The sequence below is a fragment of the Bacteroides sp. BFG-606 genome (genome assembly GCF_024788145.1).
Taxonomy (GTDB): Bacteria; Bacteroidota; Bacteroidia; order Bacteroidales; family Bacteroidaceae; genus Bacteroides; species Bacteroides vicugnae.
The window spans coordinates 981,372-1,096,714 of the sequence record NZ_JANUIL010000001.1 but is presented as its reverse complement, the minus strand read 5'-3'; the positions used below and the strand labels follow the sequence as shown (position 1 = coordinate 1,096,714).

Here is a 115,343-nt window from a genome sequence, read left to right as displayed (position 1 = left end):
ACGTGCCGTCCCGGATTGATTCCGATGATCTATGAGAATGGTAAATTCAAACCCAACTTTAATTATAAAACCAAATGAAAACTTCTTTATTGATAGCAGGCAGTCTGGCTCTGGTTCCGATGGCTTATGCGCAGGACAAGCCGAATATTATAATTATACTGGCTGATGACTTGGGATTTTCAGATCTCGGTTGCTTCGGTGGTGAGATTCATACACCGGTATTGGATAAACTGGCGGAGAATGGCGTCCGTATGACGCAAATGTACAACAGTGCACGCAGTTGCCCGTCCCGTGCCAACCTGTTGACGGGACTTTATCCCCATCAAACAGGACTGGGACACATGGACGGCAGTCACCCTGCATGGCCGAAGGGATATTCGGGATTCCGTTCCAATTCGGATAATGTCACGATTGCGGAAGTCTTGAAAGATGCCGGATATTTTACGGCTATGTCGGGAAAGTGGCATTTGGGGAACAAGTCGAATCCTGTTCTTCGTGGTTTTCAAGAGTATTACGGGTTGCTGGGCGGATTCAATTCTTTCTGGAATCCGGCGGTATATACCCGTTTGCCGAAAGACCGTACCCCCAGACACTATGAAGAAGGGGCTTTCTATGCAACGAATGTGGTAACGGATTATGCGATTGACTTCATCGACCAGGCACATCAGGAAAAGAAACCGCTGTTCCTGTATCTGGCTTATAATGCTCCCCATTTTCCTTTGCACGCACCGAAAGAAGTGACTGATAAATATATGTCTCTCTATATGCAGGGATGGGACAAGATTCGTGACGCACGTTGGAAACGGATTGTTGACCTGAAACTGATGCAAGGCAAACCGGAACTTAGTCCGCGCGGCGTGGTTCCCGAAAGTCTGTTTGAAGATGAAACGCATCCGTTGCCGGCATGGGACTCATTGACGAAAGATCAGCAGACCGACTTGGCACGCCGTATGTCTATTTTTGCAGCGATGGTGGATGTGATGGACGCGAATATCGGACGGGTAGTGGATGAGTTGAAAAAGAACGGTGAGCTGGACAATACATTTATCATGTTTATGTCTGATAACGGAGCTTGTGCCGAATGGCATGAATTTGGTTTCGACAAACAGACCGGAGTCGAATATCATACGCATACGGGAGCCGAACTCGACCAGATGGGCTTGCCCGGAACTTATCATCATTACGGCACAGGCTGGGCGAATGTTTGTTGCACGCCGTTCACGCTGTATAAACATTATGCTCACGAAGGAGGTATCTCAACCCCATGCATCATTTCCTGGGGCAATCATGTGAAGAATAAAGGCGGACTGGATCATCAGCCTGCACAATTCTCCGATATCATGTCTACTTGTGTGGAACTGGCAGGAGCCACTTATCCGAAAGAATATCAGGGAAGAGCGATTCTGCCCACGGCAGGTAAATCCATCCTCCCGATTGTGAAAGGAAAGAAGATGCCCGAAAGGTATATCTATGCGGAACATGAAGGCAACCGCATGGTGCGTAAAGGTGACTGGAAGCTGGTTTCGGCCAATTTTAAGGGAGATGAATGGGAATTGTACAATATCAAGGAAGACCGTACCGAGCAGCACAACCTGATCGGCAAATATCCTGAAATGGCAAAAGAACTGGAAACGGCCTATTTCGAATGGGCAGACAAGAGCGATGTCCTGTATTTCCAGAAAATGTGGAATACCTACAATAAGAATCGACGGAAAGATTTTAAAGAATATAAAACCCGCTAACGCTTATGGATAAGAGAATCTTGTTTACTCTGGCTTTAGGAGCCATGTCGCAGGTGTTTGCCCATGCATGGGAGCCTAAAGGAGACAAAATCAAAACAGTATGGGCTGAACAGGTGACGCCGGAAAATGTGTGGCAAAGTTATCCCAGACCGCAATTGCAACGGGCAGAATGGATCAATCTGAACGGATTGTGGAAATATGCCGTAACGGATCAGAACACGCCCCGGAAGGATGTTTCCTTTGAGGGGGAAATCCTTGTTCCGTTTGCGATTGAATCGTCACTGTCCGGAGTGCAGAAAACATTTCTTCCTACGGATAAACTATGGTATCAACGTGAGTTCACACTAAATCCTTCCTGGAAGAATAAATCTACTATCCTGCATTTCGGAGCAGTGGATTATGAATGTCAGGTGTGGGTGAATAACCGGTTGGCCGGCACGCATAAAGGAGGGAATAATCCGTTCTCGTTTGATATTACTAGGTTTTTGAAGAAAAGCGGGCCTCAAAGCATTGAGGTAGCTGTAACCGATCCGACAGATACGGAATCTATTTCCCGTGGCAAACAGCAACTCAATCAGGAAGGGATTTGGTATACTCCCGTATCGGGTATTTGGCAGACAGTCTGGCTGGAAGCGGTAGATAAAACTTATATCCGTCAGGTGCTTCCTTCCACTGATATTGAGAAGAAGTCTGTAAAACTGAATTTCGACATAGCCGGAGCTAAAGGCAATGAAGAGGTAAAAATAGAAGTATTGGATGATGGTAAAGTAATCAGGACGGTGGAACAGAAGTTGCGTGATGCGATTGAGATAGATGTTCCGGATGCTGCTTTATGGTCTCCCGAATCTCCGAAACTGTATCATCTGAATATTTCCTTATCCAATGGAGGGCGTGTTTTAGATCAGGTAAAGAGTTACTTTGCTTTGAGAAAGGTAGATGTACGGAAAGATGAGTGCGGATATAACCGCATTTGCCTGAATAATCAACCCATCTTCCAATACGGTCCGCTCGATCAAGGCTGGTGGCCCGACGGATTGCTGACTCCTCCTTCCGAGGAAGCGATGCTGTGGGACATGGTGCAGTTGAAGAAGATGGGATTTAATATGATCCGTAAACACATCAAGGTAGAACCGGAACAATATTATTATTACGCCGATTCTCTCGGTCTGATGATGTGGCAGGATATGGTATCCGGTTTTGCTACATCAAGGAAGAAAGAGGAACACGTTAATCCGTCGGCTACTGCCGATTGGAATGCTCCCGAAGAACATACCCGCCAATGGCAAAAAGAAATGTTCGAGATGATTGACCGTCTCCGTTTTTATCCTTGTATCACTACCTGGGTTGTATTCAATGAAGGATGGGGACAGCACAATACGGTGGAAATCGTGAATAAAGTGATTAAGTACGACGATACACGTCTGATAAACGGGGTGACCGGGTGGACGGATAGAGGCGTAGGTGATATGTACGACGTACATAATTATCCTGTCACTTCCATGATTCTGCCGGAGAATAACGGTAACCGTATTTCCGTATTGGGAGAGTTCGGCGGTTATGGCTGGGCGATCAAGGAGCATATCTGGAATCCGAATATGAGAAACTGGGGGTATAAGAATATCGACGGGGCAATGGCATTGATTGATAGCTACGGTCGCCTGTTATATGATTTGGAAACGCTGATTGCCCAGGGATTGAGTGCGGCAGTCTATACACAAACCACCGATGTGGAAGGGGAAGTGAACGGCTTGATTACTTATGACCGGAAAGTGACTAAAATACCGGAAGGCTTATTGCACCTGATGCACAACCGTTTGTATGAAATCACCCCCGTGAATGCGGTTACTTTGATTGCGGACAGTCAGAATGGAAGCAAGAATACCCGCCTTGTCGGTGTGAACGGTCAGGAACTGAAAATGATTTCTTTGCCTTTCGAATGTTCCCCTCGTTCCACAATAGTATCTGAAGCAACTTTTAATGTAGATAAGGGCTTCAATCACCTGTCTTTGTGGCTCAATGTTGCCGGAGAAGCAAAAGTGTGGTTGAATGGAGTGGAAGTCTTTGCGCAGGAAGCAAAGCAGACCAGGCAATATAATCAATACAATATCAGTGACTACAGCCGTTACTTGCGGAAAGGGAGCAATCTGTTGAAAATCGAAGTGAAAGATAGCAAGAAGATGAGATTCGATTATGGGTTGAGAGCTTATTAACGGAATTGTTTTTCTTTTGTCTGTTTCTATTATAAGGTACTTACCTTTGTATTCTTCTTCCCGAATTGGCTTAGGAATCGAAACACTGTAGAATTTCTTGGTATCTGGGAGAAGCTGAACAATCCCACTTTTAATTGTGTAGAATCCGACATAATTAAAAGTGGGATTGAACAGTTATTGCCTTAGCGCAAAAGAATGGATACAAAATACAAATGCCATTGGTATTATATCAAAACTGCTAGATATGGTGGAACATGCCCACAAAGGCATTGATTTTATAAACATTCAGTGCAAAACTTCTTGTATTTATTGCCTTATTTCCAATATATTCCAAATAAATCATTTATCTTTGTCACACGCTTTCCGCCCATCAGCGTGATGGAACTGGTGGAAAGTGGTTTTATTTCTTATTGGAGTAAAAGCGTATTATCTCTCGTCTATGAAAATTAGCAGTTTTAAAGGAGAGAGGTGATTCAGCAGATACTCCACGCGAACGGTGTATATCAACATATCCGTCAGAGATGTGTTATATATAAACGATTGGCGTGGGTGTCTGTTGTTATCATTATCTTCCGAAGGGTATTGCTAAGCCTCATAGACGGATAATGGTGCAACAGCATCTACGCCTTTCTTGTATCCGGTCGGTTTATTCATAATACCCCAATATAATCTGACCAATCCCCGCCACCGGACTGCAGGAAGCGTAGATGCCCGTTGTGCTAATATAATAAAAAGAGTATCCCTCTTTCATTGTATCACACATAAAAAAACGAACACTATGTCAGAATGGATTAGCATAGAAGAAGCGGCCAAGAAATACGGTATCGAAAAAGAGTATATCCAACTTTGGGTGGATATGCAGGTAATCATGTCATATTTCAAGGATTACAGAACCGTCGTAAACGATCAGAGTCTCCGTGGATTCCTGAAGATTAGGGAGAAAGGAATTAGCCCGGAATACGTGAAAGTCTTGGAGCAGCTTTGCATCAGTAAATCTGAAGTGTGTTCGGCATATGCTTTTCTCTTAGGGGCACGCGACAAGGAACTCGAAATGTACAGGGAAGCCAAATCACAGCGGGATGCATTACGGGGCATGTGGATAGAGCTAAACGAACGGACACGGGATTTAGAAATAGAACTTGAATTAGGACGGGGTAGTTGTTATAAATGCCCGTTAAAAAAGCTGTGTATAAGAATCAAAAGAATAAAACAGAATTGGTCCACAAAGATGCAGAAATGAGCAATCATCTTATTTTGTTTAGGCTAATACTTAGCGATTTGTACTCTTTTTATTGTCAATCTGTCAGGATGACATTCAAGTGCTTGAATATCAATTTTATACTGCCTGACAATAGGTGCTGATAATAGGCTGACAGTAAAACATCTGCACTTTTATTGTCAGCCTTGATTTCTTGTCAAGTGCCTTGTTTTAAGATTAATCAAGTGGGACTTTATAGGAAGAGTAGCCGGTATAGTTATGTTGGGATACCGGTATAGTTACATTAAAGTATCGGTATCTTTAATTCGTCACGGTCGTGACGAGATCTTCCCACGGCTGTGGTAGGATCTCGTCATGGCTGTGGGAAGAAGCTACCACGGCCGTGGGAAGTTAGTGATATCGGCACGTTAATGGACAAATGGTTATGGGATAATGGAAGTATAACAGCTGTATAACGTTTGTTTAATGGGGACTTGTCACAAAAGGTAAGTAGGTTGGATGGATTGAGGATAATACGGGAGGACAAATCATTAAATAATAGACTGGCAATAGGAACTGCTAAATTTATATATGTGAATACAATCGGAAATACTGCTTATCTTCAACCAAGAAAAGGGAAGAGAGGGTAAGCTGACTATGAGAAATACCCTGAAATGTTATGAGAATAAGCTGAAATTTAAGCTAAAATAGAGAATATCTTATGAGAAATACCGTATTGAAAAGTATTTCTCATAAGATATTTGTTTGATTATCTGATGTTTATGTGAATTAATGAGAATATGAGAAATGCTTTCTATATCTCTAAATCCGGTAAGGTATCAACTAGTTTCTTTTCCACACGCTTACCACCGACTTGATCTACAATAGTCGTAGCACCATTATTCAAATCATAATCAAAGTTCAGCGAAACACCTTTCTTTTTATTTTCTATACGGAGAAATGCTTTCTCTCCACCATCTAAATTACATTCAATAACCCATTCTTTTACAGTTATGCGATTTCCTTCACGATCCACCACAGCATCAGCACGGTTATTCCCATGTACATCAATCACATTCAAAAAACAGACCTGATTGCTGGGAGACGTGGTTGCTGTGAAATGGTAATGATTAGGGAGTGTCTTGCCAAGTCGTTTTTTCCAATCAACAGCAGCCACAAAGAAGGTATCTGTCTGTGCGTAAGTCATCTTTTGTGAAGAAAACAAATGGGCTACAGATACTCCGTCTACCTTATTCTTTCCCAAAATACGCAGTCCACCCCCTTCTTCAACCACTTCCATCGGAAGTTCTACCGTATGCAGTAAATAATTCCACTTTACAGGTTCCTTACCTGTCAGTTCATCATAAATGACAAATAGTCCCGAACGTCCTAATTGGACAATGTGCCTGCGGAAGAAATCCAGTTTATTCTCATCCCAACCCATTTCTGGAGTAAAACGAGTGCCGGACAAACGTCCGCGTTCCAGCCATAACGGAGAAATGACTTTGCCATAGGCATTGGAAGCATCACCTACAACGTAAGAGATTTCTTCACCTTCGTAATAGCGGGGAATCCAACCATAACCTTCTGTTCCTATCTTTTGTCCCATACCGTTTACCAATATGGAATTATGGGCACGAGTGTTCCGATAGGCATACATGCAGTGGTCATCTGTAAACCCGGTACGATGTCCGCTGCTATAGAAGATGGCTTTACCGCCAAAGAAGGTGTTGAAAGCATTCTGATTCGCTAAGGCATGAGAAGTAGAACCGTAAGGACTGCTTCGGAAAGAAAGCATCGCATTGTTAGTATGGTGTCCGATGTCGGTATGCATCAAAGCAGTACCCGTTTGACTGAAGATTTTGCATGCCGGTAAATCCGACAAGCGCATGCTATAAGCAGGTCTTTCCTTTTTAGTAATACAACGATACCACGTCAGGTCTGCCGGTTTGGTTTCGAAAGCTTTCGAGAAGATATCGGGGTCTTCTTGCATGATTTCGTGTACATAGGCTGCCGCCCACGGGTTGTTACATTCACGCGCTATGGCATCAGCATATCCTACGCGGCCTCCGTTCGGAGTATGCTGTCCCTCATGCGAATTGCCATGACCTCCGGATTTGGAGAAAGGAGGTTGCTGGTAGATGACATATAATGCATTATTGTTATACCACGGATCAGCAAAGAAATTGAAGCCTGAAATACGTGAGAAGAAGGCCGGAATTTCTATTAAGGTGCGTATATTTACATGGAAATAAGCGTCTCCGTTATGCCAGGCACCATCTTTGTTCAGACCGGGAAGGCGGGAAATCCATTCATTATAGCAATAATCTGTCCACACTGATGCTTCCGGTATCTCACCAACCGTAGCGAATGCCGCCATCGTCAGAATACGGAAAGTCATCTGCCATACATGGTTGTCGGCGATACGGTTCTCCAGATGATTGACATATTCATTATAGAACTTATCGCCAATATTGCGAATGTTGTCCAATAGCAGTTGTTTCTCTTCAGGAGACAGCAAGCCATAGAATCCATCATATGTAGATGTACTCATAGATAATAAAGTGGATAGATTAAAGTCGCCTGCAAAGTATTTGCTTTCTTGCCAGGAAAGAATTTCGCTCAATCGGTCGATACCTTCCCGATAATATTTTTTATCTTTCGTCAATAGGTAGGCACGTACCAATGCTTCTACGTTAGCTTCTTCCCTATCCACAATCTTACGGCTTTCCCGTATAAGGGCAGACTTACGCTGTACAAGGTTGGTCAATGTAACTACATTCGTTGTATCTATCTCCTCCCAAAGATGTTTCAACGGATGCGAGATGCATCGGACAGCCTTGTCTATATATGCCCGAGCTTCCGGATTATTTTTATTTTTTGCTATGATCTCCTCCCAATCATCGGCATCTAACAATACACGGGGATGATGGGAAGGGTAACCCGCCAATACTTTCTCTAAAGCAGGTGGATTAAACTCCGGTGTATCTTTATTTATATAGAACTGATAAACCGGCGACCACTCTTCATTACCTTCGGGAGTAACATAAGCATGTTGCCAATACCATTTTCCCGGAGCCAGACACTGGAAAGGATTGAAGAAAGCCCAGGCACGTTCTCCCGTCAGAACATCCTTTTGGAAATTTTTGTCTTGGGAAATACGAATCCGGTAAAGTACTTTCGGCTTTTCGTCCACTTGCCCCGGTACACCATCTAAAACGGAACCTAAATGCGGAAATTTGTCCGGCCACATAAAACGCGGCGGATTCACCGCAACATGTGCGTCATTCAACGGTGAAGGAGTTGCACGGACTTCGTGCATCATCGTTTTTTCAGCGACTTTTATAACGGCTGTTTGTCCGGAACTGTTACATGACATCAACAGACAAAAGGCAGGTAAACCTAATAATATCTTTTTCATTTTTGAATCTTATTTTTATTTATTGAAAGTAACCAACTCTTTCAAACTGACTGTCTTATTATTGATTAAAAGGGGCTCAAAACCCTATAAATGTACTATATTTCATGCTTGCAAGGCATCAGTTCTTTATGAACCGTCTGTCACCTTTGAACAGTTCATTCTCTTTTTCGTCAGGATCTTCATCCTTATATTGTTTTTGAACCTCTTTCAGTAACGACATTAGTTCTGTTTGCTTATCAGCATACTCTAATTTGCCGAATATATTATTTAATTCATTCGGGTCGTTCTTCAAATCATACATTTCCCACTCATCCACATCATTGTAGAAGTGAATCAGCTTAAAATCAGCCGTGCGAATACCGTAATGCCGCTTTACCGAGTGTTCTGCCGGATATTCGTAATAATGGTAATAAGCCGCCTTTCTCCAATCGGCAGGAGTCTTGCTTCCATTGGTCAGAATAGGTTTCAATGATTTACCTTGAATATCATCTGGTATATCCACTCCCGCAAAGTCCAGCAAGGTAGGAGCAAAATCCACATTCATTGCAATTGCATCCGAAATACTACCCGCTTTTATTGCTTTCGGATATCGGATTATCAACGGCATGCGTTGACATTCTTCATACATAAAGCGTTTATCAAACCATCCATGCTCACCCAGGAAAAAACCTTGGTCTGAAGTGTAGATAATGATTGTATTATCCAATTCGCCCTTTTTTTCCAGATAGCTGAGTATGCGTCCGATGTTTTCATCCACAGCCACTACCGTTGCTAGATAATCGCGCATATATTGTTGGTATTTCCAACTTATAAGTTCCTTGCCTTGCAGTTTGCCGCTGCGATATTCGGAAATGCGTTGTGCATAGACGGAATCCCACTTGTCTTGTACATCGGCAGGCATACGTTTATAAACCTGATACAAACGGTTGGTCGTATCTCTCAGCATTTCTTCGCGAGTCAGCAATTTCAAGTCCCAATCGTTCGTAAGTGTATGCTCAATCGACATATCCTGTTCTTTGGCTGCAGAACCTCTGCCTTCATAGGTATCAAAGAATGTGGCCGGTTGGGGAAAAGTCGTATTGTTGAACATACCCAAATGACGGGGAGCAGGCATCCAGTTGCGGTGTGGCGCTTTCTGATGATACATCATACAAAAAGGCTTGCTCTTATCTCTATTCTCCAGATACTCGATAGCTTTGTCTGTTATAATATCAGTAGTGTATCCTTGTTCTACAATTTGCTTTCCATTCTCGTTGAAAGCAGGATTATAATAATCCCCTTGTTCATGCTGTCCTGTCAGGATACACCAATAATCAAATCCCTGAGGCTCTGTAATCAAATGCCACTTACCAACGATTGAAGTCTGATAGCCTGCTGACTGCAATAATTTAGGGAAAGTCTGCTGACTGCCGTCAAAAGTGCTGGCATTGTCCGTGAATCCGTTGACATGACTGAATTTGCCCGTTAAGATACAAGCCCTTGACGGACCGGACAGGGCATTGACCGCATAACAATTGTCCATGCGGATACCTTCGTTGGCAATTCTATCCATGTTGGGAGTCTGGAGAAGACGACCTCCGTAGCACGACATAGCTTGTGTAGTATGGTCGTCCGTCATCATAAAAATGATATTGGGCCGTTTCACCTCTTCCTTGAGTTTACCTGAACTACAAGCAGATACTCCAATAGCTGTGAGGGGCAAAAATAAAAATGATAGTCGATTCATAACCACTGCCGCTTATAAATGATACTCTAATTGGCGTTTCTTACCATTGACAGATACTTCTATCTTCACACCGTTTTCATCGAATTCTTTATTCAGGTATTTCGCCTTGATATAGGGGAAAGAAGCTGTATCCTTCACCGGATAAATAACTGTGATGTAACGTACCGGGGCCGGACTTTCCTTGACTATATCGAATGATACGGAAGTGCGGGCTACGCGTTGACGATAAGCAATCGAACTCCAGCCTTCCTTTTCTCTGGTAGAGATTTTTTTTCTCGGCAAAGCATTGCAGCTTCACATTGTTCGGTCCGTCAAAAGCGGTGGTCAGTATATTATTCTTTTCATCCACATTGACATTTCCTTCGCAGAAATGATAGTTCAGGTTCACTGTTCCTTTGGCATCTCCAACTGCCTCATCAACAATGACAAAATACGTCTGGTCAACAAAAAATACGGAACGCCTGTGTTTCAGCCCGTCATAATGCGGATTTTCCGTTACCAGGATCTGTTCATTACCTTCTGGTTTCCAAAGTTTAGTGACAGACTGCGTGGTTTGTAGATTCTTTTCATCCAATGTCAGTGTATTATGAACGCAAGTCTGGCGGAACCAGTTGCGAAGCTTCATCACTTCATCATCTCCGGCATACACATACGAGCCGCTGTCGGGAAACAGATTCTTGCCATTAAACCAAAGTTCAAAAGTTCCGTTATCGGGCTGACAGTGCCATTCGCCCTTCGGACCTGCTTTCACCACCATTACTGTAGCATCTTGTTTCCACCCGTTTCTGAAAGTGAAAAAGCCAGAAGTCAAAGCGCCATGAGACAGATTAGGCAACGGAGTGCCTTCACGTCCTTCGGTTGCATAATAGCGTATCCATTCACAATCCGGGAAAATATTGAGCCACTCCTTATAATTTTTAATTTCTGCCGGACGATTACCCAGTTTGGCATCGCTGAAACAAGGATTGCTATAATCAGGGAAGCAAATATTTGAGTAGAATTCGATCATGCTCTTTACCGTATTCACATATTCAGCAGGAAATTCCTGACGGAAACCGTTAACATCCGCCATGCGCAAAGCTTTACAAAAGATATTGATTGCTGCCAAATGATAATGAGGGTCCAACTCGTACTGACCTCCATCCGGATAAACTTGCTTTTTGATTTCACGGTTCAGAATGCTGATGCCACTTTCCCTCCAAGAGGCAGCCTCTTTAAACTCTGGAAAGAAGGCTCCTGCATACACCATGCGCTGAGCTTCAAAAAGCAAGTGATTACCCTGAGCGGAATAATTATTCAGAATGTGCAGTGCATGGCGATGATAATTCACTAGAAATTCAGTCAAAAATTCTGGAGTGAACGACGGTGAATCGACAAACAACAAGAACTGCAAGGTCTGGTCTTGCAAACGGTTGCTGACTTCCAATGGACGCCAGGCAAAACGTACATTCTCCGCATTGTCTTTTACTTCACCGGCACTGACCAGTTCATATTCTTCCGGTTCCACCTGTGTCAAAGGATTCTTCTTAATCCAATCCATATACTGGTATGCCCATTCTTTGGCATATTTCTCATCACCTGAAAGGCGATAGGCTTTTCCCATAGGAGTAAACCATTTATGGCGATGCAGTTGCCAACGTAGTTCATTGTCTTGCACCGGCCAATATTGCCAGTTGATGTCTTTGCCATAATTATAAGAAGGTTGATATCCTTTATGTACAAAGAATGTATGTTCCAAAGCGTCATCCGCCCACTTTTGCTCTTCTTTTGAAATTTGAATGTTCTTCAAATCAATATCAGGATGGAAGATTCCCGTGCGATGCCGGTAATAATTCAACAGTGCTTTGGCAGCTTCGTCATAATTTTGTGCAGCATAGGCGGCTTTAACCTCCTGCATACCCTGATAGTCCAGATTTAAGAGGCTGAAAGCTTCTTCTTTGAGTTGCTGCGCTTGAATGTAAAAGGACACTGTTAATAAAACAATGCTCAAAATGTATTTCAAATTTTTCATAAAAGTAATATTCTATTCAATTAAAGCGATTCGTAGTCTAATCTTTTTACCTGCATGTATCGCAGCAATGCTTCCAGATAGTAGTAGTCGGCATAATTCAGTGGGGTGTCGATCTCCGAACCATTAGGTAGTGAGCCTACTGAATGCATCAGAAGGAATCCTTGGTTGGTACCGGCTTTTGCCAAATACGCATCTGAAGAAAGTGAATGAAGTAATTTTTCAGCATAATTCAGATATATTTGTCCATTTTCCGTCAAGGTACTAAGTTCTATTAGTGCCGAGGCTGTAATAGAAGCTGCTGATACATCACGGGGTGTTTCAGGAGTATCGGGGGCATCGTAATCCCATAAAGGAATGAGGTCTTCAGTCTTCACACGGTCCATTATCATTGCTGCAATGTTTTTAGCTTGTTGCAGGAAGAGCGTATTTTTCGATTCGCGATAGCAGGATGTGTATCCATATACACCCCAAGCTTGTCCGCGTGCCCAAGCTGAATCGTCATTCTTTCCTTGGTGAGTACATTTCTCTTCTACACTCCGATCGTCATTATAGCTCACCACATGATAAGAGGAATAGTCTTCCCGAAACTGATGTTGTTGTGTTACGCGAGCATGTTGTAGAGCAATCTCTTTGTATTGCGGATTACCAGTAAGTCGATATACATAAAACAAAAGGTCCAAATTCATCATGTTGTCTATGATAACGGGGAAATTCCACCGTCCGAAGTCCCACGAACGAATACATCCTATCTTGGAATCAAAACGTCCGCACAGATTATCAGCGGTTTGTATCAATGCCTGACGTACACTGTCTGCAGGAGCCAAACGATAGGCATTGCCGTAGCTGCAATTCATCATGAATCCGATATCATGCGTACCTTTATATTTCCTTACTGGATAGAGAAAATTTGTAAAATGTATGGCAGCGTCCTTCAGATTTTCTTTGCCTGTTATTTGGTAGATTAGCCACAGGTTGCCGGGAAAGAATCCGCTTGTCCAGTCATAGATAGAAGTGCAATAACGACGAGTACCCAATACTTCTGTCACGGGTTTTACCCGTAAGGAGTCCTTAAAGGTCATAGGATTCTGTTGCAGTTGACTGCATAGGAAATCTATATCATAACCAGTCCAGATGGAACGAGGCAATAAAACAGAATCACCTATATCAGCTACAGTTTCTTCCAATTGCCTGACAGATGTATCTATTGCACTCTTTAGCCAACCATAGTCTTCTTCGGGCTGAGGAGACGCACAACTAGAACATTCCAATAACGTAACAACTACATATCCCAACAATAAAATATTCTTCATAAAAATATGTCTTATAAATAACTGTTTCTATATGCAAAATTGCCTACAAATCAAAAACTCATTACACGATTCTATGGAAAGAAGTTTCACAGGTAATAAAAAGATTATTACGTCTGTTTTATGACAGAATAATATTCTTTTTATTACCTGTGAAATACTCTACGGAGGGTTTTTATTCAAATCCCGGATTGTTCTGTCCATTCAAAGCTGCATTCGACTGTATCTCAGCTAACGGAATGGGATACAATTCATGTTTGCCATCCACAAAGTTATGTCCAGCCACATAATTGCTTGATGCCCATGAAACAGGATCCCAACTTTGTAGTGTACTTGCATTAATGTATTCATTAGCATCTGGATACCAGGATTCTATGTAAGCTTGTGCAGCTCTCAAAGCATCACCCAGACATCCCCACCGAAGAAAGTCATACTTGCGTTGTCCCTCGTAACAAAGTTCAAAACCACGTTCCCAATACAAAGCTGTACGAAATTTCCCAGCATCGTCACTATCATCAATAAAATCCAAATTATACACCTTAGGAGCTTTCATCAGACTTGCATAGTTGGCACTCGTAATAGGAGTAGCCTCTGCACGCTGGCGTACATCGTTCAGTAGCTTCCAGGCTTCTGTTGTATTGTTAGTCTCATTATAAGCCTCTGCAGCCATTAATACAACATCTGCATAACGCAAAGGACAATAGTTCACACCAGTATGGTTGGGATCCACAAAACCCAAAGCCATCCATTCTCTGCGCCATTTACCCGGATAACGATATAAACTCTTGGCTATAGAACTGGCCGTATATGACTTATCCTGAGTTTCGGTAGTAGCATTCCATACATACGCATAATCCACGAAATTTACATCCCGACGTACATCCTTTTGACTACCATCCGCATTCGATTCATAGAATGATTTCCAGTAGGGTAATACCGTAAAGAAAGCATTGGCGCGTCCCATGTATGAACTCGTGCCAGAATAACTACCCGGAGCATCTACTATCGGGCCATTGTAAGTAGCCCACATTCCAGAATTGTCTGTTTGTCCTTGATTGGGTTCAAAAGCAATCTCCCACAAACTTTCCTGATTATTCAGAATCAATTGAGAATAGTTTTTGAAGAGTTGCTCGTAACCGCCACCATAGAAATTATGATAACCTTCTGCCTTGAATGTCTCCCATTCCCTAATCACAGCTTCAAAATAGCTCTTGCGGGTAGTATCATCCGGACGGGTCAACTTTCCGGTAGTGCTGCTTAGGCTATAGCCGGCCCGTTGCAAATACACCCTCATCAATAATGCACGAGCCGCCCCCTTACATGGAATTTCAGAAGAAGCAACTGCACTTCCTACATACAAATGTTCCTTTGCAAAGTTTAAATCGTCAATTATCTGATCGTATATCAATTCACGATCCATGCGAGGTTTGGAAGTCTGTTCATAGCCGCTTGTATAATCTACGCTAAATGGCACATCCCCAAAGAATCTTACCAAATCGAAGGCCAAGAATGCCCGAAGAAATTTGGCCTGTCCAACTAATTCCTGTAAAGCTGTATTCCCTTCATATCCTTCCATCTGCTCAATACTAGCAATTGCTAGATTGGCACGGTCAAGACCTTGATAGGCAAACTCCCAAACGGAAGCAATCCATGTATTCGAAGAAGTATACATATAGTGAGACAAATCACGGCGAGTTCCATCTCCACCAACCCCTCTTACCATAAACATATCATCCGAACCGAAGAAAGGCATAATGTATTGGCCGTAATATTCACCGGTCTCCAAACAGTCATAGATTCCTACAACTGCCATTCGGGCCTTGTCTTCTGTCACGAAATAAGTATCTTTCTCATAATATGAAGTAGGCTTTTCCGTTAAATCACAGGAACCAAATCCTATCACCATCAGTGCGCCAAGCGCATATATCATTTTATTTTTCATTGTATTCCCTTTTTTTATCCTAATTAAAATGCTACATTAACACCAAATACGAAAGACCGACTTCTGGGATAAGCACCGAAATCAACGCCCGGAGTCAGAGCATCGCTCATTGTAGAAACCTCTGGATCAAAACCTGTATAAGGTGTCCATGTCAGCAAGTTGTTTCCAGTGGCGTATATACGTAATTTGCTTAAACCAAGCTTATTAATCATTCTTTTAGGGAATGAATATCCGATGGTTATATTACTAAGTTTCAGATAGGAAGCATCTTCCACAGCCCACGAATGAATGTATGTATTGTTCGAACCGTTGTCACCAAATACAGCAACGCTTTTTCCCCTATTTACAGCCGCCAGTTCTTCCGGATTCTTAATCAATTCTCCATTGCTGTTTACGGTTACCCAACGGTTAGCTTCATTGGCTATTGCCAACACGTTCTTATTGGTCAAAGCTGTTTTTGTATTAGTCAGTTTCGTGGCATTAAGTACTTCTGCTCCGTAGCTATAGGTCAAAAAAATGCTCAAATCAAAATCTTTCCAAGTAAAGGTATTGTTAATACCACCATAGAAATCAGGGAATGCATTACCGATAACAGTCTTGTCATTTTCCGTAATCAAATTATCCTCACTACCATCCACATTCTTAAATTTCCAATAACCCGGTTGAATTTGTTTTTTGTCTCCATGATAAGGAACCCCATCCTTCAAGGTATAAGTATTAGTCGTTGCATCATAATCGAAATCGCTTACCTGATACAGACCATCTGTAACATAGCCATAGAACTGTCCTAAGGGTTGTCCAACTGCAATTTGATGGGACGCACCGGCACCAGAATAACCAAAGCTTGCCAAATACAACTGTACGTCTTCACCTGTCAGCTTGTTGACTTTGTTCTTATTATGAGATAATGTAACAGTCGTATTCCATGAGAAATTCTTGTTGGTGAAGTTCACTGTATTAATAGTCAAGTCGATACCGATATTTTGAGTTTCGCCTGCATTAATAATCATATTCTGATAACCAGATGAGTAAGGCAATTTGGCCGCCAACAACAAATTACTACTTCGGTTGATGTAGAATTCCGGAGAGAAAGTGACACGTTGATTCAAGAAACCAAAATCCATACCTAAATTGAACGTCTTGTTAGCCTCCCATTTCAAATCGGGGTTAGGAACTTGATTGGAAGCATAACCAGCCTGTGCGCCGTTGCCATTAGCAGCTGTAACAGAACTCATGATTGCCAGACTCTGATAACTGTCGATTCGGTTATTACCTGCCAAGCCATAACCGACACGGAGTTTCAAATCAGAGAAGACATTCAAATTCTTGATGAATTTTTCTTCACTCAAACGCCATGCAGCAGAAAATGCCGGGAAATATCCCCATTTATTGTTCTTTCCGAATTTTGAAGAACCATCGGCACGTACTGAAGCTGTAAACAGGTACTTGTCCAACAAGCTGTAGTTTACGCGAGCAAAGAAAGAAAGCAGCTTATCATCATAATTCTCAGAAGAAGTAGGAGTACTTGGTGTTCCTAATGAAAGGTCGCCCAGTCCGATTTCGTCATTCGGAAATTGAGTAGCACCTGCTGAGAACGAACGTGCCCATTTGCTTATAAACTCGTGGCCAACCATTGCAGTGATATCATGTATCTTGTTATTCCAAGCATAAGTCAAAACATTGGAAGTCTGAAAACTATTATTTTCGAGATTCGTAATAGTACCTTTGATACTGGAACGCTTAGCTGTTTGCGATTCTGCACCATAGAACACATCATTACGACGAGTTTGATAGAGCATACCTACTGTACTGCGAAACGACAATCCTTTTAGCAATTTAATCGTAGCACCTCCATTGGCTTGGAAAGTACGCCACTCTCTATCATTAATTTCTTCGGCAGCAGAAATTAGAGGATTCTGCATTACATTACCACTGTCATCAGCTAAAATGGGGTCTTCACCTGCCAGAAGTTCTGCATCAGTTCCTTGAATACCGATTGTGGGGCGGTATTGTAGGATATGTTGCATCTTATTGAAACGGTCGCTATCTCCTGAAGTTCCCATGCCTTCTACACGTCTCTGGTCATAACTGATGCGAGAATTTACCGTGAGCCATTTGTTAACTTCATGATTCATGTTAAAAGAGATATTGTGTTTCTTAGTACCACTATACACCATAGCTCCTTCTTCATTATAGAACGAATAAGCCAAACTATAATTCATCTTTTCAGTCTTTCCGGAGACTGCAACACGATAGTTCTGTGTTAAAGCTGTACGTCCCAGTGCTTCATCTTGCCAGTTAATTCCGGGACGATTGGCATAGTTGGCTTCGATATCACTATATTTACCATATCTTTTCTCCCATGATGTCATACCGTCAGCACCAGCATCACCTGTACTCATTCTCCACAAGGTGCGTTCGTAATCCAGTCGTACAAACTCGTAAGGAGAAAGTACATCGAGCTTTTTGGCCAAAGTCTTGAAGCCTACATAACTATCAAAAGTGACTGTTGCTTTGCCGTGGGATTTACTACCATTCTTGGTGGAAATCACTACAACACCATTGGCACCACGTGCACCGTAAATAGCTGTGGCGGAAGCATCCTTCAGTACGTCAATCGTTTCTATTTCAGCAGGATCTAGGCTAGCCATACCATCTTCGCTGGGAAATCCATCGATAACATAAAGTGGTTCATTACTCTGGGTAATTGAAATTCCTCCACGTACGCGTATGGAAACAGTAGAACCTGGAGCCCCCTCACTTTGTTGTACCATCACACCAGCCATACGTCCGCTCAAAGCTTGTGTTACATCACTAACTGGAATTTTAGAAAGTTCTTGTCCGCCTACTGAAGCTACCGAACCGGTTAAATCCTTACGTTTTACAGTAGCATAACCAATAGCAACAACTTCGTCCAGCATCACAGCATCAGCCTTTAAAGTTACGTTAATTACACTTTGATTATTGACCTTCACTTCCTGTGAAGTCATCCCCACATAAGAAAAAATCAGCACATCTTTAGATGCATCTTTTACTTTTAAAGTATAGTTACCATTTATATCGGTAACTGTTCCAACCCCGACAGCACCTTTAATAGTAACACTACTTCCAATCAGTTCATATCCTTCGCTATCAACCACCTTACCGGTTATTGTCAGACTTTGTGCGTATGCAGCCATACTAACAAAAGCGAGGACAAACATTAAAAATAATTCTTTTAATTTGTACATACATAAATAAATCTAAGGTTTAACTTTAGAATTTTTCGATAACAAACATACGACAAGTGCTAAAAAAAGGGTAAAAGTATTGTTTTTAATCTCCCCATTTTTCCACTTTTTTCATATCAATATTGTTCACCATGTAATAGTTTTGTGCAAAAACAGCCTTATAGATACCTAAAACACAGGGTGTTGTTTTAATCAAATAGTAAATTTATGTATCTGATTACACGCCCTTTAGGTTGTTTTTCAGTACTTATTTCAGAAAATCCGCCCGCATCGGAGCAAAACAATCAATCAAAACTCCAGGTTCCAGACAAATGCAGCCATGTAAGATGTCTGGTTCAATATAAATACCGTCTCCTGCTTCCACAATTTTCTTTTCATCACCTACCGTAAATTCGAATTTACCAGTTGCTACATAAGTCGTTTGCGTATGATAGTGGGTATGGGGAGTTCCTATGGCCCCTTTCTCAAACTTAACTTTAACCAGCATCAGTTGCCCGTCGTAACCCATGATTTGCCTGGTCACGCCTTCACCAGCGGGTTCCCATGCTTTGTCCTTTTCATAAATAAAAGTGCCACTTCTTGTTTTCTTTACAGAATTGTCGGGAATTTTGTTATTGGCACATAAACTCGTTATCACCAAAAGAGGCACTCCAATTATAAACATGCATTTCTTCCATACTTTCATTTTCATAATTAATAAGTTTTAGTTGATTAAATATATTATTCTGATATAGTTTCAAATTTATAAATAGTCATTTGGCGGTATATTTCTCCCGGAAACAAGCTTGTAGTTGGAAATTGAGGATTGTTAGGAGCATCTGGAAAATGCTGCATCTCAAGGCAAAAGCCATAATACCGGCCATACTTCTTGTCGTCATGTCCGGCAAGATAATCCATGTTCGAATTCGGAATATAAAACTGCATACCTGGTTCAGTGGTGTATGCTTTCAGAACTCTGCCGGATATGGGTTCTACCACAATAGCCGCCAATTCCAAAGAATCTGAATACCTATTCAGTTTATAGTTGACATCATATCCTTTCCCCATTTTCCGTATTCGTTTTTCTGCCCGTTGTGGAGTAGTGTAATCATATACAGTTCCTGCTACGGCCAGTATCTCTCCGGTAGGAATGCCTGTAGAATCGACCGGAGTTATGGAATCTGCATTAATCCTATAAATATGGTCCAACACCGGTTCTTTACAGCCTGTCAGGTTGAAATAGCTATGGTTCGTAAGATTGATTACCGTAGGCTGATCTGTAGTAGCTGTATATTCCAAGATAATCTCATTCTGATTAGTAAGTTTATAAGCTACTGAAAGATTCAGATTTCCGGGAAATCCCCCTTCCAGGTGCGCACTTCTATATTTAAAAATTACGATGGCCGTATCTTTTACTGTATAGAATGTGTCCGTTTCAAAAATCCGGTTATTGAATCCTTTTGCCCCTCCATGGATGGAATGGCCTTTATTGTTTTTTTCCAGATGATATGTCTGCCCGTTCAATTTGAATTCGGCATTTTTGATTCTGTTGGCAAACCTTCCCACCGTAGCACCTAATTTAGGATGTTTTCCTAAATAATATTTCAAACTATCAAACCCCAGAACTACATGTTCAAAGTTTCCTTGCCTGTCGGGAACGGAAATATCAGTCAGAGAAGCGGCGTAATTCGTCACCTTAACAGACATTCCGTTTCCATTTACCAAGGTGAAAAGCTCTATAAGTTTGTCTCCACTCCGAATACTATCACTCTTAGATACTGACAACTGATATGAAGCCGATTGACTGCACGAAACCGATAGAACTAAAACTGCTGTCAAAACTAAAATAAGGTGTACTTTCATAAGTAATAAATATCATTTCTTTACATACTCTGTCGGCAAGCATCCGATATATTTTTTGAAGCGTGCTGCAAAATAAGAAGGTGTATTATACCCTACCATAAAGCTGATTTCGGAAACAGTATATTTTCCTTCTTTCAATAATTGGCATGCATGGTTGAACCGTATCTTGTGAATAAAATCAATGGCAGATTTTCCTGTTATCGCTTTTAATTTGAGATGAAGATTTGAACGGCTCATATTCATTTCACGTGCAAACTGTTCCGTAGAGAATTCTACATTATCCATGTTCTTCTCAATGACAGCAATGGCCTTTCGCAACAGTTCCTCGTCCATTGTATTATTCGCAAGTTTTTCCGGTTCAATTTCCATCATCTTGGAATACCGCTCGAAAATGCGGTAACGTGTGCGTAGCATATTCAGTATCTTAACCTTCAACACTTCCATAGAGAATGGTTTGGCGATATAATCGTCAGCTCCTACCTGCAAGCCTTCCAACTGGTACTTGACATCCACTTTGGCTGATAACATATAAACCGGAATATGGCAGGTACGTAAATTCTGTTTCACTAACTTGCATAATTTCACACCGTCCATTACAGGCATCATGACATCTGTAATAATCAAATCGACTTCCTGGTCTTTCAATATATACAATGCCTTTTGCCCGTTCTCCGCTTCCAAGAGATTGAAGAAAGCAGACAGACTGTTTACTATGTATTGTCTCAGCTCCCTATTATCTTCTACCACTAGGATGGTGCCGCGTTTACCGCCTTCATCATCTGTATTTTCTTCCTTTTCCAACTTCTCATCATCACTAATATAGATGTCATTTGCATTGGTGGAATATACACGTTGATCTCCTGCGTCCCCACTTCTGCCAGACAGTTCCTCCCGGGTATATACAGATTTATCCTGCGGCAGATAAATTGTAAAAATGGACCCTTTGCCTACTTCACTCTGAAGAACAATCCGCCCATGATGCAGTTCAACTAAGCGCTGAATTAAAGAAAGTCCGATACCGCTTCCTTCACAACCATTCTCCACCTGATAGAAACGTTCAAAAATCTTCTCCTGTTTCTCGAGCGGAATGCCAATACCAGTATCGGCTACTTGTAATACAAGGTTGTTATCTTCCTTATAGAGTTTCACGGTTATGCTTCCGCCGACTTTGGTGTATTTAAAGGCATTCGAAAGCAAGTTATTTGCAATCAGATCCAAATAGTTTTCGTCGAAAAGCACATTTTCAACTTGTAGTTCTGTATAGAAATTATAGTCTATATCTTTTCTTTTAGACAGACTTTCATAATTCATAAAGCAGTTTAGTACCCGTTTAGAAGCATTGGAATACACAGCTCTGAGTTCAAAGATTCCTAATTCTGCACGTCTGAAATCCATCAATTGATTAACCAAGTGCAGTAGACGGTTGGCGTTCCGCTGGACATAGGACAATAGCTCATGTTCCCAATGCCCGTTGATATGGTTGAGTAATTCCTGTAATGGCGCAACAATCAAGGTCAACGGGGTTCGTAATTCATGTGAGATATTTACATAAAAACGGATTTTCATTTGGTTGATTTCTTCCCGTTTTTCCTTATCGAGTCTTTCCATGCGTATTTCAGCTTGCATATTTTTGCGCAGCCAAAAGAACCGTACACTACCGAATACCAGCAAGGCAAACGACAGAATAAATAAAGTAAGTGCCCACCAAGTACAATACCAAACCGGCAGTATGCGGATGTGAAGCATAGTGGGATCCTCATTCCATTTTCCATCATTGTTCGCCGCTTTTATGCAGAAAGTATAGTCTCCTGCCGGTAAATTGGAGTAAGAAACGAGACTGATATCATTTTGCTTATACCATACATCATTATACCCTTCTAATTTATAAGCAAAAGTATTATGCTTACCTGCTATATAATTGGAGACGACAAACGAAATGGAAAATGAATTCTGGGATGACGACAAAGTTATATGGTCAACGTACGCAATGTTCTTTTTCAAAATACCGGTTTCATCATCCGGCAGTACCTCCTTATTATAGACAAATAATTTATTGATTACGGGTTTAGGGGTATAAGGATTATCGATCAATGTTTCAGGACGGAATAAAGTAATGCCGTTGACTCCTCCAAACAGCATATAACCATCGTCTTTTCTGCAGTAAGCTCCTGCATTAAACTGATTACCTTGTAATCCGTCCATAATCGTAAAATTACGGAATTTTCCACTTTCCAGATTCAAGCAACTCAATCCCTGATTCGTACTTATCCATAAACGACCGTAGGCATCTTCCAGGATACCGTAAATAACATTGCTCGGCAAACCGTTTGCTGTTGTATATTGCAAAAATTGCTTGTCACCCTCTTTCAAAGCAAATAAACCGTTGCGAGTTCCAATCCATATATATTGGGAAGAAGATTCGTAGAAACAATTCACAAATGCCTGCTTCAGTATAGAAACTATTTGAAAATCTGTATTAATGAGTAAGGAGGTACCTATCTGATTAAAAACCGAGACTCCCATTTTTCCTCCGGCCCATATACGTTTCTTGGAATCCCGAAACAACAAACGGTTATCTTGCTGCAATTTATGCCCGTTCCTATCTTTATCAACAATCGTGAAGCTGTGTTTAACCATATCAAAGTGGAATAAACACTCCAATGATGCCACCCAAAGTCCCTCGTGCCCATCAGAGATTATAGAATAAATATTATTACTCGGCAAATTGCTGTTCTGGCTATTATAATATTCCACATGACCGGATTTCCGGTGCAAGGCCATCATTCCTCCGGCATGTGCTCCTACATAGACCTTATCTTGCGCCTCATCCACATATACTGTTTTAATATCTTTAAAAGGTGCACTCACATTACCCAAATTAAATAAATAATTCTTATATTGTTGCGAAATATTATCATAGAAATTCAACCCGCCATTACTCGTACCGATCCACAAGTTATGCATATTATCCTCAACAATACAACTGACTACATTATCACTAAGTGAATTTAAGAACGGAACATGCTTGATACGCTGAAAGCGGTTACACAAAGGATGATAGTAATTCAATCCTCCCCAGTATGTACCCAACCACATACCGCCTTGCGAATCTCTGAAAATGCTTCGGACTGAATTCTGTGACAAACTTCCTTCCTGAATCTCCGAACTTTTTATAGACGAAAAGTTATCTGTACCTTCCTTGTAGATATTCAATCCTCCATAAGTTCCCACCCATAAACGATTCTCCGTGTCCAATGCCAAAGAACGCACATAGTTTGAGTTTAATCCGGATTTACCATCTGCATGACGGTAATTTTTCCATTCTTTTGATTTCACGTCATATAAATAAAGCCCATCTCCCTCTGTTGCCAACCATATTTTATTAAACATCTGGCACAATATAGCATGTATTTTCACACCGGCAGGTATATTCACCAGCTTCTCCAGAACACCGCTTGATAGAGTATAAATATACGCGCCATCTTCGGCACCTATATAAATGCAATCGTCCTGGCGTACCAAGGCAGTAGGTTGCAATCTATGCAAGGAAGAAGACAATGTATCATTCAGGAAACATTCCTTCTTTACATCAAAAAGCAAGATACCTTCGGCAGTTCCCAATATCAACCAGTCTTTTTTAATTGATACAATATTGGTTACAGCTACATTCAAGCCATTCTTTTTATAATAATAATTGGAGAAAGCATTCTTTTGATGGTTGTAGAGAGATAATCCCTCACGAGTACCAACCCATATCCGGTCTGAATCATCTACTGCAATGCAGTGGGAGATGTCACTGGCAATGCTACTGGAATTTGTATATTGATGACGATATACAGTAAAATTATAACCATCATATTTATTTACACCATCATACGTAGCAAACCATAAATTTCCTTCTTTATCCTGATTAATAGCAAAAACTGTACTGTGTGACAAGCCCTCTTTCAGACCAATATGGGAGAAATAAATATCTTCGGTTACACCGGCATTCAGCACACAGGGAAACAATCCTCCTAAAAGTACTAACAAAAATTGCAGTGTTTTCATAGTTCTAATCCATTATGAAGCAAATAGATGAAATATATTAGCAAAAATAGATATTTATCTGTATTTTCTTATCAGTGCCTTTCGGTATTATTTGCAAAGGTATAAAAGAAAATCCGGGAACCGGATTGAAGATTCGTCCATCTCCATCGGTCGGTGCCACTTGTATATTTCCAGATTCGCAGGTGATATGCAATACACCTTTGTTCTTCTTTATACAAACTTCACGGGCAGTTATTTCCACCTTTTCTTCAGGCGATGCGATAACCGGCAGCATAAGATAAGCCGATTCATTGCAATGCTCCACACTTATGCTGACTCCTTGTTCCGAGAACGCATAACCCATCACTACAGATACTGCTCCTTGTTTCGGAGACTGTTGATTAATATCAACCAAATGAGTCTGTACATCAAACCGGCAGATTTTGTTTCCGGTAAAACAAGTGATGTCCGTGGCCAAATCATCCAGATTACTATATGCAACCCCATCTTGAATTAATTCAACTCGGGGAGTACCTCCCATCAGATATTTACGGGTATTGCTCTGCATATTAGGAGCTTCAATCAGTTTATATTGATTCATAGTTGCAGCAAAAACAGGCCCTGCTTGCGCATGCCACAGCAAAGAGAGGGCACCTCCCATAGGATGAGTCCCTTTTACCTTATATTCAGCATCATATCCGGTAAATGTGGCACGCCAAGCTCCTTGGGACAGAAGCCAAGTACGAATATCTTTAAAATACTTCATGCCATAAACAGCATCCCGGGGAAGGCTACCCGAGGAATTTATCTTCACAGGAGGCAGTTCCAAGAAAGATGCTAATGCTTTGGCGTGTCCAAATGTATGATGAATACAGGGAGGAATACCGGATGCGAGATAATGCATTCCTCCATAAAGAAGACCGCCATGAGTCGCCTCATCCAGCAAACGGATATTGCGGTGAATGGCCTCCAAATATTCCGGATGACGGGCAGCCATCAGATAATAGCCTCCCATAAATCCGTCACTGGTACGTCCACCCCAGTATGTCCACTTAAAACTGCGTGTGCCCCAACTGTTATCCCAAGCACCGTCGGGCAACATAAATTCCAGATGGGTATTCATGGAACGTTCTACGAGTGACAATAATTCCGTATCATTCGCCATCACTGCATAATATGCCATATTGGGCAGGGATTCTTCTATATTATAAAGTAAATCGACCGGACGACAGCCGTTGCTAGTTTCAGAACTGATATTCGGTCCTTCACCATATAGGAAGCAATTATTCCCCGTGAAATAGCTTTTCAGTCCGGCAGCTATCTCTCGGGCTTCCATCTTGAAATCAGGGCGGTTACACAGTTCACCGATAGCGTACAAGGCATAGGTTGCAGAAGCTGAATAATTGACGTTCATATTCCGCATACCTTTCCGCTTGCGGCTATAAATAAAAGGATTGTCCATTATAAACTCACCGGCATTCAATAATTGTTGCTTCCAATGGTTACGGGTCGAGTCATCCAGTAAGTGCCCATGATAATGTAAGGCCTCGTAGAGGGCAATAGACGCAAATACCGTAGTACCGTTCCAGTCCGAAATATGTACATCATTCATCCATGAACCATCTGGACGGTGCACATTCTCCATCCACGCCATTAGGCGCTTGGCTCCGAGCAGATATTTGTGGTTGCCAGTCTTTTCCGCCAGATACATTAAAGGAAGTACGGCATCTCCTATTCGCCCGTGCATGCGGGCACATGCAGGGCACAAGACGCCTCCGTCAAGTGCGGAATCAGGATGGATGCACTGATAGGTCAAAAAGGTGTCCATCCATTTCGTCAACAGCTTATCTGCTTCACAGCGTAGTGAATTATCAAAAGAATTTCCATTCACATTTCGTGCTTGTCCTGACAAAAATGATACATAAAATAGTATCATTATAAAAAACATGTTTCTCATATCTTTTGCGTTAGATTTCAATATTTAAAATTAAAATTTTATCCTCGGTCTCTTATCTTTTTTTATCCAATATCATATGAATAGATGTTTAAGCGTCTTGCAATATTGTTGAATCGATATTAATTTTGTTGAAAAATTATTTGCCGAGACAATATTAACACACTTTTGAACATAAGAAAATCTCCGTTAGACACAAACGGGCTATTTTAGCAGAAAGAAACAAATATACTTAACATTTTATGAGACACTTACCTTTATTAATGTGTACCGCCTTCTACGGATTGTATTCCGCACCTACAGAGGCAGCAGACAAAAAAACGAGAGGCCAAATATTCTTTGGCTCACCTTTGAAGATACCAGTGCATACGAATTCGGTTGCTATGGCAACAAAGGGGTACATACCCCCAATGCGGATAGTCTTGCTTCCCGCGGCATACAGTTCATGAACGCATGGTCTGTAGCTCCCCAAAGTTCGGCGGCCCGTTCTTCACTTATCACCGGATGCTACTCGAGTACCTACGGAATGGATATCCATCCCGTACCCTATGATACACCCGCCGACATCTTCTTTCCCCAGAAATTGCGTGAAGCCGGATATTATTGTACGAACAACAGCAAGACACATTATAATTCCACCACCGACAATAAAATATGTTGGGACGAGTGCAACAACAAGGCTTCCTACAACAGTTCAAAACGGGGAAAAGATCAACCTTTCTTCGCCGTGTTCAATACGGTAACTTCACATATGGGACGCATTCGTACTTTCCACACCGACGGACGAAGAGACTACACGCAGGAAGGTATCTACCCGACATTACTTTCATTGCCCTCCTATGTTCCCGATTTGCCGGAAGTACGTTCCGATTATGCCGGTCATCTGGAAGCAGTACAAGACGTAGATATTTGGCTGGGCCTCTTCCTGAAAGATTTGCAAGAAAGAGGATTGGATGAAAATACGATTATCTTCTTCTTCAGTGATCATGGCGGTTGCGTACCCCGTGGTAAAGGATATTTGTACGAAAGCGGTCTAAGAGTACCTTTGATAGCCTACTTTCCACCCAAATGGCAACATCTGGCGAATCAGGCTCCAGGCAAAGAGTACAGTTTGGTCAACTTCACGGATTTGGGACCTACTGTACTTAGTCTTGCAGGGATAAAACCACCCAAACAGATGCAGGGCAAAGCACTTTACGGCAAGTTTGCAAATAAAGAAAAACGTGAAATGCAATTTGCGTTGGCAGCCAACCAGCTACATCATTTCATGCCGGTACGTGCCGTTACTGACGGACGATTCAAGTACATCCGCAGCTATATCCCCTACCGCCAGTTTGCCTTACGCAATTATTACCAATGGGGGATGCCATCCAATAAAGCCTGGGACAAGCTGGTGTTGGGAGGACACAATACCAACCCCGATTGGGGGCAGGCTTTTGAAGCCCATCCGGCAGAAATGTTGTTTGATCTTGAAAAAGACGCGGGTGAATTACATGATTTGTCCGATGTGCCCGAATATGCAGCAATTCTCACTAAAATGCGCCAAGCACTGTCTGACCATATCCGCACTACCTGTGACTTGGGATTTTTCCTTCCTACCTCACGTATCGGACATATACTTTATGATAAAGTACGGAAAGAGAAATATCCGTTGGATGACTTGTATGTCCTTGTCGAGACAGCTGGAACGGCAACTGCCGCTTCCCTTCCTTTATTGGAGAAAGCAATAGCAAGCTCTCTGCCGGAAATGCGGTTCTGGGGAGTAGTGGGATATGCCAAACTTGCTAGAGAAAAACAAATTGGGACTTGTCCGGAAACCTTATTGGCGCTCCTCCAAGATGACAATCCTTACATCGCTTCTGAGGCTGCCTATGCCGTTGCCTATCTGGGCAAAGCCGAAGAAGGTGTTTCACGCCTGATTACTCCCGTTTTGGAAAAAGACAGAAAAATAGCTTATTCATCACTGGAATGCCTGTCATTAGATCCTAACATGCGCGATTGTATCCGTCCTTTCCTGCCGGATCTAAAAGAAGCTGCGGAAACCTTGCCACGCCTTGAAAACGAAGATGCCGGTCTCATGGCACGGGGGATCCTCGTAAACTTGGGTGAAATGGATATCAACAACCTTCATGGTCCCGAAGCTTATCAAAGAGGTCTGAAGTTAAATTACGGTCGCAGACCAATAGTGCCGCTACCTAACTAAAAGAATAAATTTATATGTAATGTAATCGAGATAGTAATTTTATTGATTTTCGTATGTACTTTGCCATGTCTGAAGTTACATCTTCGGACATGGCAAAGTACATATGCCACACGCATTGATATGGGAATGGCTACCCTTACAATGGAATGCAGGTATTTTTTTAGGCAATGAATAGAGGATAAGACTGCCTATATGCCTAAGATAATTGCGAAGCACTCCAGGATATAATAGAGTTTAATCTTAGTGAGGATACGAGATGCTATTTATATCACACAAAAAGATACTTTGGGGAAAACAAGGGCATGGAAGAAGTGAATAATAGAGAATAAAAATTTTCAATACTTTCTCTAGTAAGGAGTGACCGGAATAAAAGAATTAACAATGACTGCATATTGATTATTATAAATACAATTATTGTGTTTATAATAAATCTGTTTTGCCCTCTCTTTAAAAAAGATTGTTTTTTCTACCTGCAATAATCTTCTCCTGAAAGCCGGAAGTTTCTGAAAGACTTTTATCTTTGCAGATATAATACATACGGCACTATGAAAAAAGTTATTCTGATTTTTGTGACAATCGTCCTTTCTGGTCTGCTTTATGCAAAAGATAATAAGAGTACCGATGCGTTGCTTCGTGAGATTGATGGTATCATTAAAAACCGCCAGACTTATGGAGCGGAAAAGGAGGCACGAATTGCTGACTTGAAGAAATTGTTGGTTGAGGCTGCTTCCGATGAGCAGCGATATGGTTTTTGCGGACGTCTTTTCGATGAATACCGGGCTTATAATCTGGATTCGTCTTTTGTCTATGCCCAACGGAAAGAGGAACTGGCACATCGTTTAAATAAACTGGACTACTTGGATGATTCTGCCATGAATATGGCGGAAGTGATGGGAACTACCGGAATGTATAAAGAAGCCCTTGAGTTATTGGGGAAAATTGATAAGAAAACACTGCCCGACTATCTATATGGCTATTATTATCATCTGTACCGCACTATTTATGGATTGATGGGTGATTATGCCGTTACGGAGAAAGCCAAGAAAGAATATTACCGGATGACGGATTTATACCGGGATTCTCTGTTACAGATCAATGCTTCCGACTCTCTGGGGCACGCATTGGTGATGGCAGATAAGTGCATCGTTCATGCCCGATACGATGAAGCGATTGATATGCTGATGGAATATTACAGTAAACCGTCTTTAGATGATCATGCACAGGCAATGATTACTTATACCATTTCCGAAGGCTATCGGTTGAAAGGAGATAAGCAGGGGCAAAAACATTACCTGGCTCTTTCGGCCATTGCCGATTTGAAATCAGCGGTAAAAGAATATGTGTCTTTGCGCAAACTCGCTTCTCTTGTTTATGAAGAAGGAGACATCGACCGTGCCTACAACTATCTGAAATGTTCCCTGGAGGATGCCACCCTTTGCAATGCCCGTCTTCGTACCCTGGAAATCTCACAGGTCTTTCCTATCATCGACCAGGCCTATCAATTAAAAACCAAACGTCAGCAGCAGGAGATGAAAGTCTCATTGATTTGTATCAGTTTGCTTTCCGTATTTTTGTTAGTCGCCATTTTCTTCGTTTACAAGCAGATGAAAAAGGTTGCTGCCGCACGTCGCGAAGTGATCGACACTAATACGCTCCTGCAAGAACTGAACGAAGAACTTCACGATTCCAATTCGCAACTGAAAGAAATGAATCATACGCTTTCGGAAGCCAACTATATCAAGGAGGAATATATCGGGAGATATATGGACCAATGCTCCACTTATCTCGACAAGATGGATTTATACCGCCGTTCCCTGAATAAGATTGCTGCTGCCGGAAGGGTGGAAGAACTATATAAGGCTATTAAATCTTCGCAATTTCTTGATGAAGAACTGAAAGAGTTTTATGCGAACTTCGATGTGACTTTCCTGCAACTCTTCCCCAGTTTTGTGGAAGATTTTAATGCCCTGCTTACCGAACCGATGCAACCCAAACCGGGAGAACTGCTGAATACCGAACTTCGTATCTTCGCTCTCATCCGCCTTGGAATTACGGACAGTACTAAGATAGCGCAATTCCTTCGTTACTCCGTCACTACCATTTATAATTACCGGACTCGTGTCCGTAACAAGGCTGTGGGAGAAAGAGATGAATTTGAGGCTAAAGTAATGCAAATAGGGAAGGTGGAAGAATAAGAAAACCACTACTTTTTTAGTCCGACTTATATTTTGTAACGTTCTTATATTTAGTGGTTTATACTGTGGGATACTGTATAAATCACTATATTTTTGCTATCTGCTTTAAGAAGCAGTATGAAATGTGGATACTTTTGTTTCACGGTCATTTCAGCAATGACACAGAAAGTAAAACAAAAGTAACCCTAATATTAACTTTAAATTAATGTACATGAAACAGAGTATGAAGTCGAAAGGCTTTGAACGCCGCCTCTTACTAATAATGTGGGGCTTGTTCCTATCTCTTAGTGCATTCGCACAACAGATTTCAATAAAAGGACATGTCGTAGATGCCACGGGTGAACCGGTGATCGGTGCCAGTGTGGTAGAAAAAGGTACAACGAACGGTACAATTACCGATGTAGACGGTAATTTCTCATTAAGCGTTCCGACTAACAGCACGCTGACTATCTCTTTTGTCGGCTATAAAATGCAGACAGTCCCGGTGAACGGGAAAAACGCTTTGAAAGTAACCTTGCAGGAAGATACGGAAGTATTGGACGAAGTTGTAGTAGTGGGTTACGGAACGATGAAAAAGAGCGATCTGACCGGAGCGGTATCTTCTGTCGGAGTGAAGGACATTAAAGACTCTCCGGTGGCCAATATCGGTCAGGCAATGCAAGGAAAGGTGTCCGGCGTGCAGATTATCGATGCCGGTAAGCCGGGTGATAATGTCACCATTAAAATCCGTGGCTTGGGAACAATCAACAATAGTAACCCGCTGATTGTCATTGACGGAATACCTACCGACTTGGGATTGTCTTCCTTGAATATGGCCGATGTAGAGCGGGTGGACGTATTGAAAGATGCTTCGGCAACAGCTATTTATGGTTCGCGTGGTGCGAACGGTGTGGTGATGATTACCAGCAAACGGGGTGCCGAGGGTGCCGGAAAGGTGACGGTAAACGCTAATTGGGCGATTCAGAATGCCACTAAAGTGCCCGATATGCTGAATGCTGCGCAATATGCCGCTTTGAGCAATGATATGCTGTCTAATAATGATGATAATACAAACCCTTATTGGGCAGACCCTTCTTTATTGGGAACAGGAACGAACTGGCTGGATGAAATGCTGCGCACGGGAGTGAAGCAAAGCTATTCGGTTAGCTATTCCGGTGGTACGGAAAAAGCACATTACTATGTGTCCGGTGGTTTCCTTGACCAGTCCGGTATTGTGGAAAGCGTTAATTACCGTCGTTTCAACTTTCAGGCAAATAGCGATGCCCAAGTTAATAAATGGCTGAAATTCACTACCAACCTGACATTCAGTACGGACGTGAAAGAAGGAGGAACTTATAGCATCGGTGATGCAATGAAAGCACTCCCCACCCAACCGGTGAAGAATGAGGACGGCAGTTGGAGCGGTCCCGGACAGGAGGCGCAATGGTACGGAAGCATCCGTAACCCGATCGGTACACTGCACATGATGACCAATGAAACAAAAGGATATAACTTCCTGGCAAATATCACCGGAGAGATCACCTTTACCAAATGGCTGAAGTTGAAAAGTACATTCGGTTATGACGCCAAATTCTGGTTTGTCGACAACTTTACTCCGGCTTACAACTGGAAACCGAATCCGGTAGAAGAATCTTCCCGCTATAAGAGCGATAACAAAGCATTTACCTATTTGTGGGATAATTATTTTGTATTCGACCACACTTTTGCGCAGAAACATCGGGTAGGGGTGATGGCAGGTTCTTCCGCCCAGTGGAATAACTACGATTACCTGAATGCTCAAAAGAATATCTTCATGTTTGATAATATCCACGAAATGGACAACGGCGAGAAGATGTACAGTCTTGGCGGTAGCCAGAGTGACTGGGCACTGCTCTCTCTGATGGCACGTCTCAACTATTCTTACGAAGATAAATACCTGCTTACAGCTACTGTGCGTCGTGACGGCTCTTCCCGTTTTGGTAAAAACAACCGTTGGGGAACATTCCCTTCCGTTTCGCTGGCATGGCGTATCTCCCAGGAGAACTGGTTTCCGAAAGACAACTTCCCGGTGAATGACCTCAAACTGCGTATCGGATACGGTGTGACCGGTAATCAGGAAATCGGTAACTATGGTTTTGTTGCTTCCTATAACACAGGAGTCTATCCTTTCGGCAACAACAACTCCACCGCTCTGGTATCTACTACTCTCTCCAATCCGAATATTCATTGGGAAGAAGTGCGCCAGACCAACTTTGGTGTAGACATGAGCCTGTTCAATTCACGCGTCAACCTTTCGCTGGACGCTTATATCAAGAAGACAGCAGATATGTTGGTGAAGGCTTCCATTCCTATCACTTCCGGTTTTGAAGATACTACCGAAACTTTCACCAATGCCGGCAAGATGCGCAACAAAGGGGTGGAAATGACCTTGCGTACTATTAATTTGAAAGGGCTTTTCTCTTGGGAGTCTGCCTTAACAGCCACTTATAACAAGAACGAAATTCAGGACTTGAACAGCGAAACTCCGATGTTTATCAACCAGATGGGGAACTCATACGTGACTATGCTTAGAGCCGGTTATCCGATTAACGTATTCTACGGATACGTAACCGACGGACTTTTCCAGAACTGGGATGAAGTGAACCGCCATGCTACCCAACCGGGCGCTGCTCCGGGTGATATCCGTTTCCGGGACTTGAATAACGATGGAGTTATCAACGATGAAGACCGTACCGTTATCGGCAACCCGAACCCGAACTGGTTCTTCTCTCTAAGCAATAATTTCTCTTATAAGGGATGGGAACTTTCCGTGTTCCTGCAAGGCGTATCGGGAAACAAGATTTATAATGCCAACAATGTAGACAACGAAGGAATGGCAGCCGCTTACAACCAGACCACAGCCGTACTGAACCGCTGGACGGGAGAAGGAACAAGCAACTCCATGCCGCGTGCTATCTGGGGAGACCCGAATCAGAACTGCCGTGTATCCGACCGATTTGTGGAAAACGGTTCCTACCTCCGTCTGAAAAACATTACGCTTTCGTATACACTGCCTAAAAAGTGGATGCAAAAGATTCAACTGGAAAATGCCCGCATCTCTTTCTCTTGCGAGAATGTGGCGACTATCACCGGATATTCCGGCTTCGACCCGGAAGTTGACGTCAATGGTATCGACAGCAGCCGTTACCCTATCTCACGTACGTTCAGCATGGGTTTGAACTTTAACTTTTAAATCAGGAGGAAAAATATGAAAAAGATAACAACTTTGGTGATGATGTTTGCCATGCTGGCATTGACCTCATGCAACGATTTCTTAGATAAATATCCTAAATATGGCGTCGATCCCGAATCGGAAGTAACGAACGAGATTGCCGTGGCACTGACTACTGCCTGCTACAAGACTCTTCAGTCATCCAATATGTATAATCAGCGTATCTGGAGCCTCGATATTATCGCAGGTAACAGTGAAGTAGGCGCCGGAGGGGGAACCGACGGACTGGAAACTGTGCAGGCTTCCAATTTCATAGCCCAGAGTGATAATGGCTTTGCTTTGTACGTATGGCGTTCTCCGTGGGTAGGTATCGGACGTTGTAACATTGTGCTTTCCAATCTGCCTTCGGCAGCTATCTCCGATGAGGTAAAGACTCGTTGCATGGGTGAGGCTTATTTCCTGCGTGCACATTACTACTATATTCTGGTTCGTCTGTATGGAGGTGTGCCTTTGCGCTTAACGCCGTTTGAACCGGGAGAATCTACGGATATTGCCCGTAATACGGTAGATGAGGTATATGCCCGGATTCTTTCTGACTGCAAAAATGCGGTAAACATGCTTCCTCCGAAAAGCAGTTATGGAGACAGCGATAGAGGACGTGCCTGCAAAGAAGCTGCAATGGCTATGCTGGCGGATATTTATCTGACACTGGCGCCCAATCATCGCGAATACTATAATGAAGTAGTAACTCTGTGTGACAACATTGCTGCGATGGGATACGATTTGACTCAATGCAATTATGCCGATAATTTCAATGCTACTATCAATAATGGTGCGGAATCCCTTTTCGAAGTACAATATTCCGGTAGTACGGAATATGATTTCTGGGGCGGTGATAACCAATCATCCTGGCTGTCGACTTTTATGGGACCTCGTAACTCAAGTCTGGTGGCCGGTGCTTATGGATGGAACCTGCCTACGGAAGAATTTTTCAAGCAATATGAGGATGGTGATTTGCGGAAAGACGTAACTGTCTTGTATCAAGGTTGCCCCGCTTTTGACGGTATGGAATACAGACGTTCCTGGTCGAATACAGGTTATAATGTGCGCAAGTTTCTTGTGTCGAAGACTGTTTCTCCGGAGTATAATACCAATCCCAACAACTTCGTAGTATATCGCTATGCAGATGTTCTATTGAAGAAAGCGGAAGCATTGAACGAGCAGGGACATCCCGACCAGGCTGCTGCTCCGTTGAATATCGTCCGCAAACGTGCCGGACTGGCAGATGTGCCGACTACTCTGACGCAGACTGAAATGAGAGAGAAGATTATTCACGAGCGCCGGATGGAACTTGCCTTTGAAGGACACCGCTGGTTTGATATGATCCGTGTGGATAATGGAAATTATGCATTGACATTCCTGAAATCCATCGGTAAGAATAATGTGACCAAGGAACGTCTCCTGTTGCCTATTCCGCAGACAGAGATGGACTCCAATCATCTGATGACTCAAAATCCCGGTTATTAATCTGTTTTATAATCATTCATTTAGATAAATAATATCATGAAGAAATATATATATCAGTTGTTATGCTCTCTTTTCATCGGCGGAACGATGGTTGCCTGTGCCGAAGATTATATGGAGACAAATAAAGGACATGATACCCTCACTCTTTCGGTGAATCAGCAGGACTTGGTGTTGAACGAAAAGAACCATAGTCAGGAAGCACTCGCTCTCTCATGGACTACCGGAACGAATTATGGAAGTGGTAACCGTATCTCTTATACGCTGGAGCTGGCAAAAGCCGGAACGGACTTTGCAAATGCTTATTCGGTGGATTTAGGTACGGGAACGTATCAATGGACTAAGAAAGTGGAAGAACTCAACCAATTCCTGAATACACAGTTCGGTATCGGCTATGCTGTGAAAGCGGAGTTGGAGGCACGTATCACAGCGGTTGTTGCCGGAATGGAAGAGCAGAAACAAAGTGCGACGACTGCTTTTACAGTGACTACATACCAGCCGGTTACTACTACGCTTTACCTGATCGGTGAGGCTGCTCCGAATGGATGGGCTGCCGACAATGCGACAGCGATGGAGCGTACGGATAACGGACAGTTTACATGGACAGGAAAACTGAACGCCGGATCATTGAAATTTATAACGACATTGGGACAATTCTTGCCGTCGTACAACCGTGACGCCACTGCCGGGGAAGCACTCCAGCTGACTTACCGTACATCGGGTGACCAGCCGGATGAGCCGTTTGTAATCGATGAAGGGGCAACCTATATTGTAAAAGTAGATCTGCTCAATCTGACGTTGACACTGACTGAAACGGAAGATATCGGTTGGAGATTTGACGAGTTCTTCATTGTCGGTTCGTTCACCGGAAATGGTGGCTGGGGATTTGAGGCACTGTCTAAAGATGCTGTTCAGATGGATTTGTTCCATTATGGAGCTGTGATTCCTTGGGAAGCAGACGGAGAATTTAAGTTTAGCTCTGTGGCGGACTTCGGCCAGTCGGATGCTTTCTTCCATCCTGCCGTAGCAAATGCTCCGTACACTTCGACGTCAGTAGTGCTTGGAGGCGACGATAATAAATGGCAAATGAAAGAGGCTGAATGTGGCAAACCTTATAAAGTATGCTTCTATACAGGCAAAGGAAAAGAAAAGATGCTGATGCGTCCGTTCACTCCTTACGCAGGATTGTATCTGGTGGGTGAGGCGACTCCGAACGGATGGAGTTTGGACAATGCTACGCCGATGACTAAGAGTGTCGACAGTCCTTATATCTTCACATGGAGCGGTACACTGAAAGCCGGTGAGATGAAGATTTCCTGCGATAAGCAGTCTGACTGGAACGGAGACTGGTTTATGGCGGATAAGAACGATAAAACTCCGACGGGTGAAGTGGAAACAGCTTTGTTTGTCACTAAATCGGATGCAGAGTTGAGCAGTATGTATCCGGATGCAGATTTGGGTGGTCTGGACTATAAGTGGAATATTCAGGAGGCCGGTTCTTATCAGATTACGATTGACCAGTTGAAAGAGACGATCTCGATTGTGAAACAATAAAACAAGAATTCAAGATGAAAAAAATAATATATCTGGTAGCTGCTTTCCTGTGTATGGCTTGCAGTGATGATAATGAGTCGAACCAACAGAATGGAGGAGCTTCGGGCGGTGTCACCGAAGTGACTCCGGTAACATCGGATTTGAGTGTAGACCTGTCGACAGACAAGGCTTTCTACAAACCGGGAGAGAAAGTGGTGTTTACAGCGGATGACGCTCTGCCTGCCGGAACTAAAGTACGTTATCGTCTTTCGGGTGAAACGGTGGGAGAAGAATCGGTAAATGGTACGAGCTGGACATGGCAGCCGCCTACCACTGATTTTAAAGGGTACATGGCAGAGCTTTATCGTCAGGAGAACGGAACGGATGTAATAGTCGGTACGATTGCGGTAGATGTATCCAGTGATCCGGCACGTTTCCCGCGTTATGGTTTTGTCGCTGATTTCAGTCAGGAGAAGACAGCCGAAAAGACACAGGAAGAGATGGAGTATCTGAACCGTCATCATATCAACTGGGTGCAGTTTCAGGATTGGCATAATAAACATCACTGGCCGTTGGGCGGTACACGTGCACAGTTGGATGAGGTATATATGGATATCGCTAACCGGGAGGTTTATACAAGTTCGGTGAAGAATTACATTGAAGCGCAGCATCGTTTCGGTATGAAGTCTATGTTTTATAATCTTTGTTTCGGAGCGTTGAAGGATGCTGCTGCGGATGGAGTGAAGGAGGAATGGTATCTGTTTAAGGATGCTTCTCACACTACTAAGGATAGCCATGACTTGCCGGGCGGATGGAAAAGTAATATCTATCTGGTAGACCCTTCTAACAAGGAATGGCAGAAATATCTGGGCGAAAGGAATGACGATGTATATGCAAACTTCGCTTTCGACGGTTATCAGATAGACCAGTTGGGACGACGTAGCACGCTTTATAATTATAGTGGTATTCCTGTTAACTTGCGTGAGGGATATGCCTCTTTTATAGATGCAATGAAGCAGGTGCATCCGGACAAGAGTTTGGTGATGAATGCGGTGAGCCGTTACGGTGCCCGTCAGATAGGGGAGACGGATAAAGTGGATTTCTTCTATAATGAAGTATGGGCGGATGAGGCTGATTTTACCGATCTGAAAGCTATTCTTTATGAAAATGGAGTATATGGCGATTATCAGTTGAATACGGTTTTTGCAGCTTATATGAATTATAACAAGGCGGATAACCGGGGGGAATTTAATACGCCGGGTATTCTGCTGACGGATGCTGTTATGTTTGCTTTGGGCGGTTCGCATCTGGAATTGGGAGGCGATCACATGTTGTGCAAAGAGTACTTCCCGAATGAGAATCTGACAATGAGCGAAGAGCTGAAAACAGCGATGGTTCATTATTATGACTTCCTGACTTCTTATCAGAATCTGCTTCGTGACGGAGGTACGGAGAATAGTATCACCATGAATTGTACCAACGGGGAAATGAGTCTGAATGTATGGCCTCCCCAACAAGGTTCGGTCACTACTTATACCAAGCAGGTAGGCAACAAGCAGGTGATACATCTTCTTAACTTCTCGCAGGCAAACAGCCTTAGCTGGAGAGATGTGGACGGCACGATGCCGGAACCGACCTTGATTACGAAAGCTGCTTTACAAATGAATCTGCCGGCCAAAGTGAACAAGTTATGGGTAGCCTCTCCGGATATACATGGAGGCGCTTTGCAGGAACTGGCTTTTACGCAGGAGAACGGAGTTGTTTCTTTCACATTGCCGTCTCTGAAATACTGGACAATGGTTGTGGCTGAATAAAAATGATTGTAAGTCTTCTAGCAAACTAATCTTATATTATTAGGCACGGATTACACGGATTTCACGGTTTTTAGAATGATGGAGTATGTAAAACAACAGCGTTAATCCGTGTAATCCGTGCCTTAATTTACTATATGAGCAATAATGCATGAAGCGGCTGTAGATAGAATAACTAAAATGATAAGTATGAAGATGAGATATAAATTCTGGGTATGGGCGTTGTGTTTGGTATTCCCGACATTGGTGTGGGCGGAAAGTGCAGCGCGCACATGCACTTCTTTTACACAACAAGGCCGTCAGGTGACTTTTCACCTGACGGACAGTGCTGCGTTGCAGTTACAGCTTTGTAGTCCTTCGGTAGTCAAAGTTTGGTTTTCGCCCGATGGACAACTGCAACGAAAGAATGCTTCTTTCGCAGTGATTAATGAAGAGTTGGAAGATGTAGGAACCGTCCATGTAGACGAACAGGCAGCCTGTTATGAGATCTTTACTCCGAAGTTGCGTATCCGGGTGAATAAATCTCCGATGAGTCTTCAGATATTCGATAAATATCAGAAACTCTTGTTTAGCGATTATGCCGATAAAGGTCATGTCAGTGAAGGAACGAAGAAGGTGGAATATAAAGTGCTTCGTCGTGACGAGCACTTCTTCGGACTTGGTGAGAAAGCGGGAAAGATGGATCGTCGTGGCGAGTCTTATAAGATGTGGAATAGTGACAAACCTTGTTATAGTGTGGTAGAAGATCCTCTTTACAAGAGTATTCCTTTCTTTATGAGCAATTATCGGTATGGTATTTTTCTTGATAACACCTATAAGACAGAATTCAAATTCGGAACGGAAAGCCGTGATTATTACAGTTTTGAAGCGCCGAACGGGGAAATGGTATATTACTTTATCTTCGGTAAAGACTATAAAGAAATCATCAGCCAATATGTCGGACTGACCGGAAAACCTATCATGCCGCCGAAATGGGCGTTGGGTTTTGCTCAATGCCGCGGTCTGTTGACAAGTGAAAAGTTAAGTCGTGAAATAGCCGAAGGCTACCGGAAACGGGGAATCCCTTGTGATATTATCTATCAGGATATCGGCTGGACAGAATACTTGCAGGATTTCGAATGGCGCAAAGGAAACTATGAAAACCCCAAAAAGATGCTTTCGGATTTGAAGGAGATGGGTTTTAAGGTAGTCGTATCTCAAGACCCGGTAATTGCACAAGCCAATAAAAAACAATGGGAAGAAGCAGACCGCTTAGGCTATTTTGTAAAGGACAATACGAACGGCAAAAGCTACGATATGCCCTGGCCGTGGGGTGGGAACTGCGGAGTGGTGGACTTCACCCTGCCTGCCGTAGCCGACTGGTGGGGGGCTTATCAGCAGAAACCGATTGATGATGGTATCTCCGGCTTTTGGACAGATATGGGCGAACCTGCCTGGAGTAACGAAGAGCAGACGGAACGCTTGGTGATGAAGCACCATCTCGGTATGCACGATGAAATCCATAACGTCTATGGCCTGACTTGGGACAAAGTGGTGAAGGAGCAATTTGAAAAGAGGAATCCAGACCGTCGTGTTTTTCAAATGACTCGTGCTGCTTATGCCGGATTGCAACGTTATACGTTCGGCTGGACGGGTGATAGCGGAAACGGAGACGACGTATTGCAAGGTTGGGGACAGTTGGCTAATCAGATTCCTGTAATGCTTTCCGCAGGGTTGGGATTAATCCCATTTTCTTCCTGTGATATTACCGGTTACTGTGGGGATATTGAGGATTATCCGGCTATGGCGGAACTCTATACCCGTTGGATTCAATTCGGTGCATTCAATCCTTTGAGCCGTATCCATCATGAGGGAGATAACCCGGTGGAACCGTGGCTTTTCGGACCGGAAGCGGAAAAGAACGCGAAAGCGGCTATCGAGCTGAAATATCGTTTGTTGCCGTATATCTACACTTACGCCCGCGAAGCGTATGATACAGGATTGCCTATCATGCGGCCTCTGTTTCTCGAATATCCAATGGATATGGAAACTTTCTCTACGGATGCTCAATTCATGTTCGGTCGTGAATTGTTGGTAGCCCCTGTGGTGAAGAAAGGTGCCCGCACAAAGAACGTGTATCTTCCCGAAGGTACATGGATAGACTACAACAACAAGCAGACGGTCTACACCGGAGAGCAGTGGACTACGGTTGATGCTCCCTTGTCCTCTGTTCCTATGTTTGTGAAGCAAGGTTCTATCATCCCCACCATGCCGGTGATGAACTACACCCATGAGAAACCGGTATATCCACTTACTTTTGAAATCTTCCCCGCACAGGAAGGCGCACAGGCAGTCTTTACTCTTTACGAAGATGAAGGAGAAAACTTAGGATACCAGCGTGATGAATTTGTCAAAACACCGATTGTTTGCAGCACTCTGGCAAATGGATATGAACTGACAGTCTCTGCCCGTGAAGGAAAAGGATACACTGTCCCCGGTCCGAGAAATCTGTTGTTCCGTATTTATTCTGCAAAAGCTCCGAAAGAGGTAACTGCCAAAGGAAAGAAGATAAAGAAGGTAAAACCGGAACGATTGGAAGAAAATTTAGAGAATGATACGGAAACTGTGGCGTGGAGTTGGGATAAAGAAACAGGTGTCTGCAGTGTACGAGTACCTGATAAAGGTGTTAATGAACAGCTGATGATTTCTTTTAAATAAGCAGTAGAGGGTATCTTCTATTTTTCGGTCAACAGCGTATAATAGATTCCTAACAGGAAAATGCACAATCCTTCCACTATTATCTGGAAGGAATGTGCATTTTCTGCATCAGGGATTTTATAGGATGGAGATATACATCTCCTAATTCTGTTGGTTGATATACACTCTTCTGTCGTTTCCAACTCCTTTTATAGTTACTTTTTTCCAATGCTTCGGAAGAATGGCTGGTAATTGAACAATCCCTTTATCGGTGATTTGCAAGCCACAAAAACCATTAATTACAGCTTGTAACAAGCCTCCGGCTCCGGTCATAAAATATGGATTATTGCTTGTTGGCGTTTCGGCCAATACGCCGAAAGGAGGACGTTGGTTGGGCTGATAGCTGCGAAGAAACATCTCGTAGGCTTTATCAACATCTCCCATTCTGGCATATTGCACACAAAATATGGCGAAAGACATAGCCGGACCGTGTTGAGGATCTATCTTCCCGGCATAATACTCTAAATCTTTTTTTAGTTGCTTTTCGTCGGTAATGATTCTCAAGGGATACCCTAGTAAGTTTACGTCAGCCTGTTTTATCATCTCTCCGTTATATGTAGCATGTTCTTTGGTTACTCCATCGGACATCCGGTGAATTTTCAGTCCGTTTGCTACGATTTCCCATTGTTTATTAGCTTTTGTATTACAAGTTGCAGCTGCCTTTGTCGCATACTGTAGGGCCAGTTTAGCAGAAGCATTAGTGAAAGCATTGTCTGTAGCGCCATGTTTATATTCGTTGGCACCTACTACATTGTTTATGGACCAAGTACCATCATCATTACAAGTAGCACGACTGCTCCAAAAATCAGCTACGGCTTTCAACAACGGATATCCTTTATTTTTTAGCCATTCCTTATCACGAGTAACACAATAATAATTCCAGCAGGCAATACCGATATCGGCTGTGATATGGTGTTCAAAAGGACCGGTCAAGGCTGTAGTAGGAGTAGCCTCTTCGCCGGCGTCATCACTTTCCCATGGATACATGGCACCACGATATCCATAAGACATTGCTTTTTGGCGAGCGGCAGGTAAGCGGTCGATGCGATAATTCATCATTGACTCGGCCAACCCTTGATTAAATAACAAGATGGGTGGAAACATCCAAATTTCAGTATCCCAAAATATATGTCCGTTATAATCTTGCGAAGAAAGCCCCATAGGAGATATACTCAGACCATTTCCTTCACGACACGAAGAATATAGATTGAATAATGCAAAACGTACGGCACGCTGAGCCTCATCATCACCTTCTATTAAAATATCTCCTTGCCATAATTCATTCCACAGACGTGTATGGGCTGCTAGCAGCGAATGAATACCTTCATGATGCGCATAGATAATTTCTCGCTCGGCTTCATTGCAAGGATCAATAAAGTCACGTGAGGAGCAAATACTACCCACCAAAGCGAATGTGATTTCTTCATTCTTTTTTAAACAGGTGTCAAAACACAGTTCTTTGGAACTGTTGTTGAATGTGGGGATTATTTCTTTTCCCTTTTCAAATAAAAAGGCTGACGAAGATGCCACTTGCTGTTTTCGCCAGTGGGTAGAGGCATAAGAATGTAGCATGTACACTTTGATACCATCGGATTCAGTGTCATGAAATTCGCGCGTACCACTCGCATATTCTTCGGGGATATCCATATGCGTGTCAACATCCAAATTTATGTCCTGTAAAGCTTTTACGGTCACACGAATCAGACCGGCATATGGCATATTACGCAATGCGCAGAGAGAGTAGGAAATCTCTGCTTTTCCGTCAGCAATAAATTCAGAGATATGAGAGGCCTCTTTCATATTGATTGTCTGCTTCCATTGTGATATATTGTCCGGGCTAATTGCATTTCCGTCGACTTTAAGAGTCATCAGAAAAGGATTGATACCCTTCAAAACGCGGCTCACGCCCCGTTCTCTATCAGCATCAAATACATGATTGAGAATGACATGCCTCACTGAAAACGGCTCACGCCATGGAAGTATTCCGATTCCTCCGTTGGACATGGGAGTTCCGACGTAAAGAGACTGTACATCTGTGGTTGTAAGTTGCCACAAATTTGGATTTTCTTTTGCTTTGGGAGATTGAAATCCAGAAAGAAGCAATAATAAAAAAAGTATTTTTCGCATACTTAAACGAGTTAATTGTTATTATCCTAAAAACGTTTATTTCAATTTTTTCAGTCCTTTTAGAACGGCTTTATCAGCGACCTCCATGATACTGATTGCATATCCACCTCCCGGTGCTGCTTGCAGCTTCAATACAGCTTTGGCTGAAACGATACCTTTACGGATATTGTAAGCCTGCGGATTGTTCCGATAATGAGCATCTTTGCCATCCTCATAGATCGTTGCGATGTACTCCTTATCCTTATCTAAAAAGTCTAGTTTTAGTGTGGATGTATGCCCTTCCTCACTGCTGGTGCACCCTATAAACCAATTGTTCGTACCTTTTGCTTTGCGAGCCGCCACGATATAACGTCCCGGTTCAGCTTCCAAATATTTACTGTCATCCCAATCGACAGCTACATCTTTTATAAACTGGAAAGCATCTATAAAGCGTTCATAGTGCTGCGGGTAATCGGCTGCCATCTGAAGTGGACTGTACATGGTGACATACAAAGCTAACTGACGGGCTAATGTCGAGTTTACATGCGAGTGGCTGTTGGCATTGAATTTATTGATGTCCATCTCAAAGATACCGGGAGTATAATCCATTGGGCCTCCTTGCAGACGGGTGAAAGGTAATATAGTCGTGTGGAAAGGTTTGCTGCCCACGAACGCTTCGTATTCTGTACCACGAGCCGATTCATTACCAATAAGATTCGGGTAAGTACGGCATAATCCGGTAGGGCGTACAGCTTCGTGTGCATTGACCATGATGTGGTGTTTGGCAGCTTCTGTCACTGCGTAAAGATAGTGATTGTTCATCCATTGTCCATAGTGATGTTCGCCACGCGGTATCATGTTGCCCACATAACCGCTCTTTACTGCATTATATCCATATTGGTTCATCAGTTGATAGGCAGCCTCCATGTGACGTTCGTAATTACGAACGGAAGCTGAAGTCTCATGATGCATCATCAGACGCACTCCTTTAGAGTGTGCATATTCATTTAGGTATTTGATGTCGAAATCAGGATAGGGAGTAACGAAATCGAATACAAAGTCCTTTGAGTTACCAAACCAATCTTCCCAACCGGTATTCCATCCTTCTACTAATACTTGATCGAAGCCATGTTCAGCTGCAAAGTCGATGTATCTCTTTACATTAGCTGTATTGGCAGGATGCTGTCCATTCGGATTCACCTTTTTGTAATCGGTTTCACCGAGTTTCACAGAGGGGAGGTCCCAAGTATATGACCATGGTTTTCCACCGGCAATCATTTCCCACCATACTCCAATGTATTTCACGGGTTTAATCCAAGAGGTATCCTTGTATTTGCATGGTTCGTTCAAATTCAGAATTAGGTTCGATGCCAATATTTCACATGCGTCGTCGCTAACCATCACTGTACGCCATGGAGTGCGACAAGGTGATTGTAGATACCCTTTGTTGCCTTGTGCATCTGGTGTCAGCCATGACTCGAAAGTCAGGTTCTTGTCATCCAAATTAAGATGCATACATGAATAATCTACTAAGGCGGCCTCGTGCAGATTGATGTATAATCCCTCTGCAGTCTTGAGTTGAAGAGATGTTTGTACTCCTTTGGGCGAGAAGATTGCTTGTGACAGATTATCATTGATGGCAGCAGCCAGCAAACCGGGAATTTCAGAAAGTTTTGATTCCGTATAATCATATTCCTGCGTATCATAGTCACCGGGAATCCACCAGGCAATATGGTCACCGGTCATAGCAAACTGGCTGTGTTCTTCCTTGATAACAAAATAAGACAGGTTTTTCTGTTGCGGAAATTCATACCGGAAACCAATACCTTCATCATATACGCGAAAGCGAATGTTCATAAAACGGTCGGTAGACGTCTGCTTAAGTTCTACTAATAGTTCGTTATAATGATTGCGTATATCTTTCGTCTCCCCCCACACAGGTTGCCAAGTTTCATCAAAACTGGAGGTGGACGCTTTTACGACTTCAAAACCATCCAGCAGGTTTTCTTTGTTATTCAGTTCGAGTCCCAACTTGCTGGGGTTGATGACCGGGATATCCTTGTATACCATGGCATACGTCGGAATCCCGTTGTCAGCTAAGTTGAAATTCAGAGATACAGTGCCTGACGGAGAGGAAATGCCTTCCGCTTTTGCCACAAAGGCAGAGAGAAGCAAGCCAATACCTAAAAAAAATCTTTTCATACTTGATTAATGTTTTATTTACTTATTATTTGCTCAGTCTTACAATTTTACATTCGTGAGCTCCAACTTCTACTTCCAGCTTATCGGTTTCACCTTCATCCTGGTGTTTCCACAAGTCGCGCACTTTTCTTGCTCCTTCTATACCTATTTCCGAAAACTGTAAGGAACGTTTTTTAGGTTCATTATCCCGGTTGAAGAATCCTACCACATAATCGCCATTGCTCATCTGTCCATACCATATCTGGCTTTTTTCATCACGTACGTTGCGTAATAAAGGTTTGCCGACAAAACGGTCGGTATTCAATGCCAGCATTTCTTCATTCTGATAAAACTTCAGATTGTCTCCGATGGTGTTATGTTGGTCGGCCACGGTAATCGGTCCTCCTGCCATCAGTTGCAGCGAGATGACAGACTCTTTCTCAGCATCTGTGTTGAATGTATTCAGACGGATAAAATCGCCATCAGGAATGACTTTGTTCCGGCCGGTAATCTGCGACCAGTGGATGAAGCCATCAAACATATTCATACAGTTGGGCCATCCATCGAACACGTTGCCACGCTTATCTTCAGAGAAATGTTTCCATCCACCGTCGCCTGTATCGGCCACAATACGTACCATATTGCCATACTTCTTCTCCAATTCGGCTTTATTATTAAGATGAGGCATCACCAGCGAAGTGAAGATGCCATAACGGGTGGCCGATGTACAAATATACTCCAAAGCTTTATCATAACATTCTTTACCATAGCCACGGCCTACGATGCCATTGCCCCAGTACTCGTTCATGCCACGATCAAAGCCATCTTCATACCAACTCAGAAAATCCATACGGATATATTCTATCCCCAGTTCCTTATAGTGTTTGAAGAAACCATCGATATACTCTTTCGCGCCTTTGTGTGTAGCTACTGCATAGGTAAAGAACTTGTCTTCTTCATTTGGATAATTAACCACATCGGTAGTGGCATCATATCTCAGTTGCCCCAACGTGATGTTGTCAGTGTTCTGAATGGGTGTTTCATCTTTTCCATGTAGCCAAAGTGGATTGTCGTAAACACCCAATTTTAATCCTTTTGCTTTGCATTTGGCAACAATGTCCTTTAAATACATACTACCGTATTTGTCCATATACCCATGCTCGTTTTTTTCACAAAGCATGGGGATAAATCCATCCGTACAGAGCATATCGTAACCATACGGTTTTAGGTTGGTAGCCATCCAGTCAATAGCTTTGTCCCATTCGGCCTCATTCATGTCCATCTGATATTCGGGAATACCATTCTGAGCCATTTGCCAGCAAAGCTCATAGACGCTCCAATAGAGCGGAGCCTTGAATGTATGGATATTACTGATATCCACTTTGTCATCCGGTGTCTCTACAATGGGATCATCCGAAATCATATCGGGAGTCCATCCTGTACCTTCTTCTTTACAACCAATAGTGGTAAGGGCATTTGCCATAAATAAGGCAATTAGGGCTAATTTATATTGCTTCATATTATTTTTTTAGTAGGTGTGAAGCCCAGAAGACCTCACACCTGTAAGTTTATTACTTCTTAATAAATTTAATCTTATTATTCATTACATCCAGCGTTATAAGATATTCACCAGCTTCGCTTGCTTCTACTTTCCATTGATAATCTTTAGTATCATTACGTGACACGTATTGTATGCCGGTCTCTGAAAGGGGGGCATATCCCTCACCATTTGCATTACCCGGCATCAGGTAATCGATGCTTCCGTAACCATCCAGATTCAATGGTAGCTTGAATGTTCCAGCTTTCAAATCTCCATTCCATGTGAAAATACCTTGCTGCGCAGCGTCGTAATCATATCCAAACATTTGTTTGGTGGTTGCGTTCAAATCCCATCCGGCAGCTGTGGCATCTCCCAAAATCCAAATTGTCTTATAAGGTACTTCATTTGGTACTTCCTGTTTGGGCTTTTCAAATTTAATGGTCATGGTATAAGTGTTCAGAGTCATGCGATACTTACCTGCCTTGGTGATATTCCACTTATAATCGTGTCCTCCTGCCTCAATGTGTTCCATACGGTTGTCTCCATTCTCTGTGGTTCCATTCTCTACAGGCATCAGGAACGCAACATTCCAATCCTCACGCAGCTCTAACGGGAATTTCATCTCTCCCGTATTTAGCCATCCATCATAGTAGAAAGCAACTTGGTTTTGTGGGTCTTTCTCTAGTTTTACCGATTTCATAATATCCCATCCTGCTGAAGTTGCTGCACCTATCATCCAGATGTTTTTATATTCGGTAGTCGGATAAGCAGATTCCAATGTTAATGCTTCAATATTGAGTGTCAGAGAATAAAATCCGTCTTTCTCAATGGTAAAGAGTGTCTCAGTTCCGGTTTCCGTTTCATTAAAGACAACACTGCCCGGTTCTGTTCCCTGTGTGTAAGAAGGCGTCAGGCTGTGATTGTTTAAAATGAACTTATAGGTGCCCTCTTTCATTACTCCATTCCATGTATACTTTTCTTCAGGTATCTCTTCTGTCATCTGAACGGCCTTCACCGGGTCCAAACCTTCAATAGCAGTACCTACTACAAAGATGTCATGCGGTTGTACCTCATATCCTACCACGTTGAAATGCACGGTTGATAGTTCCGGTTTGATGTATTGGCTTGCTCCTTCAATTTTAGCTATAACTTCAGCTTCTAAGGTGACGCTTTCTCCCGGTGTAACTTTCCAGCCACCCAACCACGCATTCAGTTTCTTGTGGGTTAAACTGAGACTGTTACTTCCTGCCGGCACTTCTATTTTGTCGATGGAACTCGCAAAATCGTTATCTGCGATATCTATCTTAAAGTAATAAGTCACCTGCGCGTCCTGCTTAATGTTTGACGTCTCATTCCATGTAAAAGTTACAGCTGTTTCCTGTCCGAGTTCCTGCTTCAGTTCGATACTTTCGGCAGATACCTTCAAACACATGGTATCATCGGGACGAGTAATGCTATAGCGTATATCTTCGTCCTGGCAACTTATTACAAAGCAGGAAAGCATAGCTAATAAAAGATATATTCTGTTTTTCATTTTTTTCTTGTTTTAATGTGATTATTTCCAGAGCGGAAGTTGTTTTAGCTTATTATTTTTCTCCATTTCGCTCTGATGTATAGGGAACCAGTAATAGGCTGGTTTATATACACGAGTCTGATAAACTGTGCGCTCATAGAAAGAAGCGGCCTCTTTACCATTATAATTCATTCCATAGAAATCACCATTTAATGTGCCTTCTGCTTCTTGCCAACGGCGCAAGTCATCGTAACGGATTCCTTCTCCACATAGTTCTACCCGGCGTTCAGCGCGAATAACTTTGCGTACGGCTTCTTGAGTGTCATCCACATGTATTTTTTGAGCAACAGCAGGATCTACGGCTTCCAATGTATATGGGCGGATACCGGCACGCTCACGAATCTTGTTTACATAGCTCAACGCTTCCTGCCGACTGGTATAGTCGTTTTTATATTCGTTCAACGCTTCTGCATAGTTCAGATAAGCCTCTCCCAAACGATAGACAATTCCCGGACGATACTGGTAATTCTTTTCTTTTACATTCGTCTTGGGAGATACACGTTTGCGGATGAGGTATCCGTTTTGTGGAGCATCGTGTGTATGCGTATTGTCTACTGCTCCGTTGAAGAAATCGAACAGGCGTTTTTCAGTAGGAAAATAAGAATTATTGAAAGCTACGCTTACATAAAAACGCGGTTCGCGGTTGCAATACATATTGTAGGTATTTTCATAAGTGATAGCACCACCATTCACTTCTTCATCCCAAATTGTATTGTTGAGTGTTACTTTTTGGGTAGAGAATCCTTCTTCTTTATATCCGGCTGAAGGATTGTCGATAGGCAGCCCGTTTTGCATGAAAAAAGCATCTACTAGTGACTGCGTTACACCCAATCCACCGCTACCACCACTGGCAGTCGGAGTAGCATGCTTTTCGTAGGAACCATAGTCGCTGCTGGGGCGGGCAAACAATATTTCGGTGTTTCCTTCATCAAAGCGCTTTAAAAACAGATTCTGATAGGACATGAACGGGTCAATGGTACCATCTCCATTCTTTTCTGTATACAACTTATATCCGGTCTTTTCGGCTTCGTCTATCAACAGTTTACAAGCCTGCACGGCTTTTTCCCAACGTTGGGGATCGGGAGTCGTCTTGAATAGGTTTTCACCTTTGTCGTTTTTGTAGTCTGCATAATCGGGATTGCCATTCACCAATGGGCTAGCTGCAAAAAGGAGCATTCGGGCACGTACGGCTAGACACATAATGCTGGTGGCACGTCCGTATTTGCGTGCTTCCGTATATTTAGCCGGTAAAACATCGGCGGCCTCAAGCAGAGTTTTATCCACCCAGTCTATTACAGTATAATAAGGCGTTTGTCCTTCCATAAGGTCGGCCAATACAAAATCAGTTGGGGCGATGTAGTCCGGTTTAAAAGGAACAGCTCCATACGTATTGGCAAGCAAATAGTAATAGTAAGCTTTCATAAACTTACATTCGGCTTTCATATATTCCACTTCTTTCGCGCTAATACCTTGGGCTGGCAGCGGGTGTATATTCTCTATAAAAATATTAGCTTCGCGGATGCATTGAGGAAGACGTTTCCAAAACTCTCCCTCCCAAGCGCTGTTGGGTGTCCATTCCCCTAATATATAAGGGATCACTTTCCAACCCCATTGGCGCCAGCGCTCAGAAGGTGTCTGGTCGTCGGCTAAGATTTCCCATCCTAATGTATTGGTATATCCCCAATAGGGATCAGGAATGGCTGAATAGACATTGGCAAGCCAACCTTCGATACGGGTTTTGTCTTCGAATACCATCGGAAGTGTCAGCTCGGTATCCGGTTCTTTATCAAGATAGTCAACACAAGACGTCAACGAAGCAACACCGATTAATCCTGTAAGAATATATTTTGCAAATTTCATAGTTCTATTATTCATATTTTATTCAATATTAAAAGTTTACTTCCACTCCCAGCATTAAAGAACGCATGGAAGGATATTTCAGACCGTCGGAAGTAGCTAATTCCGGATCCCATAATTTGAATTTAGAGAAATAAAACAGGTTGTTGCCACTGGCAAAGAAACGAATCTTCTGGGCGCAAATTTTGTCAGTAATGTGCTTAGGCAGGCTGTAACCTATTTCTAAAGTCTTCAGTCGGAGGAAACTCATGTTTTTTTTCCAGAAAGTCGATGCGCGATTGTTGTTCATATTTGTACTTTCGGAAAGACGTGGCCAAAATACATTTTGAGACGGATTTTCTTCAGTCCAACAGTCCGTATAGTTTGTGTAGACATTGCCTAATACTCCTTGTCCACTACCGGGGATGAAATAATCGGATCCGCCAATGATACGATATGCATCTCCTGTTCCCTGGAAGAAGAAGCTGAAGTCCCATCCACGGAAGTTTATATTTCCGCCGAAACCATAGACAATGCGTGGATCAGTGGTATTGCCGATATATCCTTCATCGGCTGCAGTAATGTAACCGTCATTATTCATATCACTGTATTTGATGTCTCCCGGACGTACTTCTGATCCCAGTTGTGGAACAGGAATTCCTTCCTTCAATTTGCCATTTTCGAAATCGTCTTCCGTAAAGAGTCCTTCAGCTTGCAATCCCCACAAAGTGTTGATGGAACGCCCCGTAATAGAGCGATAGGTGCCCTTGATGGATTCCGGCTCGTCACGTTCGATTATTGTATTTTTAGCATAGGTGAAAGTACCTCGGAAACTGATATTCCAGTCTTTATTGAAACGTTTGTTGTAGTTCAATGCAACATCTACACCTTTATTGTCAACTTTACCATAGTTTGCGTAAGGGTTATTGATAAATCCTATTTGAGTAGGGATAGTAGCGCGCTGCATGAAAATGCTGGTTCTCCGTTCCTTGAAAAAATCCAATTGAAGATCGAGCTCGTTCCAAAGACCTATTTCTAAACCGAGGTTCATTTTAAGTGCTTTTTCCCAAGTCAGGTTTTCTACACCGACTTCTCCTTCTTGTACGCCATCACGGTAGGTATCGCCCGTATAACCCCAATTGTATCCGCTGGCTTTAGAGTTGATAGTAGTAATGTAGGCAAAGCGGCGCCCGCCAATGTTGTCATTTCCTACCGAACCGATGGAGGCGCGAAGTTTCAGTTTGCTCATAATATCACGTGCCGGTTCCATAAAATGTTCTTCACTGATGAGCCAGCCTAAGGCTATTGAAGGGAAGAAACCAAAACGCTTGCCTTTGGCGAAATTTTCCGAACCGTTATATCCAAAGTTAAACTCAGAAACATAGCGGCGGTCATACGTATACGAAAGACGTCCTGCAATCCCTTGTGTACGGTTGGGCTGGATATCCCCCCAATCATAGCTGCGTTGATTATATAAGAAAAGAGCATCTACTGCATGTTTGTCGGCAAAGGTCCGATTATAGGTGATGGCAGCTTCCAAATAAACGCTTTGATTTCCATAATTGGCATTACTGGAATGATCCAAAAACTCACTTCCATATCTCAGGATACTGTGTACCAATTCTCCTTCGTCATTTCTATTCTTGGCAACGCTATAATAATCCGGCTCTTTGCCACGTGTCACAAAATTTTCGTTATAGGTATCGAAAGCAAAGGTAACTTTGGCTTTTAGTCCCGGTGTTATCATTTTGAGGTTTTGCTCTACTGCGAATAATGATTCGAGCTTGCTTCTCCCGCTGTGATAATATCCGTTCTGGGTATTGATGGCCCAAGGGTTGGGACGATTGCTACTCGCAACGGGAATGGTGCCGTCAGAGTAGACAGCAGGATGTACAAAAGGAGGAGTTTCAAAGGCTGCGCTGAACACCTCATCCGTACCACTGCGGCTTTTACGTAGATTTTGCAGGTAGCCTCCCACATTGAATCGTAACAAGGTTGTTTTTGTCAAGTCCAAGTCGACATTGGCCCGTATATTATAGCGGTTCAGTTTGCTTTGAGTATCATAGGGTAATGTTTTGTCGGAAGCCATAATACCATTTTCATGATAGAGGGAAGCTGTGAGTGAATAGCGAAGTATTTCGGTACCTCCACTTACTGTTAGGTTGGCACGTGTAGAGTTTGCATAATCCTTGGTGATGGCATCAATCCAGTCTACATCGGGATATAAATCCTTGTCATAACCATAATAGGTTTTCAGAATCTGGTCTTTGGTAAACATTCGCTTGGAAGGGTCGCTCTGCAATGTGTTAAGCAAGTTCATGTATTCAGCGGCTCCAATAAATTGTGGTAATTTGGTTGGAGTCTGAATGGATTGCTCCACGCGCACATTAATAGAGGGGGCGGCTACAGTTCCTCGTTTAGTATTGATGATAATGACTCCGTTGGCTCCACGCACACCATACATGGCACTGGCCGATGCGTCTTTCAATACAGAGAAAGATTCAATCTCGGCAGGGTCCAAGTCATTCAAATTGCGTTCTACACCATCTACCAATACCAATGGTGAGGTATTTCCGCTAAAAGAGGCAATACCGCGAATCCAGAAGTTGGAATTATCATATCCCGGTTCACCCGAAGGCTGTACGGCAATTACACCAGCCAACTGTCCAGCCAGATTATTACTCATAGAACGTGAGGAACCTACTTGAAGTTTAGTTGGCTCTAAAGTTTGTACTGAGCCAATGACTGACAATTTTTTCTGATTGCCATATCCTACTACTACCACTTCATCCAATGCTTCTACATCTTCGTCCAATGTAATGTTGAAGTTGATATCGTTTCCTACTACTATCTCTTTGGTTTTAAAACCGATGTAAGTCACGATTAATACACTTTGTTTGTTGGGCACTTCAATATAGAAATGGCCGTCCACATCAGTAATAGTACCTATAGTTGATTTTTTTACGGTGACATTAACACCTGGCAATGGCGTTTTTTCTTTGTCGAGTACGGTACCGCTGATGCGGATTCCTTTTGTCTGTTGGACAATCATACTTTCTGTCATCAGCGTCTCGGCATGTATCGGAAAAAGACCGATACCTAAGAACAACGATGCAAGAATAGTAGTTTTTACATTCATAGCTTTTTTAAATTAGATTGTTAATTGAAATTGGATTATTTTTATTGTTACCGTCATTTCTCAAAGGCTGATGCAAAAATCAATATTTCTTTTCCGATATAAAACGTCGTGCTATAAAAATATAAATCGATATATTTGTATGGTGTTGATTAATAGTGTATTGGTGAGAAATAGATAAACTGGAATACAAAGTATATACAAGATTCAACTTGCTTGATAAATCTTTAAAAACGTAAAATCAGAGTTTTTTCTATCCCTGTCGGCTTTGAAGTTATATGAAAAAGTTGGTTCCAAATCTTGCAACCAGTCTGCTTCTTTTGCAAATAATTAATAAGTGTATATACCTCTTGAAAACGTTGTTTTGTGGAATGATTATTCTGTGATAGCAGCCGATAATGTCATGGTATTGATGGTTATTACAACATTGTTTAAGTGAAGATAAATGACGTAACCTGCTTTTCTTATTCGTATATGAATTAAAGTTATAAAAATGACTTTGGCAGTTTATTACTGTCAAAACTCAATGGTTAAATGGTTACTTTGTACAGAGTTATGATATACAAACTTTTTTCAGGATTTAATGTTTGATTATAAATTGATTAACCGTTTAGGAAAATGTGAAAGGTCCAATGTGAGCCTAGGAGTATAGTATCTTGTTCTCTTATGTTATAAATTTATAGGTGCATAATTTGTTCTTCAAACTGTTCAGGAGAGAACGACTTTAAACGTACTCGTGAACGGTAGGAATAAATGGTAGCTTTGGAGCATCGGAGAAAAGAAGCTATGCGCTCATTGTCGGTAATGCCTAAACGAAGCAGAGCGAAGACACGTAACTCTGTGGACAATCCGCCTTTCTTGGGGGGGACAATTGCTTCATTTTCGCGAAGTAGGCTATTAAATTGTTCTACGAAATCGGGAAACAGATGAAGAAACGTTTCATCAAAAGTACTGTAAAACGAATCCAACTCTTTTTCTATGAATGAAGAAGATTTTAGTTCTTTATACAAAGAGTCTAACTTGCCTGCAGCTGCAAGTTTGTTGAGTTGCCGACGATAAGTGTCTATTTTGTCAATATAGGCGGAACACTCGCTCATAAATCGGGTTATGTAGGTCTCTTTGATATTGTTGGCCTCTGTTAATGATTGGTTGGTTAAAGATAATATATTGTTGGCTTCATTAAGCAGGTCATTAGTCGACAATAATTGTTCGTTTACAGTTTTCAGTTCTACGTTAAGCTTTTGCAACTGTTGATTGGCCTGATTTAGTTGACTCCGTGTTTTTGACAATCTTTTCAATTGTATTCGAATGAAAAATAACATGATTACCAAAGAAAGGATCAATGTGGTGGTAAAAATAAGAGCGTTTTGCTGACGCCGTTGTTCTGTATGGTTTTTTAATAGATAAGCATTTTGAATGATAGGTAGCGTTTGTGTTATTTCAAGAGTACGTAGGCGGGCATTACTGAAAGCTGCATCATCCAGAGAACGGCTCACGTATGTATAGGCGCGTTCAATATCCCCTTCTTGATAGAGAATTGTAGCCAATCTCCATAAGGATATATATTCTTTTATTCCCCATTTTATATCGGATAGTGCCGAAACTATTAGATATTTTTTCTCTTCTTCTATATTACCTTGCCGACGATAAAAATCAGAGATAGCATAAGCCGTATAAGCTATTTCCCGATTTTCAGGATTGACTTTTTCAAACGTATCCAATAATAACTTCAATCCTTTCTGATAATTTCCGTCTATGATGAGCCGGTCTGCATAGATATAAGGATTACTATAGTTGCAGTTTATTAAAATAGAATCTTTGTACTCTGTGGCTTTTTGTCTATACTTTTCCGTACTGGAGCTATCTAACGAATGTTTTAGCATTGATTCATATAGTATATTGTAAGTTTGGAAATAGTAATCTTTCAAATAATCAACCATCTGTGAACGGTCGATATTATCTAGAATGTCAGAAGCTTCCTTATACATTCCCGCTAATATGAGAACTCTAGCAATATTAATGTGCGAATCGTCTATATATTCCTGCTTTCCTATTTTTTGTGCTGAAATAAGTTTCTCTTTAGCATAGTGTAATGATGAATCCACTTTATATGCAGTATATTCGTTAAATAAAAGATTTTTTAGACGGTAACGTTCCTCTTCTGTTGTAGCCTCTTGAAGTGCTTTTTTATTAACATGAATATTTTCTTCGCGCTTGTTTACATAAATTTGTTGTTCTACTATTGCCTTATCTAAATCATTTAAAGAAGAAAATTTCTTTTTTTGGGCAAATGTTGGGTAGATGCACAAAGAAAGTAGAAAAATGATATAACTCCGGGTGTATATTTTCATTTTTAGTACAGTGTCTTCAATTTACAATAGCAAATATAATCTTATTATTTCGTTAAATGAAATATTCTTTGGAGTATCTTTGTAATTCAGTTTATTAATTAACACACATCGTAAGTTTTCAATCCGAAAAATAATTTGAATAATTAAATTGTTGCACCTCAAAAAAGGTAACACTTTCAATCCCTCTACTAGAAAGGAGAAACTTTTATGGCAAAGCATTTGAACCCTCTTGAAAAAGAGTTTCTGATACGCAAGTATCGGAGTAATCCTGCAATTAGACTGAACGATTTCTGTTCAGCTAACAGTGTGTCAAATACATCCTTTAAGAAGTGGCTGACGCAGTATGATGAAGGTGGTCTGGAAGGTCTGTCACGAGCGGATGCGGAACTTGGTGCGATACTTCCGGTTGGCGTCGACCGTACGGAAGAAGCCTATAAGCGTGAAATATTGCGGCTTCGTATAGAGCATGAACGTCTAAAAAAACTGTGCGGTGCGGGCGAATGCGGATGGGCAAACGGAGTATGTTCGTTTAAAAACGAAGAATTCAAAATAGTTGATATGCTCTCACGAGACTATGCGATAACGGACATTTGTGCCTTGATGGGCGTGAGCCATCCGGGCGTGATCTTAACAGAGAGGCTATGGTGGAGGTCGTTGAAGAGATACATGCCGGGCATCCTATGCATGGATACCGTTGGGTGGCGGCATTCATACGAAACGATCTTAATGTTTCTATCAGTGACAATTTCGTGTACAATTGCTTTCGCTATCACTAAAAAAGTCGCTAATGACTATTTTTAAAAATAACAGTAACTAAAAAGCATTTTTAGTGTCTACTTTGTTAGGCTGGTACTATTATTCTGAATTTTTTCTTTCGTTTTATATGGATAATGTGTATATTCGCACGAAACTCATATCAAAAATGTGTAAATTATCACATTCCCGATATTAAAAATGTGATTAGTTATGTTCGAAAGAGATATTATCAGGCAATTGGCAGTATGGAAAATGGATGTGAACAGGAAGCCGCTCGTCATTCATGGGGCTCGTCAAGTAGGAAAAACATGGGCTTTGAAATATTTCGGGAAGGAATATTTCGAGGATGTTGCCTATTTTAGTTTGGATAAGGATGAAAGCGGACTTTGCGATATCTTTAAAACGACTAAAGATCCTAGGCGGATTATTCAGCAATTGTCTTTCTTGCATGGAAAGAAAATCAATCCTCAAACGACTTTACTCATATTAGATGAGATTCAGGAGTGTAATGAAGCACTGAACGCACTGAAATATTTTTGTGAGGAAGCTCCCGAATATGCGGTAGCTTGCGCAGGTTCTTTATTAGGTATTTATTTGAATCATATTGGCAATTCCTTTCCGGTGGGAAAGGTGAATCATCTGTCCATGTATCCGCTTACTTTTACCGAATTTCTAAAGATAAAAGACCCGAACATGTATGAGTATATGTGCTCCATTAAAGAAATAGCTCCTCTTCCTCAAATATTTTTCGATAAGTTGCGTGAATCATTTATTGCCTATTCCATTTGTGGCGGTATGCCTGAACCTGCTACTCTGATGATTGACTTCAATGATATGGAAAAGGTGGATTCGGCACTTCGGGATATCTTGAATGACTATGCATTGGATTTTGTAAAACATACTACGTCGGCATTGGCTCCCCGCATTAATTATGTATGGAATTCCCTGCCTTCACAATTGGCGAAGGAGAACCGTAAGTTTGTTTATCAGTTGGTACGTCCCGGAGCCCGTGCTCGTGAGTACGAAGATGCTATTCTGTGGCTGGAGCAGGCGGGACTTATCAATAAGGTTGTATTGAGCAAGTCACCCAAATTACCATTGAAAGCGTATGATGATTTGAGTACATTTAAACTTTACGCATTAGATGTAGGACTGTTAAGGCAGTTGTCGGAGCTGGATGCAAGTGTTTTGCTTCTGTCTACTCCCGGCTATATGGAATATAAGGGAGCTTTGGCAGAGAATTATGTGTTGCAGAGTCTTATGGCGCAGTTCCAGGCATCTTTTCGGTATTGGACTTCCGGCAATAAGGCCGAGGTAGATTTTCTGCTTCAATACGACAATCATATTTATCCGATAGAAGTGAAAGCAGATCAGAACGTAACAGGTAAAAGTCTGATTCAGTATGAGAAGCTTTTCCAGCCTGCTTGCCGGATCCGGTATTCAATGCTGAATTTGAAACAAGATGGTAATTTGATTAATATCCCTCTGTTTTTGGCGGATAAGACAAAAGAACTATTGAAGGATAAAAGTTGAAGGAGCCTTCTGAAGAAATCAGTAGCCTTCTTAAAAAATGATGATTCTTAAAAAAGGAATATTTAATCATTGGAGAAGTACGTGAATTGCAGTTTGGTAAAGAAAAGCCGGAAAATGTCCAGCATTTGTAATTACACGATTTTTTATTTCTGCTGTTTCGAAAATATACCAATCGAGCTGCGGTAGATTTTTGATTATTTTTGTTATTTGGCGAGTAGATGCCCGAATAACTAATCATTTTATTGTTTTTTCCTTTCCGATATATTATGGTAAACAAGAGAAAAAATGCTTCTTAATAGTCCATTTTTATCTTCTTCACCGAGGAGCGATAGCTTCCTCGGTGAAGAACAAGTCGATGCACACCGAGGAACACTTCATTGGTTTTAAAGCAATGAACGGTTTCTAAATAGAGAAAGATGCATATTCTGTTTGCCTTTATGCAATATTAGGCATCTTTCTGTATACTCATGCATTTATTTATGCAGTTTATTTTCTGGTTCATTATTTTCTAATTAGCTATTTCCCTACAGAATATTAAAAATAGAACATTGAAAGTATATATTATCAAGTGTATAATTATTTAAAAGACACTTATTGATGGAGGGGCGTTCGGTACTGAATGTTCGGCTATAGACAGCGGGTGCTTATATGTGAGTATGGATGAGATGCAACTATATCTTTCCGGTTAATATTTACTTATTCTTATTTAGTAGGGTCTCTACTTTATTTTGTTTTTAATTAGAAGAAGTTATAAAAGTAATTTTCATTTTTTGTGTTTTTATTTTCCTCATATTGCATTGATATATCAAAAAGAGTGATATATTTGCAGTGTAATTGAATTGATAACTGAAATTTATTCTTTAACTTTTTAGAATAGTGTGTTTAAGTAGGGACTGTATTGTATGGATAGAAAATCAAAGGATATAAAGAGAATAAGTGATATTGCCATTATGCAATCTGGCATATATATGAAAAGTGATCCGGCAGGTAATATAAAGTATTTGCAGGTTAAGGATATTAATCCGGGGAGTAAACCTGATTACAGTCGGATCACTACAGTGGAGGATAGAGGGATTGGTGATCAATACTGGTTACGGAAAAATGATTTATTATTTGCGGCTAAAGGAGCCTCTAATTATTGTTTTTTGTATGATGGGTTAGTGGAAAAGATGGTAGCTTCTTCGTCATTCATTATTATACGTATTATATCAAAAGATATACTACCAGAATTTCTTTGCTGTTTTCTCAATACCCCATCTGTTCTTAATAAATTGAAAAACTCATCGGTAGGTACAGGAATTCAGGTAATTCCCCAATCGGTACTAAGTGATCTTCAGATCGGCATACCTTCTATGCAGACACAACAGCTTATTGTACAGATGGATCAATTGAGAAGAGAGGGGGAAAGTATTTACAGTGAAATCAATGAACTAAAACGGAGTTTGCAGGAACAGTTGTTGATGGATTCTTTAAAATGAAACATGTTATGATAGAAATTGCATATTATATAGCGAGTAAGGCGAAACAAATTTTAGGTGGAACGCTTTCTGTCAATCAGTATAAGGATTATGTACTGGCTCTGCTATTTCTGAAATCTGCAAATGAGTACTACAAATCAAACGATTCTTTTCAATCGGATGAGAATAAACCTCTCCTTCGGTTGTTGGTGTCTGAACGTAGTTCTTTTGACTATCTTTACAAACAACTTGGCTCGGCGGAGCTTGGTAAGTTGATCAATGTTGCTCTTTATGAATTAGAGCAAGCAAACAGCCGTGTAATTGAAGGTTATGAAATTAATAGAGCCATCAACTTCGAAAGTAATATATTGGGAGATACGAATGAGAGATTGGGTAAATTGCATGAACTTCTTCGTCTGTTTCAGAAACTGACATTAACAGATGATGCCGGTAAGTTAATAGATATCGGTGCTTTATATAATCAGTTATTGTACATTTTTGCCGAAGAGGCGGGTAAGAAGATAAGTAATGTCCTTACTCCTAAAGAGGTTATTGGTTTGGTGGCGGAATTGATAGGTAATAATAAAGATAATAATAGTTTGTGTGATCCGGTATCCGGCAGTGGTACTCTACTAGTTGAAGTTGGTAAAAGGGTTGGAATCAGAGGAGTTGGTATTTTCGGGCAAGAGGCAAACTGGAATCAATATGCATTGACAAAAATGAATCTGATGTTGAATGGATTCAAAGATTCCACTTTTTTTTGGGGAGATAGCCTTAGTAATCCTAAACTGACGGATGGCGACCGGTTAAAGCAGTTTGATATTGTTGTTTCTATACCACCATTTGCAGATAAATGGGCAATAGAGGAAGCTGAGTTTGATCGTTATGAACGCTTTCAATATGGTATTCCTCCTAGAAGTCAGGCTACATGGGCATATATTAGTCATATTCTGGCAAGTTTGAAACCTAATGGGCGGGCTGTTGTCGTGGTTCCGGCGGGGGTTTTGTTTCGTACCAGTGAAAGTAAGATACGGCATCAGATTATTGAGCATAATTTGCTTGAAACGGTTATTGAGTTACCGCAAAATCTGTTTTACGGTACGGCTATTTCTACGGCTATTCTTGTTTTCAGAAAAAACAGGGAGACGACGCAGACTTTGTTTATGGATGCGCGTAAAGGATATATTTCGAATAAAGGTATTTATAAACTTTCGGATGCAATGGTCGAACAGCTTTTAAACACTTACAAGGGTTTTCTTAGTGGTGAACAGGTTTGGCAGGAAAATAGTTGCCCGGCTTATATTGCTACACAGGAGGAGGTTCGAAACAATAAGTATGATTGGCAGACTGTCAAATATGTGGAGGAGAAGATTGAAAGAGTGGAAGTTGATGTAGAAGCAACTCTGCAAAGAATTGAAAAATTAGAGAAGAGACTGGAGTTTGTCAATGAACAGTTAGAGTATTGTACACAGCAGTTAATCAGGCTAACAAATAGAAAATAGATATACCATGGGAACTATAAATTCTATAATATGTGCTATTATCAGTGCACTATTTACAGTCTTTTTGGCACACATGTCAAGAAGAAAAACCAGAGTGACGATTTACTGTATGGAAAATACGTTATTGACACAAAGACCGAATGTTCCGGGCCTTGCAGTTTTTGTGAAGTATGAAGATACGACGCCCATTGAAAATCTTTGGAGAATATGTTATATGCTAAAAAATACAGGAAATCAGAATATTGTGGGTGAGGGAGCCCAGTCATCTTTGGTGACTAAAGGGCATGGACTTCCTTTGTATACGAGAAATATAAAACAGATTATTCAAATATCCGCAACAGATAATAGTATAGCCGAGTTGAAAGATAACGCCCTATATTTTAAACAATGGTTGCCGGATGAATATATCACTATTGAAGCTTTGGTGGAAAGCGCAGGTGAGAAGCCTGAATTGTACATTGATAAGCGTGATATTATTAATGCTAAAGTTATTGTTAAAAACAATATCAATAAGTGATTTTTCATTTCGAAGTGGTAAATTGAATAGCGTTTGTCCAAGTTGGAACTTTACCCAATCAATAGTATGAGCTCTTTTTTTAGTCTTTTTTACTTATGTTCTTGGAATAAGGTCTTATCTTTGTTCCTGTCTGAAAAAAGAATGAACTGCTTAGGTTGATAGTTAATGTAATACTGAATCATTGAAAATAAATAAAGTCATGAAAAAGATTTGCCTTCTTCTCTTTTTGCTTTGTACTTGCATTGCTCAAGCACAAACTGTTTATCGCACCGACAAGGATATATCTTATGTTTCTGGTTCCGAAATGGATGCCTATCGACTGGAACGTTGCAAACTGGATATTTATTATCCCGAAAATAAGAAGGGTTTCTCAACTATCGTCTGGTTTCACGGCGGTGGTATGGAAGGTGGAAATAAATTTATCCCCAAAGAACTGACAGAACAAGGGTTTGCAGTAGTGGCGGTAAATTATCGTTTGAGTCCGAAAGCGAAAAATCCGGCTTATATTGAGGATGCGGCTGAAGCTGTGGCATGGGTTTTCAAGAACATCGAGAAGTATGGTGGCCGTAAGGACCGAATTTTTGTTTCCGGTCATTCTGCGGGAGGTTATCTTTCGTTGATTCTGGCAATGGATAAAAAGTATATGGCAGCATACGGAGCAGATGCTGATAGCGTAGCTGCTTATCTTCCGGTCAGTGGCCAGACGGTGACACATTTCACTATTCGCAAGGAGCGTGGTTTGCCCAACGGTATTCCGGTGGTTGATGAATATGCTCCGGTAAATAAGGCCCGCAAGGAAACAGCCCCTCTTGTACTGATAACGGGTGACAAGCATCTGGAGATGGCGGCAAGATATGAAGAAAATGCACTGTTGGAAGCTGTCCTGAAAAGTATAGGTAATAAAAAAGTGACGTTGTATGAAATGCAGGGATTCGATCATGGTCAGGTGCTCGGTCCGGCTTGCTATCTGATTGTAGATTATGTGAAGAGGTTTAAATAATATAGTTATAAATAATAATAGATTGGAAGATGAAAACACGTAGTGATGCTTTTCAGTTTGAGAAAGAATTGGATTGGGATAAACCGGCTCCGGGAATCCGCCGCCAGATAATGGGGTATGACGGGCAACTGATGATGGTGAAAGTGGAATTTGAGAAAGGTGCCGTCGGTTCTATGCATCAACATTATCATAGCCAGGCTACTTATGTCGCAAGCGGCAAGTTTGAATTGAGCATTGGCGACCGGAAAGAAATTCTCTCTACGGGCGACGGTTATTATGTAGAACCTGATCAGCCTCATGGATGCGTTTGTCTGGAAGCAGGTGTATTGATTGATACATTTAGTCCTATGAGGGCTGACTTTCTATTGTAGTATCTGGTAGAAAGTCAGATATGTATGGTATGAATTTACCATATATGTGGTATTTACCTTGAACAGAATCTCCACTATCTTTGTACTATATTAAAAACAAAAGAAATTAAAAACAGATATATATGGAAAAGATAGCAAGAAAATTGACGGATTTGGTAGGTAATACTCCGTTGTTGGAACTTAGCAATTATAACAGGAGTAATGATTTGAAAGCTCGTCTGATTGTAAAGATTGAATCTTTTAATCCTGCGGGAAGTGTTAAGGACCGTATTGCATTGGCTATGATTGAGGATGCTGAAACGAAAGGTGTCTTACAACCCGGAGCAACGATCATTGAACCGACCAGCGGAAATACCGGTGTAGGATTGGCTTTTGTTTCAGCAGCGAAAGGCTATAAACTGATTCTGACGATGCCTGATACAATGAGTATTGAGCGACGTAATCTTTTGAAAGCCTTGGGAGCGGAATTAGTGCTGACTCCTGGTGCGGATGGCATGAAAGGGGCAATTGCCAAAGCGGAAGAATTAAAAGCTGTAACTCCGGGAGCTGTCATCCTACAACAGTTCGAGAATCCTGCTAACCCTGCTATGCATTTACGAACTACCGGTTTGGAAATATGGAGAGATACCGAGGGGAAAGTCGATATCTTTGTAGCAGGTGTAGGTACTGGCGGGACAGTTAGCGGTGTAGGTGAAGCGTTGAAGATGCGTGATCCGAGTATAAGGATAGTGGCAGTGGAACCATCTGATTCTCCGGTACTGTCGGGAGGAAAACCAGGTCCTCATAAGATTCAGGGGATCGGTGCAGGATTTATTCCTAAAACGTACAAAGCCTCTGTCGTAGATGAAATTATTCAGGTGCAGAATGACGATGCTATTCGTACGAGTCGTGAACTGGCCAAGCAAGAAGGGTTGTTGGTCGGCATATCTTCGGGGGCAGCTGTATATGCTGCTACCGAGCTTGCAAAGCGACCGGAAAATGCAGGGAAGATGATTGTTGCTCTGCTGCCTGATACTGGAGAACGTTATCTATCTACCATTTTGTATGCTTTTGAGGAATATCCTTTGTAAGGTATAATTAGTAAAATGAAAATGTGAGGTAACTTCCAAAGATTCGGGTTACCTCACATTTTTTTATATAGATATTATTTGGGATTCTTTATTGAACCTCGAAACTTCCCTTCAACCGAATATCCTCCGAAGAAGCCCCCCACCATCACCGAGAAACTTCCCGGTTCTACTGTAAACTGATTATTCTTATCCCATAACCCTAAGTCTTGAGGAGTAAGGGTAAAGTTAACCGTTTGTTCTTCTCCCGGTTGCAAATGAATACGTTCGAAACCACGTAATACTTTATCGTAGGTTGTTACGCTGCTAAAATCATCGCGGATATAAAGCTGGACCACTTCATCCCCTGCTTTCTTTCCTGTATTCTTTACAGTGCATGAAAGAGTGATATTCTCTTGTGCCCCGATAACCGGTTTGGAGATTTTCAAATCTGAATATCCGAAAGTCGTATAGCTTAAACCATATCCGAAAGGATAAAGCACACCGGCAACACGGACTTTTCCTTTTGAATCCGAACCCGGCTTGAATGGGAATGCAAAAGGAATCTGTCCCACTGATTTCGGGAAAGTAACTGCCAGACGTCCGCCCGGGTTATAGTCTCCGAAAAGAACTTTGGCGATGGCATCTCCCATGAATTCGCCGGGGAACCAAGCATGAATGATGGCAGGGACATATTTGTTTGCCCAGTTGATAGTAGCTGCTCTTCCGTCTACCATTACCAGAACGACTGGTTTTCCTGTGGCATAAACAGCTTCCAATAATTGCTGTTGGCGTCCGCAGAGATCGAGATTGGTACGTGAGAATTCTTCCCGAACCGTCTTCTCATTTCCACCTAATACAAGGATAGCGACATCCGAAGCCTTTGCTAATTCTACGGCTTCATTAATCATCGCTTGCTCTTGTGTATCTAATGGGACATTGTACAGTTCACTTTCTGGGAAATATTTATCAATAATATCACAGCCTTTTGCATAGCGAACTTCTGCATTGGGCAGATATTCTTTGATTCCCTGATAGACAGTCTTTATAGATGCATTGGCGGGACCGTATCTGCAAGTCAGTTCTTTCACTTCTTCCGCATTCGGGCCAATCACAGCTATTTTGCTGAAGTTCTTGGATAACGGAAGCATTTGATTCTCATTCTTCAAAAGTACGATAGATTCTAAAGCTGCTCTCATAGATACATCCTGATGGGTGGCATTATGCACTACCACTTCCGGGCGACGGTCATCACCGGGATATGGATTATCAAAAAGACCCATCATAAACTTGACACGGAGAATCTCACCAACACGTTGATCGAGCGTATGCAGAGAGACTTTGCCCTCACTAATAGCACGGCGTAATGGAAGAATAAAGTCCTGTGGCGGAGTGAAGTTCGTGCGGATATTCAATCCGGCATTTACCACTTGTGCCGCCATTTCTTCTTCTGTGGGAGTGATACGATGTTTAGTATGTAGAAATTCCACCGCTTCACTATCCGAAACTACATATCCTTTAAATCCCCACTGCTGACGCAGAATTTCCGTGAGGAAATGATAACTTCCGGAAACAGGCTCCCCGTCATAGTCGTTGTAAGAACTCATGACGCCCAGTGCACCCGCTTCCTGAATACCTTTACGGAATGGTTCCAGATACAGAGTCTTCATCTCACGCGGAGCCACGTGCGGATCGGTACGTGTACCTCCGTCGCGTCCACCGACCGGAATACTATAAACGGCGAAGTGCTTCGGAGTGGCAACGATTCCTTCACTTTGTAGACCAAGAATCATTTGCTTACCCAATTCGCCTACCAGATAAGGATCTTCTCCGTAACTTTCAACTACACGTCCCCAGCGAGGATCTTGTGCGATGTCCAGAATCGGAGCATAAATATTGGTATATCCGAGTGCTTTCGCCTCATCAGCAGTGACTTTCGCAATTTCCCGGATCAGTTTTTTGTTCCACGTGGCACCTTGCCCGCATTGAGCGGGAAACATGGTAGCCCGGTCGTGACATAATCCGCGTATTCCCTCGTTGGTAAAATCGACCGGAATACCCAGTCGTGTCTGTTCCACAAACCAGCGCTGAATGGTGTGGCGATTCTTCACACTGTTGGCATACGGATAGGAGATTTCAGAACCGAACTTACCCAGTCCGTTGGCCTGTTCGTCGATATTCCCGATACCGTCTTTCCAGATTTCTGTCGACCATCCGTCGGTAGGCCATGCATCTTTCAGTACCCGTCCCGAACCGTAAAGAGTAGCCATCTGACAGGTCTTCTCTTCCAGTGTCATTTGCGAAAGCAAATCCGCAATACGGGCTTCGATAGGAGCGGAGGGATCTTCGTATACGTCCTTTACACCGTTCTTGTTGAAGTCAATCCAGGTCTTTTTGTATATGTCCTTTGAGTTGCTCACGATTTGATTACCAGCGAGGCTACTATTGGTAAAGAGGCTACCGGTAGACAAGATTAAAGTGAGTCCACATAGTATTTTCTTCATATTCATGGCTTTTCGTTGGCTCGCAAACCGAAGACTTTTCCCGTCATCTGCTCGATGGGCACTTGCCATACTTTGACGTTGCGCACGGCAGGTTCGGAATAGTTGAACTCACTATCCGTGTAATGACGCATGATAATATCCAATACCCGACGTTTTTCATCCATATCTTCTATGAATGTCACCTTTCCACGACACATGGCGCTTTCGGAACGCATACTGTAACTGCACGCTACTTTCTCGTGCTGGTATACGAGTTTATGACCGACGCTGAAAGTGATGCAGACATTATTATTATGTTCCAACATCTCCAACTTGCTGCCTTCGGGACCCGAATGAAGATATAGGATGCCATTCTCATAACCGAAGTTCATCGGAACTACGTAGGGATTACCTTCTAAATCTGTGATACCTACAAAGCAGGCATCGCAATGGAGGATAATGGACTCGATTCGTTGTTTGTCTTCGATAATGACAGTTTTCATAGATATAAATAATATTTTTAGAATTTAGTAATGGTTTTATGTACTCCAATACGGTAATCGGTTGGAGTTTGATTTTTGTATTTCTTGAAAATACGATTGAAATTCGAGAGGTTTGAAAAACCACATTCGAAAGCGATATCTGCCACACTTTGTGTTGTTTCAGCTAACAAACGGGAAGCGTAACCGATTCGTACATCAGTGAGATAGGTGATGAAACTTCGGTTTGTACGTTTTTTGAAGAAGTGGCTGATTGCTGATTCCGACATATTCACTAATTCGGCTATTTCTTTAAGGGTAATATCCTTTTTGAAATTGACTTCAATATACTTGCAGATTTTCTCTATCCGTCGACTACGAGACTCCCGGACAAGAAGTGAACTGTCATAAGAGGCGCTAGTGAGCAATCTCTGTTCGTCTGCAATGGATAAATCATAGAGAATACTATAAAACTCCAATGCCGTATTGAAACCGCGGGCATTACTCAAATTCAACAATCGCTCTTTGACTCGTTCAAAGGTTTTTCCTGTGTAGACAATACCTCTGGTCGAACGGATTAGTAATTCTCTGATAGGTTCGAATACTCTTTTATTAAGGAGAAACGAATTGTACATTTGCTCATGAAATTGTATGGTGATAACCTGAGTTTCATCCAAAGTAGGAGCTTTCCATTTATGAGGTAATCCGGGACCGAGTAATACAAGGTCGCAATTTTCAAAGTCTTCAATCGAGTCTCCTATGATTCTTTTTCCTGAAGTATTCATAACCAGATTTAATTCATAATCAGAATGAAAATGAATTGGATAATCAAATTTAGCCTTCGGATTATTCAGGAGCACGAATAAATCTTCATCAGTTAAAGGTGTTACTTCACATTGTATAGTTCCCATAATGTATCATGTTTGGCTTGATTGAATGCAAAGTTATCAATAAATTCAATATAATATCAATAAAAAACAAAATAATATCATAATCATATTTGTAATATGCAATCTTTAAATCTCTGATATATAGTATTTTATTGATTTATTGGCTTTTTTTATTCAAAAAAGTATTATAAATCAGCATAAAAAGTGAATTCTAATTGTGCTTAACCTCATATATTTGCCCCGAATTCTATAATCAACATGTATAAGTGTTAACTTAAAGTGGATATATATGAAAAAGGTATTTATGTGTATGATTCCATTGCTGATTTTTGCAATGGGGGGCTTTGCTCAGACAATTGATTTGAGTGGGACGGTAAAGGATGATAAAGGGGAGCCTATACCTGGAGCAAGTATTCTTGTAAAAGGGACACAAAATGGAGCTCTTTCTAATGTGAATGGGGAATTTTCCATTGTTGTAAAGAAGGGACAAACGCTGGTATGCAGTTTTATTGGTTATGTGACAGAACAGGCGATCGTTAATCAGTCACGAATAAATTTTGTATTGAGGGAAGATGTGGCTCAGTTGAATGAAGTTGTAGTTGTGGGTTATGGTGGTGTGAAGAAGGGAGATTTGACAGGTTCTGTTTCCGCAATAAAAATGGATAAACTGGAAGATTTGCCTGCTAACAATTCAGTTTTCAGTTCTTTGCAAGGAAGGGTTGCCGGTTTGCAAATCGTGAATTCAGGGCAAGGACCGGGCAGTAATCCGGCATTTATCGTTCGTGGTATTAGTTCAATTAATGGAACGCAGTCTCCATTGGTAGTAGTAGATGGTTTCCCTTTGGGAGAGGGGGCAGACTTGAAGCAGATTAATCCGGCTGATATTGCCGATATAGTAGTGCTGAAAGATGCCTCATCTACTTCTATTTATGGTTCTCGCGGAGCTAATGGAGTGATTATGGTAACTACAAGAAAGGCAGGTAAGGGCACTACTCATATTAACTTCTCACACCAGACAATCATTTCACAATTCTCATCCAAACTGAATTTGTGGCGTGACCCTGTATTGATGGCACAACTGGATAATGAATCAAGAGTGAATGCCGGGCAGTTGCCTTTGTATGTCGGAAGAACTGATAATGGTACATATTATCCTTCTGTAGAAGAAATTTCAAGTGGAGCATGGCCTTATTTCACCCGTTGGGATGATGAAATTCTGCGTACTCCTGTTACAAATAATACGTCGCTTTCTATTAGTGGTGCAAATGACAAACTGATTTATAATTTAAGTGTGAACTATTTCGATGATCGAGGGACGTATATTAAGGATAATTATCGTAAACTATCTGCGAAGCTGGATGTAGACTATAAAGCTTTTAAGAACTTCTCTATTCGTACATCTAATATTTTATCAAAGAACTGGAGAAATGCAAATAGTGGAGATATAGGTAGAAATCCCTTGTTCCCGGTTTATGATGAAGAAGGAAATTATTATCAATCCAGTCCTACGGATTATGGTAACCCGATTGCTTTAACCAATACTGTCAAAAACAAAAATCAGGGGATGGATGTACTTTCTTCCTGGTTGGCGACGTGGAAAATAATAGATGGATTGACATGGAAAGGTCAACTAAATTATAAATATGGTACAACGGTGAACGATCTGTACAACCCTAAGAAATATACAGAAGATGGTACTTTCAATAATGGCCATGCTTATATTGGCAATTGGTATGGGCAGGATGTTATTCCTGAAACTTATCTGACTTATGATAGAATGTTGGGAATGCATGGGCATTTAACTGCAATGGCAGGTTATTCATATAAGTATAGTATGGAGCGTTCTTCTGCTTTGGATAGCTATGATTTTGTGAATGAGTCATTGGGTAATGAAAATATCGGAGCCGGAAATCCGCAAAAGAATCAGGTTTCTAATGGATTTTCAGAATCAGAATTAGTTTCTTATTATGGAAAAATAAATTTTTCATGGATGGATAAGTATTTACTTACTGCTACTTTCCGTTCAGATGGTTCTTCTAAGTTTGGTGATAATAACAAATGGGCTAGTTTCCCTTCAGGAGCATTGGCTTGGAAGTTGCATAATGAGAAGTTTATGTCTAATCTGAAGTTTATTAATGAGGCAAAATTACGTGCTAGTTATGGTATTTCCGGAAACCAGGGGATTGCTCCTTATCAGACATTAAGTCGTTATGGAAATGAAAAATATTATGATAACGGTGCATGGAATACGGCTATCGGACCTGGTTATGTGATCGGTTCTTATGGTTCAGACGGACGATACAAGTATTGGGGAGGGATTCCTAATAAGGATTTGAAATGGGAAACTACCCGTCAACTGAATTTCGGATTTGATGTGACTTTGCTGGATAATCGTATTCGTTTGGTATTCGACTGGTATAAGAAGCATACTTTTGATTTGTTGCGTCAGCGTTATTTGCCTTTGTCTTCGGGTTATGACAAAATGTGGGTGAATGATGGTGAGGTTCAGAATCGTGGTTTTGAGTTTACGATTGATGCTGATGTTGTACGTACAAAAGATTTCTCTTTTAATTCTACATTTATTTTCTCCCGTAATAGAAGTAAGGTCTTGAGCTTGGGAAGTGTGGCGTCATCAGGATTGAATGTGGATCCGAATACGGGTATGCAATACGAGTTTACAGGAGCTACACTTACTGAACAACCTGTAGGTAGCGTAAATATCCTTGCAGTGGGTCAGCCGTTAAATGTGTTTTATGGTTATAAGACAAATGGAATCATTCAATCCAATGCCGAAGGCATTGAGGCGGGGATGAGTGGTGATGAAGCGAAAGCCGGTGAATTGAAATACATGGATATTAATAATGATAGAGCGGTGGATGAAAAGGATCGCACAATCATCGGTAATCCGAATCCTGATTTTACAGCCAGTTTGAATTTGAGTTTTAAATATAAGAAATTTGATTTGTCGATTTTCTTAAATGGAGTATTTGGTAATGATGTGCTTTATCAATATGGAATGACTAATCCTGCCACAATGCCTTTACGCTGGACAGTTGATAATCCGAACAATGAATATCCGAGTTTGCGCCAGAACCGCACTCCGAAAGTTTCCGACTGGTTTGTACGCGATGGCTCGTTTGTGAGAATTCAGGATATAAACTTTGGTTATACATTTGACCATCTTTGTAAAGGTGTCTCCAGCCTTCGTCTGTATGGTTCGATTAATAATCTGTATACCTTCACTTCATTCGACGGATACGATCCGGAAGTTGGACTGGATGGTATTTACTGGGGAGGTTATCCGCGTTTCCGCAAGTTTACTCTAGGTATGAACATTACTTTTTAAATTCTAGCATTATGAGAACTAAAATACTATCTATATTTCTATGGAGCACTCTGATGGTCGGAGTTGTGTCCTGCGATTTAAGTGAATCGCCTTACGGATTTTATTCAGAAAAGAATTTTTATAAAACTCCTGAAGATGCAGAGTCTGCATTAATGTATGCTTATAATGCACTTACCTTTCTGGAGTATTCACGGGGAATATATTATATCGGCGAAGCTGCTTCTGAAACAGTCAGTTTGAAATCTGGTGAAGATGCCAATAACCCTGGTGCGCAGGCTTTAGATGAGTGGAAAATATCAGATAATGCCAATAATCAGACTTTACAGATATATTTCAAGTATTGTTATATTGCCATTAATCGGGCTAATGCCGTGATATATAACGTGGAACAGAGCGAACTGCCGAAAGAAGTTAAAGACAGAATACTTGGAGAAGCTTATTTCTTGCGTGCATATAATCACTTTAATTTGGTGAAGGTATTCGGTCTGGTTCCTATGCAGAAAGAGATGGTACAGACTGTGAGCGGTACAACTCCTTCCATGGCTAAATCGATGGATGATATATATAATTTTATGCTGGAAGATTTGAAGCAGGCAGAATCATTACTGGATTATACTCAAAAGACTGGACGTGCCAATAGAGCGGCAGCTCAAGGATTGATGGCTAAACTTTATTTGACCGCTGCTTCATCCAAGGAAAGCGGAGTAGCCAACTATACGGAAATGGCTGCTTCGGTGGAAGATTTGTATGCGAATGCAGCCACTTGTGCAAAGAATGTATTGGATGCTTCGCAAAGAGGTGAGTGCAGTTTTGGACTCTCGGAGAATTTGGCGGATATATATGATGTAAACAAGCCTGACGGACCGGAACATGTCTTTATTATGTCAATGGATCGTACAGGTCTTAATGAGGGTAATTATTCTAAGATAGGAATGCTTTTCCTGCCATATAATAATGGAGGCAACTTTTATGTGAAAGCAGGCTCCTCTCTTTATCCTTCCCACTACGGGTTTGAGGTGTTCCCTACCAATATGGCATTTTATCGTACCTACGATGAAACTGATAAGCGTCGTACAGACCTGATTAATACCGAGATTTATAATGCTGACGGTTCGGTATATGCCACTTCGGCTTATCCGTATACTTTGAAATATACTGACCCTGATCAAGTGACGGGTAATACTGGTGATAAGTCAAGTGTAAAACCTTACTTGCTTCGTTTTTCGGATATTGCTTTGATGTATGTAGAGGCTAAGGGAAGTGATGATGGGGCCTGGTTACAAAGAATTCGTGCGCGTGCTGGACTGGGTAATATTCCGACTCCTGCATCGGTGTCTGAATTCCGTGATATGGTTGTCCGGGAACGTGCGTGGGAGCTTGCTTTTGAGGGGAATCGCCTGTATGATTTACGACGGAAGGCAATGGTGACTAAAGTGGATCCTAATGCGAAGAGTGCAGGTATTACAGAAGCAGAAGCCGCATTCTATCCTATACCTCAACGAGAAGTGGATTTAAATCCTAATTTACGTAATTGATTCGTTTAATTTTAATGGAGTAATCATATGAAAGTACTACAATATATATATTGGCTTATTGTTTCCGCTTTTTTGCTGGGAGCTTGCCAGGTCAATCCATTGGATGAGGTGGAAGAAGGTGACTGGAATAAAGAGAGAAGAATATTGGGATTAACTTTTGAGAATCAGGCGGGAGATGCTACTATCAGCTTAAATGTAGATGATCCTACAAAAGGTACGGTTGAAGTGACAATTGTGAATCCAGACTTTTCACAGGCAATCAAAATTAAAAAGATGGAAGTTTCTTATAAAGCTTCTTCTTCTGTCAATTCCGGCGATGCGTTGAATTTCGATCCTGTCAGCCATTCTGCAACAATAATTGTAACGGCTGTGTCTGGCGAGAAGCGGGAGTATACAGTTCGGGTAACTCCATTGGTAGAATCACTTGTTGGAAAATGGGAGATTCACGAATTGGATGTATTTGGAGGAACAGGTCCCTATTATGGAGGTGTTGACTTTGTGAATCTGTCATCTGATCCATCTTGGTGGAATGAGCAGATCGGAGTGAAAACAGAGCTTGATAATACGCTTGAATTTACTTTTGAGGGAATTACCGAAAACGGACAGACGTATGGAACTTGCATCCATGATGCAGGTGCGGATGGTAAATTTGCCGATTTTATTTGGGCCGGAGGTTTGCCGGATGGACAAACTGTGATTGATGTGAATTATAATTATAGGAAAGTACCACAGGGTACAAGCCATTGGGTGCGTGACTATACTACGGAAACCGTAACGTTTACAAAAGGTGATAAAACGTATGTTGCCAGTTTGGTGAACAGTGGGGATATTGTGTATTGGGGTAAGACTCTTACCATACAGGATAGTGCTTTGAAATTTGGCAATCTGAAATCGGCTGGTGATTGGGGACCAATTTACTCTGCTTATGATAAGATAGTCTATGCTCCTTGGGATTTCTATGTTCAAATCAGAAAAAAACAATGATTTTATGAAAGTTCTGTTACAAATATTATTTCTGTTGTTTTGTATCGGCTGTCAGAAGCCGGTACAAAATGCCGAAGTGATTTTCAGGATAAACAAAGATAGTATTATCAGCACTTCTTATTTAGGTAATGGGGTACAATGGGACCCTTACCAGTTGGATTATGGAAATGGGCGTGTTACCATTTCCGAGTCAGACTGGAATAAACTTTATGCACGTCTTGATCACATGCGTCCCCAGTTTATCCGGATGATGGTGTATACTACAGATTATCTGAAGAATGGGAAACTAGATGAGATGTATGATTTCGATCAGGTCAGTAAAATTCTTACCTATTGCCAGGAACGGGGTATTACTGTGATGATGGGTGACTGGGGAGGTAGAATGGTGGATCCGGTAACTAACCGGATTGATACTTTCATGCTTTCTAATGCAGCACGTTATGCAGATTTTCTGGTCAACCGTAAAGGATATGATTGCATCAAATACTATAATATGATAAATGAACCGAATGGTGACTGGTCCTCTAATCAGGCCAATTATGATCTTTGGGCACGGGCTATTCGTTATTTTGACCGCCGGATGCATGATTACGGACTTGCTGATAAAGTGGGATTGGCCGGGCCGGATGCTGCTATTTGGGATCAATCGGAAGCTTGGTGGATAGACAGTTGTGCTACCCGGTTTAATGAGGCTATTAAACTTTATGATATTCATACGTATCCTCCAAAGTCGACTGTTAATTCTGGGGAGTATTCGAAGATAATTCGTGCTTATAAAGAAAGAGTACCTCAAGGAAGTCAAATTATTATGGGGGAGATTGGATTGAAATTTTTAAAAACAGATACTTTATTAGAAAAGGAGAATAACGAACGTATTTCCAAAGTTCCACACGCTTCGCGTGAGGACTCGCAGATGTTTGTCTATGATCATTTCTATGGGATCGATATGGCAGATGCGTTGTTTCAGACTATGAATGAAGGATTTTCCGGAGCCTTGATTTGGATGTTGGATGATGCTATGCACTCTAAGACAGAGGAAGGACCTGACAAATTGAAAATATGGGGATTCTGGAATATTTTGGGTGAAGAATATTTTGGAGGCGCTAAGGAAGAAGAGGTTCGTCCTTCATATTATGCCTGGTCGCTTTTGTCTAAATATATACCGAAAGGAAGTACTGTTTATGCGGTAGAGACGGGAGAAGATAAAGGAGTTCGTGCCGTTGCAGTAGAGCATAAAGGAAAATATACTATTGGAGTAGTTAATGTTTCCGGTCAAGAGAGAACTGTTTTATTCAAGAGTAACTCATTGCCTGTCTTGGAAGATATTCGTCAGTACAATTATATTGAGAATGAAATATTGAAGGAGGGTGATTGTAAGCAGTTACCGAATGTTACCGGAATAAAGCTAAATCTGGAAAAAGGTTTATTTCTTGAACTACCGACAGATGGATTAGTGGTTTATACAAATATGGAATAGGTATGAAGAATATAATAAAAGGATTGATATGTTTGGCTCTGTTTTTAACCGGTTGTGGTAAAGACAATGGAGGTGATACTCCTCCGGTTCCGGAACCGGATGTGAATACATTGTTGGTAACCCAAAAAGTATTAACGAATTCTTATTTGGGGAATGGGCCTCAATGGGGTGGGTATGATATTGTAAATGCATGGACAGGAAATGCTACCCTATCTGAACAGGATTGGAATACGCTCTTCAAGAGAGTCTCTTTTATGCGTCCTTCCTTAATTAGGATAATGGTGTCTCAGGGGTGGAACTACATGAATGGTGAAGTATACAGTCCGGAAAAAAGTGACCCGGTTCTGGGTAAGATATTGTCTTATTGTCAGGAGAAAGGCATTACGGTGCAGTTGGGTGAATGGGGACATGTAGGCGGTTCTGGTATTGATGCGACATGGGTGGATCATGCAACTGATTTTCTTTCTTATTTGGTTAAAGAGAAGGGGTTTACTTGCATCAAGTATTACACAATAGTCAATGAACCTAATGGAGACTGGTCTTCTACTGTAGGAAGTTATCCATTATGGAAGAATATAATTCAGCAGTTTTATAGAAAAATGAACGAAAAGCAACTCACAGATAAAGTTAGAATCATGGGACCGGATGTTGCTATCTGGAGCATTGCAGAGACTTCTTGGGTTGTGAATACGCGCAACGAACTGGCTGAAGAGGTAAAGGCATTTGATATACATGCTTATCCTAATAATGACGATGTGCATACAACTTCTTTTTTACAGTTATTGAAAGCTTATAAGGCAGCTTCTAATCTTGATGCTCCTATCATTATGGGGGAATTGGGATTTAAATATTCAGCAACCTCCTCGTTAGGTAAAGCCAATGCCAGCCGTATCAAGGCCGATCCATTTGCTGCGGATGACTCACAAATGCATGTATATGATGCTTTCTACGGAATAGATATGGCGGATGCGACGATTCAGGTAATGCTGGCAGGCTTTGGCGGAGTGACTTATTGGGATTTGGATGATGCTATGTATAATGATGACGGGAGTTCTTCTTCAACCAAGTTGAAACGATGGGGATTTTGGAATATTCTGGGAAGTGAGAAATTCCATAATCCGGATGATGAAAAGATACGTCCGTGGTTCTATACCACCTCTTTACTTTGTCGTTATTTTCCATCGGGGAGTACGATTTATGACGTGACATTACCTAACCCTGTGAAATCTGGTCTGCGTGCTATTGCGGGAATGAGGAATGGGAAAGTAACTATTGCTATTGTGAACTCCAGTACTAATGATTATTTATTCAATCTAGGCATGGAGAATGGAGCACTATTACAAGGAATAAAAACCTATAAATATCAATCTCAACAAGGCGCTCACTTTATTGGTACAGTGGATGCAGATGGTTTTGCTTCTCCTGTAGATGCAGGTGAAACAATCGATCTTAGTGGTGGAAAACTAAGAGAGATTAATTTGCCAGCGCAATCTTTTATGTTACTCACTAATATGGAGTAAGAATAAGTATGAGACGTATTTGTACATTCATAATGATATTGTGTAGCAGTTACCTGTTCTTGCAGGCTCAAGATCATTTGAGGTTTGCTTCTACTTTTACTGATAATCTAGTATTACAGCAAAAGAGCCGGGTCAAGATATGGGGATATGCTCCTCCCCGGAGTACTCTTCAGGTGCTTGCTTCTTGGAGTGGGAAAGAGAGGACTGTAAAGGCAGATACTTGCGGAAAATGGATGATAGAATTGTCAACTCCCGTTGGGAGCTACCAGACATATAACCTTTCTATTGCTAACACTGAACAGACTGTAGTATTGAAAAATATTTGTGTCGGAGAGGTTTGGTTTTGTTCGGGGCAGAGCAATATGGAAATGATTATGAGAAATGATCCTCAATGGCGGTTGTATGTTGATAATGCAAACGAGGAAATTGCTGTTGCTGATTATCCGGGAATTCGTTTTATGACTGTTCAACGTAATGAGAGTTTTACTGCATTAGATGAGGTCTTAACCGAAGGATGGCAGGTCTGTAGCCCACAGACTGTAGGAGGATTGTCTGCTGTGGGATACTATTTTGCTCGTAAATTACTCTCCAGTTTGGATGTTCCTGTCGGTTTGGTTGTTGATGCTTATGGAGGGAGCCCGATTCAGAGTTGGATTCCTTATGCAGAGACTTTAAAACCTCTTTATAAAGCAGAGCATGAGACCTTACAAGAGGCTGTGGAGAAAGGAAAAGAGAAGCCGGAATACAATATGCTTTCAAGTCTGTATAATGCGATGGTCCATCCATTGATTGATTATAAGATTCGTGGTTGGCTTTGGTATCAGGGTGAAGCTAATGTAGGAGATGCCGGACGGTATATTGCTATGATGAAAGATTTGGTAAGCTCATGGCGTAAAAAATGGAAGGCTAAACTGCCTTTTTATTATGTGCAGATAGCTCCATTTCAATATCCGGGTTATCAAAAGGAGAAGTGGGCTGAACTGGCTGAAGTACAGTCTATGGCATTACAGACGATTTCAAGTTCTGGTATGGTTGTTACGGCTGATCTGGGTGATTCAACTAATATTCATCCCGGGAAAAAGAAACCAGTAGGAGAACGATTGGCTTTGATTGCTTTATCTGATACTTATGATCAAAAGATAAAGAGCCAGTCTCCTTCTTTGAAGCGGTTAACTCCGGAACAGGGGAAATTGAGGGCGGAGTTTGATTTTGCTTATCATGGACTCCGATTGGAGGGAGTTCATCATGAGTTTGAGATTTCTTCAGATGGAATGACGTATTACAAGGCAATAGTAGAGATTAAAGGTAGTTGCGTATGGCTGTCTTCTCCTGAAGTTCCTTCTCCTCGCTATGTGCGTTATGGATGGAGAGATGCGTGTGTCTCTACTCTTTATAATTCGGAAAATCTACCATTAGGACCTTTTAAAGCATCTGTTGATATATGAGAATAGTAGGACTCTTATTAATTGTCGGATTTTTACTTTCTGCCTGTCAGTCGGAAGAGGGGGACAAGCAGATGGGGGAGTCAGATAATGAACTTATCGATATTGTCAAGATTCAGGATGATCCGGATAATGTATTAAGGATAGATGTTGAGGTTACGATGGAGGAGTCTGCTACATTGAAGTTGGTGTATTGGAAGGATGGAAATGAATCTGTCAAAAGGGAACTTGTTTTTGATGATCAAAAGCAGTCGTGGGCTACTAAATTAATTCTTTTGGAAGAGCAAACGAAATATTGGTTGAAGGTGTATGCAAGTAATCAAGACGGAATGGTAGAAGAATCAAAGCCGTATCAGTTTATAACCAAAGCATTACCGGATGGACTAATGAAGTTCACTAATTTAATGCCTGATTATACGTATACTTTCAATGGATATATCCATGTTGGCGATAAGCAGCAGGGTACTTTGTATTTAATTAATGCTGAAGGAAAAGTGGTCTGGTATCAACCTACGGATGATTTGTCGGTGATTTGTTCCGGATTTGATCCGAAGACGAAAACCTTTCAAGCAATTCTGGGCTTTAATCCGAATGAAAGTTTTACAGGAGAATATATTTATGTAGTTGATTTATACGGAAATGTGAAGCTGAAAAAATATTATGCTCATTTGGATAATCCTTATTTTCATCATGATATACAGATGCTTGATAATGGAGCTCTAGTGGTCGTGAACCAAATAAGACAGTCTTTTGATTTAACCCGTTGGGGTGGCTCTTCCAACGAGATGGTGACAGGGGACGGGTTCTCTATTCTTGATTTTTCGGGAAATACGAAGTGGACATGGTCGGCGTTTGACTTCATATCTCCGGAAGACGACCCGGATATAATGGGGGATAGAGGGGAATTTCAATACACTCCGAGAGAAGACTGGTTACATGCAAATACCGCTTATCCTTGTCCGGATGGAGATTTTCTTGTTTCATTCAATCGTATCAGGCAAGTTTGGAAAGTGGATGGACGTACAGGGGAAGTCATTTATAAGCTTGGGAGAAATGGTGATGTACACTTGACCAATCCTGAAGATTTTTCGGATAGACAACATGCCGCTTCTTTGACTCCGGACGGAGATGTGATGATTTATGATAATGGTTATACAAATAAACGTTCAAGAGTCATGGCTTATCGCATTAACGAAATAACAAAACAAGCAGAAGTGACGATGAGGATTGTATTACCCAAAGAAGACTTCTCTGTTAATCAGTCTAGTGCTTATTGTATGGATAATGACCGTATTCTATTTGGTTCTGTAGTACCGAAGACTATTGGAGTGATTGATAAGAATGGAAATTTGATGTGGCATTATAAAACGAACCGGCCCTTTTATCGTGCCTTGTATATTGATTTTAAATTATTAAAATAAAGTAAAGATGAAACTAACAAAATCAACTTTTAACCCTATTTTGTCTCCTAATCCAACGAATCATTGGGAGAATTTGGTTGTATGCAATCCTGGTGTTTGGTATGAGAACGGTAAGTTTTATATGTTATACAGAGCAGCGGGTGATGATAAAGAACACATTATTCGTTTCGGACTGGCTGTCAGTGAGGATGGTTTTCATTTTGAGCGTGTGTCTGATGAGCCGGCATTTGGTCCTTCTGTTGATGGAGAAGATGCAGGGTGTGTGGAAGATGCTCGCGTAGTGAAGTTTGATGATTATTATTATGTGACTTATGCTTTTCGTCCTTGTGCTCCCGGGCAATATTGGAAATTTGCGCATGATGAGGTCATTGTCCGTGATTTCGGAGAAAATGCGCCTTATTTCTTAAAACGTAATATGGCTAATACGGCATTGGCTATGACGAAGGATTTCAAGAAATGGATTCGATTGGGACGTATCACACAATCAAATTTAGATGATCGTGATGTTATTCTTTTCCCAGAGAAAATTAATGGAAAATATGCAATGTTACATCGTCCTAAGGAATGGATTGGCCCACAGTATGGTCCAAAACATCCGGCTATCTGGTTACGTTATTCAGATGATTTGTTAGTTTGGAATGAGCCCAGTCATTTACTGATTGAAGGAGTCGATGGTGGTTGGGAGGAAAAAATAGGTGGAAGCACTCCTCCTTTAAAAACGGATAAAGGGTGGCTCGTTCTTTATCATGGGGTTGAAAATGGCGGTTGCGGTTATTACAGAGTAGGAGCAATGATGCTTGATCTGAATGATCCGACTAAGGTTTTGGGACGTACTAAAGAATGGATTCTGGAACCGGAGTTTTCTTATGAGATAGATGGTTTCTATAAAGGGTGTGTATTCCCTACTGGTAACGTTATTGTTGGTGATACTCTTTATGTATACTATGGTGGTGCTGATAAATATGTCGGTGTGGCTACTGCGAACGTAGATGAGCTGGTAACTTTCATTTTAACTCAGAAAGTATGAACTGGACTAATACATTAACAATCACCGACTTGGTTATCATAGTTTTGTATTTCGTATTCATAGTCTATGCGGGATTACGCTACAGGAAAACGAGTGATTCGGAGTCTTATTTTTTGGCCGGGCGAAGTATGACTTGGCCGGTCATCGGGTTTTCAATGTTTGCAGCCAGTATATCAAGTTCTACTTTAATAGGGCAGGCCGGAGATGCCTATTCTACCGGGATTGCCGTATTTAATTACAACTTGATGTCGATCTTTGTAATGATTATCTTTGCATGGTTTTTTCTTCCTTTTTATATTAAATCGAGGATATTTACTTTGCCGGAATTTCTGGAACGCAGGTTTGATGTACGTTCGCGCTATTATTTCTCTGGTATCACTATTTTAATTAATATATTCTTAGATGCAGCCGGTTCGCTTTATGCAGCAGCATTGGTTATGAAACTGGTTTTTCCAGAGGTCAGTTTAACCACATTAGCTGTTATTTTTGCGGTAATAGTTGCTATTTATACTATTCCGGGTGGATTGTCTGCTGCTATCCGGGTGGATTTGATACAGGGTATTATTTTGACAATCGGAGCTATTGCCTTAACATGGACTCTGGCGGAAAAGGGAGGTGCGGCATACGTTGCCGAACAGTTTAATCAAGGAGTTATGATGAAATTGGTTCGCCCGTTAGATGATCCTTCTGTTCCTTGGTTGGGAATGATCTTGGGTATTCCTATACTGGGATTTTTCTTTTGGGGAAATAACCAGCAACTGGTACAACGTGCATTGACAGCAAAGAGCATTGATGAAGGTCGAAAGGGAGTATTATTGGTAGGATTGTTAACCCTGATAACCTTGTTTATTATTATAATTCCAGGTGTTATGGCGCAAAAGTTTTTTCCGGGACTGGAGAAGCCGGACATGGTATATCCTTCTTTGGTTATTGAAATGATGCCTGTCGGTATGGTTGGTTTTTTATTAGCTGCGTTAGTTGCCGCTCTGACTTCTTCTATCAGTGGTTTATTGAATTCTGTAGCAACTCTCTTTACGATGGACTTCTATTTAAAAATGAAGAAGAATGTTTCTTCGAAAGAACAGGTGCTTGTTGGAAGAATTGTTTCTGCTGTTGTGTTGATTATAGCAGTGGCCTGGGCTCCACAGATTGGGGAAAAATTTGGTTCTTTACTTAAGTATTATCAGGAAATGTTGTCCATGTTGGCTCCTCCTATTGTTTCTGTTTTCTTTCTAGGTATTTTTTGGAAGCGGGCTACTTCACAAGGAGCATTTTATGGTCTGATAGGTGGAGCACTTTTGGGAATGACTAATTTAGTTTTCAAGATTTATTTCGGATATTCTATTTTCGGAGATATCCATTTCTTGTTGACTGTACCGATTTATCTGGCATGGAGTATGTTGATAATGTTAGTAATCAGCTATTTGACTCCTGCTCCTGATTATAAAATAGTGAAGCCTTATATATGGACGAAAGCTGATTTTGATGAAGAAACAGTTGCTTTGCAGAAACTTCCGTTTTATAAGAATTATCGTAAGCTATCCTATATGTTGATAGCGCTTTGCTTAATTGTATTGTTAGTTTTTGCATAATTAAAATAAAAAGAACTCGATGTACGAGAAAAGTAAACAGACCTCTCCCACATCGAGTTCTTTTTAATATATTAGGGATAGAAACCGAGTCTTTGATTTTATTTCTCTATTAATTCAAAATCCAACTGTTTCTTTTCCAGATTAGCGCGGGCTACACGAACGGTGATGGCATCTCCCAAACTATAGATCTTGTTTTTGCGACGTCCGCGAAGACAATAATTCTTTTCATCGAATTCATAATAATCGTCATCCAGATCACGGACAGGAACCAGACCTTCGCATTTGTTCTCGTTCAGTTCTACGTAGAGCCCCCATTCGGTGACACCGGAGATAACGCCGTCGTAAATCTGTCCCAGACGTTCGCTCATGAATTCCACTTGTTTGTATTTGATGGAAGCGCGTTCAGCGTTGGCTGCAATTTGTTCCATGTTCGAACTGTGGTCGCATAGGTCTTCGTATTTAGCTTCGGATACACTGCGCCCTCCGTCCATATACTTCGTTACCAGACGGTGTACCATCATGTCCGGGAAACGGCGGATGGGTGAAGTAAAGTGGGTGTAATATTCGAATGCCAGTCCGTAGTGACCGATGTTGTGAGTCGAATAACGGGCTTTTTGCATGGCACGGATAGATACGGTCTCAATCAGGTTTTCCTCTTTCTTTCCGTGTATGTCGTCCAGCAGGTGGTTGATGGATTTTGAAATATCCGTTTTCGTTCCGCTTGTACGTACTTTGTAGCCGAAGCGGGCGATGAATTGTGACAGATTCTCCAGTTTCTCCGGATCGGGAAGGTCGTGGATACGGTAAGGAAGCACTTTAGGCTTTTTATTTTTAGGAACTCTACCGACGAACTCAGCCACTGTTCTGTTGGCAAGCAACATGAATTCTTCCACCAGTTTGTTGGCGTCTTTCGATTCTTTGAAATAAACGCTGATCGGTTTTCCTTTCTCGTCAATTTCAAACTTCACCTCGTAGCGGTCGAAGTTGATGGCTCCTGCTGCGAAACGTTTCTCACGAAGTGCTTTGGCAATGGTATCCAGTGTGAGTACTTCTTCTTTGTAGTCTCCTTCTTTGGTTTCAATAATCTGCTGTGCCTCTTCGTAAGTGAAACGGCGGTCGGAATTGATGACTGTATGTACGATGCGTGAATTTCTGACTTCTCCCTTTTCAGTAATATCAAAGATGACGGAGAAAGCAAGTTTTTCTTCATTCGGACGGAGTGAACAGATGAAGTTACACAACCGTTCGGGAAGCATCGGGATGGTACGGTCTACCAGATAAACGGAGGTTGCCCGCTTCTCTGCTTCTTTGTCGATGATTCCTCCTTCTTTCACGTAATGTGTCACGTCGGCGATGTGCACACCTACTTCCCATAATCCGTCTTTCAGCTTACGGATAGAAAGCGCATCGTCAAAGTCCTTGGCGTCTTTCGGGTCGATGGTGAAAGTGGTGGTCTTGCGGAAATCTTCGCGTTTGGCTATTTCTTCTGCTGAAATCTCGGCAGGAATCTTGTCTGCGGCTGTTTCCACAGCTTTCGGATATACGTATGGCAAGCCGAATTCTGCAAGAATAGCGTGCATTTCCGTAGTGTTATCACCGGCTTGGCCTAATATATCTATCACTTGTCCGATAGGATTCTTTGCTTTGTCCGGCCATTCGGTTACTTTCACGATGGCTTTATCGCCGGTCTTTCCACCTTTCAGTTTGTCTTTCGGGATAAAGATGTCATTGGCAAGTGTACGGTTTTCCGTCACTAGGAATGCATATGATTTAGCTACTTCCAGTGTGCCGACGAAAGTGTCGTTAGCACGTTCCAGTATTTCTATTACTTCGCCCTCGGCATCTTTGTTCTTGCGTTTGGCATAGAAGGTGATCTTTACTTTGTCATTGTTCATGGCATGTGCCGAGTTACGTTCGGCCACAAATATTGGTTCACCTCCTCCTTCGGGGATAAATGAGTTTTTGCCATTGCTTTTCCGTTGGAAAGTGCCTACCATCTCCGTTCCATGATTGGTGAGGCGGAATTTTCCTTTTTCTATTTCGGAAATATAATCGTCAGCTAAAAGGTCATGTAGTATATCGACGCATAGCATTTTCTGCGGATGGGTGGTGAGACGCAATTCCGAGAAAATATATTTCATACTCAAGGTTTCGTTCGGTTTGGCATGGAAAAAGTCTATCAATAATGCTGCCAGCTCTTTCTTACTCATTCTTTTGCCGGCCTTTTTCTCTTTCTTTTCTTTCTTTTTTGCCATAATATGTGGAATTTATTAGTAGTTCAATCATTGATGAGATACAAAGTAAACAAATTTTTGGTTAGTTTGTTGCCAAGGTCTGTTTATTTTTTGATTTGCTTTTCTGTGAAGCATTAAGTTAATAAAGAAATATTGCTTGATTATTCATAAACAAAAAAAGAGGTATGTCATCCCGACACACCTCCTTTATGTATACTAAGAGAGATTTATATTATCAAATTAGTTTTTTATACAGCGTATAGGAAAACCACGTTTGGGGGTTATTCCATATTTAGAATAAGTTATTCCGTAGCTATTATTACTAAAAGTAATATTTCCTGCCCCTTGGGTTTGCATATCTGTGGTCCAGAGATCGACACCACTTTCTGACCAGCCAAAGCTTCCTGTATGATAGCATTGCCCGGAAGGAATAATAGTAAGTCCGTAAGTATTACGAGGCCCATTTGCCAAGTCAGGGTTCATGTCGGAGTTTCCGGAAGGACTCCATCCTTCAAGACCTGCTAATGCCGACCAAACATTCTTGCAATTCGGATCAGAGTGTTTGTCTCCAAAGTCATCTTCCCATACATCTCCTTCAACAGGAGTTAATTGTTCAGCTACAAAATTTTCTAATATTTTCCACTCTGCTTTACTAGGTAGGTGCCATCCGCTTGGACAGATTCCTTGCACTCCACTTGGTACAGCATCTGCATCCTTTCCCTCTTCATTTTCTTTATTCATTGCAGCATACCAGTTATATAAAACTCCATGTGTTTTGTATATTTCAGTATTTTTTGCGGCATTTACATCTTCACCATCGTAGTCATAAACGAAATAGAGAGGTTCTCCTTCGCAAGTAGCGGCAGCGGCAGGTTTATTCACTTTAGGTAAATAAGCCAGATTTTCAGCCATCCATGTCTGCTCACCGATTTCTACGGTTTTGTATACATGGTTGTCACGTGAATCAACCATTTCTCCTTCGCCAGGTTCAGGAGTCGGTTCCGGTTTTGTCAGAGTGATGTTTACTTCGCTTGTAGCCATTGTTCCCTGATCACCTTTGACGGTTAATTCAATTTTCAGTGCTCCTTCGGCTTGGTTAGCTTCGAATGTATAGTCGTAGCTAAAAGGCACTACAGTAACTTCTGATATAGCTTTGCCTCCTACTTTTAATGTTACATTTGAGATTTCACCAAAATCAATCGTAGCTTCTCCTTTGATTGTCATTTTTTCTGCAATGTTTACCGTAGCTCCTTCAGCAGGTGCAGATATGGAGCATGTTACATGTTGCTCGGGAGTGGGGTCGTTGTTGTCGTCACCACAAGCAATTAGTCCTAAGACTGCGAATAAAAGGAATCCAAACTTTTTCATAAATGTATTTATATTTAGTGAGTAATAATATAATAGTTAGTCTTTGATACAACGGACAGGGAGACCTACTCCCGGATTGAATTCTGCATTGGTTACAAATGTGTGAAGGTCTGACCACAAACGTACGGTGATACCGAATTCAGGTCCCATTTGTACTCCAGCTGTCGAACTCCACCAGCCAGCACTGTAGCAGGAATGCATCCAGTCTTCATCACCTGCACATGCACGGAATCCGATGGGTAAACCATTGAACAAGGTTGCATTATTCTTTTCCATTTCAACACCAACCCAAGTTGGTTGTGGTTCTATTTCTGTATATTCTGGCAGCATCCACATCGTTGTTGAAGCTAAAGCTTTTGCTATTGCTGTTTCGTCTACCTGGCCATCACTCATAATAGCGGCCATGCCGGAGTCTAAAACATATTTAGATAATGTCTGCCATTCTTTCTGTGAAGGAATATGCCATCCGTCAGGACAAACGCCTTTTATATTCCGCGTCTCATTTTCTCCCGATGCTATTTCACTTTGAAGTGCGGCAGGCAAGTTATAGTAGGCTCCATAAGTTTTCAAATAAGCTTTTCCAAGTTCTGTTTTTGCATCATTATCAAACATTACGTAATATCTTGGTTCGGTTGAGGACACATCAAACTGTTGCTCTGGTAGATAGCGTAAATTTTCTGCCATCCATAACTGGTCTGCAAGTTGTACGGTTTTGTATGTATTTCCATCACGGGTATCGGTTAGCACTTCTCCATATTGAGGGGGAGCAGGTCTGTCACCAAGTTCTGTTGTGACAGTAATAGTTGCCAAAGCACTACCTTCGTGATCTCCTTTAACTGCTAACTCAATTTTCAGTTCTCCCGGTTCGGCATCTTTGGAGAAGGTATACTCATAATAGAATGGAATTGAAGTGATGTCAGTGATAATCTCTTCCCCGACTTTCAGTTCTGCAGAAATGATTTTACCATAGTTTGTAGTCCCTTCCCCTCTGATAATCAGTTTGTCTGACATAATAACGGTTGCGCCATCAGCCGGCATAAATATTTCACAGCTTATCTGCTGATCCGGAAGTATTTCTCCTCCTCCGCCTGCTGCATTATTATCATCTTTACAGCTTGCACCAAGTAATCCTAATGCCACAATAAAGCTGGTTAATAGTATCTTTTTCATATGTTATTGAATTATGTCTTCTTTAAAAAGAATACAGTTGATAAAAATGGATAGATTGTCTATAACTTTCTGTAGTTCTGCATCTTCATATACCCGGAAAACAAAACCAAAAGGATCACTTTCTTTTATTCCCGAAAAAGCGAAAACGAATGTACCGTCTGTTAACATTACAGGGCCTAATGAGATTGTTACGGAAGGGTCTTTTACATAATATAGATCAGAGCTAAGAATTTCGAATGAGAGATATGAGTTGTTTGCGAAGACTCCCAGATTTTGTCCGGCTTCAAGCGCCAGGCAGTTATCTACAGCTTTGGCTTTCAGTTTATAGGGCAAGCCGGTTAACATGTTTGAAAGCTGATATGTTCCGTTTTCCAGTTTTTCAATCGTAACATCTTTCAAACCGTAATTCATCTGTCCGTCTGAAAACATTCCTTGCCATGTTCCAATAAGCTCGTCCACATCATATTGTATCACCTGATAAGAAGTCGATCTGTCTTTAGCTGTCACGTTGACAATAGCTCCTCTCATTTTCCCGGAAGTGTTTTCTTTTATTTTGAAATTTATTCCTTTCGCATTCTGTTCAAATGATAACCAGCTTTGAGCTTCTGCGGGTATGTCTATTACATAATCGAAAGAACTTTGTAATTTTATAGGTAGCGTAGCTACTTTATTGTCGGTGCGGAGCATCCACTCATCTTTACCGAAGATGAAAACAGCTCCGGATTGATTGATATTGAATGCCTTTTTTTCTACTCCGTTACTGATTGTCAATAAAGCGTTTCTACCAGAGTATCCGGTGTTTTCTTTTACTTCGAATACTACTTCATTGGGGTTTACTTCTTTCAGCACACACCAGTCGGCATCAACATCTGCTGTGATATTCCCTGTTGATTGGAGTTGTATATACCCTTTTCCACCGGGGGCCTGGAAATTAGTATTTACAGCTTTGATTTCTAACTTGGATTCGCTGCTTTCCGTATCATTGCATCCCGCTATTGCTATGGTGCAAAGTACAAATAAGAATATATTAAAAAACTTTCTCATAATTGTATTAATTACCTTCGTTTTCTTTTACCATTAAGATTGAGTTATACCAGCTCCAGTAACCTATTAGCCCCGAAGTTGAATATTCATCGGATGAATAAGCCCAGATTATCAATGACGTATTTTCTTGGCTTGCTTTATCCGCGAAGTAGAAAGTGAAAGGATTGGTTTTCACCGTAACATTTACTAATCCACTGCGTAAGCGTGAAGGCAAACTTAATTCTGTGTGAGCGTATCCTTCTACACCTGCCGCACACGCAAAGTAGTAAGACGATGAAGAAGCCGGACTTATACTTTGTGAATCTAAAGTCAGTTTCCCACTGGCTTTGTCATACAGAAGAGTGAAGTTGAATCCGCCAATACTTTTCAGTGTATAACTTTCTCCTCTGACTTTAGGAGTGATGGTTACAGATTGTGTAATCGGGCCTTCATCGTAATCGTCAACCGTTGCAGTGTAGGTACCGATATAGTCTTCGTATTGCGGATAATTTTCGGGATAATACTCTTTTAATACAATATCCGTTGCATCTGCATCGGTACAAACAAATAGCCTGGACTTTTTATCCCATTTGAAGTGCTGGACTTCAACTCCGTTGACATTATATGGAGACTGTAACTTCAGCCCTTTTTCTGTATAAATATATGGTAAACTTTCTGCACTGCTATAATCGGTACTGTAAACGGAGAATGTGGACATTGTGCCATTGTCGCGTATAAAGTAGTTCAGTGCTTGGTCCCCTTTCTCCATGCGATATGTATTCAGAAAAGCATCTTTCTCGATGTTAATGATATCTTCAAGCTGGATACGCCATGGTATGTCTTTGGGCATAGGCGTCATTTCCATTATATTTTTATATTTTTTTCCTTGTAGAATAACCTTGTCGGGAGTTGCGCTCATGATAATAAACTCATAATCTCCTCCCACGTTCATGTTCAGGCCTAAAGGACCTGAAAACATGTGGATCAGCTGGTTGTATGAGTCGAAAGTGAGCATAGTGCTTTGTTCCGATTTAACTTGATATAGGGAGGTTATTATGGTACCCGGCTTGTAACCTTCTGCTCCTGCTTCCGACGCCATTTCTACCTGTTTTCCGTCAAATTTCATAAGTAGAGTGACTGCACCTGCAGAATAGTTGCTTCCTATGTAATATTCCAGTTTCCATCCGTTCGGAACATCTTTAAGAATCTCCTGGCATTTTATTACATCGGCTGTAGCTCTGTTGGCAGATGATTCGTCGAATATTTCTTCTTCAGAGAAAAGACAAGATTGTAATACAATGCAAGTCAATGCCAGAAGTGTGTATATTGATAGATATTTCTTCATAATTTTCATAGTTTATTCAATAATACTTAAGTCTACATTGCCGTTTGCTATATCATCCTGGCGGCGTAGAACGATGTCGCGTAATTCGTCCAGATTGATTCCCCAGGTTTGTTCCATATAACTATAGACTATTTCGAATTTCTGTTTGATAAGTGCACGGCCACGTTCACCGGCACTCTGTAACATATTATTCCAGTAGCTTTCTGTATTTGTGACATACACTGCAATGTTCTCGACAAAATCTTCACGCGATTCACTCATTGCATAAGAAGTGACAAATCCTTGTTGCCATGCGTTACGGTTAGCTCCCACCATATACCAATCGCTGCCGATATAGGCATTTTCTGTGATGCGATCAAATGCTGGATCATAGTTTTTGGTTTGATGCAGGATGTGGGCGAACTCATGGTGCATTGTCTGGAAATAATATTCGTTTAGCAGATTGATATCTATTTTATCAGGATTGATGTCATTTACATTGTATAATGTAATTTTCATGCCTCCTTCAGCCGTTCCTAATACCATGGTTCCATTGTCTTCATAGGCAGGAGAGCCGATAAAGTGAATGGTCTTGGGGATGTATTGACGTAAAAAGTCTGGATTACCGGTCGCTTCATCGTATGCTTCCAGCCATACATGTTTGATAATTTTAGCCAGTACTACGGATTTCTTATAGTCGGCAGGAGCTAATATATGTGTCATGTCGCTCTCGTTATCTTCCATGCGATATTTCAATGCGATATTATATGGATGGGTGTAATTGCCCAATATCCAGTTATCGAATAGGCTGCGTTCTACTTCCTCTGTAGAGAAGATGCTGTTTGCTTTGTCCACGTCCTCGTCGTTGTTGCAAGCACCCAGTCCACAGGTTAATGTCATGATTAAACTATATATGATGTATTTCTTCATATTTTTCCCTCCTTAAGTTAGTTAGTCATTTCTTGGATTTGGTTGCATACCTGCTGTAATGACACTGGCTGGTAGTTGAATAGCACGTCTGGGATCATTCGTGTCCATCTTGTCGGTGATATTCACTAAAGTATAACCTTCATAGTAGCGGCGGTAGATTACGATACCATAGCGTTTTATATCTTGCCATCTAAGTCCCTCTTCTAAAGTTAGCAGGCGTCTTGCATGTAGAATACAATGTATCAGATTCTCTTGCATGCCTTTTTCTATTACAAAATCCGGATGTAATTCCTTCTTTACCGTCGGAGCTTCCGGCTTGTAATATTTTAGTTGAGCATAAAAATCATTGATTGTTTCTTTGGTTAGGGGCCGCGTATTTTTCGTAAAGGCTTTCTGCCAGACATCTATATCGGCTGCAGCTTCGTCGTAACGCTTTAGTAATGTGTAAGCTTCAGCCCGGCAAAGCAATGCTTCATCGGTAGTGAAAGCAGGATACAGCATATAACCGATCCAGCTGTTGCCTGATGTGAATTGCTGATAGATGACTAAACGGCGGAATCCGTTTTTGATAGAGCCACCAGGCGCAAATGGAATTTGATGGTAGCTTGACTGGTCTCCCCATGGACCTTCGGATTTACAACTTTCCGAGGCAGTAATATTATTCATGCAGTATCTTTCACAGTTGGCATAACCCGGATCGGAAACTAATGGCCAATATGAAGCTGCTGATATAACCAGTAGATTTGCCCGATTATCTGCATCTACATAAGCGTTCGGCTGTATATTCTTGTTGGGAGATAAAGCTCCTAATGCAGCCCAGTCACGTAAATATTGGGAAGCATTTGTGCCGAGTACTATATTGGCATAATTGATAACCTTCTGGCAGTTAGAAAAATCCGGCTGTGTGTAATATAGATAAAAGCGGGCAGCAAATGCATAGGCAGCTTTTTTATTAAAATGATATTTCACTCGTGAGTAAATATTGTCGTCGATTAGAGGCAATCCTTCTTCTAAATCGGCTGCGATATTTTGGTAGACTTCGGCAACTGTTCCACGTGAGTATTGTGGATTTACAGATGTTTCTGGTTCCTTTATGTAAGGTATACCTAAGTCTTTATCTGCATTTGTACCATATGCTTTGCAGAATGTCGTAGCTAATATGAAATGATTATATGCGCGACATATTAAAGCTTCCCCTTTTTGCGCTGACAATGATTGAGGGTTTCCCATTTGCTCAATAGCTGCCAGAGCTTGGTTGGCTGATGCAATCGAATTATAACAATCATTCCATAAGGCATGAGGTGAGTCTTGATTCTCTTCAGTGGTTTGCTGCCAGCGATACAAGTGCTCATTTAACCGGAAAAGATAGCTGTATGCTTTACTATTTTCATCAATGTTGTCACTGTAGAATTCTCCTATGTGACAATTGGTGGTCATAGGGTATGCAGATACCAATACTTTGGTAATACTCTCTTCGGTAGTTAGTTCTGTTCGGTTATCCGGCATTTCATCCAAAAAATCGCTACAGGAGGTTGTTCCCAGGCATAAGGTTGAAATGACTGCTGTATATAATACGTTTTTGTATTTCATCATTTTTATAATTATCTGAATGGTTAAAATCCTAATCTAAGAGTTAATGTGAACTGACGGGGCACAGGGGAGGCAACTCCACCGGTATTGAAAAATTCCGGGTCCTGTCCGTTTAGCTTTTTATCTGCGTAAATTAGGAATAAATTGGTAGCCTGAAGTTTTAAAGATAAATTGGATATCTTTGCTGATGTAATCCATGATTTGGGAAAATCATAGGACAAGGAAATCTCCTTCATACGAATAAAGTCTCCTTTGGCAATTCGTTCTGTAGAGTAATTATAGGCATTATATGCATACATCAAATCTTTATTGTCTTCATATTGACGTTTGGAAATGATGGCAGGGATATTGGTATGCTTCTCATCACCCGGAACTGTCCAGCGATTTTTGAATTCACGGGGCATAGAGGATAAGTCACTGTATTGATAGTTGAAGCATGGATTTAAACGTACTACATTACCAAATGAATAGGTGATAAATACATTTAACTTGAATGCTTTATAGGTGAAGATATTACCAAAGCTACCTGTTATAGTAGGATCAGTGGGACCTTCATATTTTAGATAGTCTATATTGTCACGTGTTTGAAAATCAATATCCGTACTGGTTATTTTTCCATTGATATTATACATAGGGATACCATTTGAACTTAGACCGACAAATGGGATAGAGAACAAACCACGTACCGGGTAGCCCTGACGTGCAAAACCATAACCTGAAACCAGGTCCATCACGCTTGATCGGGCGTTAAGTTCGGTCACTTCATTTTTTGCTTTGGAAAAGATGAAATCCGTGTTCCATGAGAAGTCTTTCGATTGGATATTCTTGCTTGAGATGGTGAATTCAATGCCATGTGACTTCATGGAGGCTATATTGGCATATTTGTAGATAGAACCACCTACTCCCTGTGTTGGAGTTATACCAATCAGGTCATAGTTGTTGCGTTTATACCAGTCGATTGAGAAGTTGATCCGGTTGTCTAAGAATCCCATGTCAGCACCGATGTTTAACTCATGCTTCTTTTCGTAAGTCAATTCACTATTTTCGGGGTCGGATACATAAAGTCCGGTTTCCTGTCCGTTAGTGAAAGGGCGAAATGGAGAATAGCTGGTGATTATGGCATGTGAATTCGTTACATATTCCGGACCTCTGTCGGCCGTTAAAGAATAAGATGCTTTGAATGTTAAATGTGACAGCACAGAACTGAATGTTTCAAAGAATTTTTCTTCATGTACATTCCATGCTCCTGATATATTCCATGTAGGCAACCATCGGGAAGAACGGCTTTTTCCCATACGGTTGGTGCCTTCATAGCGGAATGTTCCGTTTATTGTATAACGGCCATCATAAGAATAGGTTGCATTGGCAAAACCAGCTACACTCCTTGTTGTGGTATGGTTTAATCCATAATAGTTTTCACCGGACTCAATACCTTTCTTGAAGAATTCATAGACGTACGATGGTATTTCCCCCATTGTATATTGCATTCCCCATCCTTGAAAATAATTTTGCATACGTTTTAAATCATTCACCTCCATGCCGGCGAAAAGATTGGTTATATGCTTTTCTGCAAATAAATGATTCCAGGATGCTGTGGCACGAAAGTCTACTCCTAGCATGCGATAGTCCTTACGTTGATAAATACCGCCTTCCGGCAGTATGCTGATGGGTAAAGCATAAGGATTGTCGGGGTTGGTGTAGAGTAAATTATTGTTGTCACGAATAGTGGCGTCATCCATTCCTGTGCGATATGCTGTTGCCTGATTCGAGTGGTCTTTAATATTATGCTCTTGTGAAGAAGCTTGATATCTGACTGCTCCTAATGCGCTAAGCTCTAATTCAGGAAGTGCTTTCCATTTTACTTCTCCTTGGAATTTAACGTCAACTACGTTTAAGTCCATATAATTGTTATCCAATTCATGAAGGATATTGAATGGTGCGTAGTTGGCTGTATAGTCCACTGCCGGATCCAATGCACGTGATGTGTTTAGTGCATACGAATATGGATTGATGTCAAATTGACGGGTGACTTCTCCACTGGCTGCATTCACTTCTGAACTTAGTGTTCCGGGCGCTTTTTGCTTACGGTAGGAAGCACTAGAGATTAAATTTATAGATAAATTCTTATATATATTATATGTTGTATTTAAATTAGCTGTATAGCGTTTTACTTCACTTTGCTTGTACCAGCCCGGGTCTGACATAGCACTTAATGAAGCATAGAATGAAGACTTTTCTGTTCCGGAAGTGATACTGACAGAATGATTCTGGGTGATGTTGTTGGAAAATAAAGCATCAAACCAATCGGTATTTCTCATTTCCGCTTCGCGCAGGTAAGCATTGCGTGCTTCTGGAGTATTGGCAAGTCCGAATAGCCCTGTAACTGGATTATATTGATTGATCAATTGATACATACGTCCATACACTCCGCTATCTTTTGCACGATAGGTATCGCTATTATTAAGCCATCCTTTTTGTTCCATCTCTTTATAGATTCCCATTTGTTCCTGTGAATTCATAATATTGAATTCTTTATAACTGGGAATCATACGAGTTGTAAACTCACCGGTGTAGCTGATTTTGCTGACACCGGCTTTTCCCTTTTTGGTAGTTACTACAATAACCCCTGCCATGGCTCGTGCACCATAGATAGAGGTTGCTGATCCGTCTTTCAATATTTGAAAGCTTTCAATATCATCGGAGTTCAAGCCGGCAATAGCAGAACTGATTAGAGTTTCTGCATCACCTGAGGATAAATCATCCGGACCTACATCAATTGCATCTTCCATAATTACTCCATCTACCACCCACAATGGCTTTGAACTGCCGAAAATAGATGTGGCACCACGTACTCGGATTTTCGGGGCGGTACCAAATGTACCGGAAACATTTTGTACGGATACACCTGCGGCACGTCCTTCGAGTCCCCGGCTAATATCAGGCAAACCATCTAGTTTGACTTCATCTGCGGACAATTGGTTGGTTGCTCCCGTAAACAGACGTTTATCCATTTTTTGCATACCTGTTACTACTACTTCAGATAGAGTTTGTACATCAGGCATTAATGTAACATTCATAGTCGGAGTAGGAGTCAGATCTTGCGGTTTCATTCCTATATAAGAAAATTGTAACAGAGATTTATTGGATACATTTTCTATAGAAAACTTCCCATCTATGTCCGTTAATACCCCCGACTTACTTCCTTTGATAACAACTGTTGCGCCGATGAGCGGCTGCCCGTCATCACCAGAAATAACTACTCCTTTTACATTAAATACTTTCGCTTGTTTGGAAGGTCCTTTGGTAGTGATTGTGATAAATTGGTCTTCAATATGATATTCTAATGGCTTGTTAGCTAGGATAATGTCGAGAGTTTGTTCTATGCTCTTATCTTTGATGGAGCCTGAAACAGTGAATTTCTTGACATCATCATACGTAAATAGGACTTTGTATCCGGAAAGTTTTTCTAGACGTTTTAGTACGGACGGTAATCGTTCGTTGCTAAATTCAATTGTGATTTTCTTTTGTGATTGTACTTGAGCATTTACCCGATAGGGCTGGAAGCACAATATGCATAGAAAGCACACAATAAATAGGTTCCAATAATTTCTCATACGTTTGTTTTTAATAACACTATTTGAATATGTTTATAATACTAGTGCGTATGAGTTCAAAAAAATAGATACCCCTTTTGCGAATTATTTTTTAAGAAAAGTGATATTTTGCTGTTTCTTGCATAGATTTGTTATACTTATGCAATAAAAACCTAGTCTACGGTGAGCGTATTGCCTTGCAAGGTGACTGTTACTTTTTTCATTCTGTTAAGTAATGAAATAGTGTGCTCTAAATCTTTGGTACGATCGGATATAAAGTGCATTTTATACTCCATTGCTTCTTTGTTTCTGAATTCTATGTTTACATTGTACCAACGTCCCAGATTTTGCATAATATCTTTCAATGTGACATCATCAAAATAGAAATAGCCATCTTTCCAATAGACGTATGAGTCTAGGTCTACTTCCGCTAGAATAAAGTTACCATCAGATTGCAGGTGTGCATCTTCTCCCGGATATAGTCTGGTATATGATCCTCCTTTAGTGTTGCTGATTTCTACTTTTCCATTGATAAGTACTACATGGGTATCTTCGGGCGTATAACTACGTATATTGAATTCAGTACCGAGAACACGTGTCTGCACTGTTTTGGTTTTTACGATGAAAGGCCGCTTCGGATCTTTGGTCACTTTAAAATAAGCCTCGCCTTCTAAAGTGACAATACGTTCGTCGCCAATAAAGGCCGTAGGGTAGACAAAGTTGCTATTGGCATTGAGCCAGACTTCCGTCCCGTCACATAATACTACTTTGAAGCTTTCGCCACGTGGTACGGTGAGTACATGTGTTTGTGTGGTCGTTGAAATCACTTGTCTGTAATCCAGTTCTTTTTCCTCCGGTTTTGAGATCACTTTCTGCGGTAAGGTTTGATTGGTTGATTGCGGTTCGTCTAATACAATCTTTTCTCCGTTATCTTTTTGCAGGGTGATGTGTTGGGGAGTAGTATCAGCAGTGAATACAGTGATTGGTTCAAGTGCAGGAGTTGTCAGGCTGTTGATTAGATAGTAAGTTCCAAATAGAACGGTAACCATAGCGGCTATTCCAATACTTGTTTTCCAGAGGTTGGAGCGCATTCTTGCTGCGTATTGTTTTTTCTTGAATCGTTCTAACTCCATCTCTATATTGGGTAGTTCTATTTCACTTTTTTGTTGCAGGAAAAGACTACTATCCATGATGTCACGACAAGCTTGCAGGGCTTCCTCATCTTTAAGCATTTCCTGCAGTTGTTCGACGTTTATTTCTGAAGAACTCTCCATAATGTCGAGTGCCTTCTCTACAGATTTATCTGTATTATCTATATTGTCAATATCTTTATTCATCACTGTTCGACTGTATCATACTTATTTATATTACGTTTAATCATAAAATAAAGACACCTGATTTATGATTTTTTTTGCACATTCTTCACGTATCACCTGCAATGCTTTCACAATATGCTTCCTGACTGCACTGACACTGATATTCAGTTCCTCCGCTACTTCCTGATATTTCTTACGTTGAATATAGCATTCTTCTAAAATGTGTCTGGTATGTGGAGTCAGCTTTTCCATAGCTTTGCTGATATGCATCATTCTTTCATCCTGCTCCTGATACTCCGTTTCAACATAACTTTTGGTCAGTTCAGAATAGATTTGTACATACTGTTCATGTGTATTCTGGTGTCGCAAAAAGTCAATGCTTTTGTTGCGGACATAAACATATAGATAAGATTTAGCAGTGGCTTTGTCTATTTTAGCATAATTGGCCCAAATAAATTCGAAGGCGTCGCTCACGATATCCTTACTAGCCTCCATATTATTAATCAGATGAAATGCGTAATAATAAAGTTGAGGATAGTACTCTTTAAAAAAGAAAATCAAAATCGGCCTTATCTTCCACGTGCTTTTAAAAGTGTTGAATAGTAAATAAATCGCGTTGCAAATAAACAAATAATAATTGAGAAAAGCAAAATGGCTTTTATTTTATATTTATCGTATCTTTGCGGCATCATATTTTTTGAATCAATATTCATGTAGAACCTGGGAAGTAATAATGGAGAGTGTTTTAATTACAGGCGCAAGTGGTTTTATAGGGAGTTTCATCGTGGAGGAAGCGTTGAAACGAAAGTTTGGTGTGTGGGCCGGAATTCGTCCTACGAGTAGCAAGCAGTATTTGAAGAACCGGAAAATTCACTTTCTGGAACTCGACTTTGCGCATCCTAATGAGCTTCGTGCCCAACTCTCCGGGCATAAAGGTACTTACAGTAAGTTTGATTACATCATCCATTGCGCTGGTGTGACAAAGTGTTCTGATAAAAAGACCTTTGATTATGTGAATTATCTTCAGACCAAATATTTTATAGATACACTGAAGGAACTGAATATGGTTCCGAAGCAGTTTATATATATTAGTACGTTGAGTGTATTCGGACCTGTACGCGAGAAGGATTATACTCCGATAAGCGGAGAAGACACTCCGATGCCTAATACGGCTTATGGATTAAGTAAATTGAAAGCGGAATTATATATTCAGAGTATTCCCGGTTTTCCTTATGTCATTTATCGTCCTACGGGAGTCTATGGTCCCCGTGAGTCAGACTATTTCCTGATGGCAAAGTCCATTCAGAAGCATGTTGATTTCTCGGTAGGTTTCCGTCGTCAGGATCTGACTTTTGTTTATGTGAAAGACATTGTGCAAGCGATATTTCTGGGAATGGAGAAAAAAGTAGTCCAGAAAGCGTATTTCCTGACAGATGGGAGAATCTATAAAAGCCGTGCATTTTCGGACCTGATACAAAAAGAATTGGGTAATCCGTTTGTTCTTCACTTGAAATGTCCGTTAATTGTGCTAAAAGTTATATCTTTGTTCGCTGAATTCATTGCTACACGTTCCGGGAGGAGCAGTACTCTGAATTCGGATAAATATAAGATAATGAAACAACGCAACTGGCAATGTGACATATCCCCGGCGATGAAAGAACTTGGGTATGTGCCCGAATATGATTTGGAAAAGGGAGTGCGTGAAACCATTGCCTGGTATAAAAATGAAGGATGGCTTTAGACTTATTTAAGCGCATAGAAACCCGGAAAGGGTTGTTTGCTGTGGAAAAGATTACACTGATTTATAATCTGTTGACTTCCATACTGATTCTGTTCCTGTTTCAGCGGATGGATCATCCATGGCATATGTTGCTGGATAGGGCTATGATTGCAGCAATGACTTTTTTACTGATGTATCTTTATCGTCTTGCCCCCTGTAAATTTTCAGCATTTGTGCGTATTGTCATTCAGATGAGTTTATTGTCTTACTGGTATCCGGATACTTTCGAGTTCAATCGTTTCTTTCCGAATCTGGACCATGTGTTTGCAACTGCCGAACAGTTTATTTTCAATGGACAGCCTGCTATCTGGTTTTGTCATACATTTCCGCATCTTATAGTTAGCGAAGCATTCAATATGGGATATTTCTTTTATTATCCGATGATGCTGATTGTGGCTCTGTTTTATTTCATTTATAAGTTTGAGTGGTTCGAAAAAATGTCTTTTGTTCTTGTCACTTCTTTCTTTATCTATTATCTGATTTATATATTCGTTCCTGTTGCAGGACCTCAATTCTATTTCCCTGCTATCGGAATTGATAATGTATCTAAAGGTATTTTTCCGGCTATCGGTGACTATTTCAATCATAATCAGGAGTTACTTCCCGGACCGGGGTATCAGCATGGATTCTTTTATAATTTAGTGGAAGGTTCGCAGCAAGTAGGGGAACGTCCTACGGCGGCATTCCCCAGTTCGCACGTCGGTATTTCTACTATTTTGATGATTATGGCATGGCGTGGCAGTAAGAAATTGTTTGCTTGTCTTATACCTTTCTATATGTTGCTTTGCGGGGCAACCGTATATATTCAGGCACATTATGTGATTGACGCCATTGTGGGATTTTTCTCTGCATTCCTATTGTATGTAGTTGCGACCTGGATGTTTAAGAAGTGGTTTGCACAGCCGATGTTCAAGTAGAAAATAGGAATATACTTCTGTCTTTTGAAACAGGTAATCTCCATCCGCAGGAGTCAGAGTTTGCGGATGAAGATGATGGTTTATAATGGATTAAAATTCCGAATTCTCTTTACGCTGGGAAGTGATTTCTTCAAATATGCGGAAAAGTTCTTCCTTTGTTTCTGCCCGTAGCATGGCGATGCGTGTGTTACGGAAATTAGGTATTCCTTTGAATAGTGGGCTAGCGGCCAAATGACGGCGTACGTGGAGAATACCTCTGCGTTCATCGAGCAAATCCACACTGTCGATCACTTCCTGACGAAGCACTTCCATGCACCATTCGAAACTTAGCGGTGGTAATTCCTCACCTGTCTTCAGATAGTGTTTTATTTCCTTGAATATCCATGGTCGTCCGAAGCTGGCACGACCAATCATGACAGCATCTACTCCATAACGGTCAAAACACTCTTTGCAGCGTTGAGGCGTCGTCACGTCACCATTACCGATAATAGGAATATGCATCCGTGGATTATTCTTCACTTCGCCTATCAGCGTCCAGTCGGCTTCTCCGGTGTACATTTGTGCACGGGTGCGGCCATGTATAGTCAGTGCAGCGATGCCGCAATCCTGTAGCTGTTCTGCCAACTCTACAATTACTTTGTTGTTAGCATCCCACCCCAGACGGGTTTTGACCGTTACGGGGATTTTCACCGCATCTACTACCGCACGGGTGATCTCCAGCATCTTGGGGATATTCTGTAACATACCTGCTCCCGCTCCTTTTCCGGCTACTCTTTTTACCGGGCATCCGAAATTGATATCCAGAATATCAGGTTGTGCCTGTTCCACAATCTTGGCAGCTTCCACCATCGTTTCCGTATCTTTTCCGTATATTTGGATGGCAACCGGACGTTCGGCATCACTGATACTTAGTTTCTGCGCGGTCTTGCTGACAGCACGTATCAGTGCGTCGCTTGATACAAACTCGGTGTATACCATGTCTGCTCCAAATTTCTTGCACATCAGGCGGAAAGCCGGATCAGTCACGTCTTCCATGGGAGCGAGTAGGATGGGATATTTACCCAGATCTATTTGATCTATCTTCATATATAGTATTACTGCTAATTATTTGTTTTTTTATTGGTTGCTTTATATTTCTGCTTCGGATGGTTAGGGATTCCGGGATATAGATGTTCGATTGTTCCATTTTTTATCATCTTGGGAATAATCTTATTTGCTATATAATCAATCGTTCGATCGACTTTCTTAGCTATTTCATTTATGGTGATATAATCCTCCGCAATAGACATTATTATGGATTGGAGTTCTTCAAACTTGAGTCTTTTTGAGGTTCCAACCTTTGTACCGGAATTCTCTATATTGTTCTCCGAGGTTCCAACCTTTGTACTGGAACTCTCTATATTATTCTCCGAGGTTCCAACCTTTGTACCGGAACTCTCCATATTATTCTCCGAGCTGTCAACCTTTCCCTCGGATTCATTAATATGGTATTTCGTTCCCCTGCCATTTCCTGCTGAAATCAAGAATCCTTCATTACAAAGTTTTTTCAGCATCTTTGTAATATCCGAACGATGTTGTGGAACGACATATTGTAATTGAGTGTTATTGATTTCGCTTTCACTATAACAAGTGACCAAAACGGTTAATTCATCTTGTGTCAGTGTTTCAATCTTTCCATCAAACAACTTTTTTAGTTTGATGACAGTGTCATCCGGTAATAAACTAATCATCGGTAGAGTTAATTCTACCTTGTCCGGACGATTAAATTCCTCAACATACGGTTTCTGCCAGTTAGCTTCTCTCCAACCTTTTATAATCTTGTTCACTCCGCTTCCTGCTTTCTCTGAAAAACCGATGAGCATGAACATTTTTTGCAATGCTTTATTGCGGCATACGCTATCTCCGCCTGAATAATATTGCGTTTTACTGACCAACATCGTTCCGGGGTTCTTGAAGCGGTATTTATCTACCCATTGTTCGACAACAATGTTCCCTTCTTCCGAGAAGTCGCAGTGAATAAGCGTATTGATAAATGCTTCGCGTATGGCAATGTGCGTGGGGGGGCGTCAATGCGTATACCATTTCTTATTTGGAAAGGTTTAGGCAATATGGCTGTTAGTTTGGGATATACTTTACGGTAGAACTGAAAGAGATTCGCTTCCCAGGTTCCGTCCGGACAAATGCGATCCGACCATCTAAGAGAATCGTCTGCTCCCAAATGTTCCCTGTAGTCGGGAAAATAATTGGGGGCACATTCAGGATCAGTGATACTTTCTGTTTTTCCGAACATAAGTATTCCGGCTAAAGTGAATCCTTCTTCTTTGGTATGCCGGTCTTTGCGATATGCTTCCAGCTTAGTGAGGAATTCTAAATCATTCAGACTAAGCCAAGGATGAGACGGTTTCAGATTAGCGAAGAGCTGTCTATATTGCGTCAAAGTTTCCTTGTCGATATCTTCCATGGAATAATTGCATAAAATCCTTGAATCCCGTGGATGACTTTCGTCCGAATCGGCAATCATACGTTTCACTTCAGCATCTGTACATTTATAGTTTCCTTCGTGGTTACGTTTAAATGTATGTCCGCTAAATGGATTTTTTGTTCTATAAATAGGGCGTTGCGTGCGACTGGCCCTGGGGACATAGATGAGAAGAAGATTTCTTTCTTTATAACAACCTTCATATAAGTCATTGTCTGAAAGTAGATTCTCGTTTACGCACTCCGTGTTATTAATCTGATTCCAGAAGTCTTTTTTGTACTGGCTGATTTGCTCTTTAGTCAGTCCTTCGATGATAAATTGCTGTTTATGCTCTTTCACTCCAAGTATAATGACTCCTCCGTCTGTGTTGGCAAAAGAAGAATAAGTATCCCACAAACTATTGGGAAGACCATCTTTGGCAATTTTGAATTCCAGATCTACAGCCTCCTCTTTTTGTATAAGTGAGTCTATATAGTCGGTAAAATCCCACTCTTCCAAATTGTTGAGTACGATTGGTTTCTTATTTTCCATTTCTTCTTTCTGCTTTATTCTCTGCAAAAATACGGATAAATTCGTACCTTTGCATACTTCTATCATATTTAATGATTATCAGACAATAAGATGAATATAAAAGATTTTGAAATAATGGCTCCTGTCGGTTCGCGTGAATCTCTTGCTGCGGCTATTCAGGCAGGTGCCGATTCTATTTATTTCGGTATAGAAAACCTGAACATGCGTGCCCGTTCGGCCAATACGTTTACGATTGATGATTTGCGGGAAATCGCCCGTACGTGTGATGAACACGGAATGAAAAGTTATCTGACGGTCAACACGATTATCTATGATAAAGATATTGCATTGATGCACACCATTGTCGATGCAGCCAAGGAAGCCGGTATTTCTGCTGTGATTGCTGCTGACGTGGCGGTGATGAATTATGCCCGTCAGATAGGGCAGGAGGTACACCTTTCTACTCAACTGAACATCTCCAATGCAGAGGCTTTAAAATTCTACGCACAATTTGCAGATGTGGTAGTATTGGCCCGTGAGTTGAATCTGGAGCAGGTAGCCGAAATCTATCGTCAGATTCAGGAAGAACATATTTGTGGTCCGAGCGGTGAACAGATTCGCATTGAGATGTTCTGTCACGGGGCGCTTTGTATGGCTGTATCGGGTAAATGTTACCTCTCTTTACATGAGATGAACCATTCTGCCAACCGTGGTGCTTGTATGCAGGTATGCCGCCGTTCCTATACTGTCCGTGACAAAGAGACGGATGTGGAACTGGATATTGATAACGAATATATCATGTCACCGAAAGATTTGAAGACCATCCACTTTATGAATAAGATGTTGGATGCCGGTGTGCGTGTATTCAAAATTGAAGGCCGTGCCCGTGGACCTGAATATGTACGGACAGTGGTAGAATGTTACAAAGAGGCGATCAAGGCTTATCTGGAAGGGACATTTACCGATGAAAAGATTGCAGCTTGGGACGAACGTCTGAAAACTGTATTCAACCGCGGCTTCTGGGATGGTTATTACTTGGGACAACGTTTAGGTGAATGGACCAGAAACTATGGTTCGGCAGCTACGGAACGTAAGATATATGTAGGTAAAGGTATCAAATACTTCTCTAATATCGGAGTTTCCGAATTTCTGGTAGAGGCTGCGGAAGTCAGCGTAGGCGATAAACTTCTCATTACCGGACCGACTACGGGTGCTCTATTCATGACTTTGGAAGAGGCACGTGTTGACTTGGAATCCGTGCAGACTGTGAAGAAAGGCCAGCACTTCTCGATGAAATCGGATAAGATACGCCCCAGTGACAAACTGTATAAACTGGTATCAACCGAAGAACTGAAGAAGTTCAAGGGACTCGATATTGAGCAAAAAAGAGGCTAACCATTATTTCTCAACTTTTAATTCTCAATTCTCAATTTAAATGAACTATATCTATGAATTGGAAATGAAGGTGCGTGATTACGAGTGCGACCTTCAAGGAATTGTTAATAATGCGAACTATCAGCATTATCTGGAACATACCCGTCATGAATTTCTGACGTCGGTCGGTGTCAGCTTTGCTGCACTTCACGAACAGGGAGTCGATCCGGTAGTGGCACGCATTAATATGGCATTCAAAACGCCGTTGAAAAGCGGAGACGAGTTTGTCTCTAAACTCTATATGAAGAAGGAAGGTATCAAATATGTGTTCTATCAGGATATTTTCCGTAAGAGTGATCATAAAGTAGTAGTGAAATCCACTGTTGAAACGGTATGTGTGGTAAACGGACGTTTGAGTGACAGCGAATTATTCGATAGCGTCTTTGCCCCTTACCTGAAATGAGCAGTTCCGAGGAAGAACAGATTTATAGTATCGCCCTGACAATGGTGCCCGGTATCGGGCACATAGGGGCGAAACATTTGATAGACGGAATGAACAATGCTGTTGATGTCTTCCGCCTGCGTAAAGAAATACCGGAACGTATTCCTGAAGTGAGTCAACGGGTGATAGAGGCGTTGGATTGTCCGCAAGCTGTGATCCGCGCCGAACAGGAATATGAATTTATCCGGAAGAACCGGATCTCCTGCCTGACTTTCCATGATGAGGCTTACCCTTCCCGTTTGCGGGAATGTGAAGATGCTCCTATCGTCCTTTTCTTTAAAGGAAATACCGATTTGAATTCCCTGCATATCATAAATATGGTAGGCACCCGTAATGCCACTGATTATGGTACCCGTATTTGCGCCTCTTTCTTACGCGATCTGAAAACACTTTGTCCTGATGTGTTGGTAGTCAGCGGGCTTGCTTATGGGATCGATATCCATGCACATCGTGAAGCACTGGTCAATGACCTGCCTACGGTAGGTGTTCTTGCCCATGGTCTGGATCGCATTTATCCTTATGTCCATCGAAAAACGGCCATTGATATGCTCGAAAAAGGAGGACTGTTGACCGAATTTCTGTCCGGCACGAATCCCGACAAACATAATTTTGTCAGCCGTAACCGTATTGTCGCAGGTATGTGTGATGCTACGGTTGTTATTGAATCGGCAGAAAAAGGAGGCTCATTAATCACTGCTGAACTTGCTGAAAGCTATCACCGCGATTGTTTTGCTTTTCCCGGGCGGATAAATGATGAATATTCAAAGGGGTGTAATCGGTTGATTAGAGATAATAAGGCTTCCTTACTATTATCGGCTGAAGATCTTGTACACGCAATGGGATGGAATATACCGGCAACTTTTTCCGGGAAAGTAAATGTGCAACGTAGTCTTTTTCCCGACTTGTCCGAAGAAGAACAAAAGATTGTCTCTATCCTGGAGAAACAGGGGAATTTGCAGATTAATTCTCTGGTGGTAGAAGCAGATATTCCCGTACATCAGATAAATGCTATTCTTTTTGAATTGGAAATGAAAGGAGTAGTTCGTGTATTAGCAGGAGGAATGTATCAGTTATTGAATTAACTCGTATAGACTAACCTTATATATGGATATAAAAAAAGGAGCAACGCCTTGCTCCAACCTTTGTTAACCTTAAATCTAATACTATGAAAAAAATCACATGACAAATGTATGTCTTTGCAAACTAACCTCCAAATAATTCTGTCGTATTTGTTTCTCTTTTAATTTCTTTCACTGATTTTCACTGTTATCGTACACGGTGCGCTTTTGATGGCTAAAGTAGGATGCTTTTGAGATAAGTAATAGGGAGGAAAGTAAGTCTTCCTGAATATCATTACAGCTTCTGGGAAAATTAGAAAATAAGGTCTGAATATAAGTGTTTTCTTGGTTTAAAAGGAACACCCCGTTGGTTTTAAAGGAACGATGCTTTGGTTTTAAACCAACAGGGCGTTCCTTTTAAAGGAAAGATTTTGCTATATTATAAGTGCTGTGCAATAATTGCAATGTCAAATATTGGAAAAATAAAATGATGGCTTAATTGGTTGATAATTAACTTTGTATGGATAAATAGTTCTTTATATTAACGGCAAAATCCCAAATGACTTGACAAACGCTTTTTGATGTTGTATATTTGTAGTACGAAAGAAACAATGAAACGACAAATTAAAACTTTAAAAACGAAATGAGACGAATCTTATCTTTTGCTGTATTAGCTGCATTGTACTTCCCCGGATGTACGACCAGTAAAAATGCAGTGCGTTGTCTGAGCCGATGGATTAAAGACTGTAACCCGTTGACCAAAGAGCTTGTACCGACCGGTTATATGCCGTATAATCATCGTTATCTGACGATGAAACAGTATAAGATTATAACAAAACATCTAGGAGATCCTTATGAGGATTAGGGTATAGACGACCCGATGAAAAGCTTGAGGCTGCAACCTTTTATAGGGTTTGCAGCCTTTTTTGTTGCATAAATTCAATGTAAATCCTTCTGAAAGCTACATTCGGGTTTTTAATAAACTTGGATACCGTTTTTAATAAACTCCTTAAGAATTTATTAGAAACTCAAAAGTTGTTTATGCAGAAAAGATAAACTTTTTTCGGTGTCCTGAAATGAACAGTATGAGAAGTTTCTTTATTGAATTCTTTGTGTGGTTAATAATTGTGACATTTGAGGGCGTTTTATCTAACAAGTATGGAACTTGTGATAATATGTTTCTCAAACTGGTAATGTTGGTAGTAGTGTTTGAGCTGTATTTTGAAATAACTTCCTTGTTGAGAAATTGTGGAGCTTTAACTAAGACTTAATAAGTTTGCTTGAAATTTAGGCAGCTATATACTTTATTGTACAAATGATTATATATAATAAAGTATATAGCCACATATCATTATCTTTAATGACTATACTATATCTTTTAAATTTACCTCTAATGTATTAGCGATTTTTACAAGAGTACCAATAGTGAAGTTTGTTCTTCCTTTCTCTATTCGAATGACATTATTGTATTCTATTTCAAGCTTATCTGCAAACTCTTGAATAGATAGATTCTTACTTTCTCGTAATCTTCTAATTCTAGTACCTATCTCATTTAATGTTTTTTGTTTATCGAGCATAATTTCTGTCATATATGATTGTTTTCAAAGAAAAGTATTTATATTTGCATATCTACAATCATATATGATTGTATTGTGGATTTTAGTGTTGAACATAAAATATTTAGCAAAGTAATAACAATAAAAAAATGATGAAATGGATACTCTTAAATTGCATTCACACTTTGAAAATTTACTGTATGTGGGAAGAAGCGTGCTCACTAATACAAGTAGCCGCATTCAAAGATTATTTTTTAAAAAAGAGATGTGTATATATGAATACTTGTTTAAGGAGGAAGCGAGTAAAGGCATTGAGATTGTAGTGGACAATGCTGTCTTAGTTTGTGTTTTGGAAAATGATATCTGTAATAAATCTATTCTTTATCTTAATGACTCCACTAATATAACATCTTATATTAATTATTGCAATAGTAATTTTGAATATGATAAACTCCGTGATAGATGGATTATGCCTGATGGTTATCTTACCCTTTTTATACCGAATGATGACTTTGAAAAGCGATTTGCATTCGTGCAAACTTTAGTATGAATGAACTTTGTGAAGTCTTTGGATTCTTAAGGGGATATATCTTTGAACATTAGACAATTTGATTTGTTATTTATACTGTTAAGATGTGTGTAGTAGTGTTTTGCTTTCATTATGATGTAAAACATCTATTTTTACCCGTTTTTTAAAGCCTGTTTTTGACTATATGTCAAAACAAACCTTTATATTTGTATATGTGAAGTTAACCAAAGAAAAAATCACTTATTATTGGCTATGATGAAAAAGGAAATCAAATTCAGTCTTGTTTATCGGGATATGTGGCAATCTTCCGGTAAGTATCAGCCTCGGGTTGACCAGCTTGTACGTATAGCTCCATTGATTGTTGAAATGGGCTGTTTTACAAGAGTTGAAACGAATGGAGGTGCTTTTGAGCAAGTGAATCTATTGTACGGTGAAAATCCTAATAAAGCCGTCCGTGCTTTTACCGCACCTTTTAGAGAAGCGGGCATTCAAACGCATATGCTCGATCGTGGATTGAATGCATTGCGTATGTATCCCGTTCCGGCGGATGTGCGTAAATTGATGTATAAAGTCAAGCATGCACAAGGGGTGGATATCACCCGTATCTTCTGTGGACTGAATGAGACGAGAAACATAATTCCCTCCATTAAATATGCTTTGGAAGCAGGCATGATTCCGCAGGCAACTCTTTGCATCACATATTCTCCGGTACATACCGTTGAGTATTATGCCCGGATTGCCGATCAGCTGATTGAGGCCGGTGCACCTGAAATATGTTTGAAAGACATGGCAGGTATCGGTCGCCCCGGTATGTTGGGGCAACTGGTCAGGACTATCAAGGAAAAACATCCGGATGTATTGATACAATATCATGGTCATAGCGGACCGGGATTGTCTATGGCATCTATTCTCGAGGTTTGCGAAAATGGTGCGGATATCATTGATGTGGCTATGGAGCCCATGTCTTGGGGCAAAGTGCATCCGGACGTGATCTCGGTACAGGCAATGTTGAAAGATTTAGGATTCCAGGTTCCCGATATCAATATGAAAGCATATATGAAAGCCCGCGCGATGACGCAGGAATTCATAGACGATTTTCTGGGTTACTTCATGGATCCTACCAATAAATATATGTCTTCACTTTTGTTGAAATGTGGTTTGCCGGGTGGCATGATGGGGTCTATGATGGCAGATTTGAAAGGGGTACATTCCGGTATCAATATGATATTGCGGAGTAAGAACGAACCTGAACTTAGTCTTGACGATCTGCTGGTAATGCTTTTCGACGAAGTGGAGTATGTGTGGCCTAAGTTGGGTTATCCTCCTTTGGTGACTCCTTTCAGTCAGTATGTGAAGAATGTTGCATTGATGAATCTTATGCAATTGGTAAAAGGGGAAGAGCGCTGGACAATGATAGACAACCATACCTGGGATATGATTCTGGGTAAGAGTGGACGTCTGCCGGGTACGCTTGCTACGGAGATTATAGAATTGGCGAAGTCTAAAGGATATGAGTTTGTCGATACTGATCCGCAGTTGAATTATCCGGATGCTCTGGATGATTATCGCAAGGAAATGGATGAGAATGGCTGGGAGTATGGAGAGGATGACGAAGAACTTTTTGAACTGGCTATGCACGATCGTCAGTATCGCGATTATAAGTCGGGTGTTGCCAAGAAACGTTTTGAAGATGAATTACAACATGCTAAGGATGCATCCATGGCAAAGAGTGGTTATTCCGAGGAAGATATCAAGAAGCTGAAGCGTGCCAAGGCGGATCCGGTTATTGCTCCCGACAACGGGCAGGTGCTTTGGGAAGTTTCCGTGGAAGGACCGTCCATTGCGCCATTCATCGGACGTAAATATCAGCATGACGAAGTCTTTTGTTACCTTTCTACTCCATGGGGAGAATATGAAAAGATTCTGACCGGATTCACTGGACGGGTGGTGGAAATATGTGCACAGCAAGGTGCTACCGTACGTAAGGGAGACGTTATCGGTTATATTCTGCGGAGCGATATCTTTGCGTAAGATTTTCATGTGAGTTAGACTATAGGTCACTTTATAAATAAGTCAGGCTGCAATCTGTGATGAGGTTGCAGCCTGACTTGTTTGTAGGCATTCAGTGTAAAAGTTATAGGAGGATTTTTATCTGTTAGAATTTCGATGGCTATCCATTGGTAAATTCGAGTGTTGAATATGGAAAATACGCATTTTATGAAAAAAATAATTCTTTGATATATCCTATTGATAACTAACAATATTCTCTTCCGATAATAATTGATTCCAAACGATGAAAGGAGACATAAAGGAGACAAAAGGGGACTGGACATTTCACGGTTGATATACCTTTGCAGAGTCATTCAAACAAAGAGAATGGCAAACAGATAACCTTTATTTTTTTAACCAATTAAACTTTAACAATTATGGGTTTAGAGTACGTAGTAACAAAAAGAGTGTTCGGTTTTGACAAGGACAAAAACGAAAAGTATGTGGCAAAATCGGTTCGTTCCGGTAAGGTGAATTTTGCAAAGATGTGTCGGAAAGTGAGTGAGCTTTGTGGTGTCCATCGTAAGGTGGTAGATTTGGTTGTCAGTGGCCTGGTAGATAAGATGGCGGAGGATATTGATGATGGAAAGAGCGTACAGATGGGTGAGTTTGGCATCTTCACTCCTACTATCCGTGCTAAGAGTACGGATGACGAAAAGGAGGTCTCATCCAAGTCGATCGTTCAGAGAAAGATCTTATTCTATCCGGGGAAAATCTTCAAAAATATGCTGGAGGATATGAGTATTACCCGCCGTGCGGAAATTGAAACGGATTATACGGACGGAAGTAGTAATGGGGGGAATAATGGGGGTAACCCTGATTCGGGCGATGATGGCAAAGGGGAAGCACCGGACCCGGCTGCATAATTGGATTGGGCTTTGTATGAAAGCAAGCTTTTAATTAGTGAATGCACAGAGAATCGATTCTTAATCGGTAATCTGTGCATTTTTTTATATAATTTTCTGCTTTTATACTTCTCAAACTTGCAAAATCGTTTCAATCGTTTCACAGAACCTTTCAGAGCTTGTCTTTTCTCCTGAAAGTATGGTTTGATTTGTTTTCTAACTTCTATATTTGTCAACAGAAACGAACGACAATGAAACATGGTATCTATATATTGGCTATTCTTATGGTTTTATTAAGCCTTTCAGAAAGTGGGTATGCTGCGGTACCATTTTTTACTGTTGTAAATGATACAATCCGCCGGGTGGTGATATATTTCGATGCGAATAAGACGAATGTGGATCCTTGTTATAAGGGTAATAATCAGGCAATTATTGCATTGGATTCCTTGTTGTCCGGAAACTCGGATACGAAAAATATAACATCGTTAAATGTAGTGAGTTTTGTTTCTCCTGATGGTGACGAGTTTTATAATAAAAGTTTGGTTACTAAGAGAAATGACTCGATAAAGGAATTCCTGCGGCGATATGAATTAGTTAATAATGTTGATAAGATTCATTTTTGTTCAAAGGGAGAGGATTGGTTGGAGTTTCGTAAGTTGGTGGCATCTGACACCAACTTACCCGACCGGGAAGAAGTGCTGATGTTGATCGACTATCATAAGGATGATATCACCAAAAGAAAGCAACTGTTGCGAAAGCTAAATCGGGGAGCCGCCTACCGATATATGGTTCGCAATATATTTCCGGAATTGAGGCGGTCTGTTATAATGATTGTCGGGGAAACCACGATAATAGATAGAGAGGCTTTTGAACCGGTATCTTCTGTCTCCGGGTTGTTTGTTTCGAATCAGGAAGAGGCGCTTCCGAAGAATCAACCTGATAAGCCTGTGGGAGAAAGTGAAGAAAAACAGACCTGTGAGGTCGATGTGTCGGAGGCAGAAGAGCCGGTGAAAAGCAAAACAGTGCTTGCGGTAAAGAACAATCTATTATATGATTTGGCATTGGCGCCGAATATAGAAGTAGAAATTCCGATAGGTAAGAGGTGGTCTTTGAATACTGAATATAAATGTCCGTGGTGGCTGAATAGTAAACACGATTTCTGTTATCAGCTCCTTTCTGGAGGGATGGAAGGACGTTGTTGGCTGGGAAACCGGCAGAAACGCAACCGATTGACCGGACATTTTATTGGACTTTATGCTGAAGGTGGAATATACGATTTCCAGTTACGTGGAGATGGATATCAGGGTAAGTATTATGGAGCTGCTGGAGTGACTTATGGATATGCAAAGCAATTAGCACAGCACTTTTCCCTTGAATTCAGTCTTGGCATAGGATATTTGACAACAGAATATAAGAAATATACTCCTTATGAGGGGGATATTATATGGACAAATAGTGGGCGTTATAACTTTATTGGTCCTACCAAAGCAAAAGTTTCTTTGGTATGGTTGATAACAACAAAGAGATAGGAGGGCGTTATGCGAAATGCAAGATTCATACTTCTTGTGCTTCTGTCCTCGCTACTGGTGCTAAACGGGTGTAGCCGTCGCGATATATTGGATGATTATCCTGTAAGTGGGGTGGAAATATCATTGGATTGGGATGGGGTAACGGACAAATTGCCGGAGGGGATTCGGGTCATATTCTACCCGATAGATGGAGAGGGTAAGAAAGTAGATAGGTACCTGTCGATACGAGGCGGAGAGATGAAAGTTCCTCCGGGACGATATTCGGTAGTAGCTTACAACTATAACACGGAATCTGTGCGATTTAGGCGAGATGAGTCCTATGAAACGATAGAAGCCTATGCGGAACATTGCAATGAAGTGGGTATTCCCGGAATAGAAAATATGGTTCAATCACCGGACTCGTTGTATGTATTGAATATTGATGAACTGAAAATAAAGAAGAGTGAAGAGGTGCTTCATTTGGATTGGAAGTTGGAATCGGTAGTGAAGAAATTTTCTTTTGTACTGGAGGTTAAAGGCTTGGAATACGTAACATCAATTATAGGATGTGTGAACGGATTATCGGACTGTTACCGGATAGGCAAAGGTTACGGAGCATCTTCCTCACAACCTATTTATTTCGAAGTAAAGAAAGAAGTTAATAAGGTAGTAGGGTATTTCACAGCTTTCAAACCTGCAAAGGAAATGTCAGTGCCAACACGAATTTCAGGATCGGGAAATGTAGCTTCCCGCGGTATAGGAAATGTTCAGTTGATCTTGAAATTTATCAGAACAGACAATACGGTGCAGGAAGCGGCGATTGATGTTACTGAAATAATAGAGACGCTTCAAGATACCGGAACAGGAGAGGATGGAAAACTGGAACCTCCACCGGAGATTGAGCTACCGCCTGATGATAAGATTGAAGTGGAGAAACCGGAGACACCGCCGAACCCTGATGGAGGCGGAGGCTTTGAAGGAGGTGTTGATGACTGGAGCAATGGAGGAAATGTAGAGTTACCAGTTAGTTAAAATGAATAGTGTAAACAAAATAATATTATGAACTTAAAAAATACAGTTATGAAAAAGATTTTATTGGCAGTAACAGCTGCTTTAGCAATTACGGGTTGCTCACAAAACGAAGAGTTTGATAATGCAGGACAGAAAGCTGAAATAAAGATGGGGACATCTGCTGTGACGAGAGCTACGCCTATGGTTACTGCTAAGTTTGGAGAGTTTAGGGCGTTTGGTTATGCGTATACTGAAGATGCATATAGTTCTTCGGTTCGAGGAACTAATATCCTTGAGGGCTCTTTTAAAAGTACTGACCAAACCAATTGGACAGAGGCAGATTCAAAGACATTTTATTGGCCTTCTGAAGGTAAGGTTGCTTTCTTTGGATATAGTCCATCAGTGTTGCCTGATTCTAAAGAATATATTTATCCGTCTGGTGGGGGATATCCTACTGTTGCATATAAAGTAAACAGTAACATATCTGATCAAGCTGACTTTCTTGTTGCTCAATTAGCTGATCAGGTTAAAAGTGCCAATGCTGTTTCTTTGACATTTAAACATGCTTTGACTCAGGTAGTGTTTAAGTTGAAAGGTGATGATAAAAATGTAGAATATACAGTAACTAATATTACATTTAAGGATTTGAAGGATTCTGGTACTTATAGTTATCAGGCGAAAGATTGGACTCTTGAGGACGCTTCAGTGGCTAGTTATTCGATAGTACTTGCTGATAATAATTCTTTTATGGGGGGGGATGCAACAGCTAAAACATTGGAAGCTACAGATCAATTGATGATTCTGATGCCACAGAAACTTACTGATGCTATTGTTGAAGTTACATTTTCTGCCAAGAAAGACAATGTTGAAATATTTAAGTCTGGGGTAAAAACAGCAAAAATTTCAGAAACTTGGTCTTCTGGTGAAAAATATATTTATACTCTAGTCCTTAAAGCTGGTGATGAGCTTAAGGTATCAGGAACGGTGGAAGATGAGTGGACTTCTAAAGATAATACTGCGAATGTTGATACTAATAAGGTGTCATAGACTATTGGTAAAAAAATAAATTATCTTATTTTTGTGTGAGGATATATCTATCTAATAAAATCCTGACTTTTCAAAAGTGAAAAGTCAGGATTTTATTAGTATCATTGCTATAAAACTATTAATATAACGATTTTCTTAAAAAATATATTTTGTTAAACTAGTATGTACTCTTTTTCTTGAGTAACCTCTTTTTCACTTTTCTCCCATTTTTTATGGCTATCTGAAAGATTTCATATATTTTTGTTGGCAGCATAAACAAAAACAAACACCGCCAACATATGCCATCTACTTGCCAAAAAAACTGGGATTGCCAAATTTGTCCGAGAGCAGTGGACAATTCGATTACTCATGTAGTCTTTCAGAGGGGATTTCATAAAGCAGCCCATAGATGTGAGGAAAACTTCATCCTTTTTCTAATGAAAGGGGAGATGTTGGTTAATAGTAAGGAATATGCGGGTACCATGCTCAAAGAAGGTGAATTTATTCTTCAAGCTATCGACTCCGTATTTGAGATGCTAGCTATGGTAGAATGTGAGTGCATCTTATATCGTTTCATCCAACCGGAGCTATTCTGCGATTTTCGTTTCGATCATATAATGAAAGAAGTATCTCCCCCACTTATCTATTCTCCATTAAAAATAATACCAGAATTGGAATACTTCTTGAATGGTTCCATCACTTATCTGAAAGAAAAAAAGGTCTGCCGGGATCTGTTGTCTCTCAAG

General features: G+C 41.1%; 69 protein-coding genes and 6 pseudogenes (2 of these 75 cut by a window edge). 42 read left to right on the top strand and 33 right to left on the bottom strand.

What is annotated here, in order from left to right; translation table 11 throughout:
* The 4 genes from NXV01_RS04125 to NXV01_RS04105 all read left to right on the top strand — a co-directional run.
* Nucleotides 1-78, top strand: the 3' portion of a protein-coding gene (locus NXV01_RS04125; RefSeq protein ID WP_148367782.1) for a family 43 glycosylhydrolase. 1,053 nt of this gene lie to the left of the window's left edge; only the last 78 of its 1,131 coding nucleotides appear in the window; the start codon falls outside the window, past its left edge; the stop codon is at nucleotides 76-78.
* Entirely contained in the window at nucleotides 75-1,742 is a 1,668-nt protein-coding gene (locus NXV01_RS04120; RefSeq protein ID WP_259021773.1) for an arylsulfatase, read from the top strand. Before NXV01_RS04125 ends, NXV01_RS04120 begins: the two co-directional genes overlap by 4 nt.
* Nucleotides 1,743-1,747: 5 nt before the next feature.
* The gene (locus tag NXV01_RS04115) at nucleotides 1,748-3,952 is read left to right on the top strand and encodes a glycoside hydrolase family 2 protein (RefSeq protein WP_148367781.1); all 2,205 of its coding nucleotides are present in this window, start codon (nucleotides 1,748-1,750) and stop codon (nucleotides 3,950-3,952) included.
* A gap of 778 nt (nucleotides 3,953-4,730) precedes the next feature.
* Nucleotides 4,731-5,192: a hypothetical protein gene (locus NXV01_RS04105; RefSeq protein ID WP_148367780.1), complete on the top strand. Its 462-nt coding sequence runs from the start codon at nucleotides 4,731-4,733 to the stop codon at nucleotides 5,190-5,192.
* 772 nt (nucleotides 5,193-5,964) lie between these two features.
* Here NXV01_RS04105 and NXV01_RS04100 read toward each other — a convergent pair.
* The 10 genes and pseudogenes from NXV01_RS04100 to NXV01_RS04055 all read right to left on the bottom strand — a co-directional run bounded on the left by NXV01_RS04100 (nucleotide 5,965) and on the right by NXV01_RS04055 (nucleotide 26,615).
* Complete coding sequence (locus tag NXV01_RS04100) at nucleotides 5,965-8,571, bottom strand: DUF4962 domain-containing protein (protein ID WP_195648731.1); 2,607 nt, start codon at nucleotides 8,569-8,571, stop codon at nucleotides 5,965-5,967.
* 118 nt (nucleotides 8,572-8,689) lie between these two features.
* Complete coding sequence (locus NXV01_RS04095) at nucleotides 8,690-10,297, bottom strand: sulfatase (RefSeq protein ID WP_148367777.1); 1,608 nt, start codon at nucleotides 10,295-10,297, stop codon at nucleotides 8,690-8,692.
* 12 nt (nucleotides 10,298-10,309) lie between these two features.
* A pseudogene (hepC, locus tag NXV01_RS04090) lies at nucleotides 10,310-12,308 on the bottom strand (heparin-sulfate lyase HepC).
* 20 nt (nucleotides 12,309-12,328) lie between these two features.
* On the bottom strand, nucleotides 12,329-13,618 hold the full coding sequence (locus NXV01_RS04085) for a DUF4995 domain-containing protein (RefSeq protein WP_148367775.1): 1,290 nt from the start codon (nucleotides 13,616-13,618) through the stop codon (nucleotides 12,329-12,331).
* Between the two features lie 172 nt (nucleotides 13,619-13,790).
* Entirely contained in the window at nucleotides 13,791-15,557 is a 1,767-nt protein-coding gene (locus tag NXV01_RS04080; protein WP_259021772.1) for a RagB/SusD family nutrient uptake outer membrane protein, read from the bottom strand.
* Nucleotides 15,558-15,580: 23 nt separating this feature from the next.
* The gene (locus NXV01_RS04075; protein WP_148367773.1) at nucleotides 15,581-18,787 is read right to left on the bottom strand and encodes a TonB-dependent receptor; all 3,207 of its coding nucleotides are present in this window, start codon (nucleotides 18,785-18,787) and stop codon (nucleotides 15,581-15,583) included.
* A 247-nt stretch (nucleotides 18,788-19,034) separates the two neighbouring features.
* Nucleotides 19,035-19,478, bottom strand: a complete 444-nt coding sequence (locus NXV01_RS04070) for a cupin domain-containing protein (RefSeq protein ID WP_148367772.1) — start codon at nucleotides 19,476-19,478, stop codon at nucleotides 19,035-19,037.
* 29 nt (nucleotides 19,479-19,507) lie between these two features.
* Entirely contained in the window at nucleotides 19,508-20,629 is a 1,122-nt protein-coding gene (locus tag NXV01_RS04065; RefSeq protein ID WP_148367771.1) for an aldose epimerase family protein, read from the bottom strand.
* 12 nt (nucleotides 20,630-20,641) lie between these two features.
* Nucleotides 20,642-24,679, bottom strand: coding sequence for a two-component regulator propeller domain-containing protein (locus tag NXV01_RS04060; RefSeq protein ID WP_148367770.1), 4,038 nt, complete (start codon nucleotides 24,677-24,679; stop codon nucleotides 20,642-20,644).
* Nucleotides 24,680-24,716: 37 nt separating this feature from the next.
* Nucleotides 24,717-26,615: a hypothetical protein gene (locus NXV01_RS04055; protein WP_195648734.1), complete on the bottom strand. Its 1,899-nt coding sequence runs from the start codon at nucleotides 26,613-26,615 to the stop codon at nucleotides 24,717-24,719.
* Nucleotides 26,616-26,854: 239 nt separating this feature from the next.
* Between NXV01_RS04055 and NXV01_RS04050 the strand changes: the two are divergent.
* From NXV01_RS04050 to NXV01_RS04015, 8 genes and pseudogenes are all read left to right on the top strand, one after another.
* Nucleotides 26,855-28,815: pseudogene (locus tag NXV01_RS04050) on the top strand (sulfatase-like hydrolase/transferase).
* 200 nt (nucleotides 28,816-29,015) lie between these two features.
* Nucleotides 29,016-29,141: pseudogene (locus NXV01_RS04045) on the top strand (ISAs1 family transposase); the annotation flags it as partial.
* 219 nt (nucleotides 29,142-29,360) lie between these two features.
* Nucleotides 29,361-31,010, top strand: a complete 1,650-nt coding sequence (locus tag NXV01_RS04040; RefSeq protein ID WP_148367767.1) for a DUF6377 domain-containing protein — start codon at nucleotides 29,361-29,363, stop codon at nucleotides 31,008-31,010.
* Between the two features lie 211 nt (nucleotides 31,011-31,221).
* A complete protein-coding gene (locus NXV01_RS04035) occupies nucleotides 31,222-34,221 on the top strand; it encodes a TonB-dependent receptor (protein ID WP_148367766.1) in 3,000 nt (999 codons plus the stop codon).
* Nucleotides 34,222-34,263: 42 nt separating this feature from the next.
* Nucleotides 34,264-35,727, top strand: coding sequence for a RagB/SusD family nutrient uptake outer membrane protein (locus NXV01_RS04030; RefSeq protein WP_409012947.1), 1,464 nt, complete (start codon nucleotides 34,264-34,266; stop codon nucleotides 35,725-35,727).
* A 36-nt stretch (nucleotides 35,728-35,763) separates the two neighbouring features.
* Complete coding sequence (locus NXV01_RS04025) at nucleotides 35,764-37,278, top strand: SusF/SusE family outer membrane protein (protein WP_259021771.1); 1,515 nt, start codon at nucleotides 35,764-35,766, stop codon at nucleotides 37,276-37,278.
* A 14-nt stretch (nucleotides 37,279-37,292) separates the two neighbouring features.
* Nucleotides 37,293-39,071, top strand: a complete 1,779-nt coding sequence (locus NXV01_RS04020; protein ID WP_259021770.1) for a glycoside hydrolase family 66 protein — start codon at nucleotides 37,293-37,295, stop codon at nucleotides 39,069-39,071.
* A 177-nt stretch (nucleotides 39,072-39,248) separates the two neighbouring features.
* Nucleotides 39,249-41,765, top strand: a complete 2,517-nt coding sequence (locus tag NXV01_RS04015; RefSeq protein WP_259021769.1) for a glycoside hydrolase family 31 protein — start codon at nucleotides 39,249-39,251, stop codon at nucleotides 41,763-41,765.
* Nucleotides 41,766-41,906: 141 nt separating this feature from the next.
* Here the strand turns inward: NXV01_RS04015 and NXV01_RS04010 are convergent, their stop codons facing one another.
* The 7 genes from NXV01_RS04010 to NXV01_RS03980 form a co-directional block, all read right to left on the bottom strand.
* Nucleotides 41,907-43,931, bottom strand: a complete 2,025-nt coding sequence (locus NXV01_RS04010; protein WP_259021768.1) for a glycosyl hydrolase family 95 catalytic domain-containing protein — start codon at nucleotides 43,929-43,931, stop codon at nucleotides 41,907-41,909.
* 36 nt (nucleotides 43,932-43,967) lie between these two features.
* Nucleotides 43,968-46,112, bottom strand: coding sequence for a glycoside hydrolase family 97 protein (locus NXV01_RS04005; RefSeq protein WP_259021767.1), 2,145 nt, complete (start codon nucleotides 46,110-46,112; stop codon nucleotides 43,968-43,970).
* 25 nt (nucleotides 46,113-46,137) lie between these two features.
* Entirely contained in the window at nucleotides 46,138-47,610 is a 1,473-nt protein-coding gene (locus NXV01_RS04000; RefSeq protein ID WP_259021766.1) for a glucan 1,6-alpha-isomaltosidase, read from the bottom strand.
* A gap of 52 nt (nucleotides 47,611-47,662) precedes the next feature.
* Nucleotides 47,663-49,165 (bottom strand): SusF/SusE family outer membrane protein, encoded by a 1,503-nt coding sequence (locus NXV01_RS03995; RefSeq protein WP_259021765.1) that lies wholly within the window; start codon nucleotides 49,163-49,165, stop codon nucleotides 47,663-47,665.
* A gap of 21 nt (nucleotides 49,166-49,186) precedes the next feature.
* Nucleotides 49,187-51,064 carry a RagB/SusD family nutrient uptake outer membrane protein gene (locus tag NXV01_RS03990; protein WP_259023430.1) on the bottom strand — a complete coding sequence of 626 codons (1,878 nt, stop codon included), beginning with the start codon at nucleotides 51,062-51,064 and terminating at the stop codon, nucleotides 49,187-49,189.
* Between the two features lie 28 nt (nucleotides 51,065-51,092).
* Complete coding sequence (locus tag NXV01_RS03985; protein ID WP_259021764.1) at nucleotides 51,093-54,179, bottom strand: TonB-dependent receptor; 3,087 nt, start codon at nucleotides 54,177-54,179, stop codon at nucleotides 51,093-51,095.
* A 674-nt stretch (nucleotides 54,180-54,853) separates the two neighbouring features.
* On the bottom strand, nucleotides 54,854-56,527 hold the full coding sequence (locus tag NXV01_RS03980; protein WP_259021763.1) for a DUF6377 domain-containing protein: 1,674 nt from the start codon (nucleotides 56,525-56,527) through the stop codon (nucleotides 54,854-54,856).
* 207 nt (nucleotides 56,528-56,734) lie between these two features.
* Here NXV01_RS03980 and NXV01_RS03975 point away from each other — a divergent pair, with 207 nt between their 5' ends.
* The 8 genes from NXV01_RS03975 (at nucleotide 56,735) to cysK (ending at nucleotide 64,733) form a co-directional block, all read left to right on the top strand.
* Nucleotides 56,735-57,328 carry a hypothetical protein gene (locus NXV01_RS03975; protein WP_259021762.1) on the top strand — a complete coding sequence of 198 codons (594 nt, stop codon included), beginning with the start codon at nucleotides 56,735-56,737 and terminating at the stop codon, nucleotides 57,326-57,328.
* A gap of 165 nt (nucleotides 57,329-57,493) precedes the next feature.
* On the top strand, nucleotides 57,494-58,816 hold the full coding sequence (locus NXV01_RS03970) for an ATP-binding protein (RefSeq protein WP_259021761.1): 1,323 nt from the start codon (nucleotides 57,494-57,496) through the stop codon (nucleotides 58,814-58,816).
* A 902-nt stretch (nucleotides 58,817-59,718) separates the two neighbouring features.
* On the top strand, nucleotides 59,719-60,294 hold the full coding sequence (locus NXV01_RS03965; protein WP_148367760.1) for a restriction endonuclease subunit S: 576 nt from the start codon (nucleotides 59,719-59,721) through the stop codon (nucleotides 60,292-60,294).
* Between the two features lie 8 nt (nucleotides 60,295-60,302).
* Nucleotides 60,303-61,775: an N-6 DNA methylase gene (locus tag NXV01_RS03960; RefSeq protein ID WP_217720812.1), complete on the top strand. Its 1,473-nt coding sequence runs from the start codon at nucleotides 60,303-60,305 to the stop codon at nucleotides 61,773-61,775.
* 7 nt (nucleotides 61,776-61,782) lie between these two features.
* A complete protein-coding gene (locus tag NXV01_RS03955; protein ID WP_234131814.1) occupies nucleotides 61,783-62,292 on the top strand; it encodes a hypothetical protein in 510 nt (169 codons plus the stop codon).
* 199 nt (nucleotides 62,293-62,491) lie between these two features.
* Nucleotides 62,492-63,292, top strand: a complete 801-nt coding sequence (locus NXV01_RS03950; protein ID WP_259021760.1) for an alpha/beta hydrolase — start codon at nucleotides 62,492-62,494, stop codon at nucleotides 63,290-63,292.
* Nucleotides 63,293-63,321: 29 nt separating this feature from the next.
* Nucleotides 63,322-63,663 carry a cupin domain-containing protein gene (locus NXV01_RS03945; protein ID WP_217720814.1) on the top strand — a complete coding sequence of 114 codons (342 nt, stop codon included), beginning with the start codon at nucleotides 63,322-63,324 and terminating at the stop codon, nucleotides 63,661-63,663.
* 122 nt (nucleotides 63,664-63,785) lie between these two features.
* Nucleotides 63,786-64,733 carry a cysteine synthase A gene (gene cysK, locus NXV01_RS03940; protein WP_195648749.1) on the top strand — a complete coding sequence of 316 codons (948 nt, stop codon included), beginning with the start codon at nucleotides 63,786-63,788 and terminating at the stop codon, nucleotides 64,731-64,733.
* Between the two features lie 88 nt (nucleotides 64,734-64,821).
* On the opposite strand, the pseudogene NXV01_RS03935 reads toward cysK, so the two are convergent.
* The 3 genes and pseudogenes from NXV01_RS03935 to NXV01_RS03925 all read right to left on the bottom strand — a co-directional run bounded on the left by NXV01_RS03935 (nucleotide 64,822) and on the right by NXV01_RS03925 (nucleotide 68,582).
* A pseudogene (locus NXV01_RS03935) lies at nucleotides 64,822-67,213 on the bottom strand (glycoside hydrolase family 3 N-terminal domain-containing protein).
* Nucleotides 67,214-67,215: 2 nt separating this feature from the next.
* Entirely contained in the window at nucleotides 67,216-67,695 is a 480-nt protein-coding gene (locus NXV01_RS03930; protein ID WP_009001221.1) for a pyridoxamine 5'-phosphate oxidase family protein, read from the bottom strand.
* 17 nt (nucleotides 67,696-67,712) lie between these two features.
* Entirely contained in the window at nucleotides 67,713-68,582 is an 870-nt protein-coding gene (locus NXV01_RS03925; RefSeq protein WP_009001220.1) for an AraC family transcriptional regulator, read from the bottom strand.
* A gap of 268 nt (nucleotides 68,583-68,850) precedes the next feature.
* On the opposite strand from NXV01_RS03925, the gene NXV01_RS03920 reads away from it, so the two are divergent.
* The 9 genes from NXV01_RS03920 to NXV01_RS03880 are packed head-to-tail and all read left to right on the top strand — an operon-like array spanning nucleotide 68,851 to nucleotide 82,905.
* Nucleotides 68,851-71,907, top strand: a complete 3,057-nt coding sequence (locus NXV01_RS03920; RefSeq protein ID WP_259021759.1) for a TonB-dependent receptor — start codon at nucleotides 68,851-68,853, stop codon at nucleotides 71,905-71,907.
* An 11-nt stretch (nucleotides 71,908-71,918) separates the two neighbouring features.
* Entirely contained in the window at nucleotides 71,919-73,442 is a 1,524-nt protein-coding gene (locus NXV01_RS03915) for a RagB/SusD family nutrient uptake outer membrane protein (protein WP_259021758.1), read from the top strand.
* 27 nt (nucleotides 73,443-73,469) lie between these two features.
* Nucleotides 73,470-74,426, top strand: coding sequence for a hypothetical protein (locus NXV01_RS03910; RefSeq protein WP_259021757.1), 957 nt, complete (start codon nucleotides 73,470-73,472; stop codon nucleotides 74,424-74,426).
* Nucleotides 74,427-74,430: 4 nt separating this feature from the next.
* Nucleotides 74,431-75,903, top strand: a complete 1,473-nt coding sequence (locus tag NXV01_RS03905) for a cellulase family glycosylhydrolase (protein ID WP_009001216.1) — start codon at nucleotides 74,431-74,433, stop codon at nucleotides 75,901-75,903.
* 2 nt (nucleotides 75,904-75,905) lie between these two features.
* Nucleotides 75,906-77,423, top strand: a complete 1,518-nt coding sequence (locus NXV01_RS03900) for a hypothetical protein (protein WP_259021756.1) — start codon at nucleotides 75,906-75,908, stop codon at nucleotides 77,421-77,423.
* An 8-nt stretch (nucleotides 77,424-77,431) separates the two neighbouring features.
* On the top strand, nucleotides 77,432-78,868 hold the full coding sequence (locus tag NXV01_RS03895; protein ID WP_259021755.1) for a sialate O-acetylesterase: 1,437 nt from the start codon (nucleotides 77,432-77,434) through the stop codon (nucleotides 78,866-78,868).
* Nucleotides 78,865-80,286, top strand: a complete 1,422-nt coding sequence (locus NXV01_RS03890) for an aryl-sulfate sulfotransferase (RefSeq protein ID WP_259021754.1) — start codon at nucleotides 78,865-78,867, stop codon at nucleotides 80,284-80,286. Before NXV01_RS03895 ends, NXV01_RS03890 begins: the two co-directional genes overlap by 4 nt.
* Nucleotides 80,287-80,293: 7 nt before the next feature.
* Entirely contained in the window at nucleotides 80,294-81,313 is a 1,020-nt protein-coding gene (locus tag NXV01_RS03885) for a glycosidase (protein ID WP_259021753.1), read from the top strand.
* Nucleotides 81,310-82,905, top strand: coding sequence for a sodium:solute symporter (locus NXV01_RS03880; protein WP_259021752.1), 1,596 nt, complete (start codon nucleotides 81,310-81,312; stop codon nucleotides 82,903-82,905). The genes NXV01_RS03885 and NXV01_RS03880 overlap by 4 nt, the downstream gene beginning before the upstream one ends.
* Before the next feature lie 98 nt (nucleotides 82,906-83,003).
* On the opposite strand, the gene rnr is transcribed toward NXV01_RS03880, so the two are convergent.
* The 10 genes and pseudogenes from rnr to NXV01_RS03830 all read right to left on the bottom strand — a co-directional run bounded on the left by rnr (nucleotide 83,004) and on the right by NXV01_RS03830 (nucleotide 98,142).
* Nucleotides 83,004-85,160 (bottom strand): ribonuclease R, encoded by a 2,157-nt coding sequence (gene rnr, locus NXV01_RS03875; protein WP_259021751.1) that lies wholly within the window; start codon nucleotides 85,158-85,160, stop codon nucleotides 83,004-83,006.
* Between the two features lie 219 nt (nucleotides 85,161-85,379).
* A complete protein-coding gene (locus NXV01_RS03870; protein WP_258978783.1) occupies nucleotides 85,380-86,507 on the bottom strand; it encodes an FISUMP domain-containing protein in 1,128 nt (375 codons plus the stop codon).
* Nucleotides 86,508-86,543: 36 nt separating this feature from the next.
* Nucleotides 86,544-87,677 (bottom strand): FISUMP domain-containing protein, encoded by a 1,134-nt coding sequence (locus NXV01_RS03865; protein WP_148366885.1) that lies wholly within the window; start codon nucleotides 87,675-87,677, stop codon nucleotides 86,544-86,546.
* A 3-nt stretch (nucleotides 87,678-87,680) separates the two neighbouring features.
* On the bottom strand, nucleotides 87,681-88,721 hold the full coding sequence (locus NXV01_RS03860; protein WP_259021750.1) for a BACON domain-containing protein: 1,041 nt from the start codon (nucleotides 88,719-88,721) through the stop codon (nucleotides 87,681-87,683).
* Between the two features lie 7 nt (nucleotides 88,722-88,728).
* Nucleotides 88,729-90,045, bottom strand: coding sequence for a DUF4302 domain-containing protein (locus tag NXV01_RS03855; RefSeq protein ID WP_259021749.1), 1,317 nt, complete (start codon nucleotides 90,043-90,045; stop codon nucleotides 88,729-88,731).
* 12 nt (nucleotides 90,046-90,057) lie between these two features.
* Nucleotides 90,058-90,954: a putative zinc-binding metallopeptidase gene (locus tag NXV01_RS03850; protein ID WP_259021748.1), complete on the bottom strand. Its 897-nt coding sequence runs from the start codon at nucleotides 90,952-90,954 to the stop codon at nucleotides 90,058-90,060.
* Between the two features lie 21 nt (nucleotides 90,955-90,975).
* Nucleotides 90,976-92,544: a RagB/SusD family nutrient uptake outer membrane protein gene (locus NXV01_RS03845; RefSeq protein ID WP_148366906.1), complete on the bottom strand. Its 1,569-nt coding sequence runs from the start codon at nucleotides 92,542-92,544 to the stop codon at nucleotides 90,976-90,978.
* A 23-nt stretch (nucleotides 92,545-92,567) separates the two neighbouring features.
* Entirely contained in the window at nucleotides 92,568-96,158 is a 3,591-nt protein-coding gene (locus tag NXV01_RS03840) for a SusC/RagA family TonB-linked outer membrane protein (RefSeq protein ID WP_259021747.1), read from the bottom strand.
* A 152-nt stretch (nucleotides 96,159-96,310) separates the two neighbouring features.
* Nucleotides 96,311-97,474: a FecR family protein gene (locus NXV01_RS03835; protein WP_148366881.1), complete on the bottom strand. Its 1,164-nt coding sequence runs from the start codon at nucleotides 97,472-97,474 to the stop codon at nucleotides 96,311-96,313.
* 36 nt (nucleotides 97,475-97,510) lie between these two features.
* Nucleotides 97,511-98,142 (bottom strand): annotated as a pseudogene (locus NXV01_RS03830) (RNA polymerase sigma-70 factor).
* A gap of 44 nt (nucleotides 98,143-98,186) precedes the next feature.
* On the opposite strand from NXV01_RS03830, the gene NXV01_RS03825 reads away from it, so the two are divergent.
* Both NXV01_RS03825 and NXV01_RS03820 read left to right on the top strand, forming a co-directional pair.
* Nucleotides 98,187-99,194, top strand: coding sequence for an NAD(P)-dependent oxidoreductase (locus NXV01_RS03825; RefSeq protein WP_148366880.1), 1,008 nt, complete (start codon nucleotides 98,187-98,189; stop codon nucleotides 99,192-99,194).
* The gene (locus tag NXV01_RS03820; protein WP_148366879.1) at nucleotides 99,185-100,150 is read left to right on the top strand and encodes a phosphatase PAP2 family protein; all 966 of its coding nucleotides are present in this window, start codon (nucleotides 99,185-99,187) and stop codon (nucleotides 100,148-100,150) included. The genes NXV01_RS03825 and NXV01_RS03820 overlap by 10 nt, the downstream gene beginning before the upstream one ends.
* A 90-nt stretch (nucleotides 100,151-100,240) precedes the next feature.
* Here the strand turns inward: NXV01_RS03820 and dusB are convergent, their stop codons facing one another.
* The gene (gene dusB / locus NXV01_RS03815; protein ID WP_217720834.1) at nucleotides 100,241-101,236 is read right to left on the bottom strand and encodes a tRNA dihydrouridine synthase DusB; all 996 of its coding nucleotides are present in this window, start codon (nucleotides 101,234-101,236) and stop codon (nucleotides 100,241-100,243) included.
* Between the two features lie 14 nt (nucleotides 101,237-101,250).
* Nucleotides 101,251-103,226, bottom strand: a pseudogene (locus NXV01_RS03810) (RNA-binding domain-containing protein).
* Nucleotides 103,227-103,250: 24 nt separating this feature from the next.
* Here NXV01_RS03810 and NXV01_RS03805 point away from each other — a divergent pair.
* From NXV01_RS03805 to NXV01_RS03790, 4 genes are all read left to right on the top strand, one after another.
* Complete coding sequence (locus NXV01_RS03805) at nucleotides 103,251-104,534, top strand: peptidase U32 family protein (RefSeq protein ID WP_217720836.1); 1,284 nt, start codon at nucleotides 103,251-103,253, stop codon at nucleotides 104,532-104,534.
* Nucleotides 104,535-104,574: 40 nt separating this feature from the next.
* Nucleotides 104,575-104,976, top strand: a complete 402-nt coding sequence (locus tag NXV01_RS03800; protein ID WP_148366876.1) for a thioesterase family protein — start codon at nucleotides 104,575-104,577, stop codon at nucleotides 104,974-104,976.
* Nucleotides 104,973-106,097 carry a DNA-processing protein DprA gene (gene dprA / locus NXV01_RS03795; protein WP_259021745.1) on the top strand — a complete coding sequence of 375 codons (1,125 nt, stop codon included), beginning with the start codon at nucleotides 104,973-104,975 and terminating at the stop codon, nucleotides 106,095-106,097. Before NXV01_RS03800 ends, dprA begins: the two co-directional genes overlap by 4 nt.
* A gap of 619 nt (nucleotides 106,098-106,716) precedes the next feature.
* A complete protein-coding gene (locus NXV01_RS03790; RefSeq protein ID WP_004324036.1) occupies nucleotides 106,717-106,938 on the top strand; it encodes a DUF4248 domain-containing protein in 222 nt (73 codons plus the stop codon).
* A 499-nt stretch (nucleotides 106,939-107,437) separates the two neighbouring features.
* Here NXV01_RS03790 and NXV01_RS03785 read toward each other — a convergent pair whose 3' ends face one another.
* On the bottom strand, nucleotides 107,438-107,662 hold the full coding sequence (locus tag NXV01_RS03785) for a helix-turn-helix domain-containing protein (RefSeq protein WP_004322957.1): 225 nt from the start codon (nucleotides 107,660-107,662) through the stop codon (nucleotides 107,438-107,440).
* Between the two features lie 124 nt (nucleotides 107,663-107,786).
* Between NXV01_RS03785 and NXV01_RS03780 the strand changes: the two genes are divergently transcribed.
* From NXV01_RS03780 to NXV01_RS03750, 7 genes are all read left to right on the top strand, one after another.
* A complete protein-coding gene (locus tag NXV01_RS03780) occupies nucleotides 107,787-108,179 on the top strand; it encodes a hypothetical protein (RefSeq protein ID WP_164727300.1) in 393 nt (130 codons plus the stop codon).
* Nucleotides 108,180-108,413: 234 nt separating this feature from the next.
* Nucleotides 108,414-110,189: an oxaloacetate decarboxylase gene (locus NXV01_RS03775; protein WP_259023429.1), complete on the top strand. Its 1,776-nt coding sequence runs from the start codon at nucleotides 108,414-108,416 to the stop codon at nucleotides 110,187-110,189.
* A gap of 395 nt (nucleotides 110,190-110,584) precedes the next feature.
* The gene (locus NXV01_RS03770; protein ID WP_148366861.1) at nucleotides 110,585-111,073 is read left to right on the top strand and encodes an HU family DNA-binding protein; all 489 of its coding nucleotides are present in this window, start codon (nucleotides 110,585-110,587) and stop codon (nucleotides 111,071-111,073) included.
* Between the two features lie 230 nt (nucleotides 111,074-111,303).
* The gene (locus NXV01_RS03765) at nucleotides 111,304-112,581 is read left to right on the top strand and encodes a DUF3575 domain-containing protein (RefSeq protein WP_259021744.1); all 1,278 of its coding nucleotides are present in this window, start codon (nucleotides 111,304-111,306) and stop codon (nucleotides 112,579-112,581) included.
* 9 nt (nucleotides 112,582-112,590) lie between these two features.
* Entirely contained in the window at nucleotides 112,591-113,592 is a 1,002-nt protein-coding gene (locus tag NXV01_RS03760) for a DUF5119 domain-containing protein (protein WP_259021743.1), read from the top strand.
* Nucleotides 113,593-113,640: 48 nt separating this feature from the next.
* A complete protein-coding gene (locus tag NXV01_RS03755) occupies nucleotides 113,641-114,618 on the top strand; it encodes a fimbrillin family protein (protein WP_259021742.1) in 978 nt (325 codons plus the stop codon).
* Nucleotides 114,619-114,896: 278 nt separating this feature from the next.
* Nucleotides 114,897-115,343, top strand: the 5' portion of a protein-coding gene (locus NXV01_RS03750) for a helix-turn-helix transcriptional regulator (RefSeq protein ID WP_259021741.1). Its footprint extends 396 nt past the window's final position; only the first 447 of its 843 coding nucleotides appear in the window; it begins with the start codon at nucleotides 114,897-114,899; its stop codon lies beyond the right edge, outside the window.

Coding starts and splice junctions, on each gene's coding strand:
- NXV01_RS03950 (WP_259021760.1), top strand. CDS start 62,492: ATGAAAAAGATTTGCCTTCTTCTCTTTTTGCTTTGTACTTGCATTGCT.
- NXV01_RS04000 (WP_259021766.1), bottom strand. CDS start 47,610: ATGAAGCAATATAAATTAGCCCTAATTGCCTTATTTATGGCAAATGCC.
- NXV01_RS03805 (WP_217720836.1), top strand. CDS start 103,251: ATGAATATAAAAGATTTTGAAATAATGGCTCCTGTCGGTTCGCGTGAA.
- NXV01_RS04005 (WP_259021767.1), bottom strand. CDS start 46,112: ATGAAAAGATTTTTTTTAGGTATTGGCTTGCTTCTCTCTGCCTTTGTG.
- NXV01_RS04065 (WP_148367771.1), bottom strand. CDS start 20,629: ATGAAAGTACACCTTATTTTAGTTTTGACAGCAGTTTTAGTTCTATCG.
- NXV01_RS03990 (WP_259023430.1), bottom strand. CDS start 51,064: ATGAAATTTGCAAAATATATTCTTACAGGATTAATCGGTGTTGCTTCG.
- NXV01_RS03970 (WP_259021761.1), top strand. CDS start 57,494: ATGTTCGAAAGAGATATTATCAGGCAATTGGCAGTATGGAAAATGGAT.
- NXV01_RS03865 (WP_148366885.1), bottom strand. CDS start 87,677: ATGAAAAAGATACTATTAACCAGCTTTATTGTGGCATTAGGATTACTT.
- cysK (WP_195648749.1), top strand. CDS start 63,786: ATGGAAAAGATAGCAAGAAAATTGACGGATTTGGTAGGTAATACTCCG.
- NXV01_RS04070 (WP_148367772.1), bottom strand. CDS start 19,478: ATGAAAATGAAAGTATGGAAGAAATGCATGTTTATAATTGGAGTGCCT.
- dprA (WP_259021745.1), top strand. CDS start 104,973: ATGAGCAGTTCCGAGGAAGAACAGATTTATAGTATCGCCCTGACAATG.
- NXV01_RS04055 (WP_195648734.1), bottom strand. CDS start 26,615: ATGAGAAACATGTTTTTTATAATGATACTATTTTATGTATCATTTTTG.
- NXV01_RS03850 (WP_259021748.1), bottom strand. CDS start 90,954: ATGAAGAAATACATCATATATAGTTTAATCATGACATTAACCTGTGGA.
- NXV01_RS03945 (WP_217720814.1), top strand. CDS start 63,322: ATGAAAACACGTAGTGATGCTTTTCAGTTTGAGAAAGAATTGGATTGG.
- NXV01_RS03840 (WP_259021747.1), bottom strand. CDS start 96,158: ATGAGAAATTATTGGAACCTATTTATTGTGTGCTTTCTATGCATATTG.
- NXV01_RS03890 (WP_259021754.1), top strand. CDS start 78,865: ATGAGAATAGTAGGACTCTTATTAATTGTCGGATTTTTACTTTCTGCC.
- NXV01_RS04115 (WP_148367781.1), top strand. CDS start 1,748: ATGGATAAGAGAATCTTGTTTACTCTGGCTTTAGGAGCCATGTCGCAG.
- NXV01_RS04025 (WP_259021771.1), top strand. CDS start 35,764: ATGAAGAAATATATATATCAGTTGTTATGCTCTCTTTTCATCGGCGGA.
- NXV01_RS03995 (WP_259021765.1), bottom strand. CDS start 49,165: ATGAAAAACAGAATATATCTTTTATTAGCTATGCTTTCCTGCTTTGTA.
- rnr (WP_259021751.1), bottom strand. CDS start 85,160: ATGGCAAAAAAGAAAGAAAAGAAAGAGAAAAAGGCCGGCAAAAGAATG.
- NXV01_RS03760 (WP_259021743.1), top strand. CDS start 112,591: ATGCGAAATGCAAGATTCATACTTCTTGTGCTTCTGTCCTCGCTACTG.
- NXV01_RS04080 (WP_259021772.1), bottom strand. CDS start 15,557: ATGAAAAATAAAATGATATATGCGCTTGGCGCACTGATGGTGATAGGA.
- NXV01_RS03930 (WP_009001221.1), bottom strand. CDS start 67,695: ATGAAAACTGTCATTATCGAAGACAAACAACGAATCGAGTCCATTATC.
- NXV01_RS03770 (WP_148366861.1), top strand. CDS start 110,585: ATGGGTTTAGAGTACGTAGTAACAAAAAGAGTGTTCGGTTTTGACAAG.
- NXV01_RS03975 (WP_259021762.1), top strand. CDS start 56,735: ATGGCAAAGCATTTGAACCCTCTTGAAAAAGAGTTTCTGATACGCAAG.
- NXV01_RS03775 (WP_259023429.1), top strand. CDS start 108,414: ATGAAAAAGGAAATCAAATTCAGTCTTGTTTATCGGGATATGTGGCAA.
- NXV01_RS03955 (WP_234131814.1), top strand. CDS start 61,783: ATGGGAACTATAAATTCTATAATATGTGCTATTATCAGTGCACTATTT.
- NXV01_RS04105 (WP_148367780.1), top strand. CDS start 4,731: ATGTCAGAATGGATTAGCATAGAAGAAGCGGCCAAGAAATACGGTATC.
- NXV01_RS03870 (WP_258978783.1), bottom strand. CDS start 86,507: ATGAAAAAGTTTGGATTCCTTTTATTCGCAGTCTTAGGACTAATTGCT.
- NXV01_RS04095 (WP_148367777.1), bottom strand. CDS start 10,297: ATGAATCGACTATCATTTTTATTTTTGCCCCTCACAGCTATTGGAGTA.
- NXV01_RS03885 (WP_259021753.1), top strand. CDS start 80,294: ATGAAACTAACAAAATCAACTTTTAACCCTATTTTGTCTCCTAATCCA.
- NXV01_RS03925 (WP_009001220.1), bottom strand. CDS start 68,582: ATGGGAACTATACAATGTGAAGTAACACCTTTAACTGATGAAGATTTA.
- NXV01_RS03910 (WP_259021757.1), top strand. CDS start 73,470: ATGAAAGTACTACAATATATATATTGGCTTATTGTTTCCGCTTTTTTG.
- NXV01_RS04030 (WP_409012947.1), top strand. CDS start 34,264: ATGTTTGCCATGCTGGCATTGACCTCATGCAACGATTTCTTAGATAAA.
- NXV01_RS03825 (WP_148366880.1), top strand. CDS start 98,187: ATGGAGAGTGTTTTAATTACAGGCGCAAGTGGTTTTATAGGGAGTTTC.
- NXV01_RS03920 (WP_259021759.1), top strand. CDS start 68,851: ATGAAAAAGGTATTTATGTGTATGATTCCATTGCTGATTTTTGCAATG.
- NXV01_RS03755 (WP_259021742.1), top strand. CDS start 113,641: ATGAAAAAGATTTTATTGGCAGTAACAGCTGCTTTAGCAATTACGGGT.
- NXV01_RS04020 (WP_259021770.1), top strand. CDS start 37,293: ATGAAAAAAATAATATATCTGGTAGCTGCTTTCCTGTGTATGGCTTGC.
- dusB (WP_217720834.1), bottom strand. CDS start 101,236: ATGAAGATAGATCAAATAGATCTGGGTAAATATCCCATCCTACTCGCT.
- NXV01_RS03915 (WP_259021758.1), top strand. CDS start 71,919: ATGAGAACTAAAATACTATCTATATTTCTATGGAGCACTCTGATGGTC.
- NXV01_RS04075 (WP_148367773.1), bottom strand. CDS start 18,787: ATGTACAAATTAAAAGAATTATTTTTAATGTTTGTCCTCGCTTTTGTT.
- NXV01_RS03790 (WP_004324036.1), top strand. CDS start 106,717: ATGAGACGAATCTTATCTTTTGCTGTATTAGCTGCATTGTACTTCCCC.
- NXV01_RS03835 (WP_148366881.1), bottom strand. CDS start 97,474: ATGAATAAAGATATTGACAATATAGATAATACAGATAAATCTGTAGAG.
- NXV01_RS04035 (WP_148367766.1), top strand. CDS start 31,222: ATGAAACAGAGTATGAAGTCGAAAGGCTTTGAACGCCGCCTCTTACTA.
- NXV01_RS03800 (WP_148366876.1), top strand. CDS start 104,575: ATGAACTATATCTATGAATTGGAAATGAAGGTGCGTGATTACGAGTGC.
- NXV01_RS04010 (WP_259021768.1), bottom strand. CDS start 43,931: ATGCGAAAAATACTTTTTTTATTATTGCTTCTTTCTGGATTTCAATCT.
- NXV01_RS03860 (WP_259021750.1), bottom strand. CDS start 88,721: ATGAGAAAGTTTTTTAATATATTCTTATTTGTACTTTGCACCATAGCA.
- NXV01_RS04085 (WP_148367775.1), bottom strand. CDS start 13,618: ATGAAGAATATTTTATTGTTGGGATATGTAGTTGTTACGTTATTGGAA.
- NXV01_RS03845 (WP_148366906.1), bottom strand. CDS start 92,544: ATGAAATACAAAAACGTATTATATACAGCAGTCATTTCAACCTTATGC.
- NXV01_RS03780 (WP_164727300.1), top strand. CDS start 107,787: ATGGATACTCTTAAATTGCATTCACACTTTGAAAATTTACTGTATGTG.
- NXV01_RS04100 (WP_195648731.1), bottom strand. CDS start 8,571: ATGAAAAAGATATTATTAGGTTTACCTGCCTTTTGTCTGTTGATGTCA.
- NXV01_RS03965 (WP_148367760.1), top strand. CDS start 59,719: ATGGATAGAAAATCAAAGGATATAAAGAGAATAAGTGATATTGCCATT.
- NXV01_RS04060 (WP_148367770.1), bottom strand. CDS start 24,679: ATGAAAACACTGCAATTTTTGTTAGTACTTTTAGGAGGATTGTTTCCC.
- NXV01_RS03820 (WP_148366879.1), top strand. CDS start 99,185: ATGGCTTTAGACTTATTTAAGCGCATAGAAACCCGGAAAGGGTTGTTT.
- NXV01_RS03895 (WP_259021755.1), top strand. CDS start 77,432: ATGAGACGTATTTGTACATTCATAATGATATTGTGTAGCAGTTACCTG.
- NXV01_RS03980 (WP_259021763.1), bottom strand. CDS start 56,527: ATGAAAATATACACCCGGAGTTATATCATTTTTCTACTTTCTTTGTGC.
- NXV01_RS04040 (WP_148367767.1), top strand. CDS start 29,361: ATGAAAAAAGTTATTCTGATTTTTGTGACAATCGTCCTTTCTGGTCTG.
- NXV01_RS03785 (WP_004322957.1), bottom strand. CDS start 107,662: ATGACAGAAATTATGCTCGATAAACAAAAAACATTAAATGAGATAGGT.
- NXV01_RS04015 (WP_259021769.1), top strand. CDS start 39,249: ATGATAAGTATGAAGATGAGATATAAATTCTGGGTATGGGCGTTGTGT.
- NXV01_RS03765 (WP_259021744.1), top strand. CDS start 111,304: ATGAAACATGGTATCTATATATTGGCTATTCTTATGGTTTTATTAAGC.
- NXV01_RS03900 (WP_259021756.1), top strand. CDS start 75,906: ATGAAGAATATAATAAAAGGATTGATATGTTTGGCTCTGTTTTTAACC.
- NXV01_RS04120 (WP_259021773.1), top strand. CDS start 75: ATGAAAACTTCTTTATTGATAGCAGGCAGTCTGGCTCTGGTTCCGATG.
- NXV01_RS03880 (WP_259021752.1), top strand. CDS start 81,310: ATGAACTGGACTAATACATTAACAATCACCGACTTGGTTATCATAGTT.
- NXV01_RS03985 (WP_259021764.1), bottom strand. CDS start 54,179: ATGAATGTAAAAACTACTATTCTTGCATCGTTGTTCTTAGGTATCGGT.
- NXV01_RS03960 (WP_217720812.1), top strand. CDS start 60,303: ATGATAGAAATTGCATATTATATAGCGAGTAAGGCGAAACAAATTTTA.
- NXV01_RS03855 (WP_259021749.1), bottom strand. CDS start 90,045: ATGAAGAAATATCTATCAATATACACACTTCTGGCATTGACTTGCATT.
- NXV01_RS03905 (WP_009001216.1), top strand. CDS start 74,431: ATGAAAGTTCTGTTACAAATATTATTTCTGTTGTTTTGTATCGGCTGT.